General features: G+C 40.4%; 110 protein-coding genes and 1 pseudogene (1 of these 111 running past the window's edge). 66 read left to right on the top strand and 45 right to left on the bottom strand.

Features of this window, described 5'->3' with window-relative positions; all coding sequences use genetic code 11:
* The 6 genes from B3394_RS00555 to B3394_RS00530 form a co-directional block, all read right to left on the bottom strand.
* A protein-coding gene (locus tag B3394_RS00555; RefSeq protein ID WP_286911847.1) for a glycosyltransferase family 2 protein crosses the window boundary here: on the bottom strand, positions 1–583 show its beginning. It extends 848 nt beyond the left edge of the window; the window shows 583 of its 1431 coding nt (coding positions 1–583); it begins with the start codon at positions 581–583; its stop codon lies off the left edge, out of view.
* A 4-nt stretch (positions 584–587) separates the two neighbouring features.
* Entirely contained in the window at positions 588–1409 is an 822-nt protein-coding gene (locus B3394_RS00550; protein ID WP_286911845.1) for a hypothetical protein, read from the bottom strand.
* Between the two features lie 93 nt (positions 1410–1502).
* Positions 1503–1868 carry a response regulator transcription factor gene (locus B3394_RS00545; protein ID WP_177734726.1) on the bottom strand — a complete coding sequence of 122 codons (366 nt, stop codon included), beginning with the start codon at positions 1866–1868 and terminating at the stop codon, positions 1503–1505.
* Positions 1869–1945: 77 nt separating this feature from the next.
* A complete protein-coding gene (locus tag B3394_RS00540; protein WP_286911844.1) occupies positions 1946–3937 on the bottom strand; it encodes a GAF domain-containing hybrid sensor histidine kinase/response regulator in 1992 nt (663 codons plus the stop codon).
* A 652-nt stretch (positions 3938–4589) separates the two neighbouring features.
* Positions 4590–8843, bottom strand: a complete 4254-nt coding sequence (locus tag B3394_RS00535) for a T9SS type A sorting domain-containing protein (protein ID WP_286911843.1) — start codon at positions 8841–8843, stop codon at positions 4590–4592.
* 186 nt (positions 8844–9029) lie between these two features.
* Positions 9030–9491, bottom strand: coding sequence for a T9SS type A sorting domain-containing protein (locus B3394_RS00530; protein WP_286911841.1), 462 nt, complete (start codon positions 9489–9491; stop codon positions 9030–9032).
* A gap of 238 nt (positions 9492–9729) precedes the next feature.
* On the opposite strand from B3394_RS00530, the gene B3394_RS00525 reads away from it, so the two are divergent.
* Together B3394_RS00525 and B3394_RS00520 are read left to right on the top strand one after the other, a co-directional pair.
* A complete protein-coding gene (locus B3394_RS00525; protein ID WP_177734730.1) occupies positions 9730–10104 on the top strand; it encodes a hypothetical protein in 375 nt (124 codons plus the stop codon).
* Between the two features lie 75 nt (positions 10105–10179).
* Positions 10180–10689, top strand: coding sequence for a contractile injection system tape measure protein (locus tag B3394_RS00520; RefSeq protein WP_286911840.1), 510 nt, complete (start codon positions 10180–10182; stop codon positions 10687–10689).
* A gap of 90 nt (positions 10690–10779) precedes the next feature.
* On the opposite strand, the gene B3394_RS00515 is transcribed toward B3394_RS00520, so the two are convergent.
* Entirely contained in the window at positions 10780–11184 is a 405-nt protein-coding gene (locus B3394_RS00515) for a DoxX family protein (RefSeq protein ID WP_286911838.1), read from the bottom strand.
* Between the two features lie 298 nt (positions 11185–11482).
* Positions 11483–12943: a glycosyltransferase gene (locus B3394_RS00510; protein WP_286911836.1), complete on the bottom strand. Its 1461-nt coding sequence runs from the start codon at positions 12941–12943 to the stop codon at positions 11483–11485.
* A 78-nt stretch (positions 12944–13021) separates the two neighbouring features.
* Here B3394_RS00510 and B3394_RS00505 point away from each other — a divergent pair, with 78 nt between their 5' ends.
* The 7 genes from B3394_RS00505 to B3394_RS00475 all read left to right on the top strand — a co-directional run bounded on the left by B3394_RS00505 (position 13022) and on the right by B3394_RS00475 (position 19663).
* Complete coding sequence (locus tag B3394_RS00505; RefSeq protein WP_286911834.1) at positions 13022–13246, top strand: hypothetical protein; 225 nt, start codon at positions 13022–13024, stop codon at positions 13244–13246.
* A 133-nt stretch (positions 13247–13379) separates the two neighbouring features.
* Positions 13380–13790, top strand: a complete 411-nt coding sequence (locus B3394_RS00500; RefSeq protein ID WP_286911832.1) for an OsmC family peroxiredoxin — start codon at positions 13380–13382, stop codon at positions 13788–13790.
* Between the two features lie 105 nt (positions 13791–13895).
* Complete coding sequence (locus tag B3394_RS00495; RefSeq protein WP_286911831.1) at positions 13896–14879, top strand: alpha/beta hydrolase; 984 nt, start codon at positions 13896–13898, stop codon at positions 14877–14879.
* Positions 14880–15080: 201 nt separating this feature from the next.
* Complete coding sequence (locus B3394_RS00490; protein ID WP_286911829.1) at positions 15081–16103, top strand: hypothetical protein; 1023 nt, start codon at positions 15081–15083, stop codon at positions 16101–16103.
* 9 nt (positions 16104–16112) lie between these two features.
* The gene (locus tag B3394_RS00485) at positions 16113–17987 is read left to right on the top strand and encodes a LodA/GoxA family CTQ-dependent oxidase (protein ID WP_286911827.1); all 1875 of its coding nucleotides are present in this window, start codon (positions 16113–16115) and stop codon (positions 17985–17987) included.
* On the top strand, positions 17966–19075 hold the full coding sequence (locus B3394_RS00480; protein WP_349677585.1) for an FAD-dependent monooxygenase: 1110 nt from the start codon (positions 17966–17968) through the stop codon (positions 19073–19075). The genes B3394_RS00485 and B3394_RS00480 overlap by 22 nt, the downstream gene beginning before the upstream one ends.
* 249 nt (positions 19076–19324) lie before the next feature.
* Positions 19325–19663: a hypothetical protein gene (locus B3394_RS00475; protein ID WP_177734739.1), complete on the top strand. Its 339-nt coding sequence runs from the start codon at positions 19325–19327 to the stop codon at positions 19661–19663.
* Positions 19664–19727: 64 nt separating this feature from the next.
* Here B3394_RS00475 and B3394_RS00470 read toward each other — a convergent pair whose 3' ends face one another.
* Entirely contained in the window at positions 19728–19958 is a 231-nt protein-coding gene (locus tag B3394_RS00470) for a hypothetical protein (RefSeq protein WP_177734740.1), read from the bottom strand.
* A gap of 410 nt (positions 19959–20368) precedes the next feature.
* Here B3394_RS00470 and B3394_RS00465 point away from each other — a divergent pair, with 410 nt between their 5' ends.
* Positions 20369–21058: a Bax inhibitor-1/YccA family protein gene (locus B3394_RS00465; protein WP_177734741.1), complete on the top strand. Its 690-nt coding sequence runs from the start codon at positions 20369–20371 to the stop codon at positions 21056–21058.
* Between the two features lie 49 nt (positions 21059–21107).
* On the opposite strand, the gene B3394_RS00460 is transcribed toward B3394_RS00465, so the two are convergent.
* From B3394_RS00460 to B3394_RS00445, 4 genes are read right to left on the bottom strand one after another with little or no spacing between them, the layout of a single operon-like run.
* The gene (locus B3394_RS00460) at positions 21108–21767 is read right to left on the bottom strand and encodes a response regulator transcription factor (RefSeq protein WP_273246310.1); all 660 of its coding nucleotides are present in this window, start codon (positions 21765–21767) and stop codon (positions 21108–21110) included.
* Positions 21768–21777: 10 nt separating this feature from the next.
* A complete protein-coding gene (locus tag B3394_RS00455; protein WP_286911826.1) occupies positions 21778–22548 on the bottom strand; it encodes a sensor histidine kinase in 771 nt (256 codons plus the stop codon).
* Positions 22538–23182, bottom strand: a complete 645-nt coding sequence (locus B3394_RS00450) for a hypothetical protein (RefSeq protein WP_286911825.1) — start codon at positions 23180–23182, stop codon at positions 22538–22540. The genes B3394_RS00455 and B3394_RS00450 overlap by 11 nt, the downstream gene beginning before the upstream one ends.
* On the bottom strand, positions 23179–23799 hold the full coding sequence (locus B3394_RS00445) for a hypothetical protein (RefSeq protein ID WP_286911824.1): 621 nt from the start codon (positions 23797–23799) through the stop codon (positions 23179–23181). The genes B3394_RS00450 and B3394_RS00445 overlap by 4 nt, the downstream gene beginning before the upstream one ends.
* A gap of 284 nt (positions 23800–24083) precedes the next feature.
* On the opposite strand from B3394_RS00445, the gene B3394_RS00440 reads away from it, so the two are divergent.
* From B3394_RS00440 to B3394_RS00395, 10 genes are all read left to right on the top strand, one after another.
* Positions 24084–26039 (top strand): hypothetical protein, encoded by a 1956-nt coding sequence (locus B3394_RS00440; RefSeq protein ID WP_286911823.1) that lies wholly within the window; start codon positions 24084–24086, stop codon positions 26037–26039.
* A 3-nt stretch (positions 26040–26042) separates the two neighbouring features.
* The gene (locus B3394_RS00435) at positions 26043–26636 is read left to right on the top strand and encodes a hypothetical protein (RefSeq protein ID WP_286911821.1); all 594 of its coding nucleotides are present in this window, start codon (positions 26043–26045) and stop codon (positions 26634–26636) included.
* A gap of 3 nt (positions 26637–26639) precedes the next feature.
* Positions 26640–27734 carry a hypothetical protein gene (locus tag B3394_RS00430; RefSeq protein ID WP_286911819.1) on the top strand — a complete coding sequence of 365 codons (1095 nt, stop codon included), beginning with the start codon at positions 26640–26642 and terminating at the stop codon, positions 27732–27734.
* Positions 27735–27750: 16 nt separating this feature from the next.
* A complete protein-coding gene (locus B3394_RS00425) occupies positions 27751–28143 on the top strand; it encodes a hypothetical protein (protein ID WP_177734749.1) in 393 nt (130 codons plus the stop codon).
* A gap of 150 nt (positions 28144–28293) precedes the next feature.
* Complete coding sequence (locus B3394_RS00420) at positions 28294–28875, top strand: Crp/Fnr family transcriptional regulator (protein ID WP_286911817.1); 582 nt, start codon at positions 28294–28296, stop codon at positions 28873–28875.
* 79 nt (positions 28876–28954) lie between these two features.
* Positions 28955–29638: a CPBP family intramembrane glutamic endopeptidase gene (locus B3394_RS00415; protein ID WP_286911816.1), complete on the top strand. Its 684-nt coding sequence runs from the start codon at positions 28955–28957 to the stop codon at positions 29636–29638.
* A 130-nt stretch (positions 29639–29768) separates the two neighbouring features.
* Positions 29769–29975, top strand: coding sequence for a hypothetical protein (locus B3394_RS00410; RefSeq protein ID WP_286911814.1), 207 nt, complete (start codon positions 29769–29771; stop codon positions 29973–29975).
* 119 nt (positions 29976–30094) lie between these two features.
* A complete protein-coding gene (locus tag B3394_RS00405) occupies positions 30095–30664 on the top strand; it encodes a DUF2199 domain-containing protein (protein WP_286911813.1) in 570 nt (189 codons plus the stop codon).
* Between the two features lie 108 nt (positions 30665–30772).
* Positions 30773–31654: a YDG/SRA domain-containing protein gene (locus B3394_RS00400; protein WP_286911812.1), complete on the top strand. Its 882-nt coding sequence runs from the start codon at positions 30773–30775 to the stop codon at positions 31652–31654.
* On the top strand, positions 31644–32036 hold the full coding sequence (locus tag B3394_RS00395; protein WP_286911810.1) for a (deoxy)nucleoside triphosphate pyrophosphohydrolase: 393 nt from the start codon (positions 31644–31646) through the stop codon (positions 32034–32036). Before B3394_RS00400 ends, B3394_RS00395 begins: the two co-directional genes overlap by 11 nt.
* 6 nt (positions 32037–32042) lie before the next feature.
* Here B3394_RS00395 and B3394_RS00390 read toward each other — a convergent pair whose 3' ends face one another.
* Positions 32043–32531, bottom strand: coding sequence for a DNA-deoxyinosine glycosylase (locus tag B3394_RS00390; RefSeq protein WP_286911809.1), 489 nt, complete (start codon positions 32529–32531; stop codon positions 32043–32045).
* A gap of 346 nt (positions 32532–32877) precedes the next feature.
* Here B3394_RS00390 and B3394_RS00385 point away from each other — a divergent pair, with 346 nt between their 5' ends.
* The 4 genes from B3394_RS00385 to B3394_RS00370 are packed head-to-tail and all read left to right on the top strand — an operon-like array spanning position 32878 to position 35557.
* Positions 32878–33495, top strand: a complete 618-nt coding sequence (locus tag B3394_RS00385; protein ID WP_286911808.1) for a hypothetical protein — start codon at positions 32878–32880, stop codon at positions 33493–33495.
* 3 nt (positions 33496–33498) lie between these two features.
* Positions 33499–34164 carry a hypothetical protein gene (locus B3394_RS00380; protein ID WP_286911807.1) on the top strand — a complete coding sequence of 222 codons (666 nt, stop codon included), beginning with the start codon at positions 33499–33501 and terminating at the stop codon, positions 34162–34164.
* Positions 34122–34871, top strand: a complete 750-nt coding sequence (locus B3394_RS00375) for a sensor histidine kinase (protein WP_177734755.1) — start codon at positions 34122–34124, stop codon at positions 34869–34871. The genes B3394_RS00380 and B3394_RS00375 overlap by 43 nt, the downstream gene beginning before the upstream one ends.
* An 8-nt stretch (positions 34872–34879) precedes the next feature.
* Positions 34880–35557, top strand: coding sequence for a response regulator transcription factor (locus B3394_RS00370; RefSeq protein WP_177734756.1), 678 nt, complete (start codon positions 34880–34882; stop codon positions 35555–35557).
* Between the two features lie 19 nt (positions 35558–35576).
* Here the strand turns inward: B3394_RS00370 and B3394_RS00365 are convergent, their stop codons facing one another.
* Complete coding sequence (locus B3394_RS00365; RefSeq protein WP_273246328.1) at positions 35577–35708, bottom strand: hypothetical protein; 132 nt, start codon at positions 35706–35708, stop codon at positions 35577–35579.
* A gap of 26 nt (positions 35709–35734) precedes the next feature.
* Here B3394_RS00365 and B3394_RS00360 point away from each other — a divergent pair, with 26 nt between their 5' ends.
* Entirely contained in the window at positions 35735–36145 is a 411-nt protein-coding gene (locus B3394_RS00360; protein ID WP_286911806.1) for an SRPBCC family protein, read from the top strand.
* An 81-nt stretch (positions 36146–36226) separates the two neighbouring features.
* Here B3394_RS00360 and B3394_RS00355 read toward each other — a convergent pair whose 3' ends face one another.
* Genes B3394_RS00355 through B3394_RS00345 form a run of 3 tightly spaced genes read right to left on the bottom strand, consistent with a single transcriptional unit; the run spans position 36227 to position 41986 of the window.
* A complete protein-coding gene (locus B3394_RS00355) occupies positions 36227–37315 on the bottom strand; it encodes an efflux RND transporter periplasmic adaptor subunit (protein ID WP_286911805.1) in 1089 nt (362 codons plus the stop codon).
* Complete coding sequence (locus B3394_RS00350; RefSeq protein WP_286911804.1) at positions 37305–40589, bottom strand: efflux RND transporter permease subunit; 3285 nt, start codon at positions 40587–40589, stop codon at positions 37305–37307. The genes B3394_RS00355 and B3394_RS00350 overlap by 11 nt, the downstream gene beginning before the upstream one ends.
* Before the next feature lie 11 nt (positions 40590–40600).
* Positions 40601–41986 carry a TolC family protein gene (locus tag B3394_RS00345; protein WP_286911803.1) on the bottom strand — a complete coding sequence of 462 codons (1386 nt, stop codon included), beginning with the start codon at positions 41984–41986 and terminating at the stop codon, positions 40601–40603.
* 167 nt (positions 41987–42153) lie between these two features.
* On the opposite strand from B3394_RS00345, the gene B3394_RS00340 reads away from it, so the two are divergent.
* From B3394_RS00340 to B3394_RS00295, 10 genes are all read left to right on the top strand, one after another.
* Positions 42154–43167, top strand: coding sequence for a sensor histidine kinase (locus B3394_RS00340; protein ID WP_317168390.1), 1014 nt, complete (start codon positions 42154–42156; stop codon positions 43165–43167).
* The gene (locus B3394_RS00335; protein ID WP_286911802.1) at positions 43164–43859 is read left to right on the top strand and encodes a LytR/AlgR family response regulator transcription factor; all 696 of its coding nucleotides are present in this window, start codon (positions 43164–43166) and stop codon (positions 43857–43859) included. The genes B3394_RS00340 and B3394_RS00335 overlap by 4 nt, the downstream gene beginning before the upstream one ends.
* Positions 43860–44383: 524 nt before the next feature.
* Entirely contained in the window at positions 44384–48307 is a 3924-nt protein-coding gene (locus B3394_RS00330; RefSeq protein WP_286911801.1) for a Dyp-type peroxidase, read from the top strand.
* 148 nt (positions 48308–48455) lie between these two features.
* Complete coding sequence (locus B3394_RS00325) at positions 48456–49826, top strand: T9SS type A sorting domain-containing protein (protein WP_286911800.1); 1371 nt, start codon at positions 48456–48458, stop codon at positions 49824–49826.
* A gap of 179 nt (positions 49827–50005) precedes the next feature.
* On the top strand, positions 50006–50575 hold the full coding sequence (locus B3394_RS00320) for a Crp/Fnr family transcriptional regulator (protein WP_177734766.1): 570 nt from the start codon (positions 50006–50008) through the stop codon (positions 50573–50575).
* A gap of 239 nt (positions 50576–50814) precedes the next feature.
* Positions 50815–52038: an MFS transporter gene (locus B3394_RS00315; protein WP_177734767.1), complete on the top strand. Its 1224-nt coding sequence runs from the start codon at positions 50815–50817 to the stop codon at positions 52036–52038.
* 2 nt (positions 52039–52040) lie between these two features.
* Entirely contained in the window at positions 52041–53039 is a 999-nt protein-coding gene (locus B3394_RS00310) for a TIGR03571 family LLM class oxidoreductase (protein ID WP_286911799.1), read from the top strand.
* Positions 53029–54150 (top strand): alkene reductase, encoded by a 1122-nt coding sequence (locus B3394_RS00305; protein WP_286911798.1) that lies wholly within the window; start codon positions 53029–53031, stop codon positions 54148–54150. The genes B3394_RS00310 and B3394_RS00305 overlap by 11 nt, the downstream gene beginning before the upstream one ends.
* A 2-nt stretch (positions 54151–54152) precedes the next feature.
* On the top strand, positions 54153–55127 hold the full coding sequence (locus tag B3394_RS00300) for an aldo/keto reductase (protein WP_286911970.1): 975 nt from the start codon (positions 54153–54155) through the stop codon (positions 55125–55127).
* A 110-nt stretch (positions 55128–55237) separates the two neighbouring features.
* Positions 55238–55915, top strand: coding sequence for a type 1 glutamine amidotransferase domain-containing protein (locus B3394_RS00295; RefSeq protein WP_286911797.1), 678 nt, complete (start codon positions 55238–55240; stop codon positions 55913–55915).
* Between the two features lie 69 nt (positions 55916–55984).
* Here B3394_RS00295 and B3394_RS00290 read toward each other — a convergent pair whose 3' ends face one another.
* On the bottom strand, positions 55985–57961 hold the full coding sequence (locus tag B3394_RS00290) for a PKD domain-containing protein (protein WP_286911796.1): 1977 nt from the start codon (positions 57959–57961) through the stop codon (positions 55985–55987).
* A 170-nt stretch (positions 57962–58131) separates the two neighbouring features.
* Between B3394_RS00290 and B3394_RS00285 the strand changes: the two are divergent.
* The 4 genes and pseudogenes from B3394_RS00285 to B3394_RS00270 all read left to right on the top strand — a co-directional run.
* Positions 58132–58293 (top strand): annotated as a pseudogene (locus B3394_RS00285) (AraC family ligand binding domain-containing protein); the annotation flags it as partial.
* Between the two features lie 60 nt (positions 58294–58353).
* Entirely contained in the window at positions 58354–58911 is a 558-nt protein-coding gene (locus B3394_RS00280; protein WP_349677584.1) for an AraC family transcriptional regulator, read from the top strand.
* Positions 58912–59037: 126 nt separating this feature from the next.
* On the top strand, positions 59038–59820 hold the full coding sequence (locus B3394_RS00275; protein ID WP_177734773.1) for a HipA family kinase: 783 nt from the start codon (positions 59038–59040) through the stop codon (positions 59818–59820).
* Positions 59798–60181, top strand: a complete 384-nt coding sequence (locus B3394_RS00270; RefSeq protein ID WP_177734774.1) for a DUF3037 domain-containing protein — start codon at positions 59798–59800, stop codon at positions 60179–60181. Before B3394_RS00275 ends, B3394_RS00270 begins: the two co-directional genes overlap by 23 nt.
* A 2-nt stretch (positions 60182–60183) precedes the next feature.
* Here B3394_RS00270 and B3394_RS00265 read toward each other — a convergent pair whose 3' ends face one another.
* From B3394_RS00265 to B3394_RS00255, 3 genes are all read right to left on the bottom strand, one after another.
* A complete protein-coding gene (locus B3394_RS00265; protein WP_286911795.1) occupies positions 60184–60513 on the bottom strand; it encodes a DMT family transporter in 330 nt (109 codons plus the stop codon).
* A 56-nt stretch (positions 60514–60569) separates the two neighbouring features.
* Entirely contained in the window at positions 60570–62201 is a 1632-nt protein-coding gene (locus tag B3394_RS00260; RefSeq protein WP_286911794.1) for a SulP family inorganic anion transporter, read from the bottom strand.
* A 296-nt stretch (positions 62202–62497) separates the two neighbouring features.
* Entirely contained in the window at positions 62498–62650 is a 153-nt protein-coding gene (locus B3394_RS00255) for a hypothetical protein (RefSeq protein ID WP_273246342.1), read from the bottom strand.
* 220 nt (positions 62651–62870) lie between these two features.
* Here B3394_RS00255 and B3394_RS00250 point away from each other — a divergent pair, with 220 nt between their 5' ends.
* From B3394_RS00250 to B3394_RS00235, 4 genes are all read left to right on the top strand, one after another.
* Positions 62871–63527, top strand: a complete 657-nt coding sequence (locus B3394_RS00250; RefSeq protein ID WP_177734777.1) for a suppressor of fused domain protein — start codon at positions 62871–62873, stop codon at positions 63525–63527.
* A gap of 189 nt (positions 63528–63716) precedes the next feature.
* A complete protein-coding gene (locus tag B3394_RS00245) occupies positions 63717–66023 on the top strand; it encodes a hypothetical protein (protein WP_286911793.1) in 2307 nt (768 codons plus the stop codon).
* A gap of 115 nt (positions 66024–66138) precedes the next feature.
* A complete protein-coding gene (locus tag B3394_RS00240; protein ID WP_177734779.1) occupies positions 66139–66591 on the top strand; it encodes a RidA family protein in 453 nt (150 codons plus the stop codon).
* A 282-nt stretch (positions 66592–66873) separates the two neighbouring features.
* The gene (locus B3394_RS00235) at positions 66874–67326 is read left to right on the top strand and encodes a GNAT family N-acetyltransferase (protein WP_177734780.1); all 453 of its coding nucleotides are present in this window, start codon (positions 66874–66876) and stop codon (positions 67324–67326) included.
* A gap of 100 nt (positions 67327–67426) precedes the next feature.
* Here B3394_RS00235 and B3394_RS00230 read toward each other — a convergent pair whose 3' ends face one another.
* The 3 genes from B3394_RS00230 to B3394_RS00220 form a co-directional block, all read right to left on the bottom strand.
* The gene (locus B3394_RS00230) at positions 67427–67711 is read right to left on the bottom strand and encodes a hypothetical protein (RefSeq protein WP_273246346.1); all 285 of its coding nucleotides are present in this window, start codon (positions 67709–67711) and stop codon (positions 67427–67429) included.
* 127 nt (positions 67712–67838) lie between these two features.
* On the bottom strand, positions 67839–68333 hold the full coding sequence (locus B3394_RS00225) for a hypothetical protein (RefSeq protein WP_286911792.1): 495 nt from the start codon (positions 68331–68333) through the stop codon (positions 67839–67841).
* 195 nt (positions 68334–68528) lie between these two features.
* Complete coding sequence (locus B3394_RS00220) at positions 68529–70505, bottom strand: alpha-ketoacid dehydrogenase subunit alpha/beta (protein ID WP_273246348.1); 1977 nt, start codon at positions 70503–70505, stop codon at positions 68529–68531.
* 219 nt (positions 70506–70724) lie between these two features.
* On the opposite strand from B3394_RS00220, the gene B3394_RS00215 reads away from it, so the two are divergent.
* The 5 genes from B3394_RS00215 (at position 70725) to B3394_RS00195 (ending at position 74004) form a co-directional block, all read left to right on the top strand.
* Entirely contained in the window at positions 70725–71675 is a 951-nt protein-coding gene (locus B3394_RS00215; protein ID WP_177734784.1) for an isopenicillin N synthase family dioxygenase, read from the top strand.
* A gap of 118 nt (positions 71676–71793) precedes the next feature.
* Positions 71794–72144, top strand: a complete 351-nt coding sequence (locus B3394_RS00210) for a translation initiation factor (RefSeq protein ID WP_177734786.1) — start codon at positions 71794–71796, stop codon at positions 72142–72144.
* A gap of 14 nt (positions 72145–72158) precedes the next feature.
* Positions 72159–73031: a nucleoside phosphorylase gene (locus B3394_RS00205; RefSeq protein ID WP_177734788.1), complete on the top strand. Its 873-nt coding sequence runs from the start codon at positions 72159–72161 to the stop codon at positions 73029–73031.
* Complete coding sequence (locus B3394_RS00200) at positions 73032–73487, top strand: DinB family protein (RefSeq protein ID WP_286911791.1); 456 nt, start codon at positions 73032–73034, stop codon at positions 73485–73487.
* Positions 73471–74004 (top strand): GNAT family N-acetyltransferase, encoded by a 534-nt coding sequence (locus B3394_RS00195; protein WP_273246350.1) that lies wholly within the window; start codon positions 73471–73473, stop codon positions 74002–74004. The genes B3394_RS00200 and B3394_RS00195 overlap by 17 nt, the downstream gene beginning before the upstream one ends.
* On the opposite strand, the gene B3394_RS00190 is transcribed toward B3394_RS00195, so the two are convergent.
* On the bottom strand, positions 74001–74831 hold the full coding sequence (locus B3394_RS00190) for a helix-turn-helix domain-containing protein (protein WP_286911790.1): 831 nt from the start codon (positions 74829–74831) through the stop codon (positions 74001–74003). The genes B3394_RS00195 and B3394_RS00190 overlap by 4 nt on opposite strands.
* A gap of 158 nt (positions 74832–74989) precedes the next feature.
* On the opposite strand from B3394_RS00190, the gene B3394_RS00185 reads away from it, so the two are divergent.
* From B3394_RS00185 to B3394_RS00175, 3 genes are all read left to right on the top strand, one after another.
* Complete coding sequence (locus B3394_RS00185; RefSeq protein WP_286911789.1) at positions 74990–76501, top strand: succinate CoA transferase; 1512 nt, start codon at positions 74990–74992, stop codon at positions 76499–76501.
* A 153-nt stretch (positions 76502–76654) separates the two neighbouring features.
* The gene (locus tag B3394_RS00180; RefSeq protein ID WP_177734793.1) at positions 76655–77500 is read left to right on the top strand and encodes a substrate-binding domain-containing protein; all 846 of its coding nucleotides are present in this window, start codon (positions 76655–76657) and stop codon (positions 77498–77500) included.
* A 24-nt stretch (positions 77501–77524) separates the two neighbouring features.
* Positions 77525–78457, top strand: a complete 933-nt coding sequence (locus B3394_RS00175) for a transglutaminase-like domain-containing protein (protein ID WP_177734794.1) — start codon at positions 77525–77527, stop codon at positions 78455–78457.
* Here the strand turns inward: B3394_RS00175 and B3394_RS00170 are convergent, their stop codons facing one another.
* On the bottom strand, positions 78458–79123 hold the full coding sequence (locus tag B3394_RS00170; protein ID WP_286911788.1) for a uracil-DNA glycosylase: 666 nt from the start codon (positions 79121–79123) through the stop codon (positions 78458–78460).
* A 91-nt stretch (positions 79124–79214) separates the two neighbouring features.
* On the opposite strand from B3394_RS00170, the gene B3394_RS00165 reads away from it, so the two are divergent.
* From B3394_RS00165 to B3394_RS00155, 3 genes are all read left to right on the top strand, one after another.
* Positions 79215–81386, top strand: coding sequence for an endonuclease MutS2 (locus tag B3394_RS00165; protein WP_286911787.1), 2172 nt, complete (start codon positions 79215–79217; stop codon positions 81384–81386).
* A gap of 3 nt (positions 81387–81389) precedes the next feature.
* Positions 81390–81803, top strand: a complete 414-nt coding sequence (locus B3394_RS00160; RefSeq protein ID WP_286911786.1) for a thiol-disulfide oxidoreductase DCC family protein — start codon at positions 81390–81392, stop codon at positions 81801–81803.
* Between the two features lie 70 nt (positions 81804–81873).
* A complete protein-coding gene (locus B3394_RS00155) occupies positions 81874–82017 on the top strand; it encodes a hypothetical protein (protein ID WP_177734800.1) in 144 nt (47 codons plus the stop codon).
* A 42-nt stretch (positions 82018–82059) separates the two neighbouring features.
* Here the strand turns inward: B3394_RS00155 and B3394_RS00150 are convergent, their stop codons facing one another.
* Together B3394_RS00150 and aroC are read right to left on the bottom strand one after the other, a co-directional pair.
* Positions 82060–82896 carry a T9SS-dependent choice-of-anchor J family protein gene (locus B3394_RS00150; protein WP_177734803.1) on the bottom strand — a complete coding sequence of 279 codons (837 nt, stop codon included), beginning with the start codon at positions 82894–82896 and terminating at the stop codon, positions 82060–82062.
* Positions 82897–83062: 166 nt separating this feature from the next.
* The gene (gene aroC, locus B3394_RS00145) at positions 83063–84112 is read right to left on the bottom strand and encodes a chorismate synthase (RefSeq protein WP_273246356.1); all 1050 of its coding nucleotides are present in this window, start codon (positions 84110–84112) and stop codon (positions 83063–83065) included.
* 144 nt (positions 84113–84256) lie between these two features.
* Here aroC and B3394_RS00140 point away from each other — a divergent pair, with 144 nt between their 5' ends.
* From B3394_RS00140 to B3394_RS00130, 3 genes are all read left to right on the top strand, one after another.
* Positions 84257–85087, top strand: coding sequence for a UDP-2,3-diacylglucosamine diphosphatase (locus B3394_RS00140; protein ID WP_177734807.1), 831 nt, complete (start codon positions 84257–84259; stop codon positions 85085–85087).
* A 44-nt stretch (positions 85088–85131) separates the two neighbouring features.
* Positions 85132–85926: a hypothetical protein gene (locus tag B3394_RS00135; protein WP_286911785.1), complete on the top strand. Its 795-nt coding sequence runs from the start codon at positions 85132–85134 to the stop codon at positions 85924–85926.
* A 106-nt stretch (positions 85927–86032) separates the two neighbouring features.
* Positions 86033–86527 (top strand): hypothetical protein, encoded by a 495-nt coding sequence (locus B3394_RS00130; protein ID WP_177734811.1) that lies wholly within the window; start codon positions 86033–86035, stop codon positions 86525–86527.
* A gap of 34 nt (positions 86528–86561) precedes the next feature.
* Here B3394_RS00130 and bshA read toward each other — a convergent pair whose 3' ends face one another.
* The 8 genes from bshA to B3394_RS00090 form a co-directional block, all read right to left on the bottom strand.
* Complete coding sequence (bshA, locus tag B3394_RS00125) at positions 86562–87695, bottom strand: N-acetyl-alpha-D-glucosaminyl L-malate synthase BshA (protein WP_177734813.1); 1134 nt, start codon at positions 87693–87695, stop codon at positions 86562–86564.
* Between the two features lie 84 nt (positions 87696–87779).
* Positions 87780–88235: a DUF1801 domain-containing protein gene (locus tag B3394_RS00120; protein WP_273246358.1), complete on the bottom strand. Its 456-nt coding sequence runs from the start codon at positions 88233–88235 to the stop codon at positions 87780–87782.
* 32 nt (positions 88236–88267) lie between these two features.
* Complete coding sequence (locus tag B3394_RS00115; RefSeq protein ID WP_286911784.1) at positions 88268–91171, bottom strand: glycoside hydrolase family 3 N-terminal domain-containing protein; 2904 nt, start codon at positions 91169–91171, stop codon at positions 88268–88270.
* An 82-nt stretch (positions 91172–91253) separates the two neighbouring features.
* On the bottom strand, positions 91254–91736 hold the full coding sequence (locus B3394_RS00110) for an ABC transporter ATPase (RefSeq protein WP_177734819.1): 483 nt from the start codon (positions 91734–91736) through the stop codon (positions 91254–91256).
* A 2-nt stretch (positions 91737–91738) separates the two neighbouring features.
* Positions 91739–92530 (bottom strand): (Fe-S)-binding protein, encoded by a 792-nt coding sequence (locus B3394_RS00105; protein ID WP_177734821.1) that lies wholly within the window; start codon positions 92528–92530, stop codon positions 91739–91741.
* A gap of 42 nt (positions 92531–92572) precedes the next feature.
* Entirely contained in the window at positions 92573–93901 is a 1329-nt protein-coding gene (locus B3394_RS00100; RefSeq protein WP_286911783.1) for a (Fe-S)-binding protein, read from the bottom strand.
* A 20-nt stretch (positions 93902–93921) separates the two neighbouring features.
* Positions 93922–94890: an MlaD family protein gene (locus B3394_RS00095; RefSeq protein WP_286911782.1), complete on the bottom strand. Its 969-nt coding sequence runs from the start codon at positions 94888–94890 to the stop codon at positions 93922–93924.
* Positions 94891–94943: 53 nt separating this feature from the next.
* A complete protein-coding gene (locus B3394_RS00090) occupies positions 94944–96110 on the bottom strand; it encodes an N-acetylmuramoyl-L-alanine amidase family protein (RefSeq protein WP_177734827.1) in 1167 nt (388 codons plus the stop codon).
* Between the two features lie 270 nt (positions 96111–96380).
* Between B3394_RS00090 and B3394_RS00085 the strand changes: the two genes are divergently transcribed.
* Complete coding sequence (locus B3394_RS00085) at positions 96381–98915, top strand: putative LPS assembly protein LptD (RefSeq protein WP_394353030.1); 2535 nt, start codon at positions 96381–96383, stop codon at positions 98913–98915.
* An 18-nt stretch (positions 98916–98933) separates the two neighbouring features.
* Positions 98934–99317 carry a RidA family protein gene (locus B3394_RS00080; protein ID WP_177734831.1) on the top strand — a complete coding sequence of 128 codons (384 nt, stop codon included), beginning with the start codon at positions 98934–98936 and terminating at the stop codon, positions 99315–99317.
* Here B3394_RS00080 and B3394_RS00075 read toward each other — a convergent pair.
* From B3394_RS00075 to B3394_RS00065, 3 genes are all read right to left on the bottom strand, one after another.
* The gene (locus B3394_RS00075) at positions 99298–99672 is read right to left on the bottom strand and encodes a methylglyoxal synthase (protein WP_177734833.1); all 375 of its coding nucleotides are present in this window, start codon (positions 99670–99672) and stop codon (positions 99298–99300) included. The two genes, B3394_RS00080 and B3394_RS00075, sit on opposite strands and share 20 nt — an antisense overlap.
* Before the next feature lies 1 nt (position 99673).
* On the bottom strand, positions 99674–100519 hold the full coding sequence (locus tag B3394_RS00070) for a BadF/BadG/BcrA/BcrD ATPase family protein (protein ID WP_286911781.1): 846 nt from the start codon (positions 100517–100519) through the stop codon (positions 99674–99676).
* 66 nt (positions 100520–100585) lie between these two features.
* Positions 100586–102538, bottom strand: coding sequence for an amino acid permease (locus B3394_RS00065; protein WP_286911780.1), 1953 nt, complete (start codon positions 102536–102538; stop codon positions 100586–100588).
* A gap of 264 nt (positions 102539–102802) precedes the next feature.
* On the opposite strand from B3394_RS00065, the gene B3394_RS00060 reads away from it, so the two are divergent.
* The 4 genes from B3394_RS00060 (at position 102803) to sucC (ending at position 105470) form a co-directional block, all read left to right on the top strand.
* Positions 102803–103438, top strand: a complete 636-nt coding sequence (locus B3394_RS00060) for a peroxiredoxin (protein WP_177734839.1) — start codon at positions 102803–102805, stop codon at positions 103436–103438.
* Between the two features lie 17 nt (positions 103439–103455).
* Positions 103456–103764: a thioredoxin family protein gene (locus tag B3394_RS00055; RefSeq protein ID WP_177734841.1), complete on the top strand. Its 309-nt coding sequence runs from the start codon at positions 103456–103458 to the stop codon at positions 103762–103764.
* A 2-nt stretch (positions 103765–103766) separates the two neighbouring features.
* Positions 103767–104024: a DUF6952 family protein gene (locus tag B3394_RS00050; protein ID WP_177734843.1), complete on the top strand. Its 258-nt coding sequence runs from the start codon at positions 103767–103769 to the stop codon at positions 104022–104024.
* A gap of 252 nt (positions 104025–104276) precedes the next feature.
* The gene (gene sucC / locus B3394_RS00045; protein ID WP_273246364.1) at positions 104277–105470 is read left to right on the top strand and encodes an ADP-forming succinate--CoA ligase subunit beta; all 1194 of its coding nucleotides are present in this window, start codon (positions 104277–104279) and stop codon (positions 105468–105470) included.
* 51 nt (positions 105471–105521) lie between these two features.
* On the opposite strand, the gene B3394_RS00040 is transcribed toward sucC, so the two are convergent.
* Together B3394_RS00040 and B3394_RS00035 are read right to left on the bottom strand one after the other, a co-directional pair.
* Complete coding sequence (locus B3394_RS00040) at positions 105522–106046, bottom strand: DUF4269 domain-containing protein (protein WP_286911779.1); 525 nt, start codon at positions 106044–106046, stop codon at positions 105522–105524.
* A gap of 4 nt (positions 106047–106050) precedes the next feature.
* A complete protein-coding gene (locus tag B3394_RS00035; RefSeq protein ID WP_177734850.1) occupies positions 106051–106479 on the bottom strand; it encodes a DUF1456 family protein in 429 nt (142 codons plus the stop codon).
* 89 nt (positions 106480–106568) lie between these two features.
* Here B3394_RS00035 and B3394_RS00030 point away from each other — a divergent pair, with 89 nt between their 5' ends.
* The gene (locus B3394_RS00030; RefSeq protein WP_177734852.1) at positions 106569–106970 is read left to right on the top strand and encodes a TerB family tellurite resistance protein; all 402 of its coding nucleotides are present in this window, start codon (positions 106569–106571) and stop codon (positions 106968–106970) included.
* Between the two features lie 30 nt (positions 106971–107000).
* On the opposite strand, the gene uvrB is transcribed toward B3394_RS00030, so the two are convergent.
* Positions 107001–108989 (bottom strand): excinuclease ABC subunit UvrB, encoded by a 1989-nt coding sequence (gene uvrB / locus B3394_RS00025; RefSeq protein WP_273246366.1) that lies wholly within the window; start codon positions 108987–108989, stop codon positions 107001–107003.
* Between the two features lie 155 nt (positions 108990–109144).
* Positions 109145–111778, bottom strand: a complete 2634-nt coding sequence (locus B3394_RS00020) for a valine--tRNA ligase (protein ID WP_286911778.1) — start codon at positions 111776–111778, stop codon at positions 109145–109147.
* A 299-nt stretch (positions 111779–112077) separates the two neighbouring features.
* Here B3394_RS00020 and B3394_RS00015 point away from each other — a divergent pair, with 299 nt between their 5' ends.
* Positions 112078–112512 carry a DUF1573 domain-containing protein gene (locus B3394_RS00015; RefSeq protein WP_177734858.1) on the top strand — a complete coding sequence of 145 codons (435 nt, stop codon included), beginning with the start codon at positions 112078–112080 and terminating at the stop codon, positions 112510–112512.
* Between the two features lie 49 nt (positions 112513–112561).
* On the opposite strand, the gene B3394_RS00010 is transcribed toward B3394_RS00015, so the two are convergent.
* Entirely contained in the window at positions 112562–113890 is a 1329-nt protein-coding gene (locus B3394_RS00010) for a PDZ domain-containing protein (protein ID WP_286911777.1), read from the bottom strand.
* A gap of 125 nt (positions 113891–114015) precedes the next feature.
* Between B3394_RS00010 and B3394_RS00005 the strand changes: the two genes are divergently transcribed.
* Complete coding sequence (locus B3394_RS00005; protein WP_177734862.1) at positions 114016–115209, top strand: pyridoxal phosphate-dependent aminotransferase; 1194 nt, start codon at positions 114016–114018, stop codon at positions 115207–115209.
* Positions 115210–115343: the final 134 nt, after the last annotated feature.

Here is a 115343-nt window from a genome sequence, read left to right as displayed (position 1 = left end):
CAAGAAAAGGTTTTGCCAGTTTGAGCAGCGAATCTTTATCAAGGATACAATCCACGTCAATACATACCACGTATGGATATTCTGCTATGTTAAGACCTGCATTCAGGGCATCGGCTTTGCCACCGTTTTCCTTATCAACTACAATCAGCTTTTTAAATGCTGCATTCCGGGAGCGGTACAGGCCTTTTATTTTTTTTGTTTCAATTTTTGAATGTACGTCAAGTTCCGTTAAGACAAGATCGTACGTCCTGATCAGGATCTCCATCGAATTGTCCTTACTCCCGTCATTCACTACGATCACCTGGTAATTGTTGTAATTCAGGGAAAGTAACGATTTTACATTTTCTTCAATCGTGAAACCTTCATTGTATGCCGGTGCGATCAGGGAAAGTTTCGGCGCAAATTCGCTTGTAAGCAGTACGTTATAATCTACAAAACTATTCTTTTTAAGATAGCCTCTCAGCTCTTTGGCAGAAAGGTATGCCAATATGAGATAGGACGACATAATCAATACCGCATAGGCCAGTATAAGGACTAAATACAGGTCAAAAAACAATGCTATTTCATTATTCAAAAAAATCATCTGCTTATACTGTTAATGTCTGTAATACGTTTTGCGCTTCATATTTTATTGCGGTATTGGGCGCTCTTTCGGCCAACTGTGCTACATACGGCACTTTTTGTGACAGCTTAAGTTCTTTAATAAGCTTTAGGCCGAGAGCGATAACCGTTGTATTCTGTGATTCCAGTAAATACTCAATCCCTTTGGTATCGCCTAAATCATGTTTTTTAAAAGCGTCTATAATATTCACCTGCGTCCAGTCATCAATCGGATAAGGATGTGCTGTGAGGTGTACGATTCCTTCTGTCCCACCCAGTTTGATTCCCGCGTTTATAGCGGTAATCTGCAAGGTTTTATTCCGGGCTTTGGAATATGTTATGATCGTATCGAAAGCGTCCTTAACGTTCATCTCCGCCAGTTCGGTAATCCCTTTACAGCGGACATCCCATTTGAGGCTTTTAAGCTTTTTTAAGGAATCATTGATTAATCCGGATTCTTTATAAAACTGTTCCAGCTTCTGTGCATAAAGACCATCATAATTTTTATGGAGGTTGATAACCGACTCCGTTATCACTTCCCGGAAAAAACGGTTATCCGCTTTCGCCACATACTCTTCGTCCTGCATAACGGCAGAAAAAGGAATATCCTGAAAAGCCACGGCAAACAGTAATTTGTCAATACAGCTACTGTATACGATCCGGAGCCTTTCCCTTTTTATATTACCGCTTCGGCTTTTAATAATGAACAGGTACAGGAAAAATGATGCCGTTATAAACAAGCCGGTTGCCAGGATTAAAAAAGGCTCGCTCCATGTACCGCTTGTATAAAGTTCCCGGAAATGTATCATTTTAGAAGTATTTCGTAATAATTAGCTGAAAAGTAAACCTGTTTCTGTACTATCTGTACACCGGCAGAAAAATGAAATCGTATCTAAACGTCATCAAACACGGATGTTCAACAGCTTATTGATTCTCACCAAAAGCACCGCCGGACTGACCGGTTTGGCTATAAATTCGTTGGCTCCGATGTCGAAAGAATCCAGTTCGGTCTGTTCCACCCCTGAAGAAGTCAGTATAATTACAGGAATATCCGAATTCAGGCGCTGTCTTACATACTGCGTGATTTCCATTCCGCTGATGCCGGGCATGTTGATATCGGTAAGGATCAGGTCGTAACTATTGGTTTCAATAGCATCCAGTGCATCCTTACCATCAGAAAACTGGTCAACAGTATATCCTTTAGACTCTAAGAAAAAAGATAATGATTTGCGTAGGATATCATTATCTTCTGCTAAAACTATTCTCATTGATTTAATATTTGTCTTGGGGGCAAATTGTATTTTATTCGAGCCAAAAATGATGTAAAATCATATATAATATTTTTTTACAACAGCTCTTTTAAATATTTAACTACTTCTACAATTCCGGAATGCAGGGTATCGATTTCCCCGGCTGTTGCTGAGGTAAACTGACCCAATCCGGCTTCCATCTCGATAGCGGACAAACAGTGACTAAGGTCTTCCAGCATGAACATGTCTAAACTGGATTTCATATTATGCGTCAGCCGCTTTACCATATCGTGGTCATTATTCTGAAAGGCTTCCTGCAGCTGTGCTACATCGGCCGGAATTTTTTCTATAAAAAGAGCTATAATTTCTTTTCTGAAGTTCTGGTCTCCGCTTGATGTTTCATCTATAAAAGACAAATCGACCTTTCGCTTACGGTTAAGTTTATTATCCGGGCTCAATGCCGCTTTTATAGCTTCTAAAAGGACTGCCTGCTTGAACGGTTTGGGTACATAAGCATTCATCCCCACATCATAACAACGTTCCTGTTCTCCAATAAGAGAGTGTGCCGTCATGGCAACAATAGGAATCGATGAGTTCATGTCTTTCCTGATATATTCGGTGGTCTGGTAACCGTCTTTAACCGGCATCTGAAGATCCATCAGTATCAGATCGTATTCGTTTTTTAATAAGAGTTCTATCCCTACTTCTCCGTTTTCGGCAATGTCTAATTCAAAACCAAAGTTATTGATAACACTCTTCGCCAGCTTTTGGTTTAAAACATTGTCTTCACAAAGCAGTATTTTAAGTCTGCCCAGGTTTTCTCCGGATAATGTTTCCGTTTTTGTTTCCGTATAAGCTGCTTTTTCATAAGTGAGTACAAAGAAAAATTCGGAACCTCTTCCTTCCTTACTCTTCACCTGGATTTCGGCGTTCTGTAATTCAATTAACTGCTTTACAATGCTAAGACCAAGTCCTGTACCGCCAAATCTTCGCGTAGTACTTTCTTCTGCCTGCGTGAAACGTTCAAAAATAGTTTTGAGCTTATTTTCCGGAATACCGATACCGGTATCTTTAACCGAGAACCGAAGTGCATAATGATTGTCTGTTTCTTCAACCATTTTTACAGAAACCGTTACTTCTCCATCTTCTGTAAATTTCAGAGCGTTACCCACAAGGTTAACCAGCACCTGGTTTAGTCTTCCCTGATCGCCAACCACCATTTCCGGCATATCGGCATCCAGGAAGAGATTGAATTCAATATCTTTCGGAACCTTTACTTTTAGTAAATTATAAACGTGTTTAAGTGTCTTTTTTAAATTGAATGGTTCTGTTTCAATGGTTAAATTACCGGATTCAATTTTAGAAAGATCCAGGATATCATTAATGATCAGCAACAGGTTTTCTCCGGCTATCTGTACACTATCGATATAATCATGTTGGGTAGCATCCAGTTTTGTCTGGGCAAGAAGATCCGTAAAGCCAATTATCGCATTTAACGGTGTTCTGATCTCGTGACTCATATTGGCCAGGAAACTATCTTTGGCCAATACCGCTCTTTCGGCAATTTTTCTCTGAGCGTCCAGTTCAATATTTTTGGTTCTTAGTTCCAGTTGGTTTATAACGTGTTTTGCCACGATTGAAAGGGCATTCCGTTGGTTTTCGTTAAGCTCTTTAGAAACGTGGTCTATCGCGCAGATGGTGCCTATGTTGTAACCATCAGGCGTGGTAAGCGGAATACCGGCATAAAATCTGATTTTAAAGCCTCCGGTTACATTCGGGTCGTCTTTAAATTGGTCGTTTAAAAAGGTATCGCTTATTTCAACCATTTTGGAATCCATAATGGTATACTGGCAGAACGTAATTTCACGCGGAACTTCCGACACTCCAATTCCTATTTCGGATTTAAACCACTGTCTGCTTTCATCTATAAATGAAATATGGGCAATAGGTACGCCGCAGATGTAGGATACCAGTTTTGTTGCATCATTAAAAGCATGATCGGGCAATGTGTCCAGGATATTGTAACGCTTTAATGCGGCTAAACGTTCTAATTCGTTGTGTGGAATCGGGTATTGTTGATTATTCATTTTATCAAAAGGAAAAATGCATAAGTACAAAAATAATTCGAGATAAAACCCTGCTAAAGGATTTTGTAACCTAAAAAAAATCAGAACCGGTTATTGTACCTGTATCTGCCTAAACTTATTGCCGCCTTTTTATTCATCCAGGTCAAATTATTTTTTCGGGCATTTGACTTTTCGGGTAATTATTGGCACTAATCCAGGATCACTACAGTGGTATAAAGGCAGCAAAGTTACCAGCCTAAAGAGCAGTCCAATACCTTCCTTTTTTCTGTTGCGACCAGAAAATTATTCGAACCTCCTTTTTATAAGGCCAGCTGTTCAAGCTGTTTCATCAAAAAAGCGGCGAGGTGTTTTCTCCTGTGACTGCTTTCTGTTACTATACTGTCGTAAACAGCTAAATCATCGACAAGAACAATATAATTGGCTACATTTTAAATAGCTATTAATAAAGCTACCCTAACAATATTGTCCTAAAATCAAATCTGAAAATTATTTTAGATAGGGTTGAATCACATAAAAAATCTCAAAAGCAACTTATACTTTTGAGATTTTTTTAAAGATCATTTTTAGGTTAATGATTCATATTGATTTCATCAAATATCCAAGCTATTTTATGTGCATAACAATTGTACGCTTTTCGTTATAATCATGTTTATTAGTTTTTAATTAGCTTAAGAGTTACTGTCTGTATACCATTTTCCAGTTTTGCCAAATAATAACCCGTTGCCAAATGTTGCAGATTTATTATATTATTCTCTTTTGGAGTTAAACTCGTAGAATATATTTTTTCGCCTAAAATATTATAAATAGAAACCAAATAATAGGCTTCTTTTTCCTGGCTTAAATCAATATTAAACAGCTCCTTGCTTGGGTTTGGATAAACTTTAATATTGCTATAGCTTTGATTCATTTCAATCTCAGGTTCACCAACTTTAGCCTGGAAGCCTGCCGAACCAGATATTCTGGTAATATTTCCAGCCGGTAGTCCATTAAAAGTCAAGAATTTCCCTCCCACTATTATTTTACCATCACTCTGTAATTTTAACGCTTTAATATAATTATTGGTTATACCTGGCAAATCTGTAGTTCCTTCACCAATAGAAAACGTAGAGTCTAATGCTCCGTTTGGATTAAGACGTATCATCTTTTTCACCGGATTTCCATTAAAAGTAGTAAACTCTCCTGCAATGATTATTTTGTTAGTACCCGGTTCCAAGAGTATGTCATTTATACCTCTTTCTACACCCATAGTAATATTAAAATTAGGGTCAATTTGCCCGTTATTTAATAACCTTACGATACATTTTACATTAGTACCATTATATTTTGTAAAACCTCCCACAACTATGATCTTACCATCTGCCTGTAACACCATTTTAGTTAAAGGACCAAAAATAGAGACATTCAGATCATTATAACTTATTGAGCCTATGGTATCTCCAGCAAAAAAACTACTATCAAGTGTACCGTTGGCATTCAATCGAATGATATTTTTTACTGTAGTACCTGCAACTGGTGATGAAAAACTACCCAATAAGAGAATTTTACCATCCGGTTGTATCAATATGGCCTGAACAATAGCCCAATAATATGTATTTAATTCTGTAGGGTTAAAAGTAGGGTCTAAAGTCCCGTCCGTCTTAAGCCTTACTATACCTTCTTTTTGTACTCCATTATATGAATAGAAATCCCCTCCCACTAATATTTTACCATCCGATTGTATTGCACAGGCATAACCATTATGATTTGTACGACCAGACATTCCCGCAGTACCTACACCACCCACATTAAAACCTGGATCGACACCTCCATCCGGCAATAATCTGGTAACACATGAAGTCGTACTGCTAAATACTGAATTAGTCGACACTACAATGATTTTATTATCCGATTGTATTGCTAATCCATTTCCTCCCTGGTTGCCTGTATAACTAAAGCCTGGGTCTAATGTTAGATCAGTATTAAGTCTGGCTATATAAGGTTTTGAAATATTATTGTAGGTGGAAAAGTGACCTGCAATAATTATTTTATTGGTATTTTGCTGCCCAATATTCCTAACCAAATTATTAGCTCTTACATTAGCAGGCAGCGTAGACTCATTTGCCCTACTTACAACAATAGTAACTGTAGCAGTGTCTGTAACATTGCAATTCCCAAAAACACTTAATGAATAAGTTAAAACATAAGTTCCAGCCGGAGTATTTACAGGAACAGTAATTGCTCCCATACTATCAATACTTGCACCTGCAATAGAAACCGGTGCAACTAATGCCATAGAAACATTGGATAACGATTCTGGACTAGAAAGCACGCCATTATACTTATCATTTGCATATACGCTAATAGTAGTACCACCGGTATTACTGTATATGGGTGCACTGGTAAAATCATCGTTTATAGCATCTATTGCAATCGTATTAGCCGCTGTGGTTGTTACATTAATCGTTCCATATAAAGTTGTTGCACAACCATTTGAATTAGTGAATGTATAGCCAATGGTTATAATGCCAACACCTGCTACTGAGGCATTAAAAGAATAAACGCCATTGGTTACCGTTACGCCCGGACCTGAAAAAACGCCATTCTCGGGTACATCAGACAAATAAGCTCTTAAATCATTGAGCTTTTGAGTAGTACAAATAGCTGTAGGTAGTTCCAGTTTCTTCCCGTTAGTAGGAATTAAAACAACATTATCTATATAATAACTTCTACGAAAAGTTTGTGGTGAGTTTAATTCTTCATTCGCATAATTATAATATTCACATCCTGGAATATTCGAAGCAGGAGTATTTGTCACTATTGTTTCGTTATTCAATGCTCCTAAATACAAAAATTGCTCACCACCCGTAGTCGTGGTAAAATTAAATGTTATGGTATCCCAGCCATTAGTATTTCTTATTATTCCTGATGATGTAAATAGATTAGCTGTATTTGTAATACTAATCTCTGTCGTAGGATTTAGAGGGACTACTTCAATATTCGAAAAATAAGCCTGTAAGCTACTTGCAAAAGCACTAGATCCTTCAGCTAGCGATGCGTCAAAACTCAATTGATAAGTAGTGTTGGGCTGCAAAGGTGTTTTTAACGTTGTATACAAATGTGCTCTACCCAGATTATGCTTGGAAACGATGATATTTGCATATCCATTACCAATATTATTGTTAGACGTCTGATAGCCACGCATATTACAAGGAACACCTGGTGTATGAGAAGTTGAATTAGGAGCAGCAAGCGCATTAAAGTAGGAAGGAGCCATTACAGGAGAACTTGGATAATTCCATCCGCAGGCTTTTGTTATTTGATAAGCATTTGTTGGCAAACTGGAATACTGCTCAAAATCACCATTCATTACCAAATTACAGGCTGTAGGTACAGGACTGCAGCTATCCGGATTAGGTAGTGGTAAAATATATACATACATATAAGTAATATTCCCTCGTTGTGTACCATTAACCGGTACATAGCGCAACAGGTGTAAACCGGGAACTGTTGTTGTAAAATTAATTGTTGTTCCTGCTGTCCCTGCTGTTGCCGAAAGTGTTGCTGCTGCTGTGATATCCTGCAGACATTCAAAACCAGTAGCATTTACATCGTTGGATAAAATTCCTGATAGGATTACGTTGGTACTGGTGGCACCAGCTGTACTAATCGAGCCTATAAATGTATAGGTACCATCTGCATTTATCCCATCATTAAGACCAGCAACTGTAATACCACTACAAGCCGTGCCTCCATAATTAATAAAACCACTACTTGTAGTACTTGAACCAAAAGTAGTTTTTACATTATAACCTATATCACATAAGGTTTTACGTTCTTCGTTTTTTAAATATCTTTTGGTAATTCCTTTGTTGATATTGTTACTCAATACAAAATAGGCATCATTACCATAAGGACTTGTACAGGTTGGATATAACTGATCTTCAAAATGACTTAAACTGCTACCCGGTTCAAAACAGGTTGGAGTATAAACCGGTACAGTAGAAGTTCCTACATATTTTACGGCATTAATACAGACCGTACTGTTAAGTGAACCACTGCTTAAATTGTCTGGTGAAGTACACCCCGGCCGTAAAATTGAAAGCGGTACGATTGGGTTAAAACTAACGTCATACATTGTACAACTCCCCATAGTCAGCAACGGTTGATTTGTATTGGATCTTAAAAAAGTATCATATCTGGTATAATATCCCATTCCGGTTATTGAAGCTCCATTTTGATCTATAAAGCTATTAAAGCCCAGGGCATGCGTTATCTCATGCAACATAACGGTATATAAATCATATAAATTACCTGGTGCATTTATTGTCAGATCTGTATGCCACAATATATTTGAATCGGTGAAGTTAAAAGCAACCTCACCGTGGTAAAAATTACCTAAATTTCCCATATTAGTATAAGAATCATTTCCCAGATGTATTGTCTTCCACATTTCCCCATCCAAAATACCTCCTGCAAAAATACCTGGATTATAAGGTGCAATGTAATATGAAGATGCCATACCTAAAACTCCTGCCGGAGCAGAAGTATTGTTGAAATTCTTAACCAAAATATTTACTTTCTTACCGGTAGCAGTAAGTGGAGAAGTAATAAAATTAGACAAGTCTTCAAAAACTTTACAGATTACAAGCCTGCGGGCATTATGAACCGGGTTTGAAGTATTTTCCATTCCTGATCCTGTTTCGAAAAACAAATTAAAATAAGACGTTGATGAACATGTCAGCTGTGGTGATCTATTTAACGATCTATCCGGAGTATTGATTGTTATGTCATTAAGAGTATACTGCTTTCCATATCGATCATATATTTTCCCCAACGAAGGTTTTTGCTGGGAATACCCCTTTAAAAAGGTTATCAATACCAGAAATAGTAATGAAAAATTTTTACCTATGTGTTTATTTTTTGTCATAAAAAATATTTAGAATGCTAAAATAACGAAAACACATCCACATTTTAACATTCCAAAAAGAAAAAGTCGCAATTTGCAAACATTGCTTTTTTAATGACCTTTTTACACACATAGCTTTTTTTAAGAAGCTTATCTCGTTTTAATCCCGAATAACCACAGAGGTATAAAAACTGTAAAGCTCCCAGCCTAAAGAACGGTACAGAGCCTTCCCTTCTTCTGTTGCGACCAGAAAATTATTTGAAACTCCTTTTGATAAGAAGCCCGATTACTGTTCTCTTTGGATTTTAAAATTACTCTTCCTTTGATATCTATAATCTCTATAGAAAAAATGGTTGATTGGGATTCAATATTAAGAATATTGTTTACCGGATTGGGATATATCGTTAAATCATTTTGAAAAGCAACTTCCTTGTTTGATAGCGCACCGCAGCTTAACGATATTGGAACATTCGAATTGCTATTGGTACCGTTGCCTAATTGTCCGCCTTGATTCCAGCCCCAGGTCCAAAGAGTTCCGTCTGTTTTTATTGCAGCCGTGTGACCATGTCCTTCACTTATACTTTGCCAGCATTGAGCATAAGTTAAATTGCTAATGAATATTACTAAAAGTAAAAAACAAACCTTTTGATTTTTTATGTTATTTTTCAAAAAAAGCGTACTATTTTTCTCATATTAATTCATTTTAATTAAAATTAATGCAATACAGTCACGCAATATATCCCAGCCATAGTGTTAAAGTAATCAAATTATACTAATAATGAACCTATATTATCCAAACATTGCCTTCGCTTTTCATTTCAATTTATCTTATTCATTGTCTTCTTAGGCTTACATGGAATCTTTTATTAAATTTACTACAGCCTTAATTGTTATTAAACAGCAAATCATGCCAATACGATTTTTAATAGTATTCCTTTCTTTGTGTTTTTTGTCCTGCAAAAAAGAGGATCGTACGGAAACCGATAAAAAGGAAACCGTACCTGTGGCTGCTTTTGATAAAATCAAATGGAAAACAAAAGAAAATCGGGATTATCCCTATAGGGACAAAATGCTTGACTATTTAATGACAAGCGATACCCTGAAAAAATTGAAAAAAGAGGAAGTACTGAATCTGCTCGGACAACCGGACCGGATTGACAGTGCCTATCTGTTCTACAGGATAAATCAACAAAGGCTGTATTTTTTTCCTTTGCATACCAAAACATTAGTCATTAAACTAAAAGAAAACGACAGTGTAAAATCCGTTATGATCCATGAATAAATGGGGCAAAAACCGGCTGTTGCTTATTTTGACAGGGATCAATACATCCAACCAAAAACAATTTAAACAACTGTTATGAAAGAAGCGATTAAGGTAGAAAACGCAGGAATGGTAATCCTGACAAATTATATACCTGTTTTATTGGAACGTCTTCGTCTGGTAAGCGGCAAACAATTTACCAGTTCAGAAAACCAGCATAATGCAGCCCTTTATTTACAATATCTGATCACAGGATTACAGAAAACAGATGAGGTCTGTTTGTCCTTGAATAAAGTTCTTTGCGGATTGCCTGTAAATCAAGACTTAGCTGATCAAATGGAGATCTCCAATGAAGACCAATTGCTAATGACCGGTTTAATAGAAGCTGCTATTTCACACTGGACAGCCATTGGCCGCTGTTCTGTTGATGCTTTCAGAGGTAATTGGCTTATCCGGGATGGAATACTAACAGAACATGAAGACAAATGGGAACTCACCGTTGAAAAAAGAGTTTACGATCTATTACTTAATAAATCTCCTTTTTCTTTTTCAATTATAAAACATCCCTGGATGAGTAAACCCTTATATGTTAACTGGCCTTACTAACAGTCTTTTCACAAGGAATAGTGCATTATTTTAGCCGACTCTGCAACATAAAAACACCATTTCAAAAAGGCAATTAACTTAAAAGCCGGTTTATGCTTTAATTTGCTGCTTCTTAACGGCATCAATGCTATATGGTCCAGCTCCGAAATAGGAAATCATCAGCGCACCACCAACAATAGACATGTTTTTCATAAAGGTCATCAAAACCAGCTGATGCTGTATGCTATCTTCAACAGCCCAGAAATTGTGCATGATAAAAGTTACCGGCAGCAATACCAGAATGATGAGCCAGGCACCCCATTTTGCCATAAAACCAAATAAAATACTCAGTCCGCCCAGCAATTCGAATATTCCAACCAGCGGAATAAGGATATAGGATAACGGTATTCCCTTGACTGCTGCTTCGTAGACATAACTGTCCGAAAATTTAGCAATGGAAGAATACATAAAGATCATGCTGAAAAGAAACCGGCCGATTAAAGGAATACACTTCATGATTCAGGAATATATATTGTTAGGAAATATGCTTTTTAACACAAATAAAAAACACTGTTTGAAATTTCCTTCAATATACTAAAAATAAATCAAACAACTCATAATCAATACAATATTAATAAAACCCAATTTTCAAATAACGATAATTTATGGTTTCATTAATACAATCACAAGCTTGCATATCCCAGACTATCCCCAATAACACCTTGCCCATTGCTTTTTTGCCTCTTGCCCTTTGCCTCTTGCTTTTTGCTTTTTACCTCTTCCCCTTTGCCTCTTGCCCTTTGCTTTTTACCTCTCATTTCTTCTCCACTAAACCACGCGTCAGCCAGCCTCTTCTGTTTGCTGTAGCAATGGCATACGGAGTGATCCAGAACAAGCCAAAAGTATAGAGAATACTATAGGAATAAGCCCAGAATGATTCGGATATACTATACCGCTTCGCATAAAAGAAAACGGAAAAACTGGACATAATCAGGATACCGGAAAGTGTCGCGCTCAGAAACAACACCGGATGTGTGAATATAAAAAGTAACATCGCTATAATAAACGGATAGGCCATAACGATCTTTAACGACTGGTTTAAGAATAAAAGCCGGGTTCCCACTGTAGACCCGTTTCTAAACTTTTTAAACACAAACCTAGACATCATGATATTTTCACGCACATTGCTTCGGTCCCATCGGATAAACATCTTGTACAAACCGCTGTATTGCTCCGGTACATTCGTCAAAACATACGAATTTCTCTGAAACAGAACATGATACCCCTGCTTCAGGATCATATTGGTCATCGCACGGTCTTCGCCAATATCGGAAGGCTGCCCCATAAACGTCTGGCTGATCCATTCCGGAAGACACGCAAACACCACATCACTGCGGTAAGCCGATAAAGCTCCCGGAGTACACATTACCGATCCCAGCGCACTTTCGGCAGAACGCATAAACTCAAAACTCAATACAAAACTAACATTCAGCATTTTCGGAATAATCCCGCTGTTGTTATTTAAAACCTGGACATTCCCGGCAACGGCACCACACTTCTCGTTAGTAACAAACGGGCTGACTAAATTTCGTAAAGTATCTGCCTTTACAATCGAATCACTGTCGACCGTCACAAAAATCTCCCCGGTACCAAGCTTGAACCCGCGGTAAAGCGCATGACGTTTTCCTTTATTTTCCGGTTGCTTATAGATCGATACCCGGTCCCCTAACCTTTCTTTTGCCTGCTGCATCCAGTACCAGGTATCATCCTTACTTCCGTCATCTATCGCCAGCAGCTGTAACTTCTCCTGCGGATAATCGCTGTTTGCCAGGCTCATTAAAGTATCCCACACCTGCTTGCCTTCGTTATAAGCCGGAACAATCACCGTACAGGTAGGCAGTAACGCGTCTGTAACAGATTCAACGGGCTTGTATTTAAAATATAAAAACAAATTATACAGGAAAAACCCCAATCGGAACAACAGCAGTGAAGTGCTTAGTATGATAAAACAAAACCACCCTGTAGTATTCAGGCGCTCCAGATTTACTTTATCAAACTCCGGCTGCAATTCATACACCAGGAAAGTCGAGCCAAGCAACAGTACAAAAGTACTCACGAGTACTGCAATACCTAAAGGCTTTAATGATCCCTTTGCCGCCTTTTTGGATGCTTTTTTATTGCTGTAAAAAACAGGATTGCCCATACCGGGTACCGCTGTAGCCCTATCGTTTTTGGCAAAATATAATTGTTCGGAAGTAATTGATTCGCTTTTCATATTTGTTGTACTATTCGTTACTATCGCAATTCCACACATTTGATGAGGAATCTGCACAATCACAACAAAACAAGCGGTATGCCATTTACACTTTCAAATGATAATGAAGGCTTTAGTACTGAAAACCCTAAAATAAAAGTGTGGAAATTCCCCAATTCAATACCCAATTCCCCAACCACATCCGGATTCTTCAACCGGTTACCACAGTTTCCGGAAAACAGGAAAAACAATCCCTGCGGCCAGATACGAAGCAGCATTAGAAAAGACAATTCTATCAGGCTGTCAACCAAAAAAGCCGTATAAACCGCTTAAAACAACACAAAAAACACCATAAAAGGAAAAATGTACAATTTTAATAGCCTTTTATACCTTTCCGGAGGCGCTTTACGATCCTACCTTTGTCCTATCAAATTAATCCTTTAAAAAAATAAACAATATGAAACGTAGAGCAAAAGCCGTATGGAACGGTAACATCAAAGGAGGTAACGGACACCTAACCACAAACAGTCTTGTTTTAAACAAAACCCAATATTCCTTTAACAGCCGTTTTGCCGAAGGAATAGGTACAAACCCCGAAGAACTGCTAGCAGCGGCACATGCCGGGTGCTTTACCATGAAATTAAGCCTGGATCTCACTACTGCCGGCTATACTGCCGAAGAGTTGACCACAGAATCAACCGTTACACTTAACGACGGAAAAATTACACAGTCACTACTCATTCTTAATGCAAAAGTACCCGGAATATCCGATGAAGAATTTCAGCAATTAGCCAGACAGGCGGAAGCTACCTACCCTGTTAGCCAGGCTTTTAATTTTGAAATCATACTGCAGGCAAACCTTATTTAATCGTTTTTTATACTTAACTTTTAAGTTCATTTTATTATGAAACCTATATTTTCTTTCAAACGGGTAGTATCCCTCATTTTAATAGTAACCTTAAATTCAACAGTTATGGCACAAGAAAGAGCTTACAAAGGAGAAAGTGATCCACAGATTTTTAAGGACGTACGATCATTTTTAAAAGCGCTCAATTCCGGCGATGGCAAACCACTGGAAACCTTATCTCCGGCCGATGCAAGACAGGTATTGGTGGGCGCGCAGCAATCGGTTACCGTAGATTATTCCGGAATTGAAGAAACGGAACGCAGTATTTCCCAAAACGGTTACACCGTAAAAATCCATATCACAAAGCCCAAAGGCGTACAGAACAATGCTCCGGTATTTATTTTTATCCACGGCGGCGGCTGGGTACTGGGCGACTATCCTACCCACAGAAGACTGGTGCGTGACCTTGTCGTTGCAAGTGGTGCGGTGGCTGTATTCCCGGACTATACCCCATCGCCCGAAGCAAAATACCCAACGGCTATTAATGAAATATATGCCGCTGCCGAATGGGTGTCAAAAAACGGCAAGGAAATCGGTGTGAACGGTAAAAACCTCGCAGTAGTCGGTAATAGTGTTGGCGGAAATATGGCGGCAGTAATTGCCCTGATGGCAAAAGATAAAAAAGGACCGGAAATCAAATTACAGGTGCTGTTATGGCCGGTAACCGATGCCGATTTTGAAACGGCTTCCTATAACTCATTTGCAAACGGACGGTTCCTGACTAAAAATATGATGAAATGGTTTTGGGACAATTACCTGCCGGATCCTGCAAAAAGAAAAGAAATATATGCCTCACCGTTGCAAGCCGGTTTGGCTCAGCTGAAAGGCCTGCCACCGGCACTTGTTCAAACGGCAGAAAATGATGTACTCAGAGATGAAGGAGAAGCCTATGCCCGAAAACTAGACGAAGCCGGCGTACCGATAACCCTTACCCGGTATAGCGGTTTAATACACGATTACGGACTTTTAAACCCTATTGCCACTATTCCAGCTGTACAAACAGCAATACAACAGGCAGCTGTGGTTATCAAGACAACCCTGAATAAATAAACCGCAATTAATGCTACAATAGCCCTGGAGCCGATGATAGTAATCGGCTCCAGGGCTATTTATTCGTTTTAGCACCAGCCTTACCCATAAACCATCCGGTTGCCGCAGGCTCTTGTTTCTGTTTAAAATCACGTATTACTACCTGACCCCGGGCTTTGGCGATTTTCTATATTGCAGTAACAAACTTACAACTCAACTACCATGCAAAACGAATCATCAAAAAAAGCAGCTATTGATTGCGAAACCAATCCTGCTTTATCCCTTAAAAAAATGTTTGTCGATACGACTATGGGGAACCGTATCATTGCCGGACAGTGCCCGGTACGCAGAGGGGTATTCTTAAAACCCCATGGTGTTGCCAAAGCCGATTTTATCATGATGCCGGGATTACCTCCGGAATACAGAGTCGGGATCTTTGCACACGATCATTTTGAAGCCTGGGTACGTTTTTCAAGCGATACCGTTCCGCATGCACCCGATATGAAAACAACGGTTGGCATCGGGATCAAACTGTTTGGAGTACCGGGTAAAAAATTGCTGGAATCCAGTGAACACGCCACTACTGCCGATTTTATCCTGCAGAATATGAATGTGTTTTTTGTAGATAATGCTACCGAAATGTGCAAATTCACAAAAGCCGGCGTTGTAGACCACGATTATAACCTGTACCTGAAAGACCATCCGGAAACCGAACGCATTTTAAACGAAATGCAAAAAGTCGTTCCGAGCTGCCTTACAACACCTTATTGGAGTGGACTGCCCTATTCTTTTGGCGAAGACCGCTTTGTAAAATACAAACTGGAGCCAATTAGTCCGCCGTTTAGTGCGCCGCCGTCTCAAAACTCAACCGACTACCTACAGGCCGATTTACAGGCCCGTTTGAATATGGGAGAAGCCCAATTTAAATTTATGGTTCAGTTCCGTACCGATCCGGATAAAATGCCGTTGGATAAAGCCATGGTTCCCTGGGACGAAACAGAGTCTGTTCCGTTTCATATCGCTACGCTCGTTATCCGCAAACAGGACATAACCAGTCAGGGACAGGCCGAATATGGCGAGAACCTTTCTTTTAATCCCTGGCGGACCCTGGAAGTACACAAACCGCAGGGCAGTATTAGCGATGCTCGTAAAATTGTGTATGAGGCCGGAGCCGATTTAAGACGTTTTAAAAACGGTGTTCCTGCCGTAGAACCCAATCTGCCAAGACAATTAAACAACCAATAAGACAGCGTTATGGATACTAAAAAGATACAAAAAGTAGCTATTTATCCGGCCATCGGAATAGCGCGAATAGGAAATTCAAAAGAATATTACCTGGCTTCCGATTTACCGGGAGTTACTCCGGTTTCGGAAGGCGGTTTTAAAGACGGTGATAATCTGTTTAAAAAGCAGGTGCCTCTGTTCCGTATTTATGCATTGGACGAAAACGACAAACCGTTATATGAAATTAACATGGACACCGCTGCCGATGTCAATATCGAATGGCGGGTGCATGTAGCCAACAGAAAAGCGGCCTGGTACCAGTTTAACAACGCTCTGGATCTGGGCGAATACAGTATTCCGAGTACCAAGCGTAACGGAGCCGTTATGGGTGCCGACAGGAATCAGCTTGTAATTGACCCGGGAACGCGAACCATCAGCGGAAGAAAAATATCCGGTGACGCCTACCAGTTCAATACCGGAAAGTTCTATGACAAGGAAGTTTCTTTGGGTGAGATCAAAACAGACGAAAAAGGCCGGTTACTCTTCTTTGGTGGTGATGGAAAAAGTGCTTCCCATCTTGGGAACCGCGCGATAACCTTTGCCAATAACGACGACTGGCACGATGATACTTCAGACGGTACCGTACGCGCCAAAGTGACCATTGGCGGACAAACATTTGAAGCCAAACCTGCTGTGGTAGCCTGTACGCCGCCAAATTTCGGACAGGGATTGTTCCCGGTCGTAAGCATGCTGGATGTGGTTGAGGACCTGTACCTGCGTGAAGGCTGGATGGCTCCAAAGGAAACGGTCAATTTCTATGAAGACATTCACCCGATACTGTCCCGGATGAGTACGACACAATGGGTAAACGAAGGTTTCTTTGTTTTATTCGGTACCAATTCCCCTAGTGATTTTAACAATCCTGATTTTATCCGCCAGCTGGAAAGTCCGGACGCACAATATGAATCCGAGAGAAAACGGGTATTCGAATGGTTCCGGGACCATCAGTCTACGGAATATGAGCCGACCAAACTGCCGCCGCATTACGGTGATTTATTTGGCGATTATGACGATTTGCCAGCGGTTGACCTATCGGTAACTGCGACACAATATGAACGGTTACGACTATGGGCTGAAGGTAATTTTATTACCGGAAAACCGAAAGAGATCATTCCATTTGAGGAATTACCGGTAGCAGGACAGGTGGATGCCTTGTTAAAAGCACCGCTGGAAGAATGCTTGGGCGGACCTTTCCACCCGGGCATCGAGATTACCTGGCCTTTCCGACACCTGATGATGTGGGAAGAACCTTTCCGCTTAAAAGTTTTAGCCGAAAATGAAAAAGTAAGAGACGATTATGGCGGCATGATCACTTCCGAAATAGCCTTATCGGAAAACGGACCGCTGGACGGAACCGGGCCGGGATCGCTTACCCGATGGTTAGGTGTGCCGTGGCAAACGGATGAAGCCAGCTGTATGTCGGGTTATGATGTAACCCTTTACCTGCCGCTGCCTTCTTTCTGGTCGGTAAGAGTTCCGAATACGATATTATCAATGGACAGCTACGAGCGGTTGAAATCGAAAACGACAAACGACGGTCAGAAATTAAAGCATTTCTCATACCGTGTGGACTGGATGCGTGATTTCACTTCAAATTACGTTCCGCGTATTAACAATATGATCGCCAAATGGCATCAGTTGGGAATCATTACCAAACAGGAACTGGAAACGCAATCGCAGTTTTTACCCGATGCTTTATGGGTAGAAACCGACCGCGAAGGCCCTAAAGGTACGGATCCTACTTTTGAACAGGTAAAACATGCCGAAAGAGAAAGTATCGTGAGTGGCCGATTATTAAGAGAAGTGCCACGTGAAAGTCATCCATTAAAACGTCACGAATTATAGCAACGTCCGTTTCCATACCGGTAGTTATCGTTGGCGGCGGTCCTGCGGGATTAGCGACCGCATTAACGCTGCACAGTCATAACATTCCGTGTATCGTAATTGACAATCATACCGAAAATGCCGTTAAATTAGGAGAATCATTGGCTCCCAGTGCCAATGCCGTTTTTCGGAAATTAGGTCTGGAAGGAGTGTTGACTTCCGGACAACACAGCTTGTATGTGGGTAATAATGTTGTGTGGGGCGATTCGTCGCTCCGCCAACGTTATTTTTTACACGAGCCTTATGGTGATGGCTGGCATTTAAACCGCAGCTTATTTGAAAAACAGCTCCGGGAAACAGTTATCAGCCGCGGAATTCCATTGCTGCAAAATTACCGCTTATCGGAAATCACGGCACGGGATGATAAAATGATCGTAAGTTGTTCGCATAGTGATGCTGCCCCCCATATAATTACCGCCGATTTTATAGCCGATTGTAGCGGAAGAGCTTCCATAGTAGCTAAAAAAATGGGCGTAAAAAAACAGACTGTCGACAATCTGGCTTCCTATTATTTTATTGCAGAACCGGCGGCAAACCCGTTAAAAGGCATGACCTTTATCGAATCGGCAGCAGATGGCTGGTGGTATGCCGCGCCGATAGCAAACAACCGGATTATCGTCAATTTCATGTCGGACAGCGATTTACATCCTGCCAAAACAGCTTCTCTTACGGACTGGTTACTCCGGAAAGTAGCCGCTACCGAACATCTTAAAACATATATTTCCACAACGGCAATACCAACGGCAGGTATTAAAACCGCCACCACTTCGCTGCTGGAAAAACCGGGCGGCAAACAATGGATAGCCGTGGGTGATGCTTTGTGCACCTATGATCCGCTCACCTCTTTCGGGATTACCAATGCCCTGGTTAGCGGCCACCATGCAGCAAATGCAATCGCCTCATTTTTACAGGGTAATACCGGTGCTTTATCGGACTATATCACTTCTCAAATGGCATTATTCAATAAATCGGTTGCCTTGTTACAAAACCAGTATCAGTCGGAACAGCGCTGGCCGGAACATCCGTTTTGGGAAAGACGACGGGTTTAAGGGGTGATTTATGATATTTGAGGGTAGAGGTATGACTTGGAGGTATGAAGTTTGATTTACGAGGTTTGATTTTGATAGTGTAAGTAATTACGGAAGTGCTACTACCTGTTTTTACAAAAGGGGTGAAACTACTCATATCCAACACAATAGATCCGATTACTTTAGCTGTGTGATAAAATTATTTTACCACAGAAAAGGTAGCATCCGAAAAACCTTAAACGAGTAGGAAAACCCCAAATACTATTTACTATGTCACAACAATCATTTACCTGGTCTTTAGAGGCTTATGAGTCTCGTGGAAATTTATGGTTACGATGGAGCAGCAATGCACCATTCAGAGCACAACAAGGTCAGATTCACGTTTACAACGCTGGTTTCCCTTCCGATCCTACAAAAGAAACAAAAGCATGGTCGTGGGATAATGAAAACAACAGAAACTGGGATACCGGACAAAAATGGGGCACCGGATGGAATTGTGCCTACATTGCTGAAAAAAGCCCGAATGGTCCTTATACTTATTTTATTCAGCTGACAACAACCAGCGCAATGGGGCCTAATGTTTTAAAAGCAGAAGAAACTGTAGCTTAAAAGCAAATACACTATTAATGAGCTTATGCAGCGAAACTTCCCTGCATAAGCTTTTTTATATTGTTTAGAACGGTTGTCTTACCCAACGACCGGAAACACAGACATAAATACAGGTTGGCATCCCCCATGACAAATCCGTATTTTGTGCCGGACAGCCATTGTTTACCGCACTAACGTTATCATAAGCACAAACTTCTTCAAAACCGCCATCTCCTCTGCCGCCTCCGGTAATGTGTACCTGCTGTTGCTTTTCTACTTTTTGAACACCTTCAAGATTTAAAATTTTTTTTAACATAATTGATAGATTTAAGTTGTTTGGTTTACTCAATCATTAAAGTCGGTTGAGTTTTCCGACCGCATTATAATACTATTACGCGATTAATGTCTATTTATTGTGAGCACCTTAAAGAAAAATAGTACAATTTAAAGTTACAACTCTTTGTAAATATGAAAAAAGTCACATTAAGGATGTTTATACAAATTATTTAGTGTTCAAATTGAGAATAAAAAGCAATAGACAAAAGGCAAAGGGTAATTGACAAGAAGCAAAGGGCAATAGACAAAAGACAAAGAGAAAAAGGAAAACGTCATTATGAAAGGACAATTCTTAATTCTTAACTCATAATTCCTAATTCTTAACTTCATCTGCTTTTTAAAAAAAATCTTATATTTGTTTTTTAACAATTAAAATAATAGTTACAGATTATGGAACCGGAAAACATTCTTGTTGCCCATGCAACGGACCTTGAAAAGGCGACTTTTTACAAAAAAACCTATTTACACGTAGCTTTAGCCATATTGGCTTTTATTGTTGTAGAAACCATTTTACTGCAAACTGTTCCGGCGGAATGGATATATGCCATGATGGGCGGAAAATTCATTTGGTTGTTTATTATTGGTCTTTTCTGGCTGGGAACGACTTTATCTGAAAAGATGAGCTTTAATCCTTCCCGTCAGCAGCAATATTTAGGATTAGGACTGTATGTTATCCTGGAAGCTATTATTTTCCTTCCGATGATCGCGATTGCCGTAGCCTATTCCGGTCCTGATATGATTACCCAGGCAGCGGTTATCACATTATTCATGTTCTCCGGACTAACAGCTGTTGTATTTTTTACCAAAACCGATTTTTCCTTTTTAAGAACAGCCCTGATTGTTGGTGGTTTTGTTTCTTTAGGCTTAATCGTTGCAGGCGCTATTTTCGGATTTAATCTGGGATTGTGGTTCTCTGTAGGTATGGTAATCTTGGCATCAGGAAGTATTTTATACCAGACACACCAAATCAAAAACCAATACGGTACCGAGCAATATGTGGGTGCTTCTCTACAGTTGTTCTCCTCTGTTATGCTTTTGTTCTGGTATGTGTTACGAATTTTAATGAGCAGAAGAAGCTAATATATGCTCTCTTTATAATAAAAAGTCCTGATCTTCATCAGGACTTTTTTTATGTTAAAAACGGAGCTGTCAGGCGGTATTTATAAGAAAACAGTACCAAGCCCACTTTGGATTTGATGCTGTATCGCTCAAAAAGTGCCGCACGATAAGCTTCTATTGATTTTACAGACAGCTGCATAATATCGGCCATCTGTTCGTAGGTATATTCCTGTTCATCGCAAACGAGTTCTAAAAAGGTGCGTTCCCTTTCCGACAACACGATGTTTTGCTTTTCTTTTTCTGTGGGCGATTCATAATTCCGGATCCGTTTTAATATTTCGGATACGTTGTTATACCCGATTTTGACAATGTTGTCTATCGCAAATTTTAAATCGTGGGCGGTACAGTTTTTATGTAAAAAGCCCCTTGCTCCGTGATGGTAAGCATCGTTGATGAGCTGTTCGTCAAAATGCTGGGTAAGCAGCAATACTTTATATTCATCGTCCAGTTCTTCGAGTTCCTGCAATACTTCTATTCCGTTTTTGCTCGGCATGGAATAGTCCAGTATATACAAATCCGGTTTCGCATCCAGTGGCAGGGCTGCTAAAAAATCTTCACCGTTATCAAACTCTGCCACAACCTTATAATTGCTGAGTTTTTGCAACAGTTCTTTCAGTCCCTGCCGGACAATGGCATGATCGTCTATAATACAAATGGTCGTGTACTGCATAGTTGAATGATTATTTTTCCGTGATGATAATAGTGGTTCCCGTTCCTATACCGGACCGGATCTCAAAACCGTAACCGATCATGTCTGCCCGATGTTCCATATTTTGCAAACCTAAGGTGGTTTTACTGTCCTTCGTTTTTGCGATATCAAATCCTTTTCCGTTATCGGCTATTTCCAAGGTAAATAACGGACTGGTTTTGACTGCAATCGTTATCTGTGTGGCTTTTGCATGTTTTAGCGTGTTGTTTATCGTTTCCTGAAAAATCCTGTAGATCACGATTTTTTCATTGACGGTAAATACTTTTGTTTTTTGTTCCGATATGCTGAGGTTGATGTCAATTTTAGGATTTTTGTTTAAGCGCTCTGCTTCTATCGCAATCGCTTTTAGCAGATCCTGCTGTAAAAGCAGCTGATTGTTCAGCGAATGGCTTATACTCCGTATGGATTGGGACAGGCTCCCAACCGACTGCGATAACGGCGCTAATGTTTCCTGTAATCCGGGAGCATCCAGTTTAAGGTTTTCAAGCTGAAAGTTGATGTACGTAAGCTGTTGTCCGGCATCGTCATGCAAATCTGCTGAAATATTGTTTAACACCTGTTCCTGGGTTTCAATTATGGCTGCATTGAGCGTTTTCTGGTAGTCGATATCTTTCTGATAAATGAGCCGGGTATAGTTCTTTATTTTATTGATATACAGCTTGATTATCAGGATGCAGAACAATAGCAGCAAACTGATAAAAAGGAGTCCTATGATGATGCCAAAAGCGATATCATTCAGCATATTGTTCTTTCTTGTTACGATAAATATAAATATTTACCAATGAATAATAAGTGATGTTTACGAAATAACTAATCAGGGAATAGAGTTTTATATCACCGAAAATTATCGTTGTATTCAGCATTTTGTTCTTAAATCCGAAAATAAAACTGAACCCAAGAAAAAACAAGATCGGGCTGGCCAACAGCAAGTAGTTATTGGACGTAAAAAACGGGAAATTCTCTTTTCGTAAATGGTAATAGCTCCAGTATAAAAAAAGCAGCACATACAGTAAGGCACCACAGATAAATGTCCGGGCATTGAAGGTCTGCACGCCTTCAATAAAAAACAGGTTTACAAAAGCAAAAACCAGGAAAAAGAAAAGCGGTATATACCCTTTTACAGTATTGCCGCAGATCACCGTTATCAGATACAGCCATAAGGCATGGTGGATAATGATACTCAGCGTTGTTAAAAAAGAAAAACTGATACCTCCATACAGCAATATGGAGGTCAGCACTTCTGTACAAAAGCTCACCGTGATGATCAGAAACAACAGTATATTATGCTTTTTCAATTTAAGGTTAAAACAGGCATAAATAAATGTTGCCAGTACAAGCAGCTTGATACTGTTTATGGTTGCCAGTATATTACTCATTTTTCTTTTAAACCTATAAAAGTCGGATCAAGGGAGATATCGTAATATCCGGTAAAGCCACTGCCTTTTATTCTGAAAATAATATTCACATCGGCACCCGGATCCATTTTTCCTTTGGTAAACTCAATAGTATGTTTCGATGCCATAACATCGTGATTTTGCATGATGCTTCTAAAAAGCGGTACCGAAAAACAGGTTGTCTTATCACTGAAGGTACTCACCAGGACCGGTTCAATATCATCGGCATTACTCATTCCGCTGTTATTATATTTGAATGACAGATACTTTTCATTACAGCTAACGCTGTCCAGCTTTTTTTTAATTTCTTCCCACGATACAGCCTTGTATTTTGCAGCATTAACATCTCCCCAGTAATTAACCAGCATGCTTTCAAACAGTCCCATATCGATCTTGTGATACTTTTCAATAACGGAATAATCATTCGCCTTACAGGCTAAAAACTGTAAATCTCTGATGATTTGCGGAACAGAATCTTGAAATGTTGTTCGCTTGGAAGCCGTCGCTTCAGTAGTTGCTACACTGCGATCAGTTGTCTTTTTTTCGGTACAACTGTAAAAAGCAATAAGCAGGACTAATAATAGTGTCGTTTTTTTCATGGCTATGTAGATTTAGAGGTTACTTGGTTTGCATCAAAGGTTAACTATTCTTTATCTCCAATCAATAGGTAAACCCCTAATCAGCCCGGGATAATACCCTAATTTATAAGACACTACTAAAATATCACTTTTTTCTTAATAATTTATCAATCCGCCTCATTTATAACCAATTAGGCAAAAAACAGCTTCTTTATAGGGTTTCCCCCATTGTTTCCGGTATATAGCTGACCTAGCTTTGAAATGACCAAACTACTTCAATCATTAACCTGCTAAACATTCATATCATGAAAAATCGTTACAAACTATTTTTATTAGGGACCGTTTCATTGCTTTTTATAAGTTGTGAATCTGTACGAACACTGGTAAACAAGCAGTTCCCACCCATATCGGCAACAGATCAGCAATATGCTTCCATTACCGATAATCTTCGCAGTATGGATACCCTGAATCCGCATATAGGTGTTTATATCCACAAAGGAATGGTTCAGGAATACCTTCCTGATGCGTTGAAAAAAGCGGCTGAAAATGCTTCAGATCAAAACATTGTCATTAAAAGTATTACGCCAGAAATACTTTTAGACAAGCAGGGCATTTTAACAAATGCTGATTTTTTAATCGATATTCCGGAATATCATGCAGAAATCAAAGGAACACTGGCCGGTTTAACCGCTGTCGCTACCCGCGGTGACACGGTTTATCTGAGAAGTGCTTTACAATCCCTGAAAATCAAGAACATTACGTTTACGCAAAAAACCGGATTGCACAAACGCGCTTTAGCCAAGCTGATAAGCCCGATATTAAAGCATTATATTGACAATATTAACGGGATGCTGTTTAAAAATCCGGTTGTATTCCAGACCAATTGGGAAAAAGGCTATTCTTTAGATCCCAAAGAACTGTTTAAAGATCCTAATACCGAAGTTATTGCCGAGCCAAAAACGATTTCCCGCGCCATCAAAGGAAATGCCGTTCTGATTACTACTGAAGGGATTTCGGTATTAGCCGAATTAACGGCAAAAAAGTCCGCTCCGGTAACGTTACCCAAAACACAAACGGCTGCTGCAACTGCTTCACAGGTTTCTAAATTGTTTGCGGTTTACAACACCGCTTTTACTAAAAAGTGGCAGCACGTTTTTGAACCTGTTCCTGAAAACAGCTCTATCAGCGTGCAGATCAGTAAAGCGGAAATAGCCGGTATTTTTAACGAGGCACTTTCTGCTCCTATTGTTCTGAAACAACAGTTTACACTGCCCGAAATGGCTTTTAATGAAAAACTGGAGGTTAAACGCGGGGATATTGACTGCCAAAAGGTGCGAACCAATTTTAAATATCCGGATTTTAATGGTGCCAGTTGTAATTGGAACTGTATGCGCAGAGTACTTGGCGTCCGCTTTGAAGATCCGGTTTGTGCCGCTACCCGAAGAGCCTGCCGACTACGTGTAGAAGCCGAAAGGATTGCCTGGCAGGCCGCCAGGGAAACTGCCCGGATAGCCCATCAGGTTGAAAATGAAGCAAAAGTAGCTGCCTGCAATGTACAGCGTGAAGCGATGGATTTTATGTCGCTGGGTAAATTTAAAGGCAACGTTTCCGGCAGCGGAGCAGCGACAGTAAATTTTAATTCCTTCCGGTTTAATGAGGATCTGTCCGAACTGACCTTACAGTATTCCGGCGATGTCAATGCAAAACTGCAATCGCAACTCGAACTGAATCCAACCGATTTAGGATATGTTTTTTTCTGCTACAGCAACTATGGCAAAAACACGAGCAGTAATGTTTCCCTCAATATTCCACAGGCTACCAATGCTATAGCAATTGGCACTTCAAGAGATCTGGAAAACGTATTGCTGACCATAAAACCGGAAAAAATAGACTATACCGCTTCGATCAATCCGAGTCCTTTACACAGCCTGTTATCCGATCCGCGCTTTGCCGTTCAATGCCCGATAAGCAGTCTGATAGGAGCTATTGCTGCCGGTGCTGCCGTGGCAAACTTTTTAGACATGATAAAACTTGCCCCGGAACAGGAGTTGATTTTAATGGGAAAAACCAAAGGCAAATATGGGATAGATGCGGTTACAATCCCTTTTAAACCCATTGTTTTCCGTATCAACGGAAGTGACGATAAAAAAGCATTCGTGTACTGGAATGCCCATTCCATACAATTCACCCACTATAAAGCGGATACAAAAAATAATTCCGGCAATATGCTTGCAACACTACAACCAAACACTAAAAATTAAATTATGAAAACGTATTATCTGCATCTTGTGCTGTTAGCAGCCACATTATGCTCCTGCTCCACGATATCTGAAGAGCACTATTTTAAAGATGAGGTGGGCACTAAGCTCAAACCAAAAGACGATGACTACTTTCTTTCAGATGAAGGAGAAACTGTTTCCAATTACTATCGAGTCAAAGTCAGGGGTTTTTCGTTTCTGTCCAGTTCCCGTTATGTATCGGGTTATTTTAACCAGAATGCCGTTAACATGTATTTTAATGAAATTCCACAGCCGGAAAACGGTAAGCTCTTTACTCCGTTAGTGACCAATGAAGACGGAAATGAACTCATACTGATCCTGTCGACGAATGCCAAGGCAATTACCGATCAGCTGGGCAATGTCACCAAAAGTCAGACCATTTTAAACTCGATAAGCCAGGTTGTAAAAAAAGAAAAGATCCTTGAGGCGCACACCGTTAAAACCGATATCGCCAGTACAGATCAGGCAATAAAAAAACTGATAGCCACAACGGATATGTACCTGGATAAAATCGATACAAAATCGGATGCCGATATCAACAAAGCCATACGTGAACTTACAGAAACCTTAAAAAAATAAAAGATGAAACCTATTCTAATTCTCCTTTTAGGCTGTATGCTGCTAACAGGCTGTATGAGCAGGTTAAAAGTAACTGTGGAAGCAGCAAACAGGGATGCTGTTTTAGCCAAACACAAAGAGCTGCAACAGGAAAAGAACAGTACCGGTGACCGGAAAATTCTAAACGCCATTGCGGCTTTGCAAAACTTTACAGCCAAACATAGTGAAAACAGTAATGCCGCATTGATCACAGCCTTAACGACCCTGAAAAAGGATATGCGTGCTGCTGAAGTCAGCCCGGAAGTTCAAAAAGACATTAAAAACTATATCGATACTACCATCAATACAATAGCGAACCTGCAGGATCAAGCCAATATTGCCTATCTGAACCATAACAATCCGGAAGCCAAAAAACTGATTAAACAAGCTTATCTGGTTGTTACGGAATTCGAGCAGTTTTTAAAAGAATCCAAAAAGGCTGTCGCTGACGAAAAAATCCCGGTTATCAATGAAAGCCTGCAACAGATCAGTCAGGCAAAAGAACCATTAAGCGGCACAGAGCGTACCCGTTTCCCGCTATTGGGCGACGAAATGACCTCTTTTATTACTGCAAGGAAAGACAAAGATCATGATCTGTGGAAAGGTGTATTCAATAAAACGGTTTCATTTAATCTTTTAGGCAATTCGGATGTTGCCGTGATATTGCGCTCCAATCCTACCGAACGGGAATTAAAAAGCGGCGATTACAATAACAATTTTACGATAAAAGGGGTCCGGATGGATGCTGCCGATGCCACAAATGCGACCTTTAACGGACTGACACAAACCATGCATTTTATTGCCAGCACTTACGGATTACCGCTCGGACAATCCGGTTCTGAAGCCACAACAACAACGACTACCACCACCAGTACTGAAGATACAATCATTCAAAACATTCATTCCGACAGGGCAAAACTGGCTCAGAAGCAACAGCTCATAGCAGACAGTAAAGCCTTGCTGCTGGCTAAAATTCAGCTTGAAAATGTGACCGGCAGAAAAGACAGTGACGATAAAAAAGCCGCTTTAGGACGAGTAACTGAATTCTGGACAACCTTAAAAGCAAAACTCAACGAATAACTTAAAACCTGCAATCATGAAAAAAGACAGTATTTATATCCTGAACAAAAACCTGGATTTAAAAGAAGACAACCTGATGGTCAAAAAGGGAAACCTGCTAAAGATCAGCAATCTTTTTGACGAAACGGATAAAGAACTACCGACTATCGTCAATATCAAATTAAAAAACCTGAACGGTCATTATCAGATGGAAGAAAATGAATTTCAGAATCTGCTTGCCGCAAAAACGCTGCTTGCTATCGAACCGGCAAAATATAAGGAAAACGACAAGGTCATTCATGCCGTTTACGGAAAAGGGACCATAACCTTTGTAAAGTACCATAAATACATCCGAAAATGGCTTTATACAGTAGCTTTTAGCTCGAATACGGTAGTTGTCAATGAAGCAGAAATAAGACTTGATACTTAATTAACAGATGCAAAGAAGTACTATTTAAAAAAGCTACAGTGTGATGCTGTAGCTTTTTAATTATCAGGCTAAACTTCACTATCCTTGAGCCCACATTTTAAATCATTATATTTGTCGTATAACACACCGCTCTATATTAGCCACTATTGTATGGAACAACCAACACCCGAAAGAATAAAAGAAATATTTGATCCGTTTTATAAAGCCGATATCAATCTATGGACCGCATTTACAAAGTTCCTACACATACGCACTTTTGAAAAGAATGAAATCATAAAAGATTACGATAAAACCGAAAAATACATCAACATCTTAATTTCAGGTTCGGCGGCTCACTTTGTTTTAGCTAACGAAAAAGATGTTTGTATTAACCTGTATTATGAGAATCAAATCTTTAGCGACTATCTGTCATTTTTAACGCAATCGGCAACGGTTATTAAAACCCAGGCTTTGGAAGACGCAGTCATTTGGTCAATAAGCCATCATGATCTGAACGAATTATATTCCAAATCCCAGACAGGCCTTTTTATCGGCAAGGCAATTTCCGATGCAATGTTTATCCGGAAACAATCCGAACAGATAAATCTACTGACCCTTTCCCCAACAGAACGGTATTTGAAATTAATAAAAGAGCGCCCTGAAATTTTCCAGAGAACATCTTTAAAGATACTCTGCTCCTATCTTGGCATTACAGCCGAAAGCCTGAGCAGGATCCGGAAAAAAATTATCTGACAATATCATTTCTTACCCATCGTCAATTTTTTAGCGAAACCATCTTTATACTTTTGGAGTATAATTCAAACCGATAAAAATGAAAACTAAAATCAACTATTTCGCTATCCTTACCTTTTACGTCATTGCAATACTACTGCGTTATCTCACAAACAAAACCGACTTGTTAAACGGTGTGTCCAGTGATTTTCTAAAAGTAATTTTACAGGGTATTGGTCCGGCTGTTGGCGCTGTTGTCGCATTTTCTGTTTTTAAGATAAAACCCACACTTACCCTAAAAGGGAATTATAAAAAAACACTTATTCCTTTCCTGCTGTATTGGGGACTTCCAATTGCTTTAATCTTAGGTGTTGAATATTGTACAAAAGGAACAATTTCATTTACAGCCGTTACCGCAATTTTAATTTACGGCCTTTTGGAAGAAATCGGATGGCGTGGCTTTTTACAACAGGAACTAAAAACCTTACCCGCATTTCTGAATATCGTAATTGTTGCTGCATTGTGGTTTATCTGGCATTTAAACTTTGATTTTACAAGCGCAAACCTGCTGTTTTTCGGGATATTACTTCTTGGAACCTGGGGAATCGGAAAAGTAGCAGACAATACCCACTCTTTATTAGCGGTAGCCGCTATCCATTCGCTTAATAACTTTTTCCAGGAAATGAATACAACAAAAACAATGGTACTGGTAACATTATTGTCTGTTTGGATAATTGCCCTGGTAATCAGAAAAAGGCAATTAAAGAAAAGTATTGGTTCATAAAACGTACCGCAAAATTGCTCTATTATAAAAAAGGTATCCTTTATACTTTTTTGTATCTAAACCATATACATCAACAAATTTTAATACTTTTATTTATTTTGTCATTCATCCAAACAAATTAATAGCAAAAATGAAAATCTTCATCATACTATTATCTTTTATTTCACTAGCAAGTTGTGACTTTAAAAATTCAATGGAACAGGATGCAGAAAACTATATTACTGTTCTGAATAAAAAAGAAGCAGAACAACAAGGTAAAAACCAAAATCATTTTGGCAAATTAATTTCAACTATTGAATTTGGTATTAAAATGACGGCTAATGATTTAAAACTTTGAAAATGGCTTAATTCCATGGATTAGTATCGAGAATCTAAAAAATGGAATCGATAATAGAATCGTAATTAGAGAGCTGTTTTTACCATAGAATTATTTCTTGAAAATATACAAAATAATAAATGGATAATTCAATCAAATACACTTGTGAATGCTGTGGAAAGTCACACGAAAGTTGGCCTGCCTTAACATTTATCTCTCCAGATAATTACAATTGCCTTCCGCAACAAGATAAAGACAATATTGCCGAATTAAAAAGTGATACTTGTATCATTAATTATCCCGATCAAATTGATCGATTTATTCGCTGCATACTAATACAAACAGTCACTGACCATTGTGAAGATTTAGATTATGGCCTTTGGGTTTCTTTGAGTGATAAAAGTTTCCAAGACTATATGGAAAACTTCGATGATCAAAATCATGAAACACAATATTTTGGTTGGCTTTGTAATAATATTCCAGGATATGAGTTCTCCGAAAGCATCCCTACAACAGTCTACACAAAAAAAGGAAATCAACGCCCCGAAATTGTTCCACATAAAAATTTCGATCATCCGTTTGTAAGAGATTACTACAATGGAATTACTAAAAAAGAAGCCGAAAGAAGAATCAAAACAATGCTTCAAAAAATTGAAGATCATCAACCGGAATTAAAGGTTACAAGGTCGTGGTGGAAATTTTGGAAATGACCAAAAAACATTACTAACAGTTATTTTAAGGAATATCTTACCATTTTACAAATGCGACTTAGCAAAATCGAAACTACTTTTTGTATATTTGATTAAGCAACATAAACAATGGCTAAACCGATAATATTTGGCACAATTCCTGGTATAGAAGAAGGCTTTGGGTTTTCAAACAGAAAGGAAATGATGCCTACAAGCTTTCATAGAAAGTGGGGATCCGGAATTGACGGAAACAAAAACGAAGGTACTGCTGCCATAGTACTTTCTGGAGGTTACGAAGACGATTTAGATCTGGGTAATGAGATTATTTATACCGGAGCTGGAGGAAATGATCCAAAAACTAAAAAACAAATTGAAGATCAAACTTGGAATAACCATGGTAATGCAGGATTACTTATTAGTATGGACCAAGGTTTACCTGTACGAGTCATTCGTGGTTCCACTCATAAATCGGAATTTTCTCCCAAAAAAGGATATACTTATGCTGGACTCTACAGTGTCGTTGATGCTTGGGTAGAGGTTGGCAAAAGTGGTTTTAAAATTTGTCGTTTTCGTCTTGAATATTGCGGACAAAATGATAATCAAACTGTACTTAGAGATATCGAACTAAATTATCGTAAAAGGGAGAAAAGAAAAAGAGATACTAGTATCACACGATACGTTCGTGATTCTAAAATAGCACTTGACATCAAAAAGCTCTATAATTTTCAATGCCAGGTATGTATGTTTACTATTATAACCCAATTTAGTCGATATGCAGAAGGAGCTCATATAAAACCATTAGGCAGACCACATGAAGGTGATGATAATCCTGATAACTTACTTTGCCTTTGCCCTAATCACCATGTTATGTTCGATAAAGGATTATTCTCAATACTTGACAATTTAGAATTAACCGGCGCAGTAACCGGCAAATTAACGATTCATGAGAACCACAAACTCAATATGGTAAATGTACAATACCATCGTAAAAGTCATGGTTATGATGATTAAAGTTGTTTGTGGTATTATTTATAAAAACAATCTTGTTTTTATTTGTCGTAGAAATCCTGATAAATCATTAGGCGGTTATTGGGAATTTCCTGGTGGCAAAATTGAAGCTGGTGAGCAACAAAAAGATTCTTTAACCCGTGAACTTAGTGAAGAACTTGGTATGAGTGTTATTGTTAATGACCATTTTATGACCGTTATTCATACCTATGCCAAATTTACGATAGAACTGATTTCTTTTAAATGTGATTTTCAAGAATCCCTTTTTAATATGTCTGACCATGATGCCTATGAATGGGTTGAGGTTCAAGATCTAAATAAATACAACCTCGCTCCTGCTGACATCCCAATAGCAAAAAAGCTCAATGAGAACATTATGAACTGATAATTTTTAATAAAGGTCTCCCTTCACCACCTTCCACTCTTCCAGTTTTGCTTCAAAATTTTTACCGGCATTGGCAGGACTGGTTGAGGGTAATGTATGTAATTGGTATGCTTTTGCTGTTTTGACATATTTTTTAAAATAGGCTGCCGCTTTCTGTCCGTTAAAAAAAATATGTTCTATTGCGGGATGAGCGGCTAAAAAACCGGTAAAATCGTTGGGAACCTCTTCTTCTATCGCACTGTCCAGGCTGCCTTCCCTTTTACAGGCCTGCAAAACATCCCAAAGCGCTATTTTATGTTGCAGCAGCAATTCCTTTTTAGCGGTATAATCGGTAGAGAAAGGCTCCTCAAAAAGCGTAAAAAGTATTTTCCAGAAATGATTCCGGTTGTTTCCGTAATATTCCCCGGCCTGTAAAGACTGTACGCCGGGCATGGTTCCTAAGATCAGGATTTTCGCATTAACATCGGATATGGATGGAAAAGAATAAAGTATCATGGATTCCTTTTTTTTAACAGCTTTTGATAAATTAGAGTGCCTGTTTTGACTGCAAATTAGCAGCAATCGTCCAAATAAAAAAACAGCAAACGATCCGTTCCCTGTTTTAGCGGTCAAAAAACAGCCTCAGCACCCCATATTTCGCTCCTGTTGCTGCGTTTCCACTTGTTGTAAAACTTCTCTTATTCTGTGCTAATAGCAGGATTATCAACCATATTCTCAAAATAAAAATAATCCTATTAAAGTATTGTTACTAATAAGTGGATATAATTTGCTTTTTATGCATCAAAAATCTAATTTTGAACGACTCAAACAGTTTATTTATTAACTAAAAACATCCAAAATTATGCCATTACCACTACAAACAGTTCTTGATAGTATCGCAGAATGGAACAGAGTACGTAAAGATCGTGAATTAGTAACTTTCTATTTAAATCAAGGAAAATTTTTCCCTTTCGAATGTGTTAACAAAGGTGCTTCAAAATACCTGCATGCTTATCCGGGTATCATGAATGACAAACTTTTCTTCTTCTTAATCCCGTCGGAATTTGATACGGAACAAAAATCTGCTGTGCCGATTACAGAGTATATCAATGCTTTCCCTGTAGAAAACGGATTAGGAAACGGTCAGGAACTTCCGGAAAAAGAAGCTAAGCAACGAATTGAAAACTGGGATGAAAACCTAAACAAATGGATCAAAACGCAGATTGATGCTCCGGAAGGAATTTTCCAGGCTTTTGCAATGCCAACCGATTATCTTGTTGATGATACGAAAATACCTTACAATGCGAATTTTGCTTTGAGAACAAGCCCTGAAAAAGCATCCGGTTTCACTGCCGACCTTGTTATTGTTGACCAGGCAGATCAGAAAACCGTTTATTACGACACGGTAAGACCGGTTCCGCCGTTCGCACCGCTTGAAGGAGAATTCTATTTATTACAACTTGCTACAGTTACTGCTTAAACTATGACTTTTTATCAGGTATTGGATTATTTAACCTATTTGTCTCCGGCTTTATTACTGTCCGGAATCGGAATTGGATTATTCCGTTACAAATCGTTGGATATCTCACACAAATTAATAATGCTGTATTTTGCCACCGCGCTATGTACCGATCTGGTAAGCCGTATTTACGGGCAGCTTTTTGGTAACAACCTGATATTCATAATCGTATTCAGTTTACTGGAACTTATCGTTTTTTCGATACTATATCAGTTCTGCTTTTTTGAAAAGAAAAGCAGAACTCTTTTTGCCTTAATCGCTGTCGCAATCGGTTTTATCATTTGGGAGCTTTTCTCATTGCAAACCATTTCCCCGCAGCAGTTTCAGTCCTACTCCAAAGTAATGGACGCCTTTGTGATCATACTCCTGGCCATTACCTATTTTTTCCAGAAAGTCGGCAGGAATAAAGAAACCCCAAAAGATGTTTTACGGATGAATGCGGTGATTTTGATCTTTTTTTCACTCCATCTTTTATTTTTTCTGCCAATTAACTTCCTGATTAATGTAAGTTCCGAACTTAAGTTTTACTTTTGGTGTGCCAATTTGGTAATCACACTTTTATTTTACGCCTTTTTAAACTGGGAAATATGGAAAAATGGATTGAGCCGAAAACCATTATGCTCTGGATAATAATTGCTATTTCGGTAGTTTTTATACTGGTTTTTTCATTTATACGACTTGCATACCTCAATTTCAAACAGATGGCAGAAGCCCAGCTGGAAGAATCCCGCCTCAAACTCGAACATCAGAAAAAATTGCTGGAAACCGGCATACTGGTTCAGGAACAGGAACGCACGCGGATTGCCGCAGATTTACACGATTCCCTGATCGGAAAACTAACTTCCCTGAAACTCAAGAACCAATTAGCATACAATTATGACGAAGTGGACCATCTTTTAGGAGAAAGTATAGCCGAAGCGCGAAGAATTTCCCACGATTTGAGTCCACCTATGCTGGAATTTATATCTTTGTACGAGCTTATTGATGGAATCATTAACCCGTGGAAGAAAAATATCCAGGTCGTTTTCTTTCATGATGTGCGAACAGATGCTGCTTTGCCGAACAACATCAAAATTCAGTTTACACGTATCCTTCAGGAGCTCATTACGAATATTTACAAACATGCCGGAGCCACAACCATTTCGATCCACCTGCGTCAAACCGACCAGTGGTTAGCGCTTCAGGTTAGTGACGACGGAAAAGGATTTGACCCTAAAACCGGTAAAAAAGGGCTTGGCCTGCAAAATATTGAACTGCGGATGGTATACCTGAACGGGCACCACCACATTAAACCACATCAAAAAGGAACAACAGCCTTATTGCTGCTAAAACTATAAGACATAAAATGGATACGATTCGAATTGCCATAACAGATGACGACGGACTGATTGTAAAACTGCTGGAAAGCTACCTGAGCACTCAAAAAGGCTTTGAGGTTATTTTTACAGCAGAAAGCGGCGACGACCTGATAGCATTCCTCGAATCGGCTTCGGTACTGCCCGATGTCCTGTTACTGGATTTAAAGATGAAAGGCATGGACGGTGTGGAAGTAACCCGCCATCTTAAAACCAACTTTTCCAGTATAAAAGTCATTATCGTTTCGTCCCATTACCAGCGATCCTTTATGAATTTCATGCTGAAAACCGGTGCTTCCGCTTTTTTACCAAAAGGCGTTTCCCCTACACTGTTAACCGAAATCATCCCGGTTGTTCATGAAAAAGGCGTCTTTTTTATGGAAGACCAGATGGAAGCCATCCGGGAACAGATCGCAACCAAATCCACCCAAAAATCAATCTTTGACAACGGATCGGAATTATCAAAACGCGAAATTGAAGTCCTGCAGCTAATAAGTCAGCAAAAAACAGCCAAAGAAATTGGCGACACTCTTTTTATTACCGCAAGAACTGTTGAAGGGCACAAAAACAATCTCTTTGTAAAAACCGGGGCAAAAAACATCGCCGGATTGGTTATCTATGCCATCCAGAACAACTATATCACGGTAGAAGACCTGCCAATGATCTAATAGTTCCTTTTTTTTACCCTCAACTTTCCGGATAATAGCTGTCCGGTTCCTGTGTATTGTTTGAAATATCCGAAAACCACATCGGTATTTCAGCTGTAAAAAGACGCAAAGCACTGCTCATTCCACAGCATTTATTTGTTATTTTTAACATCTGTTAACCTCTAAACACACATCACCATGCAGACAATCACAGTTGAAAGTACGATCAATGTTCCTGTAGCACAGGTCTGGACACTTTGGACAAGCCCGGAACACATCAAAAACTGGAATACGGCTTCCGAAGACTGGCATACAACCCATGCCGAAAACGATTTACGTGCCGGCGGCAGCTTTTCATCCCGAATGGAAGCAAAAGACGGCAGCTTCGGTTTTGACTTCAACGGCAGCTATGATGCTGTTAACCTGCACGAACACATCGCATACACCATTGCCGACGGCCGTAAAGTAACCATTACGTTTTCCGGTTCAGGAAATACAACCAAAATAACCGAAACGTTTGAAGCCGAAAATACCAATCCTCTGGACATGCAGCGAGGCGGATGGCAGGCAATACTCGACAACTTTAAAAAATATGCGGAAAGTAATTAAGAATTATGAATTAGGGGCTTCAATCGTAATTCATAATTCGTAATTCAACAAAAAAGGGAACATTAACGTTCCCTTTTTTTATTATTTAACCGAAGTTCCGTCCGGTATTTCTTCTGTTGCCAGTTTCACCAGCTGCGTACTATCCGAAATCGCTCCGAATACCTCTACCCGATCTTCCAGGACACGTCCTTTCTGAACCGGTAAACGGCTGGTTTTATGATCTGCTACAACAATCACAAAAGTACCTTCACTGGAAGTTACCACAGCAGTTTTAGGCACTACATACGTACTGTCTTTTGCCGTTAACGGCAGCTGTACTTCGGCAACCATACCCGGAAGCAGCTTGTTGCCGGCATTGATCACATCCATTTCCACTCTTTCGGAGCGCAGCTTGCTGTCCAGAGCACCGGACATACGCGCAATCGTTGCCGAAAAGGTTTGTCCCGGCAGCGATTTAACCGAAAACTGCAACGCACTTCCGTTCTTTAAATACCCGGAATACTGTTCCGGAACATATACCGAAAGACGCAGTTTGTTTTGCTGCTGAATCGTCATCAACGGCGCTTCCGAACCTTTCCCTGCCGGACCAACGTAAGCTCCGTGGTTTACGTTACGCGTCGCCACTACTCCGTCAAACGGCGCTCTGATCTGCAAATACCCCAATAAGGTCTGTATCTCCGTATAAGCCGCTTTTGCGGCCTGATATTGGGCAAAATCGGAATTCTTTCGTGCCTCGGCCACTTCCAGGTCGTTACGGGAAACCGTTCCTTCCACCTTGCTGGTTTCAAACAAACGGTTATAGGTACTTCTGCTGGCCGTATAAACCGCTTCCTGCGAACGCAAACGCGATTGGGCGGCCGCAAGCTGCGAACTCAGCTCGGGTGCTTCCAGCAGCATTAAAAGCTGCCCTTTTTTAACCTGCGAACCAATGTCGGCTTTTAACTCTTTTACATAACTGCTCACTTTCGCATAAATATCCACCTGCTGAAATCCTGTAATTTCTGCCGGCATACGAAGTTCTGTAGTTAATATTTCTTTTTTAGGAGCAAAGGTTTCTATAACCGGTAGTTTTTCTGCTACCGCGTCATTTTGCTTTGCCGAAGTCTGACAGCCTGCTACCAGTGCTGTCGTTCCTAAAAATACGATTGCTTTTGCTAAATTATTTCTCATCTGTTTGTGCTAATGCCGCTATATAATGTTTACTTTCTTTGTCTTCCGGATCTAACGATACCGACTGTATTCCTGTTTTACCCATAACCCAGGCAAAAATAACCGGTAAAATAACCAATACCGTAAAAGTAGAGAATAATAATCCTCCGATTACCGCTCTTCCCAACGGCGAAACCTGCTCACCGCTTTCTCCGTGTCCGATTGCCATTGGCAGCATCCCGGCAATCATTGCGATACTCGTCATAATGATAGGCCGTAATCGCAAAGAAGCTGCTTCTCTTGCCGATGCCAGGGCATTATTATTGTGCTTTCGCAATTGTTCTGCATTGGTGACCAGCAATACGGCATTGGCAATGGATACTCCCACCGACATGATGATTCCCATATAGGACTGCAGGTTAAGCGTGGATCCGGTTGCCAAAAGCAACAGCAAGGAACCCAATACCACCGCCGGAACCGCAGTTAAAATCACTAAGGAAATACGGAATGACTGGAAGTTGGCCGACAGCATCAGGAAGATCACGATTACCGCTACCAGTAATCCGGATTCCAGACTGCCCATTGTTTCTTTAAGTACTTTACCCAATCCGATCTGCTCAATAAACATACCTCTTGGCAATTCGCCCAGCGAACCAATTACCTGCTGTACGTCTTTTGAAGCAGTACCCAGATCGGTATGATCAATATTCGCCGTAACCGAAATATACGGCATCGCTCCTAAGTTGTCATTCTCACCATAAGTAAAAGATGGCGTAATGGTCGCCACATCGCTCAATACCGGACGTGCCGTATTTTTAAGCAACGGAATTTCCCCTATTTCCTTAACATCCGTCATTTTATCCAAAGGCACCTGAACCTGTACATTATAGGACAAACCTGCCTTTTCGTCTATCCAGGTATTCTTTTCGGTATATCGGGAAGACGATGTTGACGCAATCAAGGAACGGGATATTTCACTCATATCCACACCCAATTGTGCTGCTCTTACCCTGTCAATATTAATATCCAGTGCCGGATATTTAATAGGCTGTGCCAATTGTATATCCCTGAAATACGATTTCTCTTCCAGCTGTGCCATGATCTTGTTCGCATACTCCTCGTTTTTCTTTTTGTTTTTTCCGGCAATACGAATCTCAACCGGCGTTGGCGATCCCTGACTCAATACTTTATCTGTTAATTCAATAGGCTCAAAAGACACTTTTACATCCGGCAACAGCTTTTTAAGATGCTGGCGGTATTCGTCTTTAAAATCATCCATATCCCGGTGGTAGTCTTTTAAGGCTACCTGGAATACTGCTTCGTGCGGTCCTGCCATAAACAGGTATATGGGCGATACGGAAAACAGCGAAGGGTGCTGCCCTACATAAACCGAGGAAATCGATACATGCTCTTTTCCGACAATCTTTTCCAGTTCGGCTAAAGCTATTTTGGCCTTTTCCTCCGTGCGCTCCAAACGGGTTCCGTCCGGTGCTTTTAAACGCATCTGGAACTGACTGGAATTCACTTTCGGGAATACATCCTGCCCGATAATGTTTAGCAGCAATATCGCTAAAGCGGTTACCCCAACAAGGTAAGCAATCGTAATTGGCTTTTTAAAATGGAACAGGCGGTTGATTAGCCTCATAAATCGGTTACGGAACTTCTCAAACGGACTGATTTTTCCATCATTATTAAAATCTTTACGGCTAACCAGTATTTTCTTCTGATCCATCGTGTCTTTTTCCGATTCCGGAGTCAGTCCCGAAGCCATAAATACAGCTTCATCATCGGATATTGTTTCCGGATGCGGCACTTTTGCATGATCTTTCATTAACCAGTTTGCCATAATCGGCACAAAGGTCTGCGACAGCAAAAACGAAACAATCATCGAAAAACCAATGGATAAGGCCAATGGCAGGAATAACGATCCCGGTATTCCGGTCATGGTAAACGCCGGTGCAAATACGGCAAGGATACACAGCAAAATCAATAATTTCGGCAAGGCTATTTCCTTACAGGCATCCCAGATGGCGAGTGCCTTGGGTTTCCCCATATCGAGATGCTGGTGGATATTTTCAATCGTTACCGTACTTTCATCAACCAGGATACCAATAGCCAGCGCTAATCCGCTCAACGACATCAGGTTGATTGTCTGTCCGAATAACTTCAGGAACAATACCCCGGAAATAATCGAAATCGGAATCGTCAGGATCACAATCAAAGCCGCTCTTCTGTCACCTAAGAACAAAAGCACCATCAATCCGGTTAATATCGCTCCGATAAGCCCTTCGGTAATCAAACTTTTTACAGAATTGATCACATAAACCGACTGGTCAAATTCGTAGGATAGTTTCACATCTTCCGGAAGCGTACTCTGAATACGCGGCAATTCGGCTTTCAGCTTTTGTACCACATCCCAGGTAGAGGCATCACCGGCTTTGGCAATACTCACATATACCGAACGTTTTCCGTTTACCAAAGCATAACCGGCAGTAATATCTGCACCGTCTTTAACCGTGGCAACATCTCCTAAATATAAATTCTGAACACCACCTTTAAACAACGGGATCTTTTCAAAATCCCTGATCTCCTTGATTGTATTATTCGTTGGCGTAATATAATTTTTATCGCCTACCCTCACATTTCCTGACGGTGCCGTCTGGTTATTTAAACGGATGGCTTCCACGATCTGGTCCGGAGTTAAATTGTGTGAACGCAGTAAATCGGGATCCACATTTACCTCTACGGTTCTCGGGCTTCCTCCAAATGGCGGCGGCGACAATAGTCCCGGAATGGACGTAAAAGAAGCCCTTACATACACATTCGCCAAATCCTGCAATTCATTGTTGGAACGCGTCGCACTGCTCAATACCAGCTGTCCTACCGGAAGTGAAGACGCGTCAAAACGAATAATAAACGGCGGCTGCGATCCGGGTGGGAAAGCCGCCTGGATTCTATTGGACAAAGCACTCAGCTCTGCCGCTGCCTGTGCCATATTCGTATCTTCATAATACGAAATTTTCATTAAGGTAAGTCCCTGTATATTCTTTGTTTCTATGGACTTAACGCCGTTGGCAAACAGCATTATATTCACGTAGTTTTTGGCAAAATAGGACTCCATCTGGTTGGGTGTATAGCCTCCAAAAGGGTGTGCCAGGTAAATTACCGGCAGGTTCATTTTGGGTAAAATATCCACTTTAATGCTTTTTACGGCACCAATACCAAAGATGATAAGCCCCAATACCAAAACGATAATCGAAATCGGTTTACGAAGTGCAAATCGTATTAAATTCATTTCTTATTGGGTTATAATTCGTTAATAAAAAGATCCAGATCACCTGTAGCAGCTGCTTTGAGCAACAAGGACTGCCAAACGTTCACGCGAACAATATCACGGTCGGTTTCTGCACGGTTTAAAGTATACAGTGTCTGGGTTACATCAACCAGATTGGTCAGTCCGTTTTTATACAGCGTCATTTTCTGCAAATAAGCCTGAGCGGCTGCTTTTACCTGTCTTGGCGCTTCTTTGTCGCTTTCCATAGCCAGCTGCATTTTTACATTTGCCGCATCCGACTGTGCTTTAAATTGCTGTTCCATAACGGTGTATTCCTCCTGTAATGCTTCGGAAACAAATTTCTGGGCGCTTACTTTTTTGGCTGCACGGGCAATACTGGTCAGATTCCAGCTTACGCCCACTCCAAACAGGTAGTTTTGACGGGTAGGGTCAACACCATCCCAATAGTTATGGGTAAACGAATGCTGATCGACAGCATAATCGGAATTGAATCCGGAAGCCCTCGTCTGGTACACCCCAAACAAACTGAACGTTGGGTAATATTCCTTTCTGAAAAGCTTCAGCTGCTGCTGTCCGTAATCCATCCGGCTCTTGTAATATTGCAGTATCGGATTAGTATTATTTATTGAAGTATCACTTCCGATTATTTTATTGGGTGATTTGATTACCAGTGTCGTATCGGTTTTAATATCGATAATCGCTATACCCATCAGCGTAGTCAGTTTGTTGTTCTGATCTTTAATCTGATCTTTGATCTGATTTAAAGCAATCCGCGCCCGGGAAACCTCAGCCGAAGCCAGAGTAGAATCCACTCCGGGAAGCAATCCGTTCTTCACGCGCGCGGCGGCGAGTCTTTGAAAAACGATCGCCCGGTCCAGATTTTTCTGTTGGGATATTTCAAGACGCTGCCCTGCTAATAAGTTCAGGTAAGCGCCTGCGATTTTGATTTTATGCTGGAATTTCTCCTGCTCCAGGTCTTTTTCAAAACGGTCGGCATCCGCTTTAGACACCGCGATCCGCTGCCTGATACGCCCGAAACTGTAAAAGTCCCAGTTCATATTCACCAGGTACAAAGCCCCGAAGGCAGCATTCCAGTTTTGTTCCGGCAAGGGTAATCCGGAAGAAGCCACTCCCAATCCTCCGAAACCGTATAAGGGACCGTTTTGTCCGTTTACCGTTCCATAATCCTGCTGAGCCGCCAGAGTCAGATTGGGCCAATAGTCCCGCTGGCTCTGTTTCACGGTCTCTTGCGAAGCCTGCGCATACTTTTGCTTGGCTTTGATGGTGCCGTAATTTTCAACTCCTTTATCGATAGCTTCTTTCAGCGTGAGGGATTGGGAAAATCCGCCGGAAAAGCACAATAACAGGAATAATAAAGGCATTTTTCGTGATATCATTAGTGTAGTAAGATTTTTGATCATGCGAAACTACAACACATCCCGAAGATGAAGTCTTAAAAAATGACTAATTCCGCACAAAAAATGACCAATTGCATTGGTCATTTAATCTCCCTATTTATTCATATTTTTATCCTTATTTTGCCAGCTATATATCCGGAATGAGCATGAAGAAGATTTTAGAGAACAAATGGTTGCAGGAATTTGCCATATTGGTATTTTCATTTATTCTTTTCACCCTAAACGACTGGATCCTTATCCTGAGCTGGAGAGGCTTTTGGACCGGCATACTGTACTTTATGATTTTGTACAGCCATGCCCAGGTAAACCGTTTTTTCCTGCTGCCCATCCTGCTTAAAAAACACCAGCCACTCACCTATATTTTTTCGACAATTGTCTTAATATTAATATTTTCCGTTATTTTACATGAAGCATCAAATGAGATACTTTATAAAAACTGTTTCCTCTATAAAACGTCTTTACAAAAAACCTATCACTTCCAGTTAGGCACCCTTGCCGGAACACTGATCTGTATTTTGGGAGGCTTCCAGCTTATCGAACATTACCGGGAACAAAAGAGAAAAACCAACAAAGAATTACTCTACAACCAGATACAGTTAAACGCGTTGAAAGGACAGTTAAACCCGCATTTTCTGTTCAACACCTTCAATACGCTTTACGGCATCAGTCTGCAATATCCGGAACGCACATCCGACATGATCATGCGTGTTTCCCAGTTAATGCGTTACCAGGTGGAAAACACCCAGAAAGAATATGTATCGCTGGAGGATGAGGTTGACTTTATCACCAGCTATATCGAACTGGAAAAAGAACGTGTAGGCTATCGCTGTGAGATCGAATTCGACTATAAAACCGATGCCGACACCAACTATATGATTGCACCCATGCTGCTGATTCCGTTTATTGAAAACACCTTCAAACACGGCACCTGTGCGATTGAAAACTGTTTTGTAAAAATAAAATTATCGGTAACCGAAGGAAAACTCCGTCTGGAAACCTTAAATTCGATACCGGATAAAAAACGAAAAATAATTTCCACCAAAATAGGCCTGAGCAATACCACCGAACGTTTGCGGATCCTCTACCCTAAAAAACATCATTTACAGATCAAACAGGAAGAAAAACAATATCGTGTAATTTTGGAAATGGATTTGATATGACAGCCCCTAAAAAGTGTATTATCGTTGACGATGAACCGGCAGCACATTATGTACTGACGAACTATATCAACCAGAATCCGCAGCTGGAATTGGTTGCCCAATGCTATAACGGCGTGGAAGCCCTGCAATACCTGCGCCTGCATCCGGTTGACCTGATGTTCCTGGATATCGACATGCCCGAGATCAGCGGACTGGAATTGCTGCAAACCCTGCAACAGCCGCCCAAAACGATCCTCACCACAGCCTATTCGGAGTTTGCACTGGAAAGCTATGACTACGGTGTGATTGATTATCTTCTAAAACCGATTTATTTCCCGCGCTTTTTAAAATCCATAGAGCGCTACCTTTCTTTACAAATGCCCGAAAAAGAAACGGTTACCCCTACTTCACTATCGGTTAAAGTGAACGGAAAAAACATAGACATCCGCATGGAAGATATCCTTTACGTCCAGAGTTACGGAAACTATGTGAAGATATTCACCAAACAGCGGACATTTGTAACTGCAATCACAACCAACCAGCTGGTACAGGAGCTCCCATCGGACAACTTTATGAGAGTCCACAAATCCTATATCATTGCCATCAACAAAATCGACCTGCACGAAAAAGAACACATCGTTATCCAGGACGAGAAAATCCCTTTGGGCATCACTTTCCGACGCGAACTCAACGAACGCCTTAGAGAACTTTAGAAGGGAGATTTACGATATTTGATATACGAGGTATGAAATATGATATTTGAAGGTTGATTTTTGATCTATGAAGGTTGATATTCGATATATGATATTGTCAAATACTACAACATCCTCAATAAATAGAAAGCACATTTTACCTCTTGCACATTGCTCCTTGCCTTTTACCAATTGCTTCTTCCCCTTTATCCCTTGCCTCTTTCTTCTTGCTTTTGCCAATTGCTCTTTACCCCTTCCTCCTTGCCTTTGCCCCTTGCCTTTGCCCCTTGCCTTTTGCCCCTTGCCTTTTGCTCCTTGCCCCTTCACCTCTCACCTCATCCCTCCAAAAAAACAGGTGTTTGTACGTATAGCCCTGACCGTCCTTTTCAATACTTTTGAAGTCAGCGATTTCCCACTATAATCCTCTATATCTTATTTTGAAGACAGATTCTCTGTTATTAAGACTGCATCGTTATGTTCTTAAAGGATCGCCGTTGCTTTCTAAAATAACAACTATAAAGGCATTAACCAACAAACAAAACAACATGAAAACACTAAACTACGAAGAAAGATTTGACGAAGTTTGGAAACATTGCCAACGAGGTCTGGTGTATCCGTCTCCGTTTGCAATTTTCGCAACTTTCTGGCTTAATAAGCCGGTGAGCAAATTACAGTTGTCCATTTTAATGGCTTCTGTCCGTGCAACAATCAACACGCATGAAGCGTTAAAGGACAAGAACACTACGGTTGTATTAGGGGTTTCGTTTAAAAACTGGGCGGAAATCTGCGAACATGAAGGGATGACATTACCTAAGGGAATGCAATTCAACTATCCGGAAAGTGGCAATCCCTATAATTCGAGCGTTTTTAAAACATCCAACGATGTTTTCGACGATTCTCACGGCGATATCTGGTTTCACATTAAAAGTGACAAGGAAGAGGCTTGCGACATTGTACTACAAATGCTGATAGAAGCTTTGGAGAAAGACACTTCCGATTACTATGCACAGGCTGCCGCTTCAAAATCCAATGAAGAAGACGGACATCGCGGGAAAGTGTTAGGCTGTCGTTTTTCGGAAAACCTCAACAATCCTTCCGATCCTATTACCATTGCAAAACATACATTAATCGGCTGTGACGACATGGAACACTTTGGAGGTTCCTTTGTTCTGGCACAACGCTTTCTGATCAACTGGAATCAGATCAACATGATGACGGAAGACCAGATCGAAGACTTGATCGGCCGCAAAACAGACGATACGATCATTCCGGACCGCGATTCCCGTTCCCATATTAAATCGGCGCGAATCCAGGACGAAAACGGAAATACAACCCCGGTACTGCGGTTAGGACTGCCTTTTGGCAGAGCCAAACAAACCGGAAGCGGATTCCGTACGCCGAAATCGGTTACCGTTTCGGATGAAGAAGGAATCTACTTTGCCGGTTTCTCCAGAGAAGTGGGCATACTGGAAAACATCATGTTCAATCAGATTGGTCCAGACAGTGGTTTTATGAACGACCGTTTGTTCAATCACTTAAAATCCGATTTGGGCGGTTTCTTCTATATCCCGAGTGTGGATGACCTGGATCTGGACATGATGAAAGATTACAAAAACAACTTTTCCTATATGGAAAAAGGCGACTGGACCCGTTTTCCGGGTGTAGACTGGACCCGTCTGGACCGCCATTATCGCAATGCGTCCAAAAACGGGCTGATGTATTACAGCCATCAGAATTACCTGTTTACAATGTCGACCGAAATCAACCGCGACAACAAATATTTCAATGTTCCTTCCAACCGTATTTTAAGCCTGTTAGAGAATATTTTCTCCCTTTGGCAGGATAACTGGTACTTTAACCGCAAACAGGAAGAAATCAAAGAAGACATCCGCCATTATATCGACCAGTATAACGGAACCGACAAACCTGCCGACATTATGAGCGAATCCATCATGATTCGTAAAGGCTGGGCGATTCGTTTGAGCCTGCAATTATTCAGCTCTGCCGATTATGGCTTTAGAGGACGCAGAATCCGTTTGAGCGACGGTACCCTGATTCCGTATTCTTCTTTCCGTGAAAAAGAAGGCGAAATCGTTTACGGTTCCGACACTTACCGTATTTCTCCCGAAGAGATCATTGTGGGCGCCATGCCGAATTTATCTTTGGGTGAAGGCCGCTATGTGATGAAATACCTTTCGGATGCAGAACGTCTGGACGGTTTCCTGAGCAACCTGAGCGAAGCTTCCGGTGTGGGACACGTGATTCCACATTATGAAAAAGCCTTACAGAAAGGTTTGCTGACCATGCAGGAAGAAATCCTTGCCTATGAAAAACAAACCGACAATACCGAGAAAAAAGAACTGTACCGTTCTGCTTACCTGTCTTTAAAAGGTATTTCCGAATACTGCTTAAACTATGCCGATCTGGCTCGTAAAACAGCAGCAAAAATGACTGCCGGCCAGGAATGGGAAAGACAAAACCTGGAATCTATTGCATATCGTATGACGAAACTGGCAACAGAAAAACCGGATACTCTGGTAGAAGCCGTTCAGTTCATCTTCACCCTGCACAGCTGTCTGCACTTAAACGGTGAGCCTACAGCGATCGGAAGAATGGATCAGCTGTTACAGCCTTTCTATGAAAAAGATGATGTTTCGGAAACAGAAGCACAGGAAATAATCGATGCATTCTATATCAAACTGGACGAAAAAGTACAACAGAACCGTATCTTTATGGAAGATCATCAGCCGTTTGGTAACCTTGCCATGGGCGGAAGTTCCGGTCCTTATCCGCAAGGTGCTTCTTTAGGACAATGGATCCAGCAGATCACCGTGGGTGGAACTGTTGCCGACGGAACTCCTTTTGACGATTCCAAACCGGCTTATAATTACATGACCAAACTGTTTATCCGTTCTTCCGGACGTTTGCCGCTCAATGCGCCATGTCTGTCGCTGAGAACGCGTAAAGATATTCCGCGTGAAATCCTGGAAGAAGCGGCGCATGCTCTGCTTTCCGGAGGTGCGCATCCGATATTGTTAAACGACGAAAAAATTATTGACGGTTTATACCGCAGCGGTGACAACGTAGGCGGATCCTTAGGTGATGAAAACAAAAACTGGGATTCCAGAGTGAGCTTGCAATCGGCACAAAATTATGCCTGCGACGGTTGCTACGAACCGCAGTTTCCGGGTGAAAACTGGTTCTCTCTGGGCGGATTCTCTACCTTACAACCGTTAGAATGTGCCTTAAACCAGGGCAGAACCTACTCTTCTGCCGGTCAGTCCTATTTATTCGGGCAGGTGGTTTCTTTAACCTCAAAACCGGCCGATCAGATCAAAAGCTTTGACGAACTGGTAAAAATTTATTTTGAGCATTTCAACCTTTTAAACCGAAAAGCCTTTAACGGTCAGTTAATGGGTTATGGTGCCAACACCAAATTCTGCCCTTCCCCGATACTGAATGTATTGATGGATGACTGTCTGGCTAAAGGACAGGATTTTTACAGCGGCGGAACCAAATACAATATTTACGGACCGTGCTATATTTCCCTGAGCAGTACGATCAACTCGCTTTATGCCATTAAATCGATGGTATTTGACGATAAAAATGCAGTAACAACCTTACCGGAATTACTGGAATGCCTGTGCTGTGACTGGGGTTATAAAATGACCGAACCGTTTATCAGTAACCTGGCAGGTGAATCCCGTATTGCCAGCCGTTCGGACCGTTTCAAACGTTTGCGTGAAATAGCCTTATCCTTACCGCGTTACGGAAGAGGCTACGAAGACATCGATGCTTTCGGAAACACTATCCTGGAAGGCATTGCCCGAATCTCGGTAGAAACCTTCACCCAGCCCTGGACGCAGTTACGCGATACGCTTAAAAATATGGCTTCCCGCTTTGGCTCGGAAGAGTTTCCATTCGGAATCCAGATACAGCCGGGTGTGGGAACCTTTGAAAACCATGTAGAAATGGGTGCCTGGAATGGTGCCAGTGCCGATGGCCGTCGTTTGGGAACTACCGTTGCTTCCGATTTGAGTGCAGCGCCAAGTCCTGCCGATTTACCAATCGAACATCAGTTTGCCGGATTTGAAGAAGCCCTGGCCGGATTTGACGGAAAAGGAGCCGAAATGATGACAGACGGTGCGCCGACAGATTTCAACATTGACGAAGACTTCCCTGTAGAAAAACTGGTGCAGGTAATGCAGCAGTTTGCCCAGGGACAATCCTCAAATATACTAACGGTTACGGTAGCCAATCCGGATACGTTTAGTGAAGCAGTAGATTCACCGGAACAATACGATTTACTTCGTGTGCGTACCGGAGGCTGGACAAACTTCTTTACTTCGGTATTCCCGATCATCCAGGATCAGCACCGCCGCCGCCCGGTTTCAACTCCGGTGGAAGTCAAAAAAGACAAAAATGCCGCAAAAGGCTGTCCGTTCCATCAAAAAATGGTTCAGGAATAATCGTTTTAAAAAAAGTGGTGAAAGGCGCCCCGGGAAACCGGGGTGTTTTTTATTTATATCGCACCCCAGCTTATCTAAAATAACCACTAAAATATTACTTTTGTAAAATGTAAGAGCAATCCTTACTTCGTTCCTATCCTCTTTACTTATGCAAAAAATTTCATCCCTTTTTTTCTTATCCTTCTTATTATTAACCTCCTCCCTATTTGCCCAATGCTGGCAATCTGTTTCGGCAGGCGGGAATCATACTTTAGCTATTCGGCAGGACGGAAGTCTTTGGGCATCGGGATTTAATGCAAACGGACAGATCGGTGTCGGCAATTATCAGGTATACTACAGTCTGTTCACCCTCGTAAACAGTCAGAACCAATGGAAAGCTGTAGCGGCCGGCGAACAATTCTCCCTTGCGATCCGCCAAGACCATACCTTATGGTCCTGGGGTAATAATTATTTTGGGCAATTGGGAACCAATACTTCCGAAGATAATGTCCCAACACCGCACCAGATAGGCACTCATAACGACTGGGAAAAAATAGCAGCTGGAAACAGTCATGCCATTGCCTTAAAAAAAGACGGTACCCTATGGTCGTGGGGCAGCAATTTTTACGGGCAATTAGGAGACGGAACGACCACTTCCCGCACTGCTCCCGTGCAAATTGGCACTGATAATAACTGGAAAGAGATAGCTGCCGGGCACTGGTATAATTTAGGCATTAAAAAAGACGGTACTTTATGGGCATGGGGCGCTAATACCAAAGGTGGATTAGGCGACGGAACAGTAATTCACAAATATATTCCGACACAAATAGGCAATGCCAATAACTGGAAGACTATTGCAGCCGGCAATGCACACTCCTTAGCAATAAAACAGGATGGTACTTTGTGGACATGGGGATATAATATTTCCGGTCAGTTAGGAAACGGAACAACAAACGACACCAATATTCCGGCTCAGATAGGCTCGGCAAATAACTGGCAGGGCATCGAATGCGGCGGCACACAAACAATCGCCTTCCGAAGCGACGGTACATTATGGACCTGGGGCAATAATTATTACGGGGAATTAGGAAACGGCAATAATCAAAATTCCTCAATACCCGTAACGGTTGGCATTCCAAATAATTGGTCGGCAATCAGTGCCGGATGGCATTACAGTTTTGCTTTAAAAAATGATGGTACCTTATTCGGTTTTGGCATTAATGCCGAAGGGGAATTGGGTAACGGAACCGCAACAAACACCAATATCCCCGTGATAATCCCGTGTACGTCACTCAGTATAAAGGATCATCAGCCAATGAACGTTTTAGTGTATCCCAATCCAACATCGGACATCATAAATATTCCTGACAATAATCAGCCTGTAAACAAAATCAACATCTATGACCTGTCCGGAAAATTAATCCGTAACTATTCCGGAAATACAGCTGTATTATCTTTAAATCCTTTAGCAAAAGGAATGTATACGATAGAGATCCTGTACGACAATTCCACAGTAAGGCAAAAAATAATGAAATTGTAATGACCAATTTGTTGTCTTTATCCCTTTCACTTTTTAACAATATTGAAAAGCGGAAACCAGTACAAACAAACAGTAATCCCGAGCATCCTGATCCTTATTAAAACCGGACTTCGTTCCTACCGGTCAGGCAAAGCGGAATTCATCTGTTTTAGCTATTTTTGTAAGACAATTATTTTCTCATGAACCAATACGACCTCCTACGCCAACATATCGCTGCCATTTGCCCGCTATCGGATAGTGAATGGGAATATGTTTCCCAGTATTTTACACACCGGAAACTGCGCAAACACCAGTTTTTGGTTCAAAAAGGCGAAATGGTTCCCTGCGAATTCTGGATTATCAAAGGCCTGGTTAAAACCTATGCCATCGATACCGACGGCAAAGAACACATCCTGCAGTTTGCTATGGAAGAATACTGGACCAGCGATTTCCACGCCTTCCAGAACCAGGTTCCGGCAGGAATGTTTATGGATTGTATTGAAGATTCCGAATTCTTTTGCTTAAAACTGGAAGATCGTGAGAAAATATGCTGCGAAATTCCGGCTATGGCAAACTTCTTCCGGATCAAAGCCAATTACGGGTATATCGCCCTGCAGCAACGCATCATGTCGCTGCTCACCGAAACAGCCGAAGAACGTTATAACAACCTGATCAAGAAACTGCCGCGATTAATCCAGCGCGTTCCTAAAAAATTACTGGCGTCCTACCTGGGCGTAACCCGGGAAACCCTCAGCCGGTTAAAGAGCTGAAAAGTGTGATATACATCACCAAAAAACGGTGACCTAACTCCTCGCACAGTTCCCTGCCTGTTCAGACATTTGTACTGTTATTTTTAGCAATATAAATATGACCGTAGGAAATTGTTTTACCCGTTGTTTTTACAAGTTATTGTGTACTAATTATTATTAGGATCAAGTGCTGCCTGTACCCTTTACGCGGCAGGAATACCACTTTATTTCTTTAGTAATTAATACGATAATAACATTATATGAAAACAATACATAACAACAGTACTGCCGCTGTTGCAGCAGTACCGGCAAAATCAACAAAACTTCCCGCTGCCTTGTGGGCACTGACCATTAGTGCTTTTGGTATCGGAACCACCGAATTCGTAATTGTGGGCTTATTACCCACAGTTGCCAAAGATTTAGGAACATCTATTGCTTCAGCCGGACTACTGGTTAGCTTATATGCTTTAGGAGTAGCCATTGGCGCACCCATTTTAACCGCCTTAACCGGTCATATCAACCGTAAAAAACTGCTTTTAGGGATTATGATACTGTTTATCATTGGGAACGGTCTGGCATCGGTAGCACCATCATTTATCACCTTAGTACTCGCCCGGATATTAACCGGATTTGCACACGGAGTCTTTTTCTCCATCGGGGCAACCATCGCCGCCGGATTGGTTCCGGAAGATAAAAGAGCCAGTGCCATCGCCATTATGTTTGCCGGATTAACCGTTGCCATCGTAACCGGAGTACCGTTAGGAACTTATATCGGACAGCATTTCGGATGGAGAGCTACTTTTATTGGTGTGGCATTATTAGGAATCATCGGGTTTATAGCCAGCAGCCTGCTGGTACCAAACACCATTCAGAAAAGCAAAGCCTTAAAACTGAGCGATCAGCTTAAAGTATTGAAAAATCCGTCCATTCTTTTAGTATTGGCAATAACAGCCTTAGGATATGGCGGGACTTTTGTAACCTTTACCTATATGGCGCCCTTACTGGAAAACATTACCGGATTTTCTGCCGATGTAACCGGTTTATTGTTACTGATCTACGGAATTGCGATTGCTTTGGGAAATGTCATTGGCGGTAAAGTATCAAATCATAAGCCTGCCAAAGCCTTAATGATCATGTTTATACTACAGGCCATTGTTTTACTGGTATTATCCTTTACCGTTTACAACAAAACAGCTGCGGTAATGACCCTGTTTGCTATGGGAATCCTTGCCTTTTCAAATGTACCCGGATTACAGCTATATGTAGTTCAGATGGCCGAAAAATATTTACCCGGAACGGAAGATGTCGCTTCGGCACTGAACATTGCCGCTTTTAATGTCGGAATCGCCATCGGTGCCTTTATTGGCGGAACCATTGTGGAATCTTCTTTAGGTATCCAGGCTACTCCATGGGTAGGCGCTATTCTGGTTGCTATTGGTTTTGTGGTAAGCTTTATCAGTTTTAAAAGAGAAAAAAAGAATTGATTATGGAAACGATATGTGAAACAATCTGTAAAATACACGTTCCCGGAAAAATGACCATCGGACTCGAATTTCCTTTAGATAACGATTGGTCACTGGCCGGAGAAAAGAAACGCAATGCAGCAGGACGTCCTTTCGGTATACCGGACATCAGCCGGCATACCGAATACATCAAACTGGCTGACCAACTGGGATTTGCAGCCTTATGGATGCGCGAAGTCCCTGTTTATGATCCGGATTTTGGTGACGGTGCTCAGTTATTTGACACTATGGCCTACCTGGGCTATATCGCCGGAATTACTAAATCGATCGTATTGGGAACCGCTGCGGTAGTTTTACCGCTGCACGACCCGCTGCAACTCGCAAAAGCTGTCGCTACGATAGAAAACCTGTCCGGAAGCCGGTTGCTTTTAGGAGTGGGTTTAGGCGACCGACCTGTTGAATTTCCGTTATTCGGTTATGACTTTGAAAACAGGGCGGAACGCTTTATCGAAAACCACCAGATCATGCTGGAAGCCTGGAAAGAGCATAGCGAACTGAACCGGTTCTATAAAAACCTGGACAACCGGATCCAAATTTATCCGAAACCGGAAAACCCGATTCCGTGGATTATTGCCGGAAGGGCACAGCAAAATATGGACTGGATTGCCCGAAACATGCAGGGCTGGTTCAACTACCCGCGTCCGGTGGAAGAAACGGCACAAATGGTAATCGACTGGCGCAACGTTCTATACGATAACGACCAGGCATCCAAACCGTATATCACGGCTTTTCACCTGAATCTTTCAGCCGATGATGATGCCCCGTTCAAACCGCATCGTTTTGGCGGATCAGTCGGTATAAACGGTTTGTTGCCGCTGCTCAAACAATATGAAGAAGCAGGTGTCAACCACATGGCATTGCACTTGCGCAAATCGGAAACTCCGGTTCAGGAAGCACTGGAAAAAATAGCTCAAAAAGTAATCCCCCATTTTAATTATAAAGAATATCAACATGTTGTTTAAAAATCATACCCTCGGAAACATTGTATTGAAAAACCGGATTGTGATGCCGCCGATGACCCGCTCCAGAGCCGGAAAAGGTGATGTCGCCACTCCGCTTATGGCAGAATACTATAAACAAAGAACCTCAGCCGGATTGATCATTTCCGAAGGAACCCAGATTAGCCGCCAGGGACAGGGTTATGCCTGGACACCCGGAATTTATACCCCGGAACAAATCAAAGGATGGCAGCAGGTTACCGATGCTGTTCACCAGCATAACGGGATCATTTTTGCCCAGCTATGGCATGTGGGCCGTGTGTCGCACATTGCGCTGCAGGAAAACAACCAGCCTCCGGTTTCGTCCAGCGAACTGGTTGCCGAAGGGGTTAAAGTTTTTGTGGATGCCGAAGGAAAAGGTCCTGAGAACGGTGTGGGCGAAATGGTTCAGCACTCCAGACCGAGAGCCTTAACGGTTCCGGAAATCAAGGACATCGTTTCCGAATATGCACAGGCGGCTAAAAATGCATTGGAAGCCGGATTTGACGGTATTGAAATACACGGTGCCAACGGTTATCTGATTAACCAGTTTATCGATTCGCAGGCTAATAACCGTACGGATGAATACGGCGGTTCGTTAGCAAACAGGCTGCGTTTCCTGAAAGAAGTGGTTACCGCTGTTACCGCAGCTATAGGCAGTGAAAAAACCGGCGTTCGTTTAGCACCGCTAACCACACTGCAAGGTGCCGTTGACGATAATCCGGAGGAAACCTATACGGAAGCAGTAAAAGTACTGGAAGCCTTAAAGGTCGCTTATATTCATATTGCCGAAGCCGACTGGGAAGATGCTCCGCTAATGCCGGTTGCTTTTAAAAAGGCTATCCGCAGTCATTTTTCCGGAACACTCATCTATTCCGGAAAATACACCAAAGAAAGAGCCGAAAAAGCGTTACAGGAAGGCTGGACTGACTTAATTGGTTTTGGCAGGCCGTTTATTGCCAATCCCGATTTGCCATACCGCCTGGAAAACAACCTGCCGCTCAACGAACCCATCCGCGAACAGTTCTTTGGCGGTAATGCAGCCGGATATACCGATTATCCGTTTTATACCCCAACAACAATACATACACTTTAATTATAGCTATGAGAAATTTAGGAAAAACAGACCTTAAAGTATCCCCTATCACGCTTGGTGCCTTTGCCATTGGCGGAACGATGTGGGGCGGAAATGAAAAAAACGATTCCATCGCAGCCATCCGCGCTTCTATTGATAATGGTGTTACCAGTATTGATACGGCTCCGTTTTACGGTTTCGGACTCAGTGAAGAAATGATTGGCGAAGCTTTAAAAGGCAGAGACAGAAGCAGCGTACAAATCCTGACAAAATTCGGGTTAGTATGGGATGGCAGCAATAACGGAAAAGGTGAATACTTCTTTGATGCCGACGGTACCCCGATATACAAATATGCCTCCAAAGCCAATGTGATCAAAGAGGTAGAAGAAAGCCTGCAACGTTTGAAAACCGATTATATCGACCTGCTGCAACTGCACTGGCCGGACAGTACTACTCCAATTGACGAAACCATGGAAGCTTTGGAATTGTTGATACAGCAGGGAAAAATTAAAACTGCCGGAGTTTCCAATTACAGCGCTTCCCAATTAGAAGAAGCTAAAAAAACCGTAACTTTAGCTTCCAATCAGGTTGCTTACAGCATGTTGAACCGCACGATTGAAAAAGAGCTGGTACCCTATACCCTTGAAAACAACATCGGTATCATTGCATACAGCCCTATGGAAAGAGGTCTGTTAACCGGTAAATACTTTAAAGACGGTAAATTGTCAGAAAGCGATCATCGAAACGGCTACTTCGGGCAATATGATCTGGAAAAGGTAAAGAGCTTCCTTGACAAAATCACACCGATAGCCGACAGTAAAAATGTCACGCTGGCACAACTGGTTCTACGCTGGACGGTACAACAACCGGGAATTACAGTAGTTTTAGCCGGAGCCAGAAATGCCGAACAGGCAGTTTCCAATGCACAGGCACTGCATTTTGAACTGACAGCAGACGAATTAAATCTTATTAATCAGGAACTAACTATTTTTATATAATGATGAAGAAATTAAAACACCTATTGGCATTAAGTATGATGGTATTCGCGGGCTGCACCATCCTATTGACAGGAAATGAAGCAACCGCACAAACTAAAAAATCAGTACCAATGAAAAAGAAAATCTTATTTGTAGTTACCAGTCATGGTCAGAAAGGCAGCACCGGCGAACCTACCGGTTACTACCTGAGCGAGGTTTCCCATCCGTGGGAAGTACTGCACAATGCCGGTTATGAAATTGATTTCGTGAGCCCGAAAGGCGGTAAAGCCCCTGTGGACGGATTTGATTTAAAAGATCCGATCAACAAAAAATTCTGGGACGATAAAACCTATCATGCAAAAGTTGAAAATACCATGAAACCTTCCGAAGTCAATCCGAAGGATTATGTTGCCATTCATTTTGCCGGCGGACACGGAGCAATGTGGGATTTACCGGAAAACAAAGAGATTGCGGCACTGGCTGCCAAAATCTATGAAAACAACGGTATTGTAAGCGCTGTCTGCCACGGTCCTGCGGGATTGGTGAACATCAAGCTAACAAACGGCAAATACCTTGTTGACGGTAAAAAAGTAAACGGTTTTACCAATGAAGAAGAAATTGCTGTGGGACTGGAAAAAGTAGTTCCTTTTATGCTGGAAGACAAATTAATTGAACGGGGTGCTAAATTTGAAAAAACAGGCTTATGGCAGTCACATGCCGTTGCCGACCAACGTCTGGTAACCGGACAAAATCCGGCTTCTGCAGAAGCTGTTGGTAAAAAAGTTTTGGCAGAACTTCAAAAATTATAATCTGATTTCAGATTTTTTAATGGTGGAAACGCACGATGGATTTCGGTCTGTTGTGCGTTTTTTTAATGGCTATAATTTCAATAATTTCTGTTGGGCGCTACTGCCATCAGTATGCTGCAGGTTTATGATATACACACCGGAAGCCAGACCGGACGTATCCCAGCGGTATTGTCCGCTTGATAACGTGTGCTGCATGATTTTCTGCCCGGTCAGGGTATAGCAGGATAGTACCATGCCCGGACTGGCGTTATCCATATAAAAGGTATCTTTTACAGGATTAGGATACACTTTTATATTCGGGAAAATGCTGTTCCAGTCGGTTGCCGAAAGTGGTCCTATCGTAACGGTTTTACAGGTCGTATCCGTTCCGCAATTGTTGGTCGTTTCCAGACAAACCGTATAGGTACCATTAGCGGCATAGTGGTGTACCGGATGAATCCCGGTACCGGTTTGTCCGTCTCCGAAATCCCATTCCTGGCTGAGAACCGATGTATCGGAAAGGTTTGTAAAAGCAACCTGCTGTGCGGTTGTCTGCTGGGTAAAGGAAGCAGTTGGCAGAGGACAATCACAGTCGTAGCCGTATTTGGCAACAAAAAAATCGGAAGAACCACCTAAATTATTGATGGTCTGATTGCCTATCAGCAGTTCATTCGCGAAATAACCGCCCAAAAACAAGTCCTTTTTATAGAAGCGCATTGCTGTAATCCCGTCGTAGAATCCCGTTCCTTCCACCCTACCCAGTTTTTCCAGTGTTCCGGTATTTTTATTCAGGATCGCAAACCAGCCATCCTGCCCCGTACTGCTGATGGATTCGTTATCCCAATGCATTTCGGTTGCAAAATAGCCGCCTATTGCCACTTTATTGTGATTGACCGTTCCGGTTTGTGTAAAATTAACCGGCATCGAATAGCCGCTTTTTGCCCACAAACGGTTACCTGAGGCATCCATTTTCATGACAAAATTGGCAACATTCGTAAAATTAAGCCCCAAAGGGTTTTCAAAAATAAAACCGTTAAAACTATCTCCTAACGATCCCTGACCAAAAAAATAAAGATTGCCATCCTCATCTATATTAACCGGAGACTGCGTCATCGTATTATTCATAACACCAGACAGATCGCTCTGTTTGTGCCAGAGGTATTGCCCCGACTGGCTAAAACAGCCAACATACATTTTCGAACTGACCAATTGATTCCCTAAATACAAAACATCGTTGCCAACGCCCGTTTGCGGTGGAACAAGGCTTCCGTTCACATAATAATTCCCGGTGAGCGGATGCCGTCTGAAATGCATACCGTATACAATAAATGCCTGGTCGTTTCCAGAAAAATTAATATCCAGTTGCTGTACCTGCTGCAACACACCTGCCGTATTGTATTGGAGTACATATATTTTATTTTCCCCGCTGCCGTCCGGAATCTTAATATTACTTTCTGCCAGCTTACTGCCCGGCGGAAACAGCGAAAACAGGTAAACATTACCCTGTTCATCCAGATCCATATCAATAATGGCCGTACGGCTATAGGACCATCCGGAAACGGTATCCGACTGTATCATTTTTGTCCAGTTCATTGTACCGTTTGTTTCATACTGGCTCAGGAACAAGGTTTGAAATCCGGCTGCCGGCAGTTGCAGATCATTACCAAAATCAACTGCATAGCCGTTTCTGTTCACCATACCGGTAAGGTAGACTTTTCCCTGTTTTGAAACGCGCAGCGTTTTGGCCTGATCGCCGGCTGTTCCGCCAATTATTTTACTCCACCGGTGTTCGCCGTTACAGTTAAGGCTTCCGAAAAGTATATCGGTGTGCAACGCATCATGCCCGTCACCCGGTGCCGCTTCCCCGAATTTGATATTGTTCCGAAAAACCGGAGAAAACAAATAGACATTCCCTTCGGCATCCGTATCCATTTCTTCCACGCGTTCCGTCAGCGAAATCTGTCCGCCGTCTGCACTTCCGCCACTTGTTCCCCATTGTAACTGCGGGTTTTGCTGTGCCAATGAAAAAAACGGGATGATTCCCAAAACGAGTAATAGCTGCTTCATGTGGTTGCCGGTTATTTTACATTTCAAATATATTATTTTTCTTATATATAAAACCACAACATGCTAATTATCAACATCAAAAAGAGAAGATTCTTTCTTTATTGTTGTTATCACGCTGTCCATAAGCTGCTCCTTATTCCTGAAGCCATGTCGGGGAAAAATGGGAATATCCGCTGCACAAGCACAATTTCTTTGAATTGATCTTTATAGAAAAAGGTTCCGGTCTGCACATTGTTAACGGAATCACTGCGCCCTACGATCCACAATCGTGCTTTTTGATGACGCCGGATGATGAGCATGAGTTTATCATTGAAGAAACCACATTGTTTTCTTATATCAAGTTCACAGAGATCTTATTACAGGAGCGTGCCGATGCCGTCTGGCAAAAGAGAATGAAGACCGCCCTGCAGCATTTTAATTTTATGGGGCAGGAAATTATCGGCGAGGAAAGCGACCGCAGTAAAATGTTTGTATTGTTACGGCTAATGCAGCAGGAATACCGGGAAAACAAATTATCCAACAGGCTTATTTTACTGGATCTATTCAGCGCCATGCTGCTTATTATCAACCGGAACAGCATTATCAGAGACGACGCCGGCAAAAAAATCACCACCGCTACCGGGGATAAAATCCACGCTATCCTGGCTTATCTGCGGGAACATCTTACCGATAAAGAGAAAACCAGTATTGAAAATCTGGCCGTGGTTTTTGGCCTGTCTCCCACTTATGTCAGTGAATTTTTTAAAAAACATACCGGAGAATCCCTGCAGCAGTTTCTGATACAGTCCAAACTAAAAATAGCCGAACGCCTTTTAAAACAAAGTGACAGCAGCATAACGGAAATAGCCAATACCTTAGCCTTTAACGATGTGAGCCACTTTAATAAAGTTTTCTCCGGCCGGCATCAGTTATCGCCAAAAGCATACCGGAAAAATTCTCAAAACCGCTAATCCAGATCTCCGGCCGGTTCCGGAATTTATTTCCGTCCTGCCTTTAGATTTTGCAGCTTCAAATCGTTCCAATTAAATCCGGAATAGTACATTTGTAGCTGTTGAAATTAAAAATTCAATGCATCCATGAAACTACGAACAGTAAATGTAACACGATATATCACTCCGCTTCGGGAAGGAGGTTCTCTCCCGGCCCTGGCAGAAGCTGATGATGATTTTAAATACGTTCTGAAATTTAAAGGTGCCGGCCACGGTACGAAAGCACTGATAGCAGAACTGCTTGGCGGTGAAATTGCCCGTGCTTTGGGGCTTCGCCTGCCCGAAATTGTATTTGCCAATCTGGATGAGGCTTTCGGGCGTACCGAAGCCGATGAAGAAATCCAGGACCTGTTACAGTTCAGCCAGGGATTGAATCTGGCGCTGCATTTCTTATCGGGTGCCATTACTTTCGATCCGGTGGTTACAGATGTTGATGCCGAACTGGCGTCACAGATTGTGTGGCTGGATGCTTTTATCACTAATGTTGACCGGACTTTCCGAAATACGAATATGCTAATCTGGCACAAAGAGTTATGGTTAATCGATCATGGTGCTTCTTTCTATTTTCATCATTCCTGGAACAACTGGGAGCATCATGCCAAAAGCCCTTTTGCACTGATAAAAGATCATGTTCTACTGCCAAAGGCAACGTTACTGGAAACCGTAGACACCGCATACAAAGCTCTGTTAACCGAGGAAAAGATCCGCGAAATAGTTGCTTTAATACCGGACGAATGGTTATTATGGGATGATAACCGGGACAGTCCGGAAGATTTAAGAGAAGTATATGTTCAGTTTTTATTATTACGAAAAAGTCATTCCGAAATTTTTATAAAAGAAGCTCAAAATGCAAGAGAAACACTTATATGAATATGCTGTGATTCGCGTTTTGCCGAGGGTTGAGCGTGAAGAATTTTTGAATGTCGGCATTATTTTATTTTCAAAAGGCGCTAAATTCATCAAAGTATTGTATACCATTGATGAAGAAAAGCTCAGATTGTTTGCTGACGATCTGGATGTGGATCAGCTGCGCCTGAATATGGAATCTTTTGAAAAAATTGCCCGTGGTGATAAAGACGGTGGCCCTATTGCGCAAATGGATATCCCTTCCCGTTTTCGCTGGTTAACTGCCGTGAGAAGTTCCGTTATACAAACGTCAAGACCGCATCCCGGTTTTTGCGGCAACCTGGAGGGAACAATCGAACGCCTGTTTACCGAACTGGTGCTGTAATTTTAGTGGGAAACACTTTTTGAAAACAGGTTGATAATCAGGACACCGATAATAATAAAGATAATCCCGATCAGCGCCGGAAAATCCAGTGTTTGCTTATACGCGAAATACCCTATTGCCGATATTAACACGATTCCCAATCCGGACCAGATCGCATAGGCTATTCCGATGGGGATTGTTTTTAAGGTTAACGACAGGAAATAAAAGGCAAAAGCATACCCAGCAACAGCAATCAGCGACGGCCATAATTTTGTAAACTGTTCGGATGATTTGAGCGCACTGGTCGCAATCACTTCAAAGAAGATGGCGATTAACAAAAAGACGTACTTCATCTTTCAAATTTACGGTTTTCTTCCTGAATATTTTTTAAAACTCAATCGGATTATTCTTATTTATAGCTTTTTCCGGCAATATTTACGGCATCGTCAACACTCAGAAAGCTTAAGAAAACCGTTGGATATTCCGGTGAGAGCAACTGGCTCAGCACCCGGTAAACCGGATCTTTAAGGCGTGTTAAAACGAGTTTCTTTTCTTCTTTTGTCATGAATTCCCAGAAATCTTTTATCGTTTCCAGAGCCGTACCGTCCAGATCCGGGGATTCTTCCAGGCTGATAATAACGGTATGAATACTGTTCCTGTCGGCTATTATCAGCGCTCTCGCCTGATTCAGTATGCGTTCGGTATTTGCAAAAAACAAAGGCTGATCCGGTCGGAGAATCAGAATCCCGGCAACGGGAAGTGCAACGGGATGTTTTTTAATATCCACAAAATCGTGGCTGTTGTCCAGACGTCCTAAAATAGATATGGTGGATTCTGAAAACTGTTTCAGCAATAAAATCACGCTGGTTCCGATAGCTACTAACAAGCCGTCCAATACGCCTAATAAAAGAACACTCATAATGGAAAAGACAAGCAGAAAACGGTCTCTTTTCCATACAAAATACGGTTTTAATACGGCAGGATTCAGGTTATGTCCCACAGCATGAATAACAATCGCCGCCAGAACGGGCTGAGGTGTATATCCGATGAGCGGTAACATCCCGACAATAATAAGGAGTAGTGTTATGGCAGCAACCATACCGGCTGTTTTTGATGTTGCCCCGGCGGCTTCATTGGCAGAAGTTGCAGAATATCCGGCGCCCACCGGCATGCCGTGAAATAAAGCCGAAACGATATTGGACACACCCAATACCCATAAATCCCTGTTGGGCTGTATGCTATCGCCATGTTTCAGGGCAAAACTCCTGATTGATCCGTAAGATTCCGAATATAAGACCATTACCAAAGCCAGTCCCAGTTCTACCAGGCGCAGCCAGTCATTATAGGACAGCTCCGGTAAATCCGGCAGCTCCGGTTTTAAGTGAATCGTTCCTACATTTGCTATCCCATAAGCCGGAAAGTCAATCCCCTTCCCGATGATAATACTTAATCCGATGACGACCAGACCGCCGGGAAAATATTTAATCCGGGAAAAGACCGTTAACAGCAATAAGGCGATAACGGCTGTTAAGATGCTCCAGTAATTCCATTCTTTATACTGTAAAAAAACATCGGGCAAATACCGGAAAAAATTGGAATGTGATGTGTTAATTCCGGTTATACCACTCCATTGTTTGACAATTATCGTAATAACCAAACCGAATGTAAAGCCTCTTAATACCGGCTTTGCTATAAAATCGGTGATTGTACCGATACGAATCAATGATGCGATTAAGAAAAACAGCCCGGTAATGAATACCAAACCAATGGCAAAAGTGAGGCTGGAAGCATTACTTCCGTAAGCGGCTAAAGCAGCTGCCATTACTACAGCCGATGAAGAGGTTGCCGAAACAATGGCAAAACGGCTTGTTCCAAACAGCGCATAACACAATAAACCGGCAAAAAGGGCTATGATACCCGACTGCGGCGGCATATTCGCCAATCCGGAGTAGGCAACGGCTTCGGGCAGTAAAAGTCCGGCAATTGATAAGCCGGCGATAATATCCTGCAGGTTTAATCCGGATAAGATATGCTTATTCATACCGATATTCTGTTTTTATCACTCAATTAAAGATACATACTTTCTCTGCATCAGGACTTATTGGATACTATTTTTCGATAAATCCATTACTTTTCTGCCCTTTTTACACCTCATTTTTTGTTTTTTAATACGCATTAATACATAATTAGCCACGTGCGTAGATGTGCGTAGTAAAATATTAGTTTTTCTTCAGACTATGTTTTTAATTTGTTTCAACAATTCGAAACAACAATTTCCGGATTTGTTATTTACCCGGATTTTCAGTGTCGATTTGAATTTTATACGCCTGTTTTTTTTTACATATAATGTGCTTTTTTATATACCATGAATGCCGGACAGTCAGAACAGTTGTTCAGGAGCAATGAAATACCCCTAACACTTTTTGACTGTCTATTTTTAAGCTGTTTATCAATACTGCCTGTCATTTTTAAAGCAGTATACTTTGTCATTTTGTGTTTTTTGAGTTTTCTTTTCAGAAACTAAAGACGGTATTCTTTGAAATCTAAAGATACTGTTAAAACATTATTTTCATTCATTTTTACTTAGTAATTTGAAAGCTGATAATTTAAAAAAAACCGGCAGTACTGAGAAATCCATTCCTATACAGTACTACATGCCTTAGTCTCATGCTGTCGGTTTTAAAGTAATAACAGCTAAAAAGAACACACTATGACATTAGAAGAATTCAGGCAAAAATTTTCTGAGGAAGATGCTGTCGGATGGATGGAAATTGACAGCAAATTAGAATCGTTTTATCCGGAGCAGGAACCCAGTCACTACGCTCCAATGATCAAATATATGTTGGGCGGCAATGACCCTTTAGACGGCATCAGTTATTATCATAGTGACACCCATTTACCCCATTATCACGCGGTCAGTTATGGTTTTTCCAACCTGTACTACGATGAAAAAGCCCTTGGTGGCGAATTCAGCAAATGGGGATTTGAACTCACTTACCGTACCTTTCCATATCATCTGGACAAAGAACTCCCTTTTTATGCCGGTAATGTAATGCAAAATCTGGCACGTTATGTCTATGAAAGTGAACGCTGGTTTGAACCGTATCATTATATACCGCTTAACAGCAGTATCCGGCTGGACAGCGACACCAAGATTAAAGCATTGCTTTTTGTTATGGATCCGGAACTTGGTGAGATTGACACCCTATACGGAAAGCTTCAGTTCTTACAGATGGTCGGCATTACCGAAACCGAATATCAAAAAATTCTCGACGGGCAATATACCCCCAAAGAACTGATCAATAAAGCAAAGGAAACCAATCCGCTGCTGATTACCGATTTAAACAGAGAACACGATTATTTATAGTACCCAAATCGTTTCGATTACCCATTATTACTACTCATAGTTACTCAAAAACTGCATTTTGCTGTTCTGTGTAGCTATGAGTAGTTCTTTTTTAGCATTTTCTGTAAATCTTTATTTTATTTGTCTTTACGACTACACATCCTGTACCTGTTGCCTATTTTACGGAATGCTTTTTTAAAATGATTGCCTATGAAAATAACGACATTATTACCCCTGGAAAAACTGGAAGAATTGTTTGACTTTCCATTGTTTGCCACCAAAGAAACCTATAGTTTATATCTTGATACGGCATATTTTGTGATCCATAAATCCAAAAGCATTTATATCAACAAAAGCGGCGATTTTAGCTTGTTTATTTCCATTCAGAAAAGAAAGTACCTGTTCTGGACCACTTCCAGAATAACATATACCTATAAGACTGTAAACAGTACGGTCTGGAATGAAATGAACAGTGTTCCGCCGGAAAGTATAATCCGTTTTTTAAACCAATACTGGCCGAAACTGATCCGGGAACTGGCACACAGGGATACCCTCACCCCGGAAATCATTTCCTACTGGCGTACTATCATTTCCCGAAAGATCACTGTTGAAAAAATAGCCCATTACTGCTCCCTTCCCGTTGTATTTAATGCTTCCGGTCCTTTTATATCAAACTGCAAAAAAACAATTACCGGCAGCAATCTTTCTTTTCAGTTTGACTGCTTCTGTACCGATAACGGGAGCAAAAGTACCATTACCATTACGGAGCTGCACAACAACCCGAAACGGTATTCCTTTCTTTTTGTATATGAAACAACGCAGCTACAAGACAAAACCATCAGCCTGCAGTTACAGCATCATAACGGTATAGAATCCGAGTCGCGGGCAATTGATTTCTTTGAAACTGATTATCTGAAAAAAGCACTGGAATTATGGCAGGCTATGGAAGTCTGCATTACGGCCGAAAACGACCTATACCTGCAAAAAGCTGCCGCGCAGCACGGGAATACGATTCCCATATCCAAACCGGTTTTAAAGAACAATTATGTTTCTATCCAGGGAAACAAATTGCGGCTGATCGATCCGGGACAGGCACAACGGTATCTGGAAAATATTATGAATGCCGATTATTCCGGTAAATTGTATGAGCTCTCCGATTCGTTGCAATTTCCGATCCGCAAAGACAGTGTTGTTCCGGATGTGTTTATACTTGCCGAAAAAAATGTCCATCTCAGCTATCTGAATTTTAAAGAGATTCTATCGGATTATCAAGACGAACTGAATATCCTGGGCTTTATTTTCCTTAAAGATCTGAATGTGGCTTCCTATATCCTATCTGACGATTTTTGCTATACAAAGCCGTTAATCGTATTGGGCAACCTGAATACCAAAAACATCTTGCTGGACAGCCAGACACACTATATACAAGGGAATCTCAATTGTGAATTTTTTATCGGCCTGGGGTATAAAGGTTCCTTTTATGTAAATGGCAAACTGGCCGCAAAATGCCTACTTTCAGAAGAAATGACCGTTTATACTTCCGATTTGTATGTAGCCGCGCTAATTGGAAACGGAATGATCAAATTTTCAAAAATCGTCGTTGAAGAAAACAACAAAGTCCTTTTAAAATACTATAGCTTTCCCGATACCCATTACCTGAAAAACATCCTTCATGCTACTCTTTTCAACGCGCCGATGGCATTGAAAAATGTATCTAAAATAATATCCCGGATCAAAAACGGTCTTTCGTTACTGCATCCCGATTATAATCCCAACTACTCCGGCTTTCCTGTAACGATCACCAAGCGGTTTGATGTTATTTTTAATTTTCTAAAGCAATCCGGCGAGAATTCCCACACTATCGCAGCGGACGGTCAGCTGGTTTTGTGTCGTTATTTAATCAAAAATTACAACGGCAGGACCTATCAGGTGGTGGGACAGCATCATACCACGAATAATTACTTTGTGGGCATTATCCGCAATTTACTGACCAACAGCTTCAATATTATTATTAATTATTATGAACCGGATAACAAAACCCTCAAGCTAAACCATATTATCCCGATTATCGAAAACACTATTCTGTCCAAAACGGGAAAACACGCTTTTGACAGTGCCGAGAAGGCGCTTTTGGAGCCGGTACCCATGGCGTTTTACCAATCCAACTATCATGATTTTGGCGCTGTCGGCCCCTATACCATCAACGATATCATGACCTTGCTGATTGACGAATTAAAGAGCGAAAAGTATGCTATAGACCGGGAAAATGCAGAATTTAAAGTTACTATTTACAATAAACGATGGGCCATTGCTGCCAGTATATCCGGCCTTGTTATTTTTGAAAATAAAGAACTGGATGAAATGCGGTATTCTTCGCTGCCCCTCAAGATGTACCTCTATAACATTGATGAAGAAAAATTAAAGCTGTTATGGCTGGCCACGCTGTACAACGATTATGCAAAGATCCTCCGGGAAGACTGGAAATCATTAGAAGAGCTTTCCGGAAAATTAAAATGATTTTATTCTTACATCCTCTTCTTTACGGAATTATAGGCTGTAAAACATCAACATATGTAAACATTCCCGCTAATTTTTATACCGAATTTTGTTTTCTAATTCTAAAAAAGTTATCATGAAACCCGGAATACTGACCCCGATTTTTCTATCGCTGAGTCTGCACAACAGCTTTTCTCAGGAAATATCCAATCCCGAAACCCTTTATGACCCAACGATACACGGGTATTCCCACGTTGCCGTAGTTCCTGCAAACAGTGTGCAGGTTTTTGTTGCCGGACAGGGCGGCCATACTAAAGAGGGCGTTATTAGCCATGATTTCCGCAAGCAGGTACAGCAATCCTTTAAAAACCTGGAACTGGCATTGCAATCGAAAGGATTAAGCCTTAAAAATATTGTAAAACTGACCACGCTTGTCGTTGACTATGATGAGAAGAAACACCAAATCCTTATTGAAGAATCGGCAAAGATATGGACCGATAAAAAATTCCCGGTAAACACGCTGATTCCCGTTCCCAGACTGGCACTCACGGAAATGCAGATTGAAATTGATGCTACAGCAGTCAAATAAATAACATTATTTATAAAAGTACAGGCTATTTAAAAGAAGAAATCCTTTTATTTGAAAAAATTCACATAAAGTGAAAATCACTATAAATATTCGCATATTTCTTACATTTTACACCCCGTAAAATGTGTTTATTTGACTTAAAATACTATTTTTTTAACTTTTTTTTAAATTTATAATACATTATTAGAAAGTAAATAAATAAAATATATTCCTTTTTGGTAAACATTCGTATCTTTACCAAGCCTCACGTCTTTTTAAAATTCTGACCAAATAATTTAAATTATGCCAGTTTTAATTAGAACGACTTCAAACAATAATGATTTTAAAAATCTTGTTGTGTTACTTGACCAGGACCTTAAAATAAGAGATGGGAAGGAGCATTTGTTTTTTGCTCAGTTTAATAAAATCGACAAAATTAAACATGTCGTTTTAGCGTACAAAGAAGACAAAATTGTTGGTTGCGGTGCTATAAAGCAGTATTCTGACGATATTACTGAGATTAAACGAATGTATGTTCATCCTGATTTTCGTGGTCAAGGAATTGCCGGTGAAATTCTAAAGGAATTAGAACGATGGGCTACTGAATTATTTTTTTCCGAATGCATTTTAGAAACCGGAAAAAAACAACCTGAAGCCATTCGCCTTTATGAAAGATCCGGTTATCATATTATCCCGAATTTCGGACAATATGAAGGTATAGAGAGTAGTGTTTGTATGAAAAAAGTTATCTTATAATTTGTTTATATACAATCTCGATAGTTTTTACAATAAAAAAAGAAGCTTAAAAAACTTCTTTTTTTATTGACTACTCTAGTGCCATAATATAAGGGTAATACTATATTGTTTTGTAAATTCTTCTTACAGGGATTACGACTCCTTGCTTCAAAATAATACGTTCATCCGTTACACCCCAAATAGTAGTTTCCACCATTTTTTTAGAAACATTATCCTCAAAGTAAATCTTAATTTTCAGATGCTCTAAATTACCTAAGGTTAAAGCTCTGTTCAAATCTTCCATTCTTCTTGTAATGGCTGCTTTATCATCATCTAAAACATCACTTTCCGGGAATGATAAGGCCTCTATTAGTTCTTTGTCAACTATTTCAAAATTTGCATCCATAAATTCATTTCATTTAAATAATACTCACATATATTAACTAAATTAAAAAAAAATCCTTACAGTTTTCCTAAAAAAGTATTAAAAAAAGCCATACTTCCGTATGGCTTTTTTATCTGTCTGATTTCGATTATTTTATATATGTTTTATTTCCGTTATCGTTAATGTAATATTTACCGCCTCTTGGTCCAGTATATACTTTTTTACCGTTATAGGTACCGGTTACCTTGTCTTCTGTAACAGCTGCTTTGGTTGTTACCGCTTTACTCTTAACGTCTTTTTTCGCTGTGGCAGCTTTTTCTTTGGTATCGGCTACTGCTTTATCCATTTTTTTCTCTGCTTTTTTAGCCACTTCTTTTGCTTCCGCTTTAGTGTCTTTTACAGCTTTGTCTGTTTTATCCTTTACTGCTGTAGCATCCTTTTTAGTATCTTTTACGGCTTTAGCTGTTTTGTCTTTTACCGCTTTGGTATCGTCCTTAGCTTCTTTTTTTGCATCAGCCGCATTTTTCTTTGCTTTAGCCATTTCCGTATCGGTTTTTTTGGCGGCTTTTTTTGCTGCTGTTTCCTGGGCAAAAACACCTAATGAAACCAATAATGCCAAACTAAGATAAATTACTTTTTTCATACAATTACGTTTTACAATTAATATTAAATTTAACAGTTATATTAAAAATACATTTAATTTTCACATAAAATTACAAACAAAACCTACATCTTGTTTGCATTAACAAAAAAATAATTACACTGCTATCAAAGTTATTTTCAGACCATAAAAAAAGCCCCATTAAAATGAGGCTTTATAATTATAATACTTTACCTGTTAATAGGCTATTAATTCCAATAAGTCTTTTTCAAAACGTTGTTTTGGCAAATATTGATCTTCCAGTGCTTTTACAAAAGGAATAGCACTTTCCAGACTTCCCACGCGTTTTACAGGACCGTCAAGATATTCAAAACAGTTTTCCATAATCATCGCAGAAACATCACTTGCAATTCCGCCAAACAGTGAATCTTCCTGTAAAATAATCACTTTACCGGTTTTCTTAGCCGACTGGTAGATTGTTTCCGTATCCAGCGGTTGTAACGTACGCAAATCGATTAAATCCGCTTTAATTTCCGGATGTTTCGATAATGTTTCCAAGGCCCAGTGTACTCCGGCTCCAAAAGAAATGATCGTTACCTGATCGCCTTCTTTTATTAAAGAAGCCTTTCCAAACGGAATGGTGTAATAATCTTTAGGCACATCCTGGTAAACACTTCTGTACAATTGTTTGTGCTCAAAAAACATTACCGGATTCGGGTCGTTAATCGCTGTATTCAGTAAGCCTTTAGCATCATAAGGAAATGCCGGATAAACCACTTTTAATCCCGGTGTTTTGGTAAACCAGGCTTCATTTGTCTGCGAATGGAAAGGACCTGCCTGTGTTCCGCCGCCGCAAGGCATACGTACCACCACATCGGCATTTTCCTGCCATCTGTAATGCACTTTTGCCAGGTAGTTTACAATCGGGTTGAATCCTGTAGAAACGAAATCGGCAAACTGCATTTCCACAACCGCTTTATGTCCGTTAATCGACAATCCCATTCCGGCTGAAACAACAGCACTTTCGCAGATTGGCGTATTGCGTACGCGGTCTTTCCCGAATTGCGCTACAAAGCCATCCGTTATTTTAAAGGCTCCACCGTATTCGGCTATATCCTGCCCCATAATAACCAGGTTATCATGACGCTCCATTGATTGTTTTAGTCCCTGCGAAATAGCATCTACCACACGGATATTCTCTACCGCATCGGAATGGTCGAACGCTTCAAACGCATACGGTCTGTAAACATCGTTCAATTCCTCGCTCAGACTTGCTTCAATTTCAGGTTCTTTCTGAACTTTAGCCCAGTGTTCGTCTATTTCTTTTTTGATTTCCGCACGGTATGCTTCATCCAAATCCGGCGTCAGTACTCCTAACTCTGTCAGGTATTTTCTGAAATTATCAACCGGATCTTTAATTGCCCACATGTCCATTAATTCCTGCGGAACATATTTTGTACCGCTCGCCTCTTCGTGTCCGCGCATACGGAATGTTTTGAATTCCAGTAAAACCGGACGCGGGTTGGTGCGCATCGAAGCTACCAGTTCGTCTATTTTGGTATAAACTTCCAGTATGTTATTACCGTCAATAATATGGCTTTCCATTCCGTAACCCACGCCTTTATCGGCAAGGTTCTCGCAACGGTATTGTTCATTTGTTGGTGTAGACAAACCGTAGCCGTTATTTTCAATAACAAACAATACCGGTAAGTCCCAAACGGCAGCAATATTTAAAGCTTCGTGAAAATCACCTTCAGAAGTTGCTCCTTCACCGGTAAATACCGCTGTAACTTTTCCGTTTTTCTTTAATTTGTTCGCCAAAGCAATACCATCGGCAACCCCTAATTGTGGTCCCAAATGGGAAATCATTCCGATAATCTTGTATTCCTGTGTTCCAAAATGGAAAGAACGGTCACGTCCTTTGGTAAAACCATCGGCTTTACCCTGCCATTGTGAAAATAAACGGTATAAAGGGATTTCTCTTGTTGTAAACACACCTAAATTACGGTGCATCGGCAGTATGTATTCGTCTTTGTCCAAAACCGAGGTAATACCAACAGAAATTGCTTCCTGTCCTATTCCGGAAAACCATTTTGATACTTTTCCCTGGCGGATCAGAATCAGCATTTTTTCCTCTATCAATCTTGGTTTTATTAATTTTTTATATAAATCTAATAATTTGTCGTCACTTAGATTTTTTTTATCAAAATTCATGTTGTTTTGCTTTGATTAAACGCTCCCAAAAGTATAAAAAAATAACAGTCACACATTTATTTGTTATCAAAATATTTTCCCAAAATTTACCGTGTTTCCGGAATACTTTTACAGCGGATCCGATTGTTAATAACTTTATGAATTTTATCTAAAAATTATTATTTACTTTTGTTTTATAATGGTTTCACGACCAAAAAGTTATTAACAAAATTTTTCAAGATGCAAAACATTCCCAGTGTTGACTTGCGTGATTTCCTATCGGGTGACCCGGTACGTAAACAAAAATTTGTAAATGAAATCGGAAAAGCCTACGAAGACATCGGCTTCGTAGCATTAAAAGGTCATTTTTTAGATGACCGATTAGTTGATGAACTTTATGGGGAAGTTCGTAACTTTTTCAGCCAGCCTCTTGAGGTTAAAGAAAAGTACGAAATTCCGGGTATTGGTGGACAGCGTGGCTATGTTTCTTTTGGAAAAGAACATGCCAAAGGCAGAAAAGAAGGCGATTTAAAAGAGTTTTGGCACTTTGGCCAATACGTTGAAAATGACCCGAAATTAGAAGCGGAATATCCTGCTAATGTAGTTGTGGATGAGCTTCCGAAATTTAATACTGTAGGTAAAGAAGCCTATCAGATGCTTGAAAAAACAGGTGTATACGTGTTAAGAGCACTGGCTTTATACTTAGGGCTTGACGAGTTCTATTTTGATAATTACATCAAAAACGGAAACAGTATTTTAAGACCTATTCACTATCCTCCTATCACGTCAGAACCGGAAAATGCCGTTCGTGCAGCAGCACATGGCGATATCAACCTGATTACCTTATTAATGGGAGCACAAGGGAAAGGATTACAGGTTCAGAATCACAACGGCGAATGGATTGATGCCATTGCCCAGGATGATGAACTGGTTATTAATGTGGGCGATATGTTATCCCGTCACACGAATAACAAACTGAAATCCACTATTCACCAGGTGGTGAACCCGCCAAGAGAATTATGGGGAACTTCCCGCTATTCGATCCCGTTTTTTATGCACCCGATAAGCGAAATGCCTTTGGACTGCCTGGAAAACTGCATTGATGCCGAAAATCCGAAACGCTATGACGATATTACCGCCGGTGATTTCTTATACGAACGTTTGGTAGATTTAGGGTTAATTAAAAAATAATCGCTATTTTTATAGTATTGTAAAAGACATTAAGTTCGATACTTAATGTCTTTTATGTTTTACAATATCGGTGATGCAAACGGTTATACCGGCTTAGCATCACCTCTATAATTTTTTTATGGCAAAGAAAATAAGCAGTTTAGAAGACCTTGGCGGATTTGTATTTTCCACCAATAAAGATTTTGAGTTCCATGACGAGCAGGAACAGGAAGAAACATTAGCGCCTGACAAACAACAACTGGAAGCCCATCTGGATAAAAAAAACAGAGGCGGTAAAACAGCAACCATCATCAAAGGGTTTGCAGGTAGTGAAGACGATTTAAAAACATTGGCCAAGCAATTAAAAACACTGTGTGGTGTGGGCGGGGCTGCCAAAGACGGAGAAATCATCATTCAGGGTAATTTCCGTGATAAAATCATGGATTTCCTTGTAAAAGAAGGCTATAAAGTAAAACGCGTAGGCGGTTAATAAAATTAAAACGAATGACAACAATTGAATCATCAGAATTAATCCTGAATCCGGACGGTAGTGTTTACCACTTAAACCTTAAACCGGAAAACATCGCTACAGATATTATATTTGTGGGAGACCAGAACCGGGTCTCTAAAATCACCAAACATTTTGATACCGTTGAATTTTCGACTCAAAAAAGAGAATTCAAAACCGAAACCGGTACCTACAAAGGCAAACGATTAACAGTAATGTCTACAGGAATCGGTCCCGACAATATCGATATTGTTATGAATGAACTGGATGCCCTGGTTAATATTGACCTGGAAACCCGTACGATTAAAAAACAGCTGACTTCCCTTAATATTATCCGCATCGGGACTTCCGGTTCCTTACAGGCTGATATTCCGGTAGACAGTTTTGTAATGTCGGAATACGGTTTAGGACTGGACAATATGCTTCGCTCCTATATTATAGACACCATTTCCGAAAAAGAAATTGAAGAGGCTTTTATCAAACATACCGACTGGGATCTGAGAAAAGGAAGACCTTATGTTGTAAAAGGAAGTGCTGCGCTATCAAAAAAAGTAGAAAGCAGCCAGATCCACAAAGGCTTTACCGGGACGGCAGGTGGTTTTTACGGCCCGCAGGGGCGCGTACTGCGCTTACCGATCCAGGACGAACAGCTGAATGCCAAAATGGACAGCTTTAACTATAACGGCACCCGAATGACCAATCTTGAAATGGAAACCGGAGCAATTTACGGCTTAGCCCGCTTACTGGGTCACGAAGCCTTATCGCTAAATGCCATTATTGCCAACAGAGCCAACGGAACTTTTAGTGAAGATCCGTATAAAGCGGTGGATGAGCTCATCCTATACACCCTGAACAAACTGGCAGAATAAATGAACACCGTTGCCGCGAAGCTGCAAAAGAATATTCAGGAGATTGAGGATTTATTTCACCGTAAACAGCTTGTTGATTTCGATCGTAAAATTTCCGGTACCAAATGGTCTAAAAAAGAAATTTTAGGCCATTTGATTGATTCGGCTATTAATAACCTACAGCGTTTTACAGAAATTCAGTACCTGGAGAAACCATATTCCGTAAGGCCATACAATCCGGATGAACTGGTAAAAGCAAATCGCTATCAGGAAAAAGACAGTTCCGATTTACTGCTGCTTTGGGTACAGCTAAACAGGCAGATTGCCTTTGTGATGCTCAATCAGACAGAAGACACCCTCGCTTATCCGCTATTATTACCGGATAATCAGCAGCGGGATCTCCGTTTTTTAATGACCGATTATGTTGTACATCTGGAACACCATCTTAAAGCAATAAAAAATGAAGCCAATAATTGAAACCGAAAGATTGTACATCCGGGAGTTAGTTCCTGAGGATGCTGCCGGTATTTTCCGTTTGGATTCCGATCCTGACGTGCATGAATTTTTAGGCAAAAAACCCATAAAAACACTGGAAGAAGCCCAAAATGCCATTGCGTATATCCGAACCCAATATCAGACGAATGGCATTGGCCGCTGGGCAATGGTTTTAAAAGATACCAATGAGTTTATCGGCTGGACAGGTTTAAAACTGATTACCGAGCCTCTCAATCAGCATGTTCAATTCTACGATCTGGGTTATCGCATTATTAAAGAACATTGGCGAAAAGGCTATGGCCTGGAATCGGCAACAGCCTGTCTGAACTACGGATTCAACACCATGCAGCTGGATAAAATTTATGCTTATGCCATGATTGGCAATACCGGATCGCGGGCTATTCTTCAAAAGCTGGAACCGTCGCATACCGAATTTTTCTCGGATGACGGGGATGAATGCATCTGGTTTGAATACACCAATAAAAAAGCCGGCAATTAACTTTGCTGGCTTTTTTTTAGAATTTCAACACCGTTTAGATAATCGGACGGACGCTGCCCCAACAGCTTATAAAAAGTATTGCTGAAAGTCGGGATACTGTTGTAACCAACCGCCTGCGCCACTTCGTTTACCGGAAGTCTTTTTTCCAAAAGCAACTCAATTGCTTTTAGCATTCTTCGGATTGTAAAAAATTGGATAAACGACATGCCGAGGTCTTTTTGAAACAGGCGGTATAAGGAACGCTCACTGAATCCGAATTTTGCTGCCAGATCCGAAAAAAAGATGGTTTCGTCTAAATTTTCATCCAGATAGGATACAATTTTAATCAGCCTTTTGTCTTTTGCCGAAGGTAATGCCAGCGGCAGATTGGTTTCACATATTTCCGGCAAGATCGCTTTAATGGCTTTTGCTATCACAAAATTCCGGCTGCCTTTTTTCAGATTGCCATTCCACCGGTTTGTAAAAAGCATCATTTGCAATAGCAAATCATTTACCGGGTAAATTCCTTCATTATTATAAAAGGAATGTTCATTCTTATCTATCGGAAAATACAGATTCCGCATCATTACATTTTCCGAACTGGGATGAATACTGTGCCTGATATTGTTCGGTATCCACATAAAATGGCGTGCCGGAAGAAAATAGGTTTTGGTTTCGGTGGTCACATATACAATCCCGCCTTCCGTATACAACAGCTGTGCTTTTTCGTGCCGGTGCGTTGGAATGAGCAATTCGCCCATCAAATCATGATGGCAGTAAATACTGCTCTTATCGGTATCGACATCTTTGGTATAGTATTTTTCAATGACCAGATTGTTTTGCTCCATAGTGTCTGAAATGAATATGTTTTTGGCTTATAACAATAATAAGCTGCTATATTATTTCTCTAAAATTGTAATCTAAACCAATAATATTAAAATTAATAAAAAGCTTTTGTTATTAAAACTTTATTTTTTGGTTTTATTTTTTATCAAAATATCAATTTATGAACTCAGATAGAATTCGATTTCAAAATTACAAAGACAAAGTGATATCCGCACATCAGGCCGCCGGTTTTTTCAAAGACAAAATGGTTATTGGCTCCAGCGGATTCACCAAAGCCGGCGACAGCAAAGCGGTACTTCCCGCCTTTGCCCTTCGGGCAGAACATGAAAACATCGGCATTACCCTGATTACCGGCGCTTCTTTAGGACACACTACCGATGCCGATTTGGCCCGAAGCAACGCCCTTTATAAAAGAATGCCTTTCCAGGTAGATCCGGTAATGCGGGGGAAAATCAACAGCGGCGACATTCTTTTTATTGACCAGCATCTTAGCGAAACTGCTGAATTACTGGAAAACAAACACCTTCCGAAGCTGGATTTCGCTATTATTGAAGCAGCTTATATTGACGAAAACGGAAATATCATTCCCACTACTTCCGTTGGCAACTCGGCCACTTTTGCACATTTAGCCGATCAGATCATTATTGAGATCAATACCTCCATCCCTTTTGAATTTAAAGGAATACACGATATTTTTATTCCCGATGCCTATCCGCACCGCAATCCGATCCACATCACTACTTCCGACGAACGAATCGGTTCTGATGTGATTGCGATCAACCCGGAAAAAGTAGTTGGAATTGTTTTTACGGAAATTCCGGACAGCCCGGCACAAACCGCCGCTCCCGATGTAAAAACCACCGCTATAGCCAATCATTTACTGGCCTTTTTTGAAAAAGAAATTCAAAACGGACGTTTAACCAATTCGCTAATGCCGTTACAAGCCGGAATCGGAAAAGTTGCCAACGCTGTAATGTCGGGACTTGCCAAAGGAAACTTCGAAAACCTGGTTATGTATTCCGAAGTGCTTCAGGACAGTACTTTCGAATTGATCGATACCGGCAAAATGACCTTTGCCTCGGCATCGTCCATTACCGTTTCCGAAGACTGCTACAAGCATATACTGAAGCATTTTGACAACTACAAAGACAAGATCATCTTACGTCCTCAAAACATCAGCAATGCCGCCGAAGTGATCCGCCGCCTGGGCATCATCGCGATTAATACGGCCATTGAATTTGATATTTACGGTAATGTAAACTCCACCCATATATCGGGAACAAAAATGATGAACGGTATTGGCGGTTCCGGCGATTTTGCCCGAAATGCCTACCTGAGCATTTTTGTAACCCAGTCCTCATCTAAAGAATTCAATGCCATTTCCCATGTACTGCCAATGGTTTCGCATGTGGACCATACGGAACACGATGTGGACATTCTGGTAACCGAACAGGGATTAGCCGATTTGAGAGGCCTGGCTCCAAGAGAAAGAGCCCGGGTAATCATTCAAAACTGCGCACACCCGGAATACCGTGACCAGCTGCAGGATTATTTTGAAAGAGCCTGCCTTAGAGGCGGCCACACCCCGCACCTGCTGGAAGAATCATTTCTTTTTCACACCAGATATACCGAAACAGGCTCCATGAAGCAAAATTGTCTCGTAACCTATTAAAAACAATAACATTTGTGTTGTTTTCTTTGTTTATTTGCGAAAAACTTTCCCCGGTAGTAAATCTTATTTATTATACGGGGAATGTTTATTTTTAACCCCTTCTTGTCTTAAAAATCTATTTTCTCTTACTATCTTAGCAATTAATTTTTTCACATGAAAACAATTCGAATTGCTGGAGTGCCGGAGCATTTTAATTTACCCTGGCATTTGTGCATTGAAAACGGCGAATTTAACGAAGTAGATATTGACTTACAATGGGTTGATGTTCCGGAAGGAACCGGAAAGCTATGCCAGATGCTTCGTGATAATCAAACAGATATAGCGATACTATTAACGGAAGGAATTGTAAAAGATATAGCCGGAGGCAATCCGAGCAGTATCGTGCAAACCTATGTGCAGTCGCCTTTGATCTGGGGTATTCACGTTGCCGCAAATGCTCCTTACAACCACTTATCCGATTTAGAACAAAAAAAAGCAGCCATCAGCCGTATGGGTTCGGGCTCGCATTTAATGGCTATCGTAAACGCTAAAAACGAAGGCTGGAATACCGATGCCCTTTCCTTTGAAATTGTCAATACCATTGACGGTGCGGTAGAAGCCCTGACAAACGGTACTGCAGATTATTTTATGTGGGAACGTTTTATGACAAAGCCACTTGTCGATAACGGTACCTTCCGAAGAATCGCCGATTGCCCGACGCCATGGCCCTGCTTTGTTATTGCCGTGCGCAATGAAGTTCTGGAAAAAGACAAACATGTAATCGACCAGATTCTGGAAATTATCAATACAACTACCCGTGAGTTTAAAGAAATTCCGAGTATTGACCGGACACTGGCAAGCCGCTTTAATCAAAAAACGGAAGACATACAGGAATGGCTGAAACTGACACAATGGTCACAAAAACAATTCGATAAAAAAACGTTCGAAAAAGTACAGTCTCAATTATTCGATCTGGGCATTATCAGTACGAAAATTGGTTATGAAATGGTTGTAAAATAATTTTACAGTTTTATTGACGCTAAAATGACTTCACCCACGGCAACAAATTTAAAAAAAGTAAAAGAAAAGCTTTCTTTGCCAAAGCCATGGGATAATATTGTCATTTTTTTACTGAATATCTTAATAACCATTCCGATTTTTATTATTGCCCATCAGAATTTAATTGATCCGGAATGGTTTTTACATATCGACAGAGTATTGCTGTTTGTGGTGATACTGGTACTGGTTCAGCTGGCACTCCGCCTGCTCAAAACGGTTATCATTATCTGTATTTTCCTGTACCTGCTGGCTTTGATCTGGGGGACTTTATTTGGCGGTTACGGTTTTAATTCCGTTTTTGAAGATTATCGTGCCATGATCTACACCATGTCGGAAGATGCCAATCCGCAGGATATCATTATCTCTAAATTACTGCCGTTTCCCAACAAATCCAAGATTATAGATGCTGTAGATTATACGAATCCTAAAGTCCGTAATTTTGCCTTAAAAGCCACTACCCTGCATTTTCAGGATGTAAAAGGATTCCGGGAATACCGCCAGATCATTCAGTGTTTTGCCGTTTTTGCCGAGGTTAAAAAACGATGGAATTATGTTAACGATCCGAAAGGCCGGGAATACATCGCTTCGGCCAGTGAATCGCTGCAACACTTTTCCGGCGATTGTGATGACCACGCCATCCTGATGTCGGCATTGATACGCGCCATTGGCGGTACGCCAAGAGTGATCCATACCGGAGGCCATTTGTATCCGGAAATGCTCATTGGTACCAAAGCCGATCTTGAAAACGTGATTTACCTGATCAAAGAGGTTCTTTTTAAAGAGGAAAGTAAAGGCAAAGACATTAATTACCACATAGACGAACGCGGTCAGATCTGGCTGAATCTTGATTATACGGCCAAATATCCGGGTGGTCCGTTTATGTCGGAAGAAATTCTGGGTGAGCTTACCTTTAATTGATTACCAGTTAATTTCCGGTTTTCCTTTTCCTTTCAGAAAGGCGTTGGCTTTCGAAAAATGACGGTTTCCAAACCATAATCCCCTGTTCGCACTCAATGGCGAAGGATGTCCGGTTTCCAGCACAAAGTGACGGTTCCGGTTTATTTTGGCACCTTTTTTCTTGGCGAATCCGCCCCAAAGTAAGAAAACAACGTCTTCTTTTTCATCGGAAATTTTCTGAATCACAGCATCGGTAAATTCTTCCCATCCCTGATTCTGATGGCTGCCTGCCAGGCTTTCTTTTACGGTTAAAGTTGCGTTTAAAAGCAGCACACCCTGGTCTGCCCAGCGTTCCAGGTTTCCGGTTTTCGGAGTGCCGATGCCCAGATCACTTTCAATTTCCTTGAAAATGTTTTGCAGCGACGGCGGGAAAGAAATACCATCGTTCACCGAAAAGCAAAGTCCGTTTGCCTGATTGGGTCCGTGATACGGATCCTGACCAATGATAACGACTTTTACATTATCGAAAGGACAATGGTCGAAAGCTGAAAAAATACGGCTTCCTTTCGGATAACATTTAAATTGCAAATATTCGTTCTTTACGAAGGCGATTAATTTTTCGAAATATGGCTTATCAAACTCAGAAGCGAGTACATTTCCCCAGGAAGGATGTATATTTACTTGCATTTTTTTATTTTTTATCAAAAATAGTATTTTTAGCAGACATTTAGCCTTAGCGATTGGGCTTCTTTGTAAATTTGCAATTCAACTTTTTAAAATGATTTCAATTACCGATAAAACCCTTCAAGATTTAGAATTCAGAACGATACTGAATACCATTTCGGATATTTGCAATACCGAAATCGGGAAAAATAAAGCTCTTGAAATTATACCCTATAAAGATCAGGAAACCCTGATGGATGCATTATTACAGACATCCGAGTACGTTTCTTCGTTTACCAATAACAACGCCATACCGAATCATTATTTCGATACTATTACCAATGAGCTTAAGTTTCTGGCCATTGAGGACAGTTTTCTGGAGCTGAGCAGCTTTAGAAAAATAAGTGCTTTGTCGGAAACCGTTAATACGCTGCTTTTGTTTTTCAGAAAATTTGAGGATTATTATCCCAAGTTAAACGAAAAGGCTTCGGAAGTGGAACTGACAAAATTCATCGTTCAGAAAATTGATGAGGTTGTTGACAAATACGGGGAAATTAAGGATAATGCCTCCCCGGCGCTGGTGGAAATCCGCCGTAACATGAACCTGGTACGCGGAAAAATCAACCAGAGTTTCGGAACGGCACTTTCCAGTTATAACAGCCTGGGATATCTGGACGACATCCGCGAAACGATCGTCGACAACCGCCGTGTTCTTGCCGTTTTGGCCATGTACCGCCGTAAAGTAAAAGGAACCATACTGGGCAATTCCAAAACCGGAAGCATTACCTATATCGAACCGGAAGCGACTTTGCGCTATTCCCGTGAATTAAGCAACCTGGAATATGAAGAGCGTGAGGAAATAACGCGTATTTTAAAACAGCTGACGAACACTATCCGTCCGTATCTGGAGCTTTTAAAACAGTACCAGGAATTTCTGAGCGATATTGATATTGTTGCCGGAAAAGCCAAATATGCCTATAGAATCAACGGTATCCTGCCTACAATCACCAATGAAAAAAGATTGTTTTTCCGCGAGGCCTACCATCCTATTTTATACCTGAACAACAAGCAGAAAAATGCGCCTACCTATCCGCAGACCATTGAGCTGAATGATGAGAACCGGATCATCGTGATTTCCGGCCCTAATGCCGGCGGAAAGAGTATTACCTTAAAAACCATCGGTTTGCTGCAGTTAATGCTGCAAAGCGGGATTTTAATTCCGGTACACGAGCGCAGTGAAACGTTCTTATTTGACAGGATATTAACCGATATCGGCGATAATCAGTCGATTGAAAATCATTTGAGTACGTATAGCTACCGTTTGAAGAATATGAATTACTTCCTTAAAAAATGTAATTCCAAGACCTTATTCCTGATTGACGAATTCGGAACGGGTTCCGATCCGGAACTGGGTGGAGCTTTGGCCGAAACGTTTCTGGAAGAGTTCTACCACCGGGAAGCGTTCGGAATCATTACCACGCATTATACGAATTTAAAAATCCTGGCGAACGAATTGCCGTTTGCCACAAATGCCAACATGCTTTTTGACGAGAAATCCTTAGAGCCGATGTACAAACTGCATCTGGGTCAGGCAGGAAGTTCCTTTACGTTTGAAGTAGCCCAGAAAAACGGTATTCCATACGGATTGATCAATCGTGCCAAGAAGAAAGTTGAAGGCGATAAAGTGCGTTTTGACAAAACCATAGCCAACTTACAGAAAGAACGTTCCAAGCTTGAAAAAACCTCTCAGAATTTGAAGGAAGAAGAGAGCAAAGCCCGTGAGGAAAGCAAGAAAATGGAAGGCATCAATACCAAGATCCAGCAAAAACTGGAAAGCTACCAGGAATTGTATGATGCTAACCAGCGTTTGATCTATATGGGTCAGAAGATGGACGATATTTCGGAAAAGTACTTTAACAACAAGAACAAAAAAGAGCTTATCGGTGAGTTTTTGAAAATGGTGGAAATTGAAAATTCCAAGCGTAAAAAAGTTACCGTTAAAGAGAAAAAAGCGAAGGAAATAGTTCAGAAAGAGATCATCGAAGAAGTAAAAGTCAAGGTTGAAGAAATCCGTAAAGAGAAGAAAGAAAAGAAAATAAAAGCCATCAAAGAGGAAAGCAACAAACCTAAGATTCCTTTAAAAGTAGGCGACCGCGTGCGTATGCTTGACGGTAAAGCCGTGGGCAGTATTGATGCTATTGAAAAGAATAAAGCAACGGTTAACTACGGGATTTTCACTTCCAAAGTGGATCTGGACGGTTTAGAGCTTGTGGAAAGAAAAAAATAACGAATGGAAGGTTTACCTAAAGATAAAAAGATTGTGCTTTTTGACGGTTTCTGCAACCTGTGTGACAATTCTGTGCAGTTTATCATCAGGCATGACAAGAATGATGTTTTCCGCTTTCTTCCGCTACAGTCGGAACTGGGACAACAGGTGATCCGGTATATCGGTATTGATACTGCCAAAACCGACAGTATTATTTTATACGAACCGGGAATTGCCTATCATTACAAGGCAGATGCGGCTATTAGTATTGCTAAAACAATAGGTGGCGTATATGCTCTTATGGGCGTGTTTTCACTGGTTCCGAAAGCCATTGCCAATGCCGTTTACGATTATGTTGCCCGAAACCGCTACAAATGGTACGGCAAAAAAGAAAGCTGTATGATGCCTACTCCGGAAATAAAGGCTAAATTCCTGTAAAACTGATAATTATCATTATTTTATCTTTTTTTAAAGTATATATTTGATTGAAACTTAAATCTTATACTTTATGGAAAAACTGGCAATGCCTTTGTATTCCTGGTCAAACGGTGCCTTTATTATGATTGGTATCTTTTCACTGGTTGTATTTTGTCTTATAGGGATTGTATTCTTTATGATGAATACCGATAAAAAGAAAAAAGAACGGGATTAGAAAATTTCTAATCCCGTTCTTACATTCAGAAAAAAAATTAAATTATTTTTTAACGATCTTTTTAGTGCTAACACCTTCGTTAGTCGTGATATTCATAAAATAAACACCTGCGTTTAATTCCGAAACATTTACCTGAGCTTCAGATACCGCATCCAGTTTAACAGCTTTTACAGTTCTGCCATTGATGTCGTTAACCTGAACAGCATTGATTAAAAGATTCGCATTGTTCGTAATCGTAACTACATCATTAGCCGGGTTAGGGAAAACGGATAGTTTAGACGCTAAGAAATCGGCAGTTGAAGCCGTTGCTGTAGCGGTAATCGCAACATTATCGATGCTCAGCAAATTCTTGTCACTATTATTATTTCTCCAGGCAATGTAGATATTCTGTCCGGCAAATTGGGATAGATCTATCGTTTTATTTTGCCAGGTATTCACCTCTGCTGAGATATTATAAACGGTAGTCCCGAAATTTGCAATACTGGTTCCGGTGGTAGAAACATATACGGTATAACCATCTCTGAAAGCAGGATCGGTATCTCCGGATTTCGCATTGAATTTTAATTCAACTACATTATTAGCCGGCACTGCAATTTGCGGCGACACTAACCATCTGTCTGCCTGTCCGGCAGGATTAAACCATGATGTTGTAGAGGCTACTTTATTTCCCGCTTCTGAAGTCCAGGAAACAACAGCCCAGGCATTTGTTCCAAATACTCCCGCATAGGTTCCGTTTGGCGTTAATCCGTCTACATTATGAAGTGTCCATCCCGCTAAAGTGGCATTGTTTTCAAAATTTTCCTGAAAAATAGTAGTTTGTGCATTCGCACTAAATAGCGTTCCAAATAGCAGACCTGCAAAAAGTAATGTTCTTTTCATTAAATATATTTTTAGATTAATAAAAGTAAATTTAACGACTAAAATTTAAGTAAAAAACTACAAATATGTTAATTCGGAAAATCCCTACAGCAACGTTAATACATACAAAAAAACCTTAAGATTAACTTAAGGTTTTGGATAAAAGCTATTTTTTTTACTAATTTTCTTATTTTCTAAGGTAAAAATCCAATAAAACAATGGCTGCCATTGCTTCAACGATAGGTACTGCACGCGGCACCACACACGGATCATGACGTCCTTTCCCCTGCTGTTCGATCAGATTGCCTTTATTATCAAGAACTTCCTGTTTTTGCATAATGGTGGCTACCGGTTTAAAAGCGACCCTGAAATAGATATCCATTCCATTGCTGATACCTCCCTGGATTCCGCCGGAAAGATTGCTCTTTGTTGTCCCGTCAGCATTGTACAGGTCATTGTGTTCGCTTCCTCTCATTTTAGCCCCGCAGAAACCGCTTCCGTATTCAAATCCTTTAACGGCATTAATGGAAAGCATGGCTTTACCCAATTCGGCATGAAGCTTGTCGAAAACCGGTTCTCCCAGGCCAATCGGCACATTCTGGATCACACAGGTAATCGTACCGCCAACGGTATCCCCGTCTTTACGGATTTCTTTAATATAGTCTTCCATTTTCTGAGCCGTTGCCAGATCCGGACAACGCACCGCATTTGATTCCGTTAAGGAAAAATCCAAAGCCTGGTAGGGTTTGTCGATAAAGATATCGCCAACAGAAGAAACAAAAGCATTAATCTTAATTTCCGGCATTGCCTGTTTTGCAACAGCTCCTGCCACTACTCTGCTCACGGTTTCTCTTGCCGAGCTCCTTCCGCCGCCGCGGTAATCTCTTATTCCGTATTTCTGCTCATACACATAATCGGCATGGCTTGGACGGTAAGTATCTTTAATATGTGAATAATCGTCTGATTTCTGGTTGGTATTCGGCACTATAAACCCGATGGAAGTACCTGTTGTTTTTCCTTCAAATATTCCGGATAAAAACTGTACTTCGTCTTCTTCTTTTCGTTGGGTAACAATAGCCGACTGACCGGGTTTTCTTCTTTGCATTTCCTGTTGAATCGCATCAAAATCCAAAGCTATTCCGGCAGGACAGCCATCGATAATACCTCCTAATGCGTCTCCATGTGATTCTCCAAAAGTTGTGATCCTGTATAGTGTTCCAAATGTATTTCCTGCCATGAGTATAATTTTTATACAAAAATAAGGTATTCCGTTAGCTTATCAATAATAAACTTTTCTCAAAAAACTAATAATTATTTAATGTTTCACTAAATATTTAATAACAACAAACCTGTTTATTTGTTAAACTTAAAATTCAATTCATTGAAAAAGAGAATTGTTGATATTGTAGTGATTTCCGATGTGCACTTAGGTACTTATGGTTGTCATGCCAAAGAATTATTGGAATATCTGAATAGTATCAAGCCAAAAATACTAATCTTAAACGGCGATATTATTGACATCTGGCAATTTAGAAAATCTTATTTTCCCAAATCCCATTTAAAGGTTGTCAAAAGGTTACTTGATTTCTCTTCCAAAGGAACCAAAGTTTATTATATTACCGGAAACCATGATGAAATGCTGCGGAAGTTCAGCGATACCACTATGGGGAATTTTTCCATAGTAGACAAACTGGTCTTACCGCTCCATGATAAAAAAGCGTGGATCTTTCACGGTGATATTTTCGACAATTCCGTTCATCATGCCAAATGGATAGCCAAGCTGGGCGGGATTGGCTATGATTATTTAATCCTGCTGAACCGTTTTATCAACTGGTGCCTGATAAAAATGGGCAAAGAGCCGTATTCGTTATCCAAAAAGATAAAAGCCAGCGTAAAAAAAGCCGTGAAGTTTATTTCGGATTTTGAAACCACCGCTACCGATCTGGCCATTGAAAAGAATTACGATTATGTGATCTGCGGACACATACACGAACCCAAGATCGAAGCCAAAGAAAATAAAAAAGGGAAAACGCTTTATTTGAATTCCGGTGACTGGGTTGAAAATTTAACCGCTTTGGAATACAACAAGAAACGATGGAAACTGTATCAGCACACCAAAGAGGCTTTTGCTGATGATGAAGAGGATTATTTCGAGCTGGAAACAAAATTAAGCCAGGAAATCCTTTCTCTAAAAATACTGATGAAAAGTTAATTATTTAACAAATTTTAGTAAATTAGCTAAAACATTTTACTAAAATGAAATTACGATACCTGCCCCTGATTGCTGTTGCATTTCTGGCTTCATGTTCCTCTTCCTCTGAAGGAGAAAGCACTACAGATAACCCGTCGGCTTCCGATTATTTTCCATTGCGAAGCAGTAATTACTGGACCTACGAAATCAACGATGCAAGCGGGAATACTGTAAAAGATTCCTTGTACATTTCTAACGATACCCTTATTGCCAGCACTGCTTATAAGAAGTTTAAAGCAAAAGATTTTCCAACCGGATTTTATTCCAATTCTTTAAACAAAAACGGTGTCCGGAAATCCGGTGACCAGTTACTGGCATCGGGAACCATAGGGATCACTCCGGCCGCACAGCTGCCCATTAATATAAACCTGAGTGATTTTATCATATTTAAAGAAAATGCTGCTCCCAATCAGCTCTTGAGTACGGTTACCGGCGTGATGCAGCAAACCGTTCAGGAATATCCCTTAACAATAGAATATAAGGTTACTTCAAAGGCAGGCAATTCTTTTTCCAACTATATTTCTCCCAACGGAGATCCGTATACCAATGTAAAAGCTGTTAACACAATTGTTAATTTAAAAGTTTCGACTATGGTTTTTGGCATAACTTTTGTAGTACTACCGTCGCAGGACGTTCTTATTTCTACGCAGTATTTTTCAAAAGACATTGGTGTGGTGCATACGAATACCAATTTAAGTTATCAGTTAGCAGCAGGTCTTCCCCCGGGAATCTCTTTACCAATACCGAGTTCGGCGAATCAAACGCAACAGGAATATTTAGACGTTTATCATATTAATTAAAAAGAAAAATCACTCTGTAACTTCATAAAATCGTTTGTTAAAGAATTACAAATGGTTTTATTAAAAACTAACCGCAGAGTGGTATTATTTGTTAAATTATTTATTTATGAAGAAACTATTTTTCTCTGCCTTTATGCTAATCGGATTAGCATTTGGCGCACAAGCTCAGGAAATTTCTAAAAATGCATTAGGTCTGCGTTTAGGAGACAATGATGGTTTTGGTGGAGAAGTATCTTATCAGAGAGGTCTTTCAAAAAACAATCGTCTTGAAGTGGATTTAGGCTGGAGAAACAGCAAGCACACCGATGCTTTCAAACTATCAGGTTTATATCAATGGGTTTGGAACATTGATGGTGGCTTTAACTGGTATGCTGGTGTTGGTGCCGGAGTGGGCAGTTGGAGTTATGAAAACGATTACCATGTTGATGTAAAAGACAGCGGTACTTTCGTTTTTGCAGCCGGTGATATCGGAATTGAGTATGTATTCGATATTCCGTTACAGCTATCATTAGACTTCCGTCCTGAACTTTATTTTAATGATGATTACAGAGGAGACAATTTTGGTCCGGATATCGCATTAGGTATTCGTTACCGTTTCTAAATAAAAAAGTCCCGAATAGTATTCGGGACTTTTTTTATGAAAAATCTTTTACGGCCTTGAGGTATAAATTCTCATACAGCGGTAAAACATTCATGATATCAAATTCTTTGGAAACTTCGAGGGCATTTTTCTTAAACTGCAGTAAGGTTTCGTCATCCGACAATATTTTTACGGCATTTTCAGACATCTGCATAACGTCACCCACATCACTCAGGTAACCGGAGAATCCCTGCTTGTTCACTTCCGGCAATCCTCCCGAATTACTTGAAATAACCGGTACGCCGCAAGCCATGGCTTCCAGAGCAGCTAATCCGAAACTTTCCGTTTCCGACGGCAGTAAGAACAAATCGGAATAGCACAATATCTTATCGATCTCATTACTGTTTCCGAAGAAAATAACCTTATCGGTAATGTTCAGGTCTTCACATAGTTTTTCGGCTACTTCTTTTTCCGGTCCTTCTCCAACCATCATTAGTTTGGAAGGAATCTGTTTCTGAATTTCATTGAAGATTTTCACCACATCCGGAATGCGTTTTACTTTTCGGAAGTTACTGATATGGGTAATGATTTTCTCTTCTTTAGTTGCCATTAAAGAACGATGGCAGGGAGAATTTACATCTATCCTGTTTTTGTCAATTTCAATGAAGTTGGGAATTACCTGAATTTCTTTTTCAATATCAAACAACCGGTAAGTTTCGTCTTTCAGGCTTTGGGAAACCGAAGTTACCACATCCGATTTATTGATACTAAAACTTACAGCAGGCTTATAAAAAGGGTGATTCCCCACTAAAGTAATATCCGTTCCGTGTAAGGTGGTTACCATCGGGATACGGATTCCTTCATCTTCCAGCATTTTTTTAGCCATATAGCCGGCATAGGCATGAGGAATGGCATAATGAACGTGCAGCAATTCAATTTTGTGCAGTTTTACCATATCCACCAGCTTGCTCGACAACGCTAATTCATAAGGCTGGTAATGAAATAAAGGATATTCCGGAACGTGTACTTCGTGATAGTGTATATTGTGATTTAATAAGGCCAGACGAACCGGCTGACTGTAAGTTATAAAGTGTATTTCGTGTCCTCTCCGCGCCAGTTCCAGGCCCAGCTCTGTAGCCACTACTCCACTACCTCCAAAGGTTGGATAACATACTATAGCAATTTTCATTTTTTAATTTTAAAAGTGAAACTAAAGTACAGTAAAAAAGTAAGGTAAAACCGATTTTTAGATAAAATTAACGAAATAAAAAGGTTATCGTTTTAAGACTTTCTCATAGCCTGAAATCCATTCGGCAACCGTCATTTTTGTAAAAAGTTCCGCCAGTAAATCATACGGAATTGCCTCCATCTTTTTAAAACGGATACAGCTTTTCCCCATATCCAGTTTTGTTTTAACATGTTTGGGATATTCGGCCACAAACCAATCCAGCAGGTTTTTATCCATATACATCCCCATGTGGTACACCGCAATAAAGTTCTTTTGGGAAGCAATACTCAAAAACGGCAAAGCCTGTTTGGGATCACAATGATAACCGTTCGGGTAGATACTATGCGGAACCACATAGGTTACCATACCATAGCTCATGGTTTCTTCAAAACCTTCCGGAAGATTTTCTTTGGTAATTTTTCGCAATGTATTCATTGCTGCTTTCCGGTCGTCCGGTAAGGCATCAAAATACGCGTCTGCTGTTGTTGCTTTAGATTGCATAAAACTTGTTTTTAGAACGGAAATCGGATTGCTTAATCGGTTATCGCTTCATAAATCACTTTCTGAATATCTTCTCTTATATTCTCTTTGGAAAGTTTGTTTACCGTACTTTCCGGGAATGTTCTGTTTGAAAGGAAAACATATACAATTTCCTTATCCGGATCGGCCCATGCCATGGTTCCGGTAAATCCGGTATGCCCGAAACTGGTCATCGATACACAGCCACAGGTTGGCCCTTCTTTTCCTAATTGCGGTTTGTCAAATCCTATTCCTCTTCTATTTCCTTCTTTGCAAAAAGCACAGTTATTAAAATCGTCAAAGGTTTTTTCAGAGAAATACTGATGGTTTCCGTAGTTTCCTTTTTGAAGGTACATCTGCATCATTTTGGCCACATCAACCGCATTGGCAAACAATCCGGCATGTCCGGCTACACCATCCTGCATTGCCGCACCCATATCGTGAACATAGCCCTGAACTTTGGTGTAACGGTAGTATTTGTCAATCTCTGTTGGCGGAATAATATCCATATCCATTTTTCGCAACGGGTTATAGGTCATAGTGCTTGCTCCCAACGGTTTGTAGAAAGCGGCATCACTTAGCACATCCAATGTTTTATGGGTGGTTTTCTCCAAATAATCTTTAAGCAGGATAAACGAAAAGTCACTGTATTTGTATTCTTTTTTCGGCAACAATTTGCTCATCGCAATTCGTTTGATGATCGTGTCCGAATAGTCTTTTCTCAAATACAGGTTTTCATCAACCTGAAGCGGAAATTCCGGGGAATACGTCAAACGGTAATATTTTTTGGAAGGGCGTTTGGTGCTGTCCAGCGTACTCTGATAAAAAGGAATCCATGCCTGAAAACGAGCCTGGTGCGTCAGCATGTCTTTTAAAGTGATGTTCTTTTTATCGGTATCGGCAAAAACCGGCAGCATTGTTCCCAGTTTAGCATCCATTTCCAGTTTTTTCTTATCGTACAACTGCATAACGTTAGGCAATGTCGACAATATTTTCGTTAATGAAGCCAGATCATAGACATCCTGATTCGTTACCTTATCGGTGTTTTTATAGTCGCGGTATCCAAACGATTTCTGATAGAAAATTTTTCCTTTTCTGGCTACTACTATCTGTAATCCCGGTGTCATTTTTCCGTCGATTGCTTTTTGAGCGAGCTTGTCGATCTTAGCCAGGATGTACGGATTCATTCCCACATTTTGCGGTGTTGTAAATCCAAGACGGTTAATTTTGTTGGTTTTCAGTCCGTCGTTAACCTTAAATGCATTGTTAATCGAAACCGGAAGTTTTCCTTTGGCTCCGATTCCGCCAAAAATCACTTCTGCCGCTACCGTCTGCGCAATGTCATTATTCTGATACGCCAGCACTACCCCTTTAAAAACATCAAAACTTTCAATGGACAGCAGTGTATACGGCTTTGCAAAAACGGTCAGGATCACATTATTACTGCCGGCAAACAGGTTTAACAGGGATAGTTCCTTTGGCGTGAAATCATGTTTCTTCCAGGCACCGTCCGCTTTGTGGAATCCGACAATTATTTTGTTGTAGTTTTTTAATTTATCCAGCATTAACGGAACAGAATCCAATGCGATTTCCGTGACCGGCGCATAGGTTCGCAACGTATTCAGGAATGTTTCGTTCTTATCATCACCCAGTTTTATATAGGCGATGTTTTCATTTTCCAGCGCGCCAATCGGCAGTTCATTATCGGCATTTTTTAAAACCGTAATGGCATTTTCATACAGCTGGTAGTTTAAATCGTCAAATTCCGACGCGTTCAAATCGCTAACCAGGTTGTTTAAATCAATCGGTTTGTATTTGTTCAGCCCGATTCTGTATTTGTATTTCAGGATCTTTTTTACCGAATATTCAATACGGTCATCCGATAAAATCGAGTCGTTGTATGCCTGGCAAAATTTTTCGATGGCAACCGGAACGTTTTCTGCAAATAACAAAACGTCGTTTCCGGCTAAAAAAGCTTCCAGATCAATATCGCCCGGCTGTTTGAAATTGCTGGCGCCTTTCATGTTCAGCGCATCGGTAAAAATCAATCCGTCGAAGCCCAGTTCTTTCTTCAGTACGTTTGTTACCACTTCATACGAAATAGAACTCGGATAATTCGGACGCGGTTCCAGGCTCGGCACATTTAAGTGGGCGACCATAACGCTGGAAAGTCCTTCCCTGAATAGTTTTTTATATGGGTAAAATTCAACATCTTCCAGTCGTTCTTTTGTAAAGTTTACGAGCGGCAGGGTGTAATGTGAGTCGTTTTCGGTAGCGCCGTGTCCGGGAAAGTGTTTTCCGGTGGCGTATACATTTTCGCTTTGAATACCTTTCATCAGCGCCAATGCCCGTTTGGTTACATTTTCTTTGTTTTCCCCGAATGAACGGTTACCGATAATAGGGTTACGGGGATTTGTATTGATATCCAGCACCGGTGCAAAATTGAAATGCAGTCCCATACGTTTTGCCTGTATGGCCATTTGCTGTCCCATTTTCTCTATCAGTTTTATATCCTGAATAGCACCCAAGGTCATATTCCACGGATAACGATAGGTAGAGTCCAGACGCATGCTCAATCCCCATTCGGCATCAATACCCATGAACAGCGGTACTTTGGATTTGGATTGGTAAAAGTTCGTCAGTCTTGCCTGACGCACCGGGCCACCCTGAAAAAAGATCAGTCCGCCTACTTTGTAGTCTGTAACGAGTTTTTCAACCGATTTCACATGTGCTGCATCTTTATTGGAATAAGCCGCTACCATGAAAAGTTGTCCCAGTTTTTCTTCAAAAGTCAATTGATTGTAGATACTATCCACCCAGGTTTTCTCACGCTCTTCAGAAAAGTCTGAAACAGGTTTAGGGCTTTGAGCAAAGAGCAACTGACTGCAAAATAATATTAGAAAAACCGAATATCTCATTAACGTATTTTTTAAATAAATAAAATCATCATGCACAAATTGCCGCATGATGATTTTTAATATTAGTATTTTATTTTTTGTTTTAAAAGAAGCGGCTGTGCCAGCTTTCGCTAGCAGGAACTTCCCAAAAATCCTGCCATTCCCCAATGGTATTAACCAGATTATTAAAAACAATAGTGTTTTCGGAAACCGCTTTTTCCTTTGCCATTTTCTTAAACTCGATCAACGGTTTGTGAGCAATATGCTCGCCCAGTTTAAAAGTAACATTCATCTTGTCTAAAAGATCAACGCTGTACTTTTTCTCTAAATCCTGGATGAACTGAACCGAAGCATCAATGGAGCATCCTGTAGCGGATTGTTTTTCCTGATTAACGGCCAGTATAATGAAACGGTTATATCTGGTTACAAAGGAAGCTTCCAGTCCGGTTCCGTGTGCAGCCCAATTGCTGATAAAACCCTCAAGAGAAGCTTCTATTTCGGCAATTTCTTCTTCTGAGAATTTTCGGTTTGCCTGATAAATCCAGATTTTGGATTCTTCCGGCAAGGTATCAAAAGGTACATACATAATTATAAGTCTTTAGCATTAGCAATTAATTCTGCCACGTCCATAACTTTGATTTCGTGTTCTTTTTCTTTAAACTTCACACCATCGGTCATCATTGTATTACAAAACGGGCAACCTGCTGCTATAATTTCAGGCTGGGTTTCAAGAGCATCTTCCGTACGCTCCACATTAATATCTTTGTTTCCTTTTTCAGGTTCTTTAAACATCTGTGCGCCACCGGCTCCGCAACATAGTCCGTTTGCACGGGAACGTTTCATCTCTACCAGTTCGGCATCCAGTTTCCGGATTAATTCACGGGGTGCTTCATAAACATTATTGGCACGTCCTAAATAGCACGGATCGTGGAACGTAATTCTTTTTCCTTTGAATTGTCCTCCTTCAATAGTTAAACGCCCGTCGTCCAGAAGGGATTTTAAAAACTGCGTGTGGTGAACCACTTCATACGTTCCTCCAAGTCCCGGATATTCGTTTTTAATCGTATTGAAGCAATGCGGACAAGCCGTCACGACTTTCTTTACTTCATAGGCATTCATGACTTCGATATTCATCATTGCCTGCATCTGGAACAGGAATTCGTTTCCGGCTCTTTTTGCCGGATCGCCGGTACAGCTTTCTTCCGTACCTAAAACAGCAAAAGGAACATTCGCCTGGTTTAATATCTTTACAAATGCTTTTGTAATTTTTTTAGCTCTATCGTCAAAACTTCCTGAACACCCAACCCAGAAGAGCACTTCCGGCTGTTTGCCTTGGGCCATCATTTCGGCCATTGTAGGAACTACTAAATTTGCTGACATATCTTTTATAATAGTTGCAAAACTTGCAATGTTGTTTTTAAATTAATTTTCGTCTTTCCAGTTCAAACGGTCCATTTGGTTGTACTGCCAAGGCGCTCCGTTGTTTTCGATGTTGGTCATCATACTGTTCAGCTCTGTTGGTGCCGCACTTTGCTCCATCACCAGATATCTTCTCATATCCATAATAATGGAAAGCGGACTGATATTTACCGGGCATTCTTCCACACAGGCATTACAGGACGTACAAGCCCATAATTCTTCTGTAGTGATGTAATCATTCAATAAGGATCTGCCATCCGGTATAAAAACACCTTTATTGGCATCAATATTTTTTCCAACTTCTTCCAGACGATCACGCGTATCCATCATGATCTTTCTTGGTGATAGTTTTTTACCTGTCTGATTTGCCGGACAAGAAGACGTACAACGTCCGCATTCCGTACAGGTATAAGCGTTCATTAGCTGTACCCAGTTTAAATCCTGAACATCACTTGCCCCGAATTTAGAATGCACTGCCGTTTCGTCTGCCGGCGGTGCAGCAAAAGGATCGGCATTTGGGTCCATCATTAATTTTACTTCTTTGGTAACCGATTCCAGGTTGTCAAATTGCCCCTGTGGTTTTAAGTTCGCAAAATAGGTATTGGGGAAAGCCAACAGGATGTGCAAGTGTTTTGAAAAGTACAGGTAGTTCAGAAAGATCAGGATCCCAACGATGTGCAACCACCAGGCCGCTCTTTCGATTACCACTACTGCTCCTTCTGACATTCCGTTGAATATTGGCGCAATAAACTGCGATACCGGGAAAGCTCCCGCCTGACCGTAATGCCCCACTCCCAATGTTTGTAAATGCAGATCGGCCGCATTTAAAACCAGAAATAAAACCATTAAGACGGTTTCAAAATACAGGATGTTGTTTGCATCGCTTTTTGGCCAGCCTTTTAAGTCGTTGCTAATGAATCGCTTTAGCTTAACAATATTTCTTCTGATCCAGAACGTGACAATGGCAACGATTACCAATAATGCCAGTACTTCAAAAGAGCCGATCAGGATGTTATAGAAAACACCCAGAAAGGAGAAAACCCGGTGTGTTCCGAATAATCCGTCAATCAGAATTTCCAGCACTTCAATATTAATGATAATAAAGCCTAAATAAACTACTATATGCAGTGCACCGGCAATAGGTCTTTTAACCATTTTTGATTGTCCTAAAGCAATCATTGCCATGTTTCTCCATCGCTCTTTAGGATTATCATATCGGTCTACATCCTGTCCTAATTTGATATTACGAATCAGTTTTTTTACATTTTTAGCAAAATAACCAATTCCTAATATAAGAATGATGGCAAATAGTATATTGTCTAAATAACTCATATAAATAGTAATTAATGCTATTATTTTTTATCTTCCGAATTAGCCTTTTCTTCTTCAGGGGCTACATAAGGCGCTGCCTTTTTACCAAATAAAGAGAAATGTACATATCGTTTAGGGTTCAACTTCATATCGCCAAGCAACAATTCCAATTGTTTGGAAGCACCTGCCAGGTTTTTATACATGGCTTCGTCTTTTAACAATTTACCCATTGTTCCTTTTCCTGCCTGTAAATCCAGCATGATCTTGTCTACATTTGCCAATGTGGTTTCAAGATTTTTGATTGTTTTTCCAAGGTTTGCTTTAGCCAGTGTATCGGACATTTTTGCAAAGTTGGTCGACACTTTATCAATATTGGTAATGGTATGATCCAGTTTTCCTTTGTTATCGGCTAATAATTTGTCAACATTAGCAGAAGCCGCACTAAAATGGGTCAGCGTTTTGTTTAGCTCCGCTATAGTACTTTTCAGGTTAGCCTGTGTTGCCGGGTCTAAAACGTTGTTTACACTGGTTAGCATTACATCGGCATTTGCCAGAACTTTATCCAGTCTTTCCTGGATGGGTGCTAATTTATCTTCCAGTTTCGCTGTTAATCCCTGTTTTACATCTCCTTGTAAATAATCGCCGGATTGTGCTATGGAAGTATCTTTAAAGTTAGGAATAATAGCAATTTGTTTTCCACCGATGAATCCCGGTTCGTAAATACTGGCAATACTGGATTTTGAAATGGCAAAATCATTTTTAATCTGCATTTCTACCAATAATTTCCCGGTATTTTTCTGAATTTCGATACTGCTGATTTTACCAACCACCAATCCGTTGATCGTAATGGGTGCCGAAGGTGATAATCCTTCCACGTTGTCATATACTACATAAAAATTACGATTGGAATCAAATAGGTTTTTACCTTTTAGAAAACTGTACCCCCATAAACATACTACGATTGAGGTAATGACTAAAATTGCCGTTTTTATTTCTCTTGTTATTTTCAAAATTCAATTATTTAATGAGCAAAATTAAAAATAAATATTTTCAATTACGGGATTTATTTTAAGGCTTCCTGAATAGTGATCTTTTTACCGTCTTTGTAGGCAACAATAAATGCCGACGTAAATCCTTTATCCTTAGCTTGTGCTAAAAGTTCTTTTGCCTCAGAATGCTCCTTGGTTTGTCCGTAAAAATATTTAATAATGTTCTTATCTTCTTCCATGGAAATATTGTTTAGTCCCTTAAAGTTACCGGGTACTAAATCCAATTTCTTTCCGCTGGCAGAGATCTGAACTTTAAAAACCACTCCTTTATTAGAAGCTACCGGTTTTATTTCTTTTTTAATTTCCTTAGTTACTTTAGCAGTGTCTACTTTTGTTTTGGTTTCTCTGGTATCTTTTTCTGCTACTTTAGATGGTGTTGGTTTGTCCTCACGACCAACTGAAACACCCGGTACGAAGTATTCTTTTTTATAGCTCAGGATAGCATCACCAATGGCTTTTGCCAGATCTTCCTGTCCGTTATCCGAACTCAGGTAAGCGCCTTCTTCTTTATTGGACACGAATCCCATTTCGATCAAAACACGCGGCATGTAGATTTTTCGCAATACTAAGAAACCGGCCTGTTTTACACCTCTGCTCTTTCTGCCCAGTCCGTTTTCAAATCCGTCCTGAATACGTGCAGCAAGGTCAATACTCTGTTCGATGTATTCTTCCTGTAAAAGTGTCATTCCAATTAATGATTCCGGAGAATTCGGATCGTAACCGTCATATTTCATCTTATAGTCACTCTCCATCGTCACTACGGCATTCTCTTTTTTCGCAACTTCCAAGTTTGAAGCGTTACGGGTAACCCCCATTACATAGGTTTCCGTTCCGGAAGCTACCGTATTTTTATTGGCATTACAGTGAATTGACACAAAAATATTCGCATCATTTCTGTTTGCGATATTGGCTCTTTCATCCAATTCGATAAATACGTCGGTCTTACGGGTGTAAATAACCTGGATATTCGGGTCTTTCTCTAAGATCTTCCCTACTTTTAAGGCTACATTCAGAGCATTGTTTTTTTCTACAAATCCATGATAGACCGCACCGAAATCATTTCCTCCGTGACCGGGATCCAGAACTACTTTAAATTTCGAGTTATTTTGAGCAAATGCGACCTGAAAAAACAGTATCAAAAATAGTGAGCTTATAAAATTAGTCTTGATGTTCCCTGTCATAGTCTTTGTAATTTATCGATAATGGTTATAATTTTATTAAATGCTTATTTTTGAGAAAAAATATATGTAAGTTTGAACCGTCAAAAATTGAGCCATATTTTTACAAAAATAGTATTAAAACCTTTGCGTACAAACTTATTTCATATCGTTTTATTATCATTTTTTCTGTTTGCCGGAAAACATGAAATCTATTCCCAGGAAATCAAATCCCAAACCAAAAAGATACCTGCTGAAAAACAGAAAGATAGCATTCATTTGGGCACTGAAAGCATGAAAAAACTTTCAGCAGAAACAAAAAATGATTCTGTCAAAAAAAAGAAGTCTTCTCTTGACGGAATTGTGAAGAGAAAAGCGAAAGACTATGAAAAAATTGACCAAAAAAAGAAGCAGTTAACGCTATACAATGAAGCGGAACTTATCTATAAAGACATCGATTTAAAGTCCGGAATTATCGTTTTAGACTATGAAAAAGACGAAGTATATGCCGGACGAATCAAAGATAGTTTAGGAAATTACTCACAATTTCCGGTTTTTAAGCAAGGTCAGAATGTGGTTGAACCGGATTCCATCCGTTTTAATATCAAAACCAAAAAAGCAAAGGTCTGGAATTCCCGGACAGAGCAGCAGGATTTTAGAATCAAGGCTGAAATTTCAAAAAAAGAGAGTGATTCGGTTTATTTCATGAAAAATGCCCGTTTTACAACTTCTAAAAACATTGAAGATCCCGAATATTATTTCCTGGCACGAAAAATCAAGTTCGTACCCGGTAAAAAAGTTGTTGTGGGGTTAACGAATATGGTTATTGCCGATGTTCCAACGCCTATCGGACTTCCTTTCGGTTATTTCCCGATGAGTGAAAAAGCGGCATCCGGTTTTATCATTCCTTCATTCGGAGATACCCGGGACAAAGGTTATTTCCTTCAAAACGGAGGATATTATTTCGCTTTGAGCGATTATTACGATCTGGCAGTTTTAGGAGATTATTATACGAACGGAAGTTATGCCCTGCGTTTTGAAAGCAACTATGCCAAGCGTTATGATTTTAACGGCCGTGTGAACATCCGTTTTGAGAATCAGATCCAGAACGAGCGTGGTTTCCCGAATTACAGCAAGAGGCGGGAGTACAATATCCAATGGTCGCACTCCCAGGATTCCAAAGCAAGTCCCAATTCCCGGTTTTCGGCTTCTGTTAACTTAGGTAGTAGCCAGTATTTCAGAAACTCGCTTAACATGATCAACGTAGGTTCTTCCCTGAACAACAACATGAGTTCCTCAGTTTCCTACTCGCAAACGTTGCAAACGGTTCCTCAGGTAAATTTTTCCGTTACGGCAACCCACTCCCAAAACACCAACACACAGGCAATCGACATGACCCTGCCGACTTTCCAGGCAAGTGTTGACCGTATTTTCCCTTTTGCCAAAAAAGATGAAATCAAAAAAGGTATTTTTAAAAATATCAACTTCCAATATAATTTAAGAGCTGAAAACCGTATTAAAACGACAGATTCCCTGTTTTTTACGTCGCAGATGTTCCGCGATGCCAAATCCGGATTTCAACATAGCATTCCGATTAGTACCAACTTTAAAGTTTTTAAATATTTCAGTGTAACTGCCGGAACAAACTATAGCGAGGTATGGTATTTAAAAACGATCAACAAAGAGTTTGACGCCACACAAAACAAAGTGATCACTAACGATGTAAACGGTTTCGACTCTTACAGAACCTATAATTTCACTTCGAATGTGGGTACCACTATTTACGGTACTTTTAATTTTGGTGACGATAAAAAAATCCAGGCAATACGCCACGTAATGCGTCCGAGCGTATCCTACTCTTATACACCGAGTTTTGAGAAATATTACGATACTTATGCTATTGATGCCACCGGAGCAACACGCCAGGATTATTCCCGATTTGAAAACGGAATATTCGGTGCGCCGGGTAAAAACTATTCCAACAACATTGGTCTTAGCTTAAGTAATACTTTTGAAGCCAAAGTCCGCGATTCCGATCCGGCAAAAACAGAGCCTAAAAAAGTAATGCTGTTAAACAACCTTAACTTCTCGACCAACTATAATATTGCTGCCGATTCACTTGCGTGGTCACCGGTAGTGGTTTCCGGAGGAACACAGTTGTTAAACAATAAAATGAATGTGAATTTCGGAACCACATTGGATATGTATGCCATTGACAATGCCGGAAAACGTATCAACACTTATAACATCGACAATGGTGGTAGCCTGTTCCGTATGACGAGTGCGAACATTACCATTAACTATAGCGTTTCCAGTTCCGATTTCGGACCAAGCAGCGACAAAAACAAAAAAGATAACGATCAAAATGTTATGAACGGCGGGCGTCCGGATGATTTATTTGGCCGTTCTACCGATTTGAGCGATAACCGTCAGAGTTTGTTTAAGGATGATGACGTAGAAAAAAAGGACAATTTTAAAGGGTTTTACCAGCTGGAATTGCCCTGGGATTTACAGTTCGCTTATTCCCTGACCTATGCGAACAACAACCGTGAAAGTCAGATTTCAACCAACTCGTTAATGGTTTCCGGAAACGTAGACCTGACTCCAAAATGGAAAGTGGGTGTTTCTTCCGGATATGACTTTGCCCGAAAAGGGGTTACCTTTACCCAGCTGCGTTTTGAAAGGGATTTATTGAGCTGGCGTATGAGTTTTAACTGGGTTCCTTTCGGAGATTATTCCTATTGGGGCTTCTTTATCGGGATCCGCTCTTCTGTTCTTAGCGATATTAAATGGGATAAACGTAGTGTTCCGGATCGTCGTTTACGATAAAAATTTACCTAACATAGTATGAAAAAAATCATTTTTACAGCTAAGGCTCCGGCTCCTATCGGACCTTACAGCCAGGCAGTCCTTGTTAATGACAGCACATTATATACTTCCGGCCAGATCGCTTTGGATCCGGTTACAGGAGATTTAGTAATGGATTCCATAGAAGTGGAAACCAAACAGGTTATGGAAAACATGACCGCTGTTCTTGAAGCGGCAGGAATGACCTTTGAGAACGTCGTAAAGACCACAATCTTTATTAGCGACATGAACGATTTTGCGAGAATAAATGCTGTTTACGGTGCTTATTTTAATGAAAAAACCGCTCCAGCTCGTGAAACGGTTCAGGTGGCTTGTTTGCCAAAAAACGTTAATGTAGAAATCTCTATGATTGCAGAGAAATAGCTTTCAGCAGCAATTCGGCAGTTGCCTGATTGGTTGCTAACGGCACATTATGCACATCACACACCCTTATGAGCATGTTAATATCCGGCTCATGAGGGTGTTTTGCCAAAGGGTCTTTAAAGAACAGGACCATATTGCATTTTCCTTCTGCCACACGGGCCGCAATCTGCGCATCTCCTCCCAATGGTCCGGACAGCATTTTCAACACCTTAAATCCCGCATTTTCCGCTTTGTTTCCGGTAGTTCCCGTTGCGATTAAAGTAATGTTTTCCGATTTCAGAAAAGCTTTGTGTTCGTTCAGGAACTGAACCAGATCGGCTTTCATACCATCATGGGCAATAACAGCTATTTCCATTTTATACTGTGTGATAATTAATTAATCCGTCTATGGGTTTGCGATACACATTCCCCAGTGTTAGTCCGTTCTCGTTTAAGACCATTTCCAGTTCTTCTTTCAGATAGTAGGCAATCGAACCGATGAAGTGCACCGGGATTTCACGGCAGTCTTCAAACTGGGTGATGTAATTGTCCACAAAAACCTGCATGTCATGCAAAACGATCTTCCGGATGAATTCATGATCCTTATGCTTGATTAAAAACTTGGCAAAGGTTGCCAGAAAGGCATTCGGATTGGGTACTTTATAGAAGTTATGTTTCAGCACATCGGCATCCAGATCATACTCTTTTTCAAATTCTTTAGCCAGTTCCTGCGGCATTTTTCCAAAATAGTACGCCCGTATCAGGTGGCGCCCAAACTGGTTACCGCTGCAATCGTCCATTGCCAGATAGCCTAACGACTGTATTTTCTGGTGCAGTTCCTTACCATCATAATAACTGCAGTTGGAACCTGTTCCCAGAATACAAACGATGGCTTTTTCATTGCGCGGTGTTGTGGCAAACACGGCGGCGTAGGTATCTTCGTGGACTACGATTTCGGCATTTGTAAAGTATTCTTTAAAAACACCGGTCAGGAAGTTTTTCATCCGGTCGGTTCCGCAGCCGGCTCCATAAAAATACAGGTGAGTCACCTTGTCTTTGTTATGTAAGATGTCAAACCGTTGATCGATCCGGTATAATACATCTTCTCTTTCCAGTACTTCCGGATTTAATCCTAAAGTGGTTGCCGTAAACTGAATACTTCCGTTTTCGTCCAATGCAATCCAGTCGGCTTTTGTAGAGCCACTATCTACTACTAATTTCATTTGCCTTTATCTTGTTAAAATCAATAACTATCACGAGGTAAACACTTCTGCTGTTCCGGCGAACCTTTAGTCGTGTATGGTCGGTTCTATTTTACTGTAATTCAATTTACTGTTTTTCTGGCTGTAACCAAAATAAATAGCCAGACCGATTAACAACCAAATGGTGAAGTAAATCCAGTTCCACACACTCAATTCTGCCATCATGTACAGACAGCATACCAGTCCTAACAGCGGAATTAAAGAAAGTCGTTTTTTATACGCCCATACCACTAATCCAACAAGTACCGTTAAAAAGATCCACATCGGAATTTTGTGTTTGAATAGTGCCAGACCGCTTTCGTATTTTACGTTTTCACCAATCGGTAAAGCCGCAACAACTTCGTCATATTTATCCTTATTCTCTTCTCTGTAATTGCTCAGGATATGCTCCAGATCCTGTGTTTCACTGGCAATATGTGCCTTCTCTCCTTTTAACAAATGATTGTAAACCAATTCGGTTTCCGTTTTTGATAAAGCGGTTACAATTGCCGAAGGTTCGTTTACCTGTTTTACATTGGTAATAAAATCCATCGTCGGTTTTTTATTCACTGTAAAGGCGAATACCAAACCGGCAACCAGCAATAACGGTGCGATATATCGGGCATTGATATAAGGGGTTTTAAATTTACCTCTCGGAATATCTTTTCTGTCCTGTAATACCAAAACTCCGGCGCAAACCAGTACGAAGGCAAACAGGGTTCCGATACTGCACAAATCGGTTACCATTGTTAGGTTCAGGAATAAAGCCGGAATGGCTACTACAAAACCGGTTACGATGGTTGCATAGGAAGGGGTTTTATATTTCGGATGTACTTTAGAAAAACGCTTCGGAAGCAATCCGTCACGGCTCATACTCATCCAGATACGAGGCTGTCCCATCTGGAAAACCAGCAATACACTCGCCATCGCGACAACGGCACTCACGGCAATAATTCCGGAAAGCCATTTTAAATTCAGTTTATCAAAAACAAAGGCCAGCGGGTCACCCACATTCAGGTCTTTATAGCTCACCATACCTGTTAATACCAAGGCAATAACAATATAAAGAACGGTACAGATAATAATCGCCCACATCATCCCTCTCGGTAAATCACGCTGTGGATTTTTACATTCTTCTGCAGTGGTTGAAATTGCGTCAAATCCGATATATGCAAAGAAAACCGCAGAAACACCTTTCAGCACTCCGTTAATTCCGTTGGGTGCAAAAGGGCTCCAGTTCTCAACATCTACATAAAATACTCCCACCGCAATAACCAATAAAATGATCGCTAATTTCACGACTACCATCAGGTTACTGGCATTTCGGGATTCTTTCATCCCTCTGTAAACCAACCAGGTAATAATGATAATAATGAATAAAGCGGGTAAGTCTGCTACAAAGTGAAATGCCCCGATTGTAGGAGCGGTAGTCCAGGCCGTATGTGCTGCCTGAAGCGCAGCACTCAGGTTTTCAAACGATTTTCCACCCTGCATTAAAGCGGTTGCTTCTTTAAAACCATTGGAAGCCGTCAGGTAGTCCATTTGTATCCATTGCGGCAGATGAATCCCGCCGCTATCGAGCAGTCCGGTAAAATAATCACTCCACGATATGGCTACGGTAATATTACCGATGGCGTATTCCATAATTAAAGCCCAACCTATTATCCAGGCAATCAATTCGCCAAAAGCCACATACGAATAGGTGTATGCACTTCCGGAAACCGGAACCATTGAAGCAAATTCGGCATAGGCAAAAGCCGCAAAACCACAGGCTACAGCAGTAAATAAAAATAAGAATATTACAGCCGGACCACCATCGGAACTGGCTTTACCGATAGTACTGAAAATTCCGGCACCAACGATGGCCGCAATACCAAAAGCTGTCAAATCCTTTGTAGTTAAATGCTTACCTAATGCTCCATGTCCATCGGCGGCGTTTTGTTTTACTTGTTTTAAGATGTCTTCAACAGACTTTTTTCGAAATAAATTTGAAAAACTCATAAATTATTTTTGCATGTAATCGGTTAGTTTTAGGCTAATTAATAATAAATTAAATATTATTTATTCAATTTGCTAATAAAAACAAATATATAAAACCAATTCTTAAATCAATCTCTTCCATTTAAATAAAGTGAAAGCCATTATTCCAAATAGAAATTACCTATTTAAAAATAAATAATAATAATCAAACTTAATACTCAGTACACATTATATTGGCTACTTTTGCATTGTAAAAAAATAATAATCTTAAAATTTATACAAGTTATGTCATTAGTAGGTAAAAAATTTCCAAACATTGCAATTGACGCTATTTCTGAAATGGGAGACAATTTAAAAATCAACATTTTTGAAGAAGCTACAAAAAACAACAAGAAAGTATTATTATTTTGGTATCCAAAAGATTTCACTTTTGTATGTCCAACAGAATTACACGCCTTTCAAGCTGCTTTACCAGAATTTGAAAAAAGAAACACTATCGTAATCGGTGCTTCATGTGATACTAACGAAGTTCACTTTGCCTGGTTAAACACGCCAAAAGCAAACGGAGGAATCGAAGGTGTTACTTACCCTATTTTAGCCGATACAACCCGTAACTTAGCAAACATCTTAGGTATTTTAGATATCGAAACAGCTGCTTACAACGATGAGTTGGATACCGTAATCATTGAAGGTTCTAATGTAACTTACCGTGCTACTTACTTAATTGATGAGACCGGAAAAATTTTCCACGAAAGTGTTAACGATATGCCGTTAGGAAGAAATGTTGCAGAGTATTTACGTTTAGTAGATGCTTACACACACGTACAAACTAAAGGAGAAGTATGTCCTGCTAACTGGGAAGAAGGAAAAGAGGCTATGTTTGCTACCAGAGAAGGTGTTGCTAACTACCTGAATAACTAATATTAAAAAAAATTGCTATGTTAATTGAATTAAATGAAGATAAACTACAGGAATTAGTAAATACTAATGAAAAAGTAGTTGTACAATTTTCTGCTTCCTGGTGTGGAAATTGCCGTATCATGAAGCCAAAATTTAAAAAACTGGCTTCCGAAAAAGAAAACATCACTTTTGTTTTAGTAGATGCGGAAAATTCTCCGGAATCAAGAAAACTGGCTAATGTTTCGAACTTACCTACATTCGCAACTTTTGTAAACGGCGGATTGGTAAATCAGACACAAACCAATAAAGCAGAGGTGTTAACAGAATTAGTAAACGAAATCGCTTAACTATGAAATTACCGGTAATTAAACAGTTAACGCAGTTTATTGAAGAAAACGATCAGGATTACATCATTGAAACCATTGAAGTACTGGAAGCACTAACCGAAGTGCCTTCCCTGAAAGATGAAGAACTGGATGTTATTGGGGAATTAATTTCCAATATGTACGGTGCTCTTGAAGTAAACAAAATGGTTAAAGACGGAACCGATAAAAAAGAAGCTTTAAACAGCTTTATGAAACGTGTTCTGGGATCCATCGACAAATAAATCCTTTACCAGAAGGAATCTAAAAACGCTTTCCGTACGGAAAGCGTTTTTTTATTTTGAAGTTGTTTTTCAAACCGGAAATCATCAAAAAACAGCGTTAAAAGTGTCCGCAAAATTGAAATCGCACTAAAAAAATACAAAGTCTTTTATTTTTAAGCGGATAATAACAAACTCCTCTAAATTTAATTAGGCACTTTAAATCAAGTTTGCTATTTTTGTGGCACTTTATAATAAAGCTAAACGTATCAAATTATGAATTTACACGAATATCAAGGTAAAGAAATATTAGCCAGTCACGGGGTAAGAGTACAACGTGGTTATGTTGCTAACAATGCCGAGGAAGCTGTAGCAAAAGCAAAACAACTGACTGCTGAAACCGGAACAGGTTGGCACGTAATCAAAGCTCAAATTCACGCAGGTGGGCGTGGAAAAGGTGGTGGTGTTAAGTTAGCTAAAAACCTGGATCAGGTAAAAGAGATAGCAGAACAAATCATCGGAATGGACTTAATAACTCCACAAACTCCGCCAGAAGGTAAAAAAGTACACAAAGTACTTGTTGCTGAAGATGTTTACTATCCTGGAGAAAGCGAAACTTCAGAATTTTATATGTCTGTTTTATTAAACAGAGGAAAAGGACGTAACATGATCATGTATTCTACTGAAGGTGGAATGGATATTGAAGAAGTTGCTGAAAAAACACCTCATTTAATCTTTACAGAAGAAATTGATCCTGCTGTTGGACTGCAAGGTTTCCAGGCAAGAAGAATTGCTTTTAACTTAGGTCTTTCAGGAGATGCTTTTAAAGAAATGATCAAATTCGTAGACGCTTTATACAAAGCTTATGTTGGTGCTGACGCTTCTTTATTTGAAATCAACCCGGTATTAAAAACTTCTGATAATAAAATTTTAGCTGTTGATGCAAAAGTTGTTATTGACGACAATGCTTTATTCAGACAAAAAACCTATGCTGAAATGCGTGATATCCGTGAGGAGAATCCAATTGAAGTAGAAGCGAAAGAAGTAGGATTAAACTACGTGGATTTAGATGGTAATGTTGGCTGTATGGTTAATGGTGCCGGTTTAGCTATGGCGACTATGGACTTAATCAAACATGCAGGATTTGAGCCGGCTAACTTCTTAGACGTGGGTGGAACTGCTGATGCGAAACGTGTTGAAACGGCTTTCCGTATCATCTTAAAAGATCCGAATGTAAAAGCGATCTTAATTAACATCTTCGGAGGAATCGTTCGTTGTGACCGTGTTGCTCAAGGGGTTGTTGACGCTTACAAAAACATGGGAGACAACATTAATGTTCCAATCATTGTTCGTTTACAAGGAACTAATGCAGAGATTGCAAAAGAATTGATCGACAATTCCGGTATGCCAATCTTATCTGCTGTTGAATTCCAGGAAGCTGCAGACCAGGTGAAAGCTGCTTTATCATAATTGAGAAACACCATTCTATATACAAAAAGCCTGAGTTAAACTCAGGCTTTTTTATTTCTTATAATTCAGCAATCCAAGATAAGGATCTCCTTCAATATGCAGCAATTTTGCAAAAGCAGGTTCTGTTTTCATTCCTGTGCTTTTCAAATCGATTATTTTATCTCTGAAAGCACTCCCCTTTTCCTGAAGAATCTGGTATTCGATTAGCATGTGGCGGTAGCCGTTTTGTTCTTTTACCGGCAAATGCTGTCCGAAGATTTCAATTTCAATGCCATCAGCAAAAAAATTCGCAATTACCGTATCTTCTCCATTAATGACCGTATTGCACCATGTAAAACCGGGATATCCGGAAAAGCTATGCTTTAACACTTCAATAAAGCCTTCTTTTACATTCCAGCAGCAAACGATGTCCAGATCGCTTGAAGCTATCGCAATATCAATCGGGATTGTTCCTATCAGAACGGGTGTAAAACCGGCAAGCTTATCGAAAACCGTATGGGTGGTTAATACATCATAACTTCGTCGTTGCAGCTCGTTTCCGGCTTTCAGATAGTCAAGGGTATCAAATTGCTCCAAAGGCTTATGAATTCTTATTCTTTCCGTTTTTAAACCTTACTTTTTCTACGATAGGCTGTTGCTTTTTCTGCTTGAACGGTGCTTTTTTAGGCGCAGGTTTCTTTTTCTCTTCCTGTTTTGGTTTTGGCGTAAATTCCTGTTTTTTCACAGCTGTTGCCGCCGTTTTAACGCCTTCTTTATTTTTCTCCAAAACTTCCATCGGGTTTTTAGGGTTTTCTTTCGTTCCTCTAAGATGGATAACTAATCCGTTCAAAAAGTTACGCAAAACCTGATCACCACACTCCATAAATTTAGGATGGTCTTCATTACGGAAAAAGTTACCGATTTCCCCTTTGGAAATTCTAAAATCCACCAGTTCTAAAATGGCTACGATTTGATCATCCCGTAATTGTAAAGCTACACGAAGCTTTTTAAAGATATCATTATTGTTCATTAGTCGAAAAATTATCCTTCAAAGATACATAAAATCAACGGTCCCTTTTTTGATTCCGATTTTAATTTACTTTTGCAAAAAATATTATCATGAATACTTACGAAGAAAGAATCAGTCTTCTCTCTGAAATGATTGCTTTTGCTATAGTCGATGGGGAATTACACGACAATGAATACGACTTTTTAGCCATCGTTGCCGAAGAGCTTGGCATTGAGAAGTCCGTTTTTTTAAGTCTTTTCGACAAGCAGAAAGAGATTGTCATTATAAAAGACGAGCACCAGCGCATTATGCAATTCTACCGTTTGGCGTTGCTGATGCATGTTGATGATGTTTTGCACGAACGGGAAGTAAGAGCGATTAATGAGATTGGGATTAAGATGGGATTGAACCCAATGGGCATTCGCAAAACATTAAAAGCAATGGAAGATTCTCCTAATAAAATGGTGGCCGCGGAGTTTTTGATCTGCGCCTTTGAAGAACAGCATAATTAAACAATGCTGTTCTTTAAAAACACATAACTCTTATACTTTTTCCTGTAATACTTTTATTTCGTCTCTTAATTTTGCAGCCTGCATAAAGTCCAGATCTTTAGCCGCTTTTTCCATGGCTTTGCGTTTTTCACGTATGATCTTTTCAATTTCCGGTTTAGACAGGTAAGCAGTTTCCGGTTCTGCAGCACGTGCGGCGGTCTTCTCCTGTTCGTAAGAGGCTGCCGAATTTTTCATCAGCGCGCTTTCAATCTTTTTATTCAGTCCTTTCGGAACCAGATTGTGCTTGGTGTTATAATCAATCTGTTTTTGTCTGCGGTAGTTTGTTTCATCAATTGTTTTCTGCATACTTGCCGTGATCTTATCGGCATACATTATTGCCTTCCCGTTCACATTACGCGCAGCACGTCCCACCGTCTGCGTCAGCGAACGATGGCTTCTCAGGAATCCTTCCTTATCAGCGTCCAGAATAGCAACCAGGGAAACTTCCGGTAAGTCCAGTCCTTCACGCAGCAGGTTTACCCCGATTAACACATCAAACAGTCCTTTTCGCAAATCCTGCATGATCTCCACCCGTTCCAGCGTGTCCACCTCCGAATGAATATAACGGCAGCGTATTGAAACTTTGGCTAAATATTTAGCCAGTTCTTCCGCCATACGTTTGGTCAGCGTTGTCACTAAAACCCTTTCATCGGCTTCACAGCGCAATTGAATTTCTTCTATTAAATCGTCAATCTGGTTCTGGCTTGGCCGTATCTCAATGATCGGATCGAGTAATCCTGTAGGACGAATAATCTGTTCTACATAAATCCCTTCCGATTTTTGCAATTCATAATCTGCCGGTGTTGCCGAAACATAAATTACCTGGTTTTGCATGCCTTCAAATTCTTCAAACTTCAACGGTCGGTTGTCCATTGCTGCCGGAAGGCGGAAGCCGTATTCCACCAGGTTTTCTTTACGGGAACGATCCCCGCCATACATGGCATGAACCTGCGAAATGGTTACGTGGCTTTCGTCCACAACCATTAGGAAATCATCCGGAAAGTAATCCAGTAAGCAGAACGGACGTGTTCCGGGCGCTCTTCCGTCCAGATAACGGGAGTAGTTTTCAATTCCGGAGCAATAACCCAGTTCACGGATCATCTCCAAATCAAAATTCGTACGTTCTTCCAAACGTTTTGCTTCAAGATGCTTGCCTATTTCTTTAAAATAATCGACCTGTTTTACCAAATCCTGCTGGATTTCCCAGATAGCATTCTGCAAAACATCCGGCGAGGTTACAAACATATTGGCCGGGTAGATATTCAGTTTGTCATATTTCTCCAAAACCTGAGCTGTTTTGGCATCAAAAGCTTCTATTTCTTCAATTTCATCGCCAAAGAAGTGAATCCGGAACGGTTCATCACCATAACTTGGAAAAACTTCTACCGTGTCGCCTTTGATCCGGAAAGTTCCGGGCGTAAATTCTGCTTCGGTACGGGCATACAGACTCTGAACCAAACGGTGCAATAATTTGGTCCGGGAAATGGTCTGATTCTGTTCGATGGAAACCACATTTTTCTGGAATTCCACCGGGTTACCAATACCGTATAAACAGGAAACCGAAGCCACTACCAACACGTCCCTCCTACCGGATAACAGCGATGAAGTGGTACTCAATCGCATTTTTTCCAGTTCTTCATTAATGGACAGATCCTTTTCAATATAGGTTCCCGTTACCGGGATAAAAGCTTCCGGCTGATAGTAGTCGTAGTAAGAAACAAAGTATTCCACAGCATTGTTCGGGAAGAATTGCTTGAATTCCGAATACAGCTGCGCGGCCAGTGTTTTGTTGTGTGCCAGCACCAATGTAGGCCGCTGCACTTCCTGGATAACATTGGCTACCGTAAACGTTTTTCCGGAACCCGTTACTCCTAACAAAGTCTGAAAACGCTCTCCGTTATCAACTCCTTTACTCAGTTTATCTATAGCCTGCGGCTGATCACCTGTTGGCTTATAATCGGAAACAACTTGGAATTTCATCTGTTAATTTGAAGTATTTGACAAACACAAAGGTACAAAGGAAAATACTAATTCGATTATAAAATGAAAGGATGCTTTTAGTGTCTTTTCTTTTATTTCTAAAAACAAAAGAGGCCTGAAAATTCAGACCTCTTTTTATGTGGTTATGCCAATTTTTATTGCAAACCGGCTAAGCTTTGTTCTATCGTTGCAATTTTAGCCAAAGCATCTGCTTCTTTCTGGCGTTCGATCGCTACAACTTTTTCCGGTGCCGAATTCACAAATTTTTCATTTGCGAGTTTCGCCTGTACCGATTTCAGGAATCCTTTATTGTAGTTAAGTTCTTCCGTTAATTTTGTGATCTCTTCTTCCACATTAATATTTCCGGTAATCGGAATAAAATATTCATTGGATTTCACACGGTAGGATAACGCTCCGTCAACTTTGTCCGTAACATATTCCAAAGCGCTGATGTTTCCAAGCTTTGTGATAATTACATCAAAGAATGTCGTTGCATTTTCATTGTTCACTACTTTCAATTCAATTGTATCCTTGAAAGGAATGTTTTTGTCTTTTCTGATCGTACGAATACCGGAAATTACTTCCGTAGCAAAGTCGAATTCTGCAATAAGCGCTTCGTTTACGGTTTGTGCTTTCGGCCATTCTGCAATGATCAGGGCTTCTTTCTCTGATCGTTCAGCAATGTGCTGCCAGATTTCTTCGGTCAGGAACGGCATGAACGGATGTAATAATTTCAGGTTCGCTTCCAGCATTTCAATCGCACTGTTAAAAGTAACACTGTCAATCGGCTGCTGGTAACCCGGTTTAATCATTTCCAGGAACCACGAACAGAAATCATCCCAAACCAGCTTATACGTTGCCATTAAAGCATCGGAAATTCTGTATTTCTCAAAATGGTCTTCAATTTCAGCTAATGTTTTCTGTAATTTGGCTTCATACCATTCTACAGCAACTTTAGCATATTCCGGCTGGGCAATGCTTTCGCTTACTTCCCATCCTTTGATCAGACGGAATGCATTCCAGATTTTATTACTGAATGCTTTCCCCTGGTTGCACAGTTCTTCATCAAACAGGATATCATTCCCGGCAGCTGCACTTAACAATAATCCTGCACGAACACCATCGGCTCCGAATTTCTCAATCAAATCCAACGGATCCGGTGAGTTTCCAAGCGATTTCGACATTTTCCGGCGCTGGTTATCACGTACCAATCCGGTTAAATATACATTCGTAAACGGTTTTTCTCCGGCATATTCATAACCGGCAATGATCATACGGGCTACCCAGAAGAACAAAATGTCCGGTCCGGTTACCAGGTCATTGGTAGGATAATAGTATTTATACTCCGGATTTTCAGGATCCATGATGCCTCCGAAAACGGATATCGGCCATAACCAGGACGAGAACCAGGTATCCAAAGCATCTACATCCTGTCTTAAATCATCGGCTGTTAAAATCTGGTTACCTGTTTTTTGTATTGCCAGCGCCAACGCTTCTTCTCTGGTTTCTGCAACAACAAAATCTTCTTTTCCGTCACCATAATAGTATGCCGGAATTTGTTGTCCCCACCATAACTGACGGGAAATATTCCAGTCACGGATGTTTTCCATCCAATGGCGGTATGTATTGTTAAAACGGCTTGGATATAGTTTTACATCCTCGGTTTCCAAAACAGCTTTTATTGCCGGTTTTACCAGATCTTCCATTTTAAGGAACCACTGATCTGACAATCTCGGTTCAATAACCGCTTTGGTTCTTTCGGAAGTACCTACTTTATTAATATGTGTTTCCACTTTTACCAAAGCACCAAGCGTTTCCAGTTCCTGAGCAATTTCCTCACGAACAACGAAACGGTCTTTCCCCTGATAGTGTAATCCGAAAGCGTTTAATGTAGCATCATCATTGAAGATGTCAATAATCTCCAGATTGTGTTTTTCACCTAATTCTTTATCGTTTACATCGTGTGCCGGTGTAACTTTTAAGCAGCCTGTACCAAATTCCATATCCACATATTCGTCGAAAATAATCGGAATAACGCGGTTGCAAATCGGCACAATTACTCTTTTCCCTTTTAAGTGGAAATATCGTTCATCTTCCGGGTGAATACAGATTGCTGTATCGCCTAAAATAGTTTCCGGACGTGTTGTCGCGATCGTTACATACTCTTCGCTGTCTTCAATCTGATATCGTAAATGGTATAATTTCCCCTGGCGTTCTTCGTAGATAACTTCTTCATCCGACAGCGTTGTTTTCGCTTCCGGATCCCAGTTTACCATTCGGTAACCACGATAAATCAGTCCTTTATTGTATAAATCAACAAAAGAACGGATAACGGAAGCCGACATATCCGGATCCATTGTAAACTTGGTTCTTTCCCAATCGCAGGAAGCACCCAGTTTTTTCAGCTGATCCAGGATTACACCACCGTATTTATCGGTCCATTCCCAGGCATGTTTCAGGAATTCTTCACGGGATAAATCGTTTTTATTAATCCCTTCTGCTTTTAGCTTGGCTACTACTTTAGCTTCAGTAGCAATGGAAGCATGGTCGGTTCCGGGAACCCAGCAGGCATTAAATCCTTTTAAACGAGCTCTACGAATCAATACATCCTGGATAGTATTGTTCAGCATATGTCCCATGTGCAGTACTCCTGTGACGTTTGGCGGCGGAATTACAATTGTGTACGGAGTTCTGTGGTCAGGTTCCGAGTGAAAATAATTGTTCTTCATCCAGTAGTCGTACCATTTCTGTTCTACTGCCTTGGCGTCAAATTGAGCTGGAATTGTCATATATAGTCTTCGTTTATTTTTCTTGTGTTTATAATAATCCATCGGCTAATCGCTTAGCAATGATGGCAATAAAAATCTTTTTCGCAAATTCAAAGATAGAAAACGGACAGTAAGAAAATGGCTTTAAAAAGCACTGTCGTTTCGATTCCAAAAAAGATATTGCTTTTTTGGTACACTTTTTGCAAATTATCTCGCAAAAGTAATTATATCTGAGCAAATAAAAAAAGAGCGTTAAAATATTTGTTCATTTATTAAAACAATGTAATTTTACAATAACAATAAAAAAAACTAAATTAAAAATGAAAAAATTATTAGGATTAGTTGCAGTATTAGCATTTAGTGTTGCTTCATATGCTCAAAAAGGACCAAAAATCGAATTTAAAGCAAAAGACAACACTATTGATTATGGTGTAGTATCTAAAGATTCTGACAATGGTATCAGATCTTTCGAGTTCAAAAACACTGGTGATGCTCCTCTAATTATTACGAATGTACAATCTACTTGCGGATGTACTGTTCCATCTAAACCGACTGAGCCTATTATGCCTGGTAAAACCGGAAAAATTGATGTAAAATACAACATGAATCCTGGTAAAATCAGCAAAACCATCACTGTAGAATCAAATGCTGTTAACTATGAAGGTGGTAAAGTTGCTTTAAGAATTAAAGGTGAAGTAATCGTAAAACAAGAGGCTGGAGTTCTTGAAAAACCTAAAACAACTCCACAATCGTAACAACATTACTTATTGATACAAAAGCCCTGTTAATACAGGGCTTTTTTTATTACAAGAGCTTTCTGAGCTTAATTTCATAATCCAGGATTTTTCCATCCCTCTCCACCTGAATCTTTATTATTTTATTTTCTTCCGACTGCAATAACTCGTTTATGCGCTGTTTCGAAAGGTTGTGAACATTCTTTTTATCGATTTTTAAAACCTTGTCTCCGGCTTTCAGACCGGCCTCCTCTCCGGGTGATTTTTTCCGGACGCTGGCGATCTCAAATACCGGCTTCAAAATGAATTTGTATTTAAAACTGGAATTATCAAAAACAATATCATTCATATTGATCGCTCCCATCGGTAAGGCTTTATCGACCTGGCTTTTGGCAGATTCCTGTACCCACTCTACTCCATTGTGCTGTATTTCGATTCCGCTCATATTATAGTTAAACGGATCTTCATACATATTATTTGTCTTTACAAGAATCCTGGATTCTTCATAATCCACCATGACCGTAAACCGCTTAATGATTTCCCCGCCCAAAGAGCCGTTCCGGTCTTTAATGATCCGCAGCTGCCTGTAGGATGTGGTATCCGGATAAGAAACCAAAGGGTCTTTAAAGGTGAAATGTGCCGTTTTGATTTCTGATAAACGTGATTTTTTACCGTGAATAGTACCGCCTATTCCTTCTCCGAGCACATCTTCAAAATATTTATCATTACACTTTATCCTGTCATCTTCAAACAGCCACAGTCCGTCTGTAAGTCCTGTATCGAATAACAGCTTTAGCTGCATTTCTTTCTGGTCCAGCCGGGCATGAACATCCACATAAGGTCTTCCGTTAACAATGCTCAAAGGAATACTGGTAAACGATTTTAATCTCCTTTTTTTCAATACATCCCTATTCTTGTATAGGGTAATCTTCTTTTTAATATAATTAATCTCTACCAGGTGGTTTCTAAAAAAAGAGTACCCCAATATACCATTAACCGGTATTCCTATTCTGGAGGAAAAATTCAGATTGTCGTCCAGGATCACCAATATCTCAAAATTTGTATCGACATAATCACTCACATTCATTTTGTTACGCTGTGATAATAATCCTTCCGCTTCTTCTTCATTTCCCAAACCGGATATTTTTATTTTTTTAGTATTGAAAAGCTGCACGGTATCATTTTGCGGAAAACTGAAAATCAGGGAAGGTTCCGATCCGGAATCCAGTAACATATTGAGCCTGGTGTTATTTATTTCAACGGGAATAATAATCAGGTTATCAACAAAGACAAAAGGTATCGCGATTTTATCTTTTGAAGATTTCCACTGAAATCCATCCTGAGCGGCGATGGAATTAGGATATGTGATTAACAAAAAAAGAAAAAAGATTAATCGCATAAATTAAATTTTTCTTAAATCTAAGAAATAGTTCCGATATTTCCTATTAATAAAGGATTTTAGCCCCGATATTTTTATGAATTTCCTAAAAAAAGTCGCAAATTTGTGCATCAAAAATATTAACCATGCCTAAAGTTTCATTAAAAGGGCAACAGATGCCTGAATCACCAATTAGAAAATTGGTTCCTTATGCAGAAATTGCTAAAAAGAAAGGTCATAAAGTATATCATTTAAATATTGGCCAACCGGATATCAAAACTCCGGAAGTAGCTTTGAATGCTGTAAAAAACACCGATATCACTGTTTTAGAATACAGCCACTCTGCTGGTTTTGAAAGCTACAGAAATAAACTTTCAAAGTATTATCAGGATCACGGTCTTCCCATTAACCAGGCAGATATCATTATTACTACCGGTGGTTCTGAAGCCTTGCTTTTTGCAATGGGAAGTACTATGGATACTAATGATGAAATCATTATCCCTGAGCCTTTTTATGCAAATTACAATGGTTTTTCTACTGCTTCCGGCGTAAAGGTAGTGCCTGTGATTTCTACTATAGATACCGGGTTTGCTTTACCTCCGATCAGTGATTTTGAAAAATTGATTACTCCGAAAACAAAAGCAATCTTAATCTGTAATCCGGGTAATCCAACCGGTTATCTGTATTCTAAAGAAGAAATAATGCAGTTAGCCGAATTGGTTAAAAAACATGATCTTTTCCTGATTGCTGATGAAGTTTACCGTGAATTCACTTATGACGGAGACAAACATTACTCGGTAATGAATATTGAAGGATTAGAAGAGAATGCAATTATGATTGATTCTGTTTCGAAACGATACAGTATGTGCGGAGCAAGAATCGGCTGTATTGTTTCTAAAAATAAAGAAGTAATGGCAACTGCGATGAAGTTTGCACAGGCGCGTTTAAGCCCGCCAACTTTTGCTCAAATTGCCAGTGAAGCTGCTTTAGAAACTCCTCAAAGTTACTTTGATGATGTAATTACGGAATATAAAGATCGCAGAGACACTTTAATTGCCGAATTGAATAAGATTGAAGGTGTAAAAGTAGCAACTCCAAAAGGAGCTTTTTACTGCATTGCAAAACTACCGATTAAGAACGCTGATGATTTTGCACAATGGTTACTGGAAAGCTATGATTTAAACGGAGAGACCGTTATGGTTGCTCCAGCTGCTGGTTTTTACTCTACACCAAATGTAGGACTTGACGAAGTACGAATTGCTTATGTTTTAAAGAAAGAAGATTTAATTCAGTCTGTTAAAATTCTAAAAGAAGCACTTCAGGCTTACAACAATAAATAATATAAAAGCCTCATTTAAGTGAGGCTTTTTTTAGCTCAAAGGCAACCGTTATGGTTGCCTTTTTTTATGGTGATACCCTTTGCTAACAAACATAAAAAAGCCCGCTCTTTCAAGCGGGCTTTTTACATTATTAT

The organism is Flavobacterium sp. UBA4197 (genome assembly GCF_002379575.1).
In the GTDB taxonomy this organism is placed as follows: domain Bacteria; phylum Bacteroidota; class Bacteroidia; order Flavobacteriales; family Flavobacteriaceae; genus Flavobacterium; species Flavobacterium inviolabile.
Note: the sequence above shows the minus strand (reverse complement) of the source record. Positions and strands in the feature narration are given on the sequence as shown.

Excerpts from the sequence above, each read along its gene's own strand:
- B3394_RS00550 (WP_286911845.1), bottom strand. The coding sequence starts at position 1,409 with ATGATACATTTCCGGGAACTTTATACAAGCGGTACATGGAGCGAGCCT.
- B3394_RS00545 (WP_177734726.1), bottom strand. The coding sequence starts at position 1,868 with ATGAGAATAGTTTTAGCAGAAGATAATGATATCCTACGCAAATCATTA.
- B3394_RS00540 (WP_286911844.1), bottom strand. The coding sequence starts at position 3,937 with ATGAATAATCAACAATACCCGATTCCACACAACGAATTAGAACGTTTA.
- B3394_RS00535 (WP_286911843.1), bottom strand. The coding sequence starts at position 8,843 with ATGACAAAAAATAAACACATAGGTAAAAATTTTTCATTACTATTTCTG.
- B3394_RS00525 (WP_177734730.1), top strand. The coding sequence starts at position 9,730 with ATGCCAATACGATTTTTAATAGTATTCCTTTCTTTGTGTTTTTTGTCC.
- B3394_RS00520 (WP_286911840.1), top strand. The coding sequence starts at position 10,180 with ATGAAAGAAGCGATTAAGGTAGAAAACGCAGGAATGGTAATCCTGACA.
- B3394_RS00515 (WP_286911838.1), bottom strand. The coding sequence starts at position 11,184 with ATGAAGTGTATTCCTTTAATCGGCCGGTTTCTTTTCAGCATGATCTTT.
- B3394_RS00510 (WP_286911836.1), bottom strand. The coding sequence starts at position 12,943 with ATGAAAAGCGAATCAATTACTTCCGAACAATTATATTTTGCCAAAAAC.
- B3394_RS00505 (WP_286911834.1), top strand. The coding sequence starts at position 13,022 with ATGCCATTTACACTTTCAAATGATAATGAAGGCTTTAGTACTGAAAAC.
- B3394_RS00500 (WP_286911832.1), top strand. The coding sequence starts at position 13,380 with ATGAAACGTAGAGCAAAAGCCGTATGGAACGGTAACATCAAAGGAGGT.
- B3394_RS00495 (WP_286911831.1), top strand. The coding sequence starts at position 13,896 with ATGGCACAAGAAAGAGCTTACAAAGGAGAAAGTGATCCACAGATTTTT.
- B3394_RS00490 (WP_286911829.1), top strand. The coding sequence starts at position 15,081 with ATGCAAAACGAATCATCAAAAAAAGCAGCTATTGATTGCGAAACCAAT.
- B3394_RS00485 (WP_286911827.1), top strand. The coding sequence starts at position 16,113 with ATGGATACTAAAAAGATACAAAAAGTAGCTATTTATCCGGCCATCGGA.
- B3394_RS00475 (WP_177734739.1), top strand. The coding sequence starts at position 19,325 with ATGTCACAACAATCATTTACCTGGTCTTTAGAGGCTTATGAGTCTCGT.
- B3394_RS00470 (WP_177734740.1), bottom strand. The coding sequence starts at position 19,958 with ATGTTAAAAAAAATTTTAAATCTTGAAGGTGTTCAAAAAGTAGAAAAG.
- B3394_RS00465 (WP_177734741.1), top strand. The coding sequence starts at position 20,369 with ATGGAACCGGAAAACATTCTTGTTGCCCATGCAACGGACCTTGAAAAG.
- B3394_RS00460 (WP_273246310.1), bottom strand. The coding sequence starts at position 21,767 with ATGCAGTACACGACCATTTGTATTATAGACGATCATGCCATTGTCCGG.
- B3394_RS00455 (WP_286911826.1), bottom strand. The coding sequence starts at position 22,548 with ATGCTGAATGATATCGCTTTTGGCATCATCATAGGACTCCTTTTTATC.
- B3394_RS00450 (WP_286911825.1), bottom strand. The coding sequence starts at position 23,182 with ATGAGTAATATACTGGCAACCATAAACAGTATCAAGCTGCTTGTACTG.
- B3394_RS00445 (WP_286911824.1), bottom strand. The coding sequence starts at position 23,799 with ATGAAAAAAACGACACTATTATTAGTCCTGCTTATTGCTTTTTACAGT.
- B3394_RS00440 (WP_286911823.1), top strand. The coding sequence starts at position 24,084 with ATGAAAAATCGTTACAAACTATTTTTATTAGGGACCGTTTCATTGCTT.
- B3394_RS00435 (WP_286911821.1), top strand. The coding sequence starts at position 26,043 with ATGAAAACGTATTATCTGCATCTTGTGCTGTTAGCAGCCACATTATGC.
- B3394_RS00430 (WP_286911819.1), top strand. The coding sequence starts at position 26,640 with ATGAAACCTATTCTAATTCTCCTTTTAGGCTGTATGCTGCTAACAGGC.
- B3394_RS00425 (WP_177734749.1), top strand. The coding sequence starts at position 27,751 with ATGAAAAAAGACAGTATTTATATCCTGAACAAAAACCTGGATTTAAAA.
- B3394_RS00420 (WP_286911817.1), top strand. The coding sequence starts at position 28,294 with ATGGAACAACCAACACCCGAAAGAATAAAAGAAATATTTGATCCGTTT.
- B3394_RS00415 (WP_286911816.1), top strand. The coding sequence starts at position 28,955 with ATGAAAACTAAAATCAACTATTTCGCTATCCTTACCTTTTACGTCATT.
- B3394_RS00410 (WP_286911814.1), top strand. The coding sequence starts at position 29,769 with ATGAAAATCTTCATCATACTATTATCTTTTATTTCACTAGCAAGTTGT.
- B3394_RS00405 (WP_286911813.1), top strand. The coding sequence starts at position 30,095 with ATGGATAATTCAATCAAATACACTTGTGAATGCTGTGGAAAGTCACAC.
- B3394_RS00400 (WP_286911812.1), top strand. The coding sequence starts at position 30,773 with ATGGCTAAACCGATAATATTTGGCACAATTCCTGGTATAGAAGAAGGC.
- B3394_RS00395 (WP_286911810.1), top strand. The coding sequence starts at position 31,644 with ATGATGATTAAAGTTGTTTGTGGTATTATTTATAAAAACAATCTTGTT.
- B3394_RS00390 (WP_286911809.1), bottom strand. The coding sequence starts at position 32,531 with ATGATACTTTATTCTTTTCCATCCATATCCGATGTTAATGCGAAAATC.
- B3394_RS00385 (WP_286911808.1), top strand. The coding sequence starts at position 32,878 with ATGCCATTACCACTACAAACAGTTCTTGATAGTATCGCAGAATGGAAC.
- B3394_RS00380 (WP_286911807.1), top strand. The coding sequence starts at position 33,499 with ATGACTTTTTATCAGGTATTGGATTATTTAACCTATTTGTCTCCGGCT.
- B3394_RS00375 (WP_177734755.1), top strand. The coding sequence starts at position 34,122 with ATGGAAAAATGGATTGAGCCGAAAACCATTATGCTCTGGATAATAATT.
- B3394_RS00370 (WP_177734756.1), top strand. The coding sequence starts at position 34,880 with ATGGATACGATTCGAATTGCCATAACAGATGACGACGGACTGATTGTA.
- B3394_RS00365 (WP_273246328.1), bottom strand. The coding sequence starts at position 35,708 with ATGTTAAAAATAACAAATAAATGCTGTGGAATGAGCAGTGCTTTGCGT.
- B3394_RS00360 (WP_286911806.1), top strand. The coding sequence starts at position 35,735 with ATGCAGACAATCACAGTTGAAAGTACGATCAATGTTCCTGTAGCACAG.
- B3394_RS00355 (WP_286911805.1), bottom strand. The coding sequence starts at position 37,315 with ATGAGAAATAATTTAGCAAAAGCAATCGTATTTTTAGGAACGACAGCA.
- B3394_RS00350 (WP_286911804.1), bottom strand. The coding sequence starts at position 40,589 with ATGAATTTAATACGATTTGCACTTCGTAAACCGATTTCGATTATCGTT.
- B3394_RS00345 (WP_286911803.1), bottom strand. The coding sequence starts at position 41,986 with ATGATATCACGAAAAATGCCTTTATTATTCCTGTTATTGTGCTTTTCC.
- B3394_RS00340 (WP_317168390.1), top strand. The coding sequence starts at position 42,154 with ATGAAGAAGATTTTAGAGAACAAATGGTTGCAGGAATTTGCCATATTG.
- B3394_RS00335 (WP_286911802.1), top strand. The coding sequence starts at position 43,164 with ATGACAGCCCCTAAAAAGTGTATTATCGTTGACGATGAACCGGCAGCA.
- B3394_RS00330 (WP_286911801.1), top strand. The coding sequence starts at position 44,384 with ATGAAAACACTAAACTACGAAGAAAGATTTGACGAAGTTTGGAAACAT.
- B3394_RS00325 (WP_286911800.1), top strand. The coding sequence starts at position 48,456 with ATGCAAAAAATTTCATCCCTTTTTTTCTTATCCTTCTTATTATTAACC.
- B3394_RS00320 (WP_177734766.1), top strand. The coding sequence starts at position 50,006 with ATGAACCAATACGACCTCCTACGCCAACATATCGCTGCCATTTGCCCG.
- B3394_RS00315 (WP_177734767.1), top strand. The coding sequence starts at position 50,815 with ATGAAAACAATACATAACAACAGTACTGCCGCTGTTGCAGCAGTACCG.
- B3394_RS00310 (WP_286911799.1), top strand. The coding sequence starts at position 52,041 with ATGGAAACGATATGTGAAACAATCTGTAAAATACACGTTCCCGGAAAA.
- B3394_RS00305 (WP_286911798.1), top strand. The coding sequence starts at position 53,029 with ATGTTGTTTAAAAATCATACCCTCGGAAACATTGTATTGAAAAACCGG.
- B3394_RS00295 (WP_286911797.1), top strand. The coding sequence starts at position 55,238 with ATGAAAAAGAAAATCTTATTTGTAGTTACCAGTCATGGTCAGAAAGGC.
- B3394_RS00290 (WP_286911796.1), bottom strand. The coding sequence starts at position 57,961 with ATGAAGCAGCTATTACTCGTTTTGGGAATCATCCCGTTTTTTTCATTG.
- B3394_RS00280 (WP_349677584.1), top strand. The coding sequence starts at position 58,354 with ATGAAGACCGCCCTGCAGCATTTTAATTTTATGGGGCAGGAAATTATC.
- B3394_RS00275 (WP_177734773.1), top strand. The coding sequence starts at position 59,038 with ATGAAACTACGAACAGTAAATGTAACACGATATATCACTCCGCTTCGG.
- B3394_RS00270 (WP_177734774.1), top strand. The coding sequence starts at position 59,798 with ATGCAAGAGAAACACTTATATGAATATGCTGTGATTCGCGTTTTGCCG.
- B3394_RS00265 (WP_286911795.1), bottom strand. The coding sequence starts at position 60,513 with ATGAAGTACGTCTTTTTGTTAATCGCCATCTTCTTTGAAGTGATTGCG.
- B3394_RS00260 (WP_286911794.1), bottom strand. The coding sequence starts at position 62,201 with ATGAATAAGCATATCTTATCCGGATTAAACCTGCAGGATATTATCGCC.
- B3394_RS00255 (WP_273246342.1), bottom strand. The coding sequence starts at position 62,650 with ATGACAAAGTATACTGCTTTAAAAATGACAGGCAGTATTGATAAACAG.
- B3394_RS00250 (WP_177734777.1), top strand. The coding sequence starts at position 62,871 with ATGACATTAGAAGAATTCAGGCAAAAATTTTCTGAGGAAGATGCTGTC.
- B3394_RS00245 (WP_286911793.1), top strand. The coding sequence starts at position 63,717 with ATGAAAATAACGACATTATTACCCCTGGAAAAACTGGAAGAATTGTTT.
- B3394_RS00240 (WP_177734779.1), top strand. The coding sequence starts at position 66,139 with ATGAAACCCGGAATACTGACCCCGATTTTTCTATCGCTGAGTCTGCAC.
- B3394_RS00235 (WP_177734780.1), top strand. The coding sequence starts at position 66,874 with ATGCCAGTTTTAATTAGAACGACTTCAAACAATAATGATTTTAAAAAT.
- B3394_RS00230 (WP_273246346.1), bottom strand. The coding sequence starts at position 67,711 with ATGGATGCAAATTTTGAAATAGTTGACAAAGAACTAATAGAGGCCTTA.
- B3394_RS00225 (WP_286911792.1), bottom strand. The coding sequence starts at position 68,333 with ATGAAAAAAGTAATTTATCTTAGTTTGGCATTATTGGTTTCATTAGGT.
- B3394_RS00220 (WP_273246348.1), bottom strand. The coding sequence starts at position 70,505 with ATGAATTTTGATAAAAAAAATCTAAGTGACGACAAATTATTAGATTTA.
- B3394_RS00215 (WP_177734784.1), top strand. The coding sequence starts at position 70,725 with ATGCAAAACATTCCCAGTGTTGACTTGCGTGATTTCCTATCGGGTGAC.
- B3394_RS00210 (WP_177734786.1), top strand. The coding sequence starts at position 71,794 with ATGGCAAAGAAAATAAGCAGTTTAGAAGACCTTGGCGGATTTGTATTT.
- B3394_RS00205 (WP_177734788.1), top strand. The coding sequence starts at position 72,159 with ATGACAACAATTGAATCATCAGAATTAATCCTGAATCCGGACGGTAGT.
- B3394_RS00200 (WP_286911791.1), top strand. The coding sequence starts at position 73,032 with ATGAACACCGTTGCCGCGAAGCTGCAAAAGAATATTCAGGAGATTGAG.
- B3394_RS00195 (WP_273246350.1), top strand. The coding sequence starts at position 73,471 with ATGAAGCCAATAATTGAAACCGAAAGATTGTACATCCGGGAGTTAGTT.
- B3394_RS00190 (WP_286911790.1), bottom strand. The coding sequence starts at position 74,831 with ATGGAGCAAAACAATCTGGTCATTGAAAAATACTATACCAAAGATGTC.
- B3394_RS00185 (WP_286911789.1), top strand. The coding sequence starts at position 74,990 with ATGAACTCAGATAGAATTCGATTTCAAAATTACAAAGACAAAGTGATA.
- B3394_RS00180 (WP_177734793.1), top strand. The coding sequence starts at position 76,655 with ATGAAAACAATTCGAATTGCTGGAGTGCCGGAGCATTTTAATTTACCC.
- B3394_RS00175 (WP_177734794.1), top strand. The coding sequence starts at position 77,525 with ATGACTTCACCCACGGCAACAAATTTAAAAAAAGTAAAAGAAAAGCTT.
- B3394_RS00170 (WP_286911788.1), bottom strand. The coding sequence starts at position 79,123 with ATGCAAGTAAATATACATCCTTCCTGGGGAAATGTACTCGCTTCTGAG.
- B3394_RS00165 (WP_286911787.1), top strand. The coding sequence starts at position 79,215 with ATGATTTCAATTACCGATAAAACCCTTCAAGATTTAGAATTCAGAACG.
- B3394_RS00160 (WP_286911786.1), top strand. The coding sequence starts at position 81,390 with ATGGAAGGTTTACCTAAAGATAAAAAGATTGTGCTTTTTGACGGTTTC.
- B3394_RS00155 (WP_177734800.1), top strand. The coding sequence starts at position 81,874 with ATGGAAAAACTGGCAATGCCTTTGTATTCCTGGTCAAACGGTGCCTTT.
- B3394_RS00150 (WP_177734803.1), bottom strand. The coding sequence starts at position 82,896 with ATGAAAAGAACATTACTTTTTGCAGGTCTGCTATTTGGAACGCTATTT.
- aroC (WP_273246356.1), bottom strand. The coding sequence starts at position 84,112 with ATGGCAGGAAATACATTTGGAACACTATACAGGATCACAACTTTTGGA.
- B3394_RS00135 (WP_286911785.1), top strand. The coding sequence starts at position 85,132 with ATGAAATTACGATACCTGCCCCTGATTGCTGTTGCATTTCTGGCTTCA.
- B3394_RS00130 (WP_177734811.1), top strand. The coding sequence starts at position 86,033 with ATGAAGAAACTATTTTTCTCTGCCTTTATGCTAATCGGATTAGCATTT.
- bshA (WP_177734813.1), bottom strand. The coding sequence starts at position 87,695 with ATGAAAATTGCTATAGTATGTTATCCAACCTTTGGAGGTAGTGGAGTA.
- B3394_RS00120 (WP_273246358.1), bottom strand. The coding sequence starts at position 88,235 with ATGCAATCTAAAGCAACAACAGCAGACGCGTATTTTGATGCCTTACCG.
- B3394_RS00115 (WP_286911784.1), bottom strand. The coding sequence starts at position 91,171 with ATGAGATATTCGGTTTTTCTAATATTATTTTGCAGTCAGTTGCTCTTT.
- B3394_RS00110 (WP_177734819.1), bottom strand. The coding sequence starts at position 91,736 with ATGTATGTACCTTTTGATACCTTGCCGGAAGAATCCAAAATCTGGATT.
- B3394_RS00105 (WP_177734821.1), bottom strand. The coding sequence starts at position 92,530 with ATGTCAGCAAATTTAGTAGTTCCTACAATGGCCGAAATGATGGCCCAA.
- B3394_RS00100 (WP_286911783.1), bottom strand. The coding sequence starts at position 93,901 with ATGAGTTATTTAGACAATATACTATTTGCCATCATTCTTATATTAGGA.
- B3394_RS00090 (WP_177734827.1), bottom strand. The coding sequence starts at position 96,110 with ATGACAGGGAACATCAAGACTAATTTTATAAGCTCACTATTTTTGATA.
- B3394_RS00085 (WP_394353030.1), top strand. The coding sequence starts at position 96,381 with ATGAAAAAACTTTCAGCAGAAACAAAAAATGATTCTGTCAAAAAAAAG.
- B3394_RS00080 (WP_177734831.1), top strand. The coding sequence starts at position 98,934 with ATGAAAAAAATCATTTTTACAGCTAAGGCTCCGGCTCCTATCGGACCT.
- B3394_RS00075 (WP_177734833.1), bottom strand. The coding sequence starts at position 99,672 with ATGGAAATAGCTGTTATTGCCCATGATGGTATGAAAGCCGATCTGGTT.
- B3394_RS00070 (WP_286911781.1), bottom strand. The coding sequence starts at position 100,519 with ATGAAATTAGTAGTAGATAGTGGCTCTACAAAAGCCGACTGGATTGCA.
- B3394_RS00065 (WP_286911780.1), bottom strand. The coding sequence starts at position 102,538 with ATGAGTTTTTCAAATTTATTTCGAAAAAAGTCTGTTGAAGACATCTTA.
- B3394_RS00060 (WP_177734839.1), top strand. The coding sequence starts at position 102,803 with ATGTCATTAGTAGGTAAAAAATTTCCAAACATTGCAATTGACGCTATT.
- B3394_RS00055 (WP_177734841.1), top strand. The coding sequence starts at position 103,456 with ATGTTAATTGAATTAAATGAAGATAAACTACAGGAATTAGTAAATACT.
- B3394_RS00050 (WP_177734843.1), top strand. The coding sequence starts at position 103,767 with ATGAAATTACCGGTAATTAAACAGTTAACGCAGTTTATTGAAGAAAAC.
- sucC (WP_273246364.1), top strand. The coding sequence starts at position 104,277 with ATGAATTTACACGAATATCAAGGTAAAGAAATATTAGCCAGTCACGGG.
- B3394_RS00035 (WP_177734850.1), bottom strand. The coding sequence starts at position 106,479 with ATGAACAATAATGATATCTTTAAAAAGCTTCGTGTAGCTTTACAATTA.
- B3394_RS00030 (WP_177734852.1), top strand. The coding sequence starts at position 106,569 with ATGAATACTTACGAAGAAAGAATCAGTCTTCTCTCTGAAATGATTGCT.
- uvrB (WP_273246366.1), bottom strand. The coding sequence starts at position 108,989 with ATGAAATTCCAAGTTGTTTCCGATTATAAGCCAACAGGTGATCAGCCG.
- B3394_RS00020 (WP_286911778.1), bottom strand. The coding sequence starts at position 111,778 with ATGACAATTCCAGCTCAATTTGACGCCAAGGCAGTAGAACAGAAATGG.
- B3394_RS00015 (WP_177734858.1), top strand. The coding sequence starts at position 112,078 with ATGAAAAAATTATTAGGATTAGTTGCAGTATTAGCATTTAGTGTTGCT.
- B3394_RS00010 (WP_286911777.1), bottom strand. The coding sequence starts at position 113,890 with ATGCGATTAATCTTTTTTCTTTTTTTGTTAATCACATATCCTAATTCC.
- B3394_RS00005 (WP_177734862.1), top strand. The coding sequence starts at position 114,016 with ATGCCTAAAGTTTCATTAAAAGGGCAACAGATGCCTGAATCACCAATT.